General features: G+C 56.5%; 109 protein-coding genes, 3 tRNA genes and 2 pseudogenes (2 of these 114 only partly in view). 44 read left to right on the forward strand and 70 right to left on the reverse strand.

The window, feature by feature from the left end; all coding sequences use genetic code 11:
- The 5 genes and pseudogenes from NB069_RS02430 to gabT all read right to left on the reverse strand — a co-directional run.
- Positions 1 to 145 carry the 5' end (the start) of a hypothetical protein gene (locus tag NB069_RS02430; protein WP_250587449.1) on the reverse strand. 281 nt of this gene lie to the left of the window's left edge, so 145 of the gene's 426 nt are visible here — the first part of the coding sequence; its start codon is at positions 143 to 145; the stop codon falls past the left edge of the window.
- Positions 123 to 539, reverse strand: coding sequence for a polymorphic toxin type 44 domain-containing protein (locus NB069_RS02435; protein WP_350223403.1), 417 nt, complete (start codon positions 537 to 539; stop codon positions 123 to 125). Before NB069_RS02435 ends, NB069_RS02430 begins: the two co-directional genes overlap by 23 nt.
- Positions 536 to 1027, reverse strand: coding sequence for an Hcp family type VI secretion system effector (locus NB069_RS02440; RefSeq protein ID WP_250587451.1), 492 nt, complete (start codon positions 1025 to 1027; stop codon positions 536 to 538). Before NB069_RS02440 ends, NB069_RS02435 begins: the two co-directional genes overlap by 4 nt.
- Before the next feature lie 173 nt (positions 1028 to 1200).
- Positions 1201 to 1586 (reverse strand): annotated as a pseudogene (locus NB069_RS02445) (FCD domain-containing protein); the annotation flags it as partial.
- Between the two features lie 5 nt (positions 1587 to 1591).
- The gene (gene gabT / locus NB069_RS02450; protein WP_250587453.1) at positions 1592 to 2875 is read right to left on the reverse strand and encodes a 4-aminobutyrate--2-oxoglutarate transaminase; all 1284 of its coding nucleotides are present in this window, start codon (positions 2873 to 2875) and stop codon (positions 1592 to 1594) included.
- A 276-nt stretch (positions 2876 to 3151) separates the two neighbouring features.
- Here gabT and NB069_RS02455 point away from each other — a divergent pair, with 276 nt between their 5' ends.
- From NB069_RS02455 to NB069_RS02490, 8 genes are all read left to right on the forward strand, one after another.
- Positions 3152 to 3577 carry a FosA8 family fosfomycin resistance glutathione transferase gene (locus NB069_RS02455; RefSeq protein WP_250587455.1) on the forward strand — a complete coding sequence of 142 codons (426 nt, stop codon included), beginning with the start codon at positions 3152 to 3154 and terminating at the stop codon, positions 3575 to 3577.
- Between the two features lie 251 nt (positions 3578 to 3828).
- Positions 3829 to 4527 carry a hypothetical protein gene (locus NB069_RS02460; protein ID WP_250587457.1) on the forward strand — a complete coding sequence of 233 codons (699 nt, stop codon included), beginning with the start codon at positions 3829 to 3831 and terminating at the stop codon, positions 4525 to 4527.
- Positions 4524 to 4952, forward strand: a complete 429-nt coding sequence (locus tag NB069_RS02465; RefSeq protein WP_250587459.1) for a hypothetical protein — start codon at positions 4524 to 4526, stop codon at positions 4950 to 4952. Before NB069_RS02460 ends, NB069_RS02465 begins: the two co-directional genes overlap by 4 nt.
- Positions 4953 to 5288: 336 nt before the next feature.
- A complete protein-coding gene (locus NB069_RS02470) occupies positions 5289 to 6530 on the forward strand; it encodes an MFS transporter (protein WP_434543618.1) in 1242 nt (413 codons plus the stop codon).
- 16 nt (positions 6531 to 6546) lie between these two features.
- Positions 6547 to 7698, forward strand: a complete 1152-nt coding sequence (locus NB069_RS02475) for a mandelate racemase/muconate lactonizing enzyme family protein (RefSeq protein ID WP_250587461.1) — start codon at positions 6547 to 6549, stop codon at positions 7696 to 7698.
- A complete protein-coding gene (locus tag NB069_RS02480; protein ID WP_250587463.1) occupies positions 7692 to 8588 on the forward strand; it encodes a dihydrodipicolinate synthase family protein in 897 nt (298 codons plus the stop codon). Before NB069_RS02475 ends, NB069_RS02480 begins: the two co-directional genes overlap by 7 nt.
- Positions 8585 to 9478, forward strand: coding sequence for a 2-dehydro-3-deoxygalactonokinase (locus NB069_RS02485; RefSeq protein WP_250587465.1), 894 nt, complete (start codon positions 8585 to 8587; stop codon positions 9476 to 9478). The genes NB069_RS02480 and NB069_RS02485 overlap by 4 nt, the downstream gene beginning before the upstream one ends.
- Positions 9468 to 10109: a 2-dehydro-3-deoxyphosphogluconate aldolase gene (locus tag NB069_RS02490; RefSeq protein ID WP_250587467.1), complete on the forward strand. Its 642-nt coding sequence runs from the start codon at positions 9468 to 9470 to the stop codon at positions 10107 to 10109. The genes NB069_RS02485 and NB069_RS02490 overlap by 11 nt, the downstream gene beginning before the upstream one ends.
- Here NB069_RS02490 and NB069_RS02495 read toward each other — a convergent pair.
- The 5 genes from NB069_RS02495 to NB069_RS02515 form a co-directional block, all read right to left on the reverse strand.
- On the reverse strand, positions 10041 to 10736 hold the full coding sequence (locus NB069_RS02495; protein ID WP_250587469.1) for a helix-turn-helix domain-containing protein: 696 nt from the start codon (positions 10734 to 10736) through the stop codon (positions 10041 to 10043). The genes NB069_RS02490 and NB069_RS02495 overlap by 69 nt on opposite strands.
- Before the next feature lie 137 nt (positions 10737 to 10873).
- Positions 10874 to 11695, reverse strand: a complete 822-nt coding sequence (locus NB069_RS02500; RefSeq protein ID WP_250587470.1) for an alpha/beta fold hydrolase — start codon at positions 11693 to 11695, stop codon at positions 10874 to 10876.
- A gap of 30 nt (positions 11696 to 11725) precedes the next feature.
- Positions 11726 to 13336 carry an MFS transporter gene (locus NB069_RS02505; RefSeq protein WP_250587472.1) on the reverse strand — a complete coding sequence of 537 codons (1611 nt, stop codon included), beginning with the start codon at positions 13334 to 13336 and terminating at the stop codon, positions 11726 to 11728.
- Positions 13333 to 13743, reverse strand: coding sequence for a DoxX family protein (locus NB069_RS02510; RefSeq protein WP_250589440.1), 411 nt, complete (start codon positions 13741 to 13743; stop codon positions 13333 to 13335). The genes NB069_RS02505 and NB069_RS02510 overlap by 4 nt, the downstream gene beginning before the upstream one ends.
- Positions 13744 to 13748: 5 nt before the next feature.
- Positions 13749 to 15620, reverse strand: coding sequence for an amidohydrolase (locus NB069_RS02515; protein WP_250587473.1), 1872 nt, complete (start codon positions 15618 to 15620; stop codon positions 13749 to 13751).
- A gap of 237 nt (positions 15621 to 15857) precedes the next feature.
- Between NB069_RS02515 and NB069_RS02520 the strand changes: the two genes are divergently transcribed.
- From NB069_RS02520 to NB069_RS02540, 5 genes are read left to right on the forward strand one after another with little or no spacing between them, the layout of a single operon-like run.
- Positions 15858 to 16550 (forward strand): hydrolase, encoded by a 693-nt coding sequence (locus NB069_RS02520; protein WP_039030559.1) that lies wholly within the window; start codon positions 15858 to 15860, stop codon positions 16548 to 16550.
- A gap of 59 nt (positions 16551 to 16609) precedes the next feature.
- Positions 16610 to 16819: a DUF1427 family protein gene (locus NB069_RS02525; RefSeq protein ID WP_250587474.1), complete on the forward strand. Its 210-nt coding sequence runs from the start codon at positions 16610 to 16612 to the stop codon at positions 16817 to 16819.
- On the forward strand, positions 16816 to 17073 hold the full coding sequence (locus NB069_RS02530; RefSeq protein WP_103823084.1) for a DUF1427 family protein: 258 nt from the start codon (positions 16816 to 16818) through the stop codon (positions 17071 to 17073). Before NB069_RS02525 ends, NB069_RS02530 begins: the two co-directional genes overlap by 4 nt.
- A gap of 26 nt (positions 17074 to 17099) precedes the next feature.
- Positions 17100 to 17468 carry a response regulator gene (locus NB069_RS02535; protein ID WP_250587476.1) on the forward strand — a complete coding sequence of 123 codons (369 nt, stop codon included), beginning with the start codon at positions 17100 to 17102 and terminating at the stop codon, positions 17466 to 17468.
- A 58-nt stretch (positions 17469 to 17526) separates the two neighbouring features.
- Entirely contained in the window at positions 17527 to 23130 is a 5604-nt protein-coding gene (locus NB069_RS02540) for a trifunctional serine/threonine-protein kinase/ATP-binding protein/sensor histidine kinase (protein WP_250587478.1), read from the forward strand.
- On the opposite strand, the gene NB069_RS02545 is transcribed toward NB069_RS02540, so the two are convergent.
- The 3 genes from NB069_RS02545 to NB069_RS02555 all read right to left on the reverse strand — a co-directional run bounded on the left by NB069_RS02545 (position 23122) and on the right by NB069_RS02555 (position 25980).
- Positions 23122 to 23739 carry a response regulator transcription factor gene (locus tag NB069_RS02545; protein WP_250587480.1) on the reverse strand — a complete coding sequence of 206 codons (618 nt, stop codon included), beginning with the start codon at positions 23737 to 23739 and terminating at the stop codon, positions 23122 to 23124. The genes NB069_RS02540 and NB069_RS02545 overlap by 9 nt on opposite strands.
- 695 nt (positions 23740 to 24434) lie before the next feature.
- Entirely contained in the window at positions 24435 to 24821 is a 387-nt protein-coding gene (locus NB069_RS02550; RefSeq protein ID WP_250587482.1) for a VOC family protein, read from the reverse strand.
- Between the two features lies 1 nt (position 24822).
- Positions 24823 to 25980 carry an MFS transporter gene (locus tag NB069_RS02555; RefSeq protein ID WP_250587484.1) on the reverse strand — a complete coding sequence of 386 codons (1158 nt, stop codon included), beginning with the start codon at positions 25978 to 25980 and terminating at the stop codon, positions 24823 to 24825.
- Between the two features lie 251 nt (positions 25981 to 26231).
- Between NB069_RS02555 and NB069_RS02560 the strand changes: the two genes are divergently transcribed.
- Entirely contained in the window at positions 26232 to 27002 is a 771-nt protein-coding gene (locus tag NB069_RS02560) for a DeoR/GlpR family DNA-binding transcription regulator (RefSeq protein ID WP_250587486.1), read from the forward strand.
- Here the strand turns inward: NB069_RS02560 and NB069_RS02565 are convergent.
- Complete coding sequence (locus tag NB069_RS02565) at positions 26999 to 27295, reverse strand: SH3 domain-containing protein (RefSeq protein WP_250587488.1); 297 nt, start codon at positions 27293 to 27295, stop codon at positions 26999 to 27001. The two genes, NB069_RS02560 and NB069_RS02565, sit on opposite strands and share 4 nt — an antisense overlap.
- Before the next feature lie 208 nt (positions 27296 to 27503).
- Here NB069_RS02565 and NB069_RS02570 point away from each other — a divergent pair, with 208 nt between their 5' ends.
- The gene (locus NB069_RS02570; protein ID WP_250587490.1) at positions 27504 to 28625 is read left to right on the forward strand and encodes a cupin domain-containing protein; all 1122 of its coding nucleotides are present in this window, start codon (positions 27504 to 27506) and stop codon (positions 28623 to 28625) included.
- Positions 28626 to 28666: 41 nt separating this feature from the next.
- Here the strand turns inward: NB069_RS02570 and NB069_RS02575 are convergent, their stop codons facing one another.
- Complete coding sequence (locus NB069_RS02575; RefSeq protein WP_039030548.1) at positions 28667 to 28852, reverse strand: DUF2767 family protein; 186 nt, start codon at positions 28850 to 28852, stop codon at positions 28667 to 28669.
- A gap of 210 nt (positions 28853 to 29062) precedes the next feature.
- Here NB069_RS02575 and NB069_RS02580 point away from each other — a divergent pair, with 210 nt between their 5' ends.
- From NB069_RS02580 to foxA, 3 genes are all read left to right on the forward strand, one after another.
- Positions 29063 to 29296: a DUF2171 domain-containing protein gene (locus NB069_RS02580; protein WP_039030547.1), complete on the forward strand. Its 234-nt coding sequence runs from the start codon at positions 29063 to 29065 to the stop codon at positions 29294 to 29296.
- A 137-nt stretch (positions 29297 to 29433) separates the two neighbouring features.
- Entirely contained in the window at positions 29434 to 30414 is a 981-nt protein-coding gene (locus NB069_RS02585; protein ID WP_250587492.1) for an AraC family transcriptional regulator, read from the forward strand.
- Positions 30415 to 30534: 120 nt separating this feature from the next.
- A complete protein-coding gene (gene foxA, locus NB069_RS02590; protein WP_250587494.1) occupies positions 30535 to 32643 on the forward strand; it encodes a ferrioxamine B receptor FoxA in 2109 nt (702 codons plus the stop codon).
- Between the two features lie 97 nt (positions 32644 to 32740).
- Here the strand turns inward: foxA and NB069_RS02595 are convergent, their stop codons facing one another.
- Complete coding sequence (locus NB069_RS02595) at positions 32741 to 34156, reverse strand: PLP-dependent aminotransferase family protein (RefSeq protein ID WP_250587496.1); 1416 nt, start codon at positions 34154 to 34156, stop codon at positions 32741 to 32743.
- 175 nt (positions 34157 to 34331) lie between these two features.
- Between NB069_RS02595 and NB069_RS02600 the strand changes: the two genes are divergently transcribed.
- The gene (locus tag NB069_RS02600; RefSeq protein ID WP_250587497.1) at positions 34332 to 34508 is read left to right on the forward strand and encodes a DUF1127 domain-containing protein; all 177 of its coding nucleotides are present in this window, start codon (positions 34332 to 34334) and stop codon (positions 34506 to 34508) included.
- A 39-nt stretch (positions 34509 to 34547) separates the two neighbouring features.
- On the opposite strand, the gene NB069_RS02605 is transcribed toward NB069_RS02600, so the two are convergent.
- A complete protein-coding gene (locus NB069_RS02605; protein WP_250587499.1) occupies positions 34548 to 35939 on the reverse strand; it encodes a PLP-dependent aminotransferase family protein in 1392 nt (463 codons plus the stop codon).
- Positions 35940 to 36041: 102 nt separating this feature from the next.
- Here NB069_RS02605 and NB069_RS02610 point away from each other — a divergent pair, with 102 nt between their 5' ends.
- On the forward strand, positions 36042 to 36521 hold the full coding sequence (locus NB069_RS02610; protein WP_250587501.1) for a carboxymuconolactone decarboxylase family protein: 480 nt from the start codon (positions 36042 to 36044) through the stop codon (positions 36519 to 36521).
- Here NB069_RS02610 and NB069_RS02615 read toward each other — a convergent pair.
- A complete protein-coding gene (locus tag NB069_RS02615) occupies positions 36508 to 37410 on the reverse strand; it encodes a LysR family transcriptional regulator (protein WP_250587503.1) in 903 nt (300 codons plus the stop codon). The two genes, NB069_RS02610 and NB069_RS02615, sit on opposite strands and share 14 nt — an antisense overlap.
- A 100-nt stretch (positions 37411 to 37510) precedes the next feature.
- Between NB069_RS02615 and NB069_RS02620 the strand changes: the two genes are divergently transcribed.
- The 5 genes from NB069_RS02620 to NB069_RS02640 all read left to right on the forward strand — a co-directional run bounded on the left by NB069_RS02620 (position 37511) and on the right by NB069_RS02640 (position 43298).
- Entirely contained in the window at positions 37511 to 38926 is a 1416-nt protein-coding gene (locus NB069_RS02620) for an aldehyde dehydrogenase family protein (protein ID WP_250587505.1), read from the forward strand.
- A 944-nt stretch (positions 38927 to 39870) separates the two neighbouring features.
- Entirely contained in the window at positions 39871 to 40425 is a 555-nt protein-coding gene (locus NB069_RS02625) for a LuxR C-terminal-related transcriptional regulator (RefSeq protein WP_250587507.1), read from the forward strand.
- 238 nt (positions 40426 to 40663) lie between these two features.
- A complete protein-coding gene (locus tag NB069_RS02630; RefSeq protein ID WP_250587509.1) occupies positions 40664 to 41131 on the forward strand; it encodes a MarR family winged helix-turn-helix transcriptional regulator in 468 nt (155 codons plus the stop codon).
- A complete protein-coding gene (locus NB069_RS02635) occupies positions 41131 to 42198 on the forward strand; it encodes an HlyD family secretion protein (protein WP_250589441.1) in 1068 nt (355 codons plus the stop codon). Before NB069_RS02630 ends, NB069_RS02635 begins: the two co-directional genes overlap by 1 nt.
- Before the next feature lie 2 nt (positions 42199 to 42200).
- Entirely contained in the window at positions 42201 to 43298 is a 1098-nt protein-coding gene (locus NB069_RS02640) for a DUF2955 domain-containing protein (RefSeq protein WP_250587511.1), read from the forward strand.
- On the opposite strand, the gene NB069_RS02645 is transcribed toward NB069_RS02640, so the two are convergent.
- From NB069_RS02645 to NB069_RS02655, 3 genes are read right to left on the reverse strand one after another with little or no spacing between them, the layout of a single operon-like run.
- Positions 43272 to 44540 carry a DUF445 domain-containing protein gene (locus tag NB069_RS02645; protein WP_250587512.1) on the reverse strand — a complete coding sequence of 423 codons (1269 nt, stop codon included), beginning with the start codon at positions 44538 to 44540 and terminating at the stop codon, positions 43272 to 43274. The genes NB069_RS02640 and NB069_RS02645 overlap by 27 nt on opposite strands.
- 4 nt (positions 44541 to 44544) lie before the next feature.
- On the reverse strand, positions 44545 to 45207 hold the full coding sequence (locus tag NB069_RS02650; RefSeq protein ID WP_250587513.1) for a LysE family translocator: 663 nt from the start codon (positions 45205 to 45207) through the stop codon (positions 44545 to 44547).
- A 47-nt stretch (positions 45208 to 45254) separates the two neighbouring features.
- A complete protein-coding gene (locus NB069_RS02655; protein WP_250587515.1) occupies positions 45255 to 45998 on the reverse strand; it encodes a helix-turn-helix domain-containing protein in 744 nt (247 codons plus the stop codon).
- Between the two features lie 211 nt (positions 45999 to 46209).
- Between NB069_RS02655 and NB069_RS02660 the strand changes: the two are divergent.
- The 5 genes and pseudogenes from NB069_RS02660 to NB069_RS02680 form a co-directional block, all read left to right on the forward strand.
- Positions 46210 to 46332: pseudogene (locus tag NB069_RS02660) on the forward strand (BrnT family toxin); the annotation flags it as partial.
- Positions 46319 to 46621: a BrnA antitoxin family protein gene (locus NB069_RS02665; protein ID WP_250587517.1), complete on the forward strand. Its 303-nt coding sequence runs from the start codon at positions 46319 to 46321 to the stop codon at positions 46619 to 46621. The pseudogene NB069_RS02660 and the gene NB069_RS02665, both read left to right, overlap by 14 nt.
- 260 nt (positions 46622 to 46881) lie before the next feature.
- The gene (locus NB069_RS02670) at positions 46882 to 47574 is read left to right on the forward strand and encodes a hypothetical protein (RefSeq protein ID WP_250587519.1); all 693 of its coding nucleotides are present in this window, start codon (positions 46882 to 46884) and stop codon (positions 47572 to 47574) included.
- Positions 47575 to 47820: 246 nt separating this feature from the next.
- Positions 47821 to 48300, forward strand: a complete 480-nt coding sequence (locus NB069_RS02675; protein WP_250587521.1) for an Hcp family type VI secretion system effector — start codon at positions 47821 to 47823, stop codon at positions 48298 to 48300.
- Between the two features lie 123 nt (positions 48301 to 48423).
- The gene (locus NB069_RS02680) at positions 48424 to 49794 is read left to right on the forward strand and encodes an NAD-dependent succinate-semialdehyde dehydrogenase (protein ID WP_250587523.1); all 1371 of its coding nucleotides are present in this window, start codon (positions 48424 to 48426) and stop codon (positions 49792 to 49794) included.
- Positions 49795 to 49852: 58 nt separating this feature from the next.
- Here NB069_RS02680 and yjiA read toward each other — a convergent pair whose 3' ends face one another.
- From yjiA to hpaB, 24 genes are all read right to left on the reverse strand, one after another.
- A complete protein-coding gene (gene yjiA / locus NB069_RS02685) occupies positions 49853 to 50806 on the reverse strand; it encodes a GTPase (protein ID WP_250587525.1) in 954 nt (317 codons plus the stop codon).
- Between the two features lie 10 nt (positions 50807 to 50816).
- Positions 50817 to 51020, reverse strand: coding sequence for a YbdD/YjiX family protein (locus tag NB069_RS02690; protein ID WP_032616354.1), 204 nt, complete (start codon positions 51018 to 51020; stop codon positions 50817 to 50819).
- A 116-nt stretch (positions 51021 to 51136) separates the two neighbouring features.
- Entirely contained in the window at positions 51137 to 53290 is a 2154-nt protein-coding gene (locus NB069_RS02695; RefSeq protein ID WP_250587527.1) for a carbon starvation CstA family protein, read from the reverse strand.
- Between the two features lie 198 nt (positions 53291 to 53488).
- Complete coding sequence (locus tag NB069_RS02700; RefSeq protein WP_250589442.1) at positions 53489 to 54376, reverse strand: helix-turn-helix transcriptional regulator; 888 nt, start codon at positions 54374 to 54376, stop codon at positions 53489 to 53491.
- 204 nt (positions 54377 to 54580) lie between these two features.
- The gene (locus NB069_RS02705; RefSeq protein ID WP_250587529.1) at positions 54581 to 55825 is read right to left on the reverse strand and encodes a capsule biosynthesis protein; all 1245 of its coding nucleotides are present in this window, start codon (positions 55823 to 55825) and stop codon (positions 54581 to 54583) included.
- 86 nt (positions 55826 to 55911) lie between these two features.
- Positions 55912 to 57915: a capsular polysaccharide biosynthesis protein gene (locus NB069_RS02710; RefSeq protein ID WP_250587530.1), complete on the reverse strand. Its 2004-nt coding sequence runs from the start codon at positions 57913 to 57915 to the stop codon at positions 55912 to 55914.
- Between the two features lie 46 nt (positions 57916 to 57961).
- Positions 57962 to 58510: a dTDP-4-dehydrorhamnose 3,5-epimerase gene (gene rfbC / locus NB069_RS02715; protein WP_250587531.1), complete on the reverse strand. Its 549-nt coding sequence runs from the start codon at positions 58508 to 58510 to the stop codon at positions 57962 to 57964.
- A gap of 49 nt (positions 58511 to 58559) precedes the next feature.
- The gene (gene rfbA / locus NB069_RS02720) at positions 58560 to 59432 is read right to left on the reverse strand and encodes a glucose-1-phosphate thymidylyltransferase RfbA (protein WP_113382952.1); all 873 of its coding nucleotides are present in this window, start codon (positions 59430 to 59432) and stop codon (positions 58560 to 58562) included.
- A gap of 147 nt (positions 59433 to 59579) precedes the next feature.
- Positions 59580 to 60467, reverse strand: coding sequence for a dTDP-4-dehydrorhamnose reductase (gene rfbD / locus NB069_RS02725; RefSeq protein WP_250587533.1), 888 nt, complete (start codon positions 60465 to 60467; stop codon positions 59580 to 59582).
- Positions 60467 to 61552 (reverse strand): dTDP-glucose 4,6-dehydratase, encoded by a 1086-nt coding sequence (rfbB, locus tag NB069_RS02730; protein ID WP_250587535.1) that lies wholly within the window; start codon positions 61550 to 61552, stop codon positions 60467 to 60469. Before rfbB ends, rfbD begins: the two co-directional genes overlap by 1 nt.
- Positions 61553 to 61695: 143 nt before the next feature.
- A complete protein-coding gene (locus tag NB069_RS02735) occupies positions 61696 to 62721 on the reverse strand; it encodes a glycosyltransferase family 1 protein (protein ID WP_250587537.1) in 1026 nt (341 codons plus the stop codon).
- Positions 62709 to 64718, reverse strand: a complete 2010-nt coding sequence (locus NB069_RS02740; RefSeq protein WP_250587539.1) for a glycosyltransferase family 2 protein — start codon at positions 64716 to 64718, stop codon at positions 62709 to 62711. The genes NB069_RS02735 and NB069_RS02740 overlap by 13 nt, the downstream gene beginning before the upstream one ends.
- Positions 64719 to 64788: 70 nt before the next feature.
- Positions 64789 to 65697, reverse strand: coding sequence for a glycosyltransferase family 2 protein (locus tag NB069_RS02745; protein WP_250587540.1), 909 nt, complete (start codon positions 65695 to 65697; stop codon positions 64789 to 64791).
- An 88-nt stretch (positions 65698 to 65785) separates the two neighbouring features.
- Positions 65786 to 66952 carry a nucleotide sugar dehydrogenase gene (locus NB069_RS02750; protein WP_250587542.1) on the reverse strand — a complete coding sequence of 389 codons (1167 nt, stop codon included), beginning with the start codon at positions 66950 to 66952 and terminating at the stop codon, positions 65786 to 65788.
- Positions 66953 to 66978: 26 nt separating this feature from the next.
- The gene (locus NB069_RS02755) at positions 66979 to 68208 is read right to left on the reverse strand and encodes a glycosyltransferase family 61 protein (RefSeq protein ID WP_250587544.1); all 1230 of its coding nucleotides are present in this window, start codon (positions 68206 to 68208) and stop codon (positions 66979 to 66981) included.
- Positions 68201 to 70921, reverse strand: a complete 2721-nt coding sequence (locus NB069_RS02760; RefSeq protein ID WP_250587546.1) for a glycosyltransferase — start codon at positions 70919 to 70921, stop codon at positions 68201 to 68203. The genes NB069_RS02755 and NB069_RS02760 overlap by 8 nt, the downstream gene beginning before the upstream one ends.
- Positions 70921 to 72270 carry a hypothetical protein gene (locus NB069_RS02765; RefSeq protein ID WP_250587548.1) on the reverse strand — a complete coding sequence of 450 codons (1350 nt, stop codon included), beginning with the start codon at positions 72268 to 72270 and terminating at the stop codon, positions 70921 to 70923. The genes NB069_RS02760 and NB069_RS02765 overlap by 1 nt, the downstream gene beginning before the upstream one ends.
- Positions 72271 to 72588: 318 nt before the next feature.
- Positions 72589 to 73791 carry a sugar transporter gene (locus NB069_RS02770; RefSeq protein WP_250587550.1) on the reverse strand — a complete coding sequence of 401 codons (1203 nt, stop codon included), beginning with the start codon at positions 73789 to 73791 and terminating at the stop codon, positions 72589 to 72591.
- Positions 73792 to 73803: 12 nt separating this feature from the next.
- Positions 73804 to 74454, reverse strand: a complete 651-nt coding sequence (locus tag NB069_RS02775) for an ABC transporter ATP-binding protein (protein ID WP_250587552.1) — start codon at positions 74452 to 74454, stop codon at positions 73804 to 73806.
- A gap of 12 nt (positions 74455 to 74466) precedes the next feature.
- Entirely contained in the window at positions 74467 to 75267 is an 801-nt protein-coding gene (locus NB069_RS02780) for an ABC transporter permease (protein WP_250587554.1), read from the reverse strand.
- A gap of 54 nt (positions 75268 to 75321) precedes the next feature.
- Positions 75322 to 77085, reverse strand: coding sequence for a polysaccharide biosynthesis/export family protein (locus NB069_RS02785; RefSeq protein WP_250587556.1), 1764 nt, complete (start codon positions 77083 to 77085; stop codon positions 75322 to 75324).
- 17 nt (positions 77086 to 77102) lie between these two features.
- Complete coding sequence (locus NB069_RS02790) at positions 77103 to 77477, reverse strand: hypothetical protein (protein ID WP_250587558.1); 375 nt, start codon at positions 77475 to 77477, stop codon at positions 77103 to 77105.
- Between the two features lie 485 nt (positions 77478 to 77962).
- Positions 77963 to 78475 (reverse strand): 4-hydroxyphenylacetate 3-monooxygenase reductase subunit, encoded by a 513-nt coding sequence (locus NB069_RS02795; protein WP_250587560.1) that lies wholly within the window; start codon positions 78473 to 78475, stop codon positions 77963 to 77965.
- Positions 78476 to 78492: 17 nt separating this feature from the next.
- A complete protein-coding gene (gene hpaB / locus NB069_RS02800; RefSeq protein ID WP_250587562.1) occupies positions 78493 to 80055 on the reverse strand; it encodes a 4-hydroxyphenylacetate 3-monooxygenase, oxygenase component in 1563 nt (520 codons plus the stop codon).
- 669 nt (positions 80056 to 80724) lie between these two features.
- Between hpaB and NB069_RS02805 the strand changes: the two genes are divergently transcribed.
- Complete coding sequence (locus NB069_RS02805) at positions 80725 to 81012, forward strand: hypothetical protein (protein ID WP_250587564.1); 288 nt, start codon at positions 80725 to 80727, stop codon at positions 81010 to 81012.
- Between the two features lie 785 nt (positions 81013 to 81797).
- Here NB069_RS02805 and hpaA read toward each other — a convergent pair.
- The 8 genes from hpaA to hpaG form a co-directional block, all read right to left on the reverse strand.
- The gene (gene hpaA / locus NB069_RS02810; RefSeq protein ID WP_250587585.1) at positions 81798 to 82688 is read right to left on the reverse strand and encodes a 4-hydroxyphenylacetate catabolism regulatory protein HpaA; all 891 of its coding nucleotides are present in this window, start codon (positions 82686 to 82688) and stop codon (positions 81798 to 81800) included.
- A 9-nt stretch (positions 82689 to 82697) separates the two neighbouring features.
- Positions 82698 to 84044: a 4-hydroxyphenylacetate permease gene (gene hpaX, locus NB069_RS02815; RefSeq protein WP_250587587.1), complete on the reverse strand. Its 1347-nt coding sequence runs from the start codon at positions 84042 to 84044 to the stop codon at positions 82698 to 82700.
- Between the two features lie 21 nt (positions 84045 to 84065).
- Positions 84066 to 84863 (reverse strand): 4-hydroxy-2-oxoheptanedioate aldolase, encoded by a 798-nt coding sequence (gene hpaI / locus NB069_RS02820; protein ID WP_250587594.1) that lies wholly within the window; start codon positions 84861 to 84863, stop codon positions 84066 to 84068.
- 10 nt (positions 84864 to 84873) lie between these two features.
- Positions 84874 to 85677 (reverse strand): 2-oxo-hept-4-ene-1,7-dioate hydratase, encoded by an 804-nt coding sequence (gene hpaH / locus NB069_RS02825; RefSeq protein ID WP_250587596.1) that lies wholly within the window; start codon positions 85675 to 85677, stop codon positions 84874 to 84876.
- 115 nt (positions 85678 to 85792) lie between these two features.
- Positions 85793 to 86173, reverse strand: coding sequence for a 5-carboxymethyl-2-hydroxymuconate Delta-isomerase (locus NB069_RS02830; protein ID WP_250587598.1), 381 nt, complete (start codon positions 86171 to 86173; stop codon positions 85793 to 85795).
- Positions 86174 to 86182: 9 nt separating this feature from the next.
- Entirely contained in the window at positions 86183 to 87034 is an 852-nt protein-coding gene (gene hpaD / locus NB069_RS02835; RefSeq protein WP_250587599.1) for a 3,4-dihydroxyphenylacetate 2,3-dioxygenase, read from the reverse strand.
- 1 nt (position 87035) lies between these two features.
- Entirely contained in the window at positions 87036 to 88502 is a 1467-nt protein-coding gene (hpaE, locus tag NB069_RS02840) for a 5-carboxymethyl-2-hydroxymuconate semialdehyde dehydrogenase (protein WP_250587601.1), read from the reverse strand.
- Positions 88502 to 89788 carry a 4-hydroxyphenylacetate degradation bifunctional isomerase/decarboxylase gene (gene hpaG, locus NB069_RS02845; RefSeq protein ID WP_250587603.1) on the reverse strand — a complete coding sequence of 429 codons (1287 nt, stop codon included), beginning with the start codon at positions 89786 to 89788 and terminating at the stop codon, positions 88502 to 88504. Before hpaG ends, hpaE begins: the two co-directional genes overlap by 1 nt.
- Before the next feature lie 272 nt (positions 89789 to 90060).
- On the opposite strand from hpaG, the gene hpaR reads away from it, so the two are divergent.
- Complete coding sequence (hpaR, locus tag NB069_RS02850) at positions 90061 to 90501, forward strand: homoprotocatechuate degradation operon regulator HpaR (protein ID WP_250587605.1); 441 nt, start codon at positions 90061 to 90063, stop codon at positions 90499 to 90501.
- Positions 90502 to 90507: 6 nt separating this feature from the next.
- On the opposite strand, the gene NB069_RS02855 is transcribed toward hpaR, so the two are convergent.
- Together NB069_RS02855 and NB069_RS02860 are read right to left on the reverse strand one after the other, a co-directional pair.
- Entirely contained in the window at positions 90508 to 91722 is a 1215-nt protein-coding gene (locus NB069_RS02855; protein ID WP_250587607.1) for an amino acid deaminase, read from the reverse strand.
- Positions 91723 to 91795: 73 nt separating this feature from the next.
- Positions 91796 to 91945 (reverse strand): hypothetical protein, encoded by a 150-nt coding sequence (locus NB069_RS02860; protein ID WP_250587609.1) that lies wholly within the window; start codon positions 91943 to 91945, stop codon positions 91796 to 91798.
- On the opposite strand from NB069_RS02860, the gene NB069_RS02865 reads away from it, so the two are divergent.
- The 5 genes from NB069_RS02865 to NB069_RS02885 all read left to right on the forward strand — a co-directional run bounded on the left by NB069_RS02865 (position 91923) and on the right by NB069_RS02885 (position 96814).
- Positions 91923 to 93383 carry an N-acyl-D-amino-acid deacylase family protein gene (locus NB069_RS02865; protein WP_250587611.1) on the forward strand — a complete coding sequence of 487 codons (1461 nt, stop codon included), beginning with the start codon at positions 91923 to 91925 and terminating at the stop codon, positions 93381 to 93383. The two genes, NB069_RS02860 and NB069_RS02865, sit on opposite strands and share 23 nt — an antisense overlap.
- Positions 93373 to 93765 carry a RidA family protein gene (locus NB069_RS02870; RefSeq protein ID WP_250587613.1) on the forward strand — a complete coding sequence of 131 codons (393 nt, stop codon included), beginning with the start codon at positions 93373 to 93375 and terminating at the stop codon, positions 93763 to 93765. The genes NB069_RS02865 and NB069_RS02870 overlap by 11 nt, the downstream gene beginning before the upstream one ends.
- A 94-nt stretch (positions 93766 to 93859) precedes the next feature.
- Positions 93860 to 95350: a sodium:solute symporter family protein gene (locus NB069_RS02875; protein ID WP_250587615.1), complete on the forward strand. Its 1491-nt coding sequence runs from the start codon at positions 93860 to 93862 to the stop codon at positions 95348 to 95350.
- Complete coding sequence (locus tag NB069_RS02880; RefSeq protein ID WP_250587617.1) at positions 95347 to 96219, forward strand: 2-dehydro-3-deoxygalactonokinase; 873 nt, start codon at positions 95347 to 95349, stop codon at positions 96217 to 96219. The genes NB069_RS02875 and NB069_RS02880 overlap by 4 nt, the downstream gene beginning before the upstream one ends.
- Positions 96206 to 96814 (forward strand): 2-dehydro-3-deoxy-6-phosphogalactonate aldolase, encoded by a 609-nt coding sequence (locus NB069_RS02885; RefSeq protein ID WP_250587619.1) that lies wholly within the window; start codon positions 96206 to 96208, stop codon positions 96812 to 96814. The genes NB069_RS02880 and NB069_RS02885 overlap by 14 nt, the downstream gene beginning before the upstream one ends.
- Here NB069_RS02885 and NB069_RS02890 read toward each other — a convergent pair.
- The gene (locus NB069_RS02890) at positions 96803 to 97666 is read right to left on the reverse strand and encodes a MurR/RpiR family transcriptional regulator (protein WP_250587621.1); all 864 of its coding nucleotides are present in this window, start codon (positions 97664 to 97666) and stop codon (positions 96803 to 96805) included. The two genes, NB069_RS02885 and NB069_RS02890, sit on opposite strands and share 12 nt — an antisense overlap.
- 163 nt (positions 97667 to 97829) lie before the next feature.
- Here NB069_RS02890 and tsr point away from each other — a divergent pair, with 163 nt between their 5' ends.
- Entirely contained in the window at positions 97830 to 99494 is a 1665-nt protein-coding gene (gene tsr, locus NB069_RS02895) for a methyl-accepting chemotaxis protein (protein ID WP_250587623.1), read from the forward strand.
- Between the two features lie 116 nt (positions 99495 to 99610).
- Here tsr and opgB read toward each other — a convergent pair whose 3' ends face one another.
- The 8 genes from opgB to NB069_RS02935 all read right to left on the reverse strand — a co-directional run bounded on the left by opgB (position 99611) and on the right by NB069_RS02935 (position 106485).
- Positions 99611 to 101902 (reverse strand): phosphatidylglycerol--membrane-oligosaccharide glycerophosphotransferase, encoded by a 2292-nt coding sequence (gene opgB, locus NB069_RS02900; protein ID WP_250587624.1) that lies wholly within the window; start codon positions 101900 to 101902, stop codon positions 99611 to 99613.
- Between the two features lie 215 nt (positions 101903 to 102117).
- On the reverse strand, positions 102118 to 102609 hold the full coding sequence (locus NB069_RS02905; protein WP_250587626.1) for a DUF2501 domain-containing protein: 492 nt from the start codon (positions 102607 to 102609) through the stop codon (positions 102118 to 102120).
- 83 nt (positions 102610 to 102692) lie between these two features.
- Positions 102693 to 103430, reverse strand: a complete 738-nt coding sequence (dnaC, locus tag NB069_RS02910) for a DNA replication protein DnaC (protein ID WP_250587633.1) — start codon at positions 103428 to 103430, stop codon at positions 102693 to 102695.
- Positions 103427 to 103972, reverse strand: a complete 546-nt coding sequence (dnaT, locus tag NB069_RS02915) for a primosomal protein DnaT (RefSeq protein ID WP_250587635.1) — start codon at positions 103970 to 103972, stop codon at positions 103427 to 103429. The genes dnaC and dnaT overlap by 4 nt, the downstream gene beginning before the upstream one ends.
- A 105-nt stretch (positions 103973 to 104077) precedes the next feature.
- The gene (locus NB069_RS02920; RefSeq protein WP_250587637.1) at positions 104078 to 104506 is read right to left on the reverse strand and encodes an organic hydroperoxide resistance protein; all 429 of its coding nucleotides are present in this window, start codon (positions 104504 to 104506) and stop codon (positions 104078 to 104080) included.
- A 30-nt stretch (positions 104507 to 104536) separates the two neighbouring features.
- Entirely contained in the window at positions 104537 to 105178 is a 642-nt protein-coding gene (locus NB069_RS02925) for a TetR family transcriptional regulator (RefSeq protein WP_250587639.1), read from the reverse strand.
- 66 nt (positions 105179 to 105244) lie between these two features.
- A complete protein-coding gene (locus NB069_RS02930) occupies positions 105245 to 105718 on the reverse strand; it encodes a threonine/serine exporter (protein WP_250587641.1) in 474 nt (157 codons plus the stop codon).
- Positions 105709 to 106485: a threonine/serine ThrE exporter family protein gene (locus NB069_RS02935; RefSeq protein WP_250587643.1), complete on the reverse strand. Its 777-nt coding sequence runs from the start codon at positions 106483 to 106485 to the stop codon at positions 105709 to 105711. The genes NB069_RS02930 and NB069_RS02935 overlap by 10 nt, the downstream gene beginning before the upstream one ends.
- A 424-nt stretch (positions 106486 to 106909) precedes the next feature.
- On the opposite strand from NB069_RS02935, the gene NB069_RS02940 reads away from it, so the two are divergent.
- Positions 106910 to 107662 carry a helix-turn-helix domain-containing protein gene (locus NB069_RS02940; RefSeq protein ID WP_250587645.1) on the forward strand — a complete coding sequence of 251 codons (753 nt, stop codon included), beginning with the start codon at positions 106910 to 106912 and terminating at the stop codon, positions 107660 to 107662.
- Positions 107662 to 108297: a DNA-binding transcriptional activator BglJ gene (bglJ, locus tag NB069_RS02945; RefSeq protein WP_250589443.1), complete on the forward strand. Its 636-nt coding sequence runs from the start codon at positions 107662 to 107664 to the stop codon at positions 108295 to 108297. Before NB069_RS02940 ends, bglJ begins: the two co-directional genes overlap by 1 nt.
- 41 nt (positions 108298 to 108338) lie before the next feature.
- Here bglJ and NB069_RS02950 read toward each other — a convergent pair whose 3' ends face one another.
- Complete coding sequence (locus tag NB069_RS02950) at positions 108339 to 108797, reverse strand: YbaK/EbsC family protein (protein WP_250587646.1); 459 nt, start codon at positions 108795 to 108797, stop codon at positions 108339 to 108341.
- Between the two features lie 328 nt (positions 108798 to 109125).
- Here NB069_RS02950 and NB069_RS02955 point away from each other — a divergent pair, with 328 nt between their 5' ends.
- Positions 109126 to 110469 (forward strand): PTS sugar transporter subunit IIC, encoded by a 1344-nt coding sequence (locus tag NB069_RS02955; protein ID WP_250587647.1) that lies wholly within the window; start codon positions 109126 to 109128, stop codon positions 110467 to 110469.
- An 81-nt stretch (positions 110470 to 110550) separates the two neighbouring features.
- Here NB069_RS02955 and fhuF read toward each other — a convergent pair whose 3' ends face one another.
- Positions 110551 to 111339, reverse strand: a complete 789-nt coding sequence (fhuF, locus tag NB069_RS02960; RefSeq protein WP_250587648.1) for a siderophore-iron reductase FhuF — start codon at positions 111337 to 111339, stop codon at positions 110551 to 110553.
- Positions 111340 to 111495: 156 nt separating this feature from the next.
- Here fhuF and NB069_RS02965 point away from each other — a divergent pair, with 156 nt between their 5' ends.
- Complete coding sequence (locus NB069_RS02965; protein ID WP_250587650.1) at positions 111496 to 111726, forward strand: DUF1435 domain-containing protein; 231 nt, start codon at positions 111496 to 111498, stop codon at positions 111724 to 111726.
- A gap of 38 nt (positions 111727 to 111764) precedes the next feature.
- Here the strand turns inward: NB069_RS02965 and NB069_RS02970 are convergent.
- From NB069_RS02970 to rsmC, 4 genes are all read right to left on the reverse strand, one after another.
- Positions 111765 to 111850 (reverse strand) — tRNA-Leu (locus NB069_RS02970).
- A gap of 32 nt (positions 111851 to 111882) precedes the next feature.
- Positions 111883 to 111968, reverse strand: a tRNA-Leu gene (locus NB069_RS02975).
- Between the two features lie 29 nt (positions 111969 to 111997).
- Positions 111998 to 112083: transfer RNA gene (locus NB069_RS02980), tRNA-Leu, on the reverse strand.
- A gap of 138 nt (positions 112084 to 112221) precedes the next feature.
- On the reverse strand, positions 112222 to 113250 hold the full coding sequence (gene rsmC / locus NB069_RS02985; protein WP_250587652.1) for a 16S rRNA (guanine(1207)-N(2))-methyltransferase RsmC: 1029 nt from the start codon (positions 113248 to 113250) through the stop codon (positions 112222 to 112224).
- Positions 113251 to 113352: 102 nt separating this feature from the next.
- Here rsmC and NB069_RS02990 point away from each other — a divergent pair, with 102 nt between their 5' ends.
- Together NB069_RS02990 and rimI are read left to right on the forward strand one after the other, a co-directional pair.
- The gene (locus tag NB069_RS02990) at positions 113353 to 113766 is read left to right on the forward strand and encodes a DNA polymerase III subunit psi (protein ID WP_250587654.1); all 414 of its coding nucleotides are present in this window, start codon (positions 113353 to 113355) and stop codon (positions 113764 to 113766) included.
- A protein-coding gene (gene rimI, locus NB069_RS02995; RefSeq protein ID WP_139564253.1) for a ribosomal protein S18-alanine N-acetyltransferase crosses the window boundary here: on the forward strand, positions 113735 to 113811 show its 5' portion. 367 nt of this gene lie beyond the right edge of the window; 77 of the gene's 444 nt are visible here — the first part of the coding sequence; the start codon lies at positions 113735 to 113737; its stop codon lies beyond the right edge, outside the window. The genes NB069_RS02990 and rimI overlap by 32 nt, the downstream gene beginning before the upstream one ends.

The raw sequence follows: 113811 nt of genomic DNA on the forward strand, positions 1-113811 counted from the left end.
GATTAGCCAGGCTATTCACTTTCACTTTGTTGATGATCTTCTGCTCAAGCGGTGAAAAATGCAAAACCTTGTAAGCGCCAAAAACGACAATGGCCAAAAGGATTACGAGTATGTACCGCTTCTTAAAAACCCGTCCGCTTTGCATAATCGATCCCCATCTTTATCCATGCCTGATCGTCCGGATCGTCTCCGTAAGGTGCGGAGCGATACCAATTACCGAACTCGGGTTCACTTGTCCCGGCACGATTTTGGGCCCATCCAGCTGCCCTTAATAATATTTCTTCCTTAATGCCTGCAGCCTGACCAACTGCGCCATAGTGGAAGTTACCGAAATTGGCATATTGCCTGCCACAGCGATTCTTATAATCCCATGGACCACGTGCTCTAACCTGTTGGTAAAACCAGGCATAGGTTAACGCTGATGGGCCCCTGTGAAACCGCGCCAACATCATATTATTGATGATACTTATTCCCGGGGGAGCAAAAGACGATACATCAAACGGCGGCTGCGGCGATGCTGCCAATGTAGGATATCTCATGCCTGCACTCTCTCGTTCCAGCTATCGGTGAACATAATGTTTCCGTCGCAGTGCTTCCAGGTAATTTTTTCATAGCGAAGCTCTACACATTCAAGATGGTTATGTTTCTCTTTAGTCGGATCTTTGGTGTCGTGCATTACAGGGGAAACGCCAACAACTTTCACACCTTCAAGAAATATATTGAAATATTCCTCTTCTAAACCAGAGTAATTGATGTGGTACCACTTAAATTCGGCTGATTTGAGCGTCTGGCCTGTAGCGACTGCTTTGTAGAGGTAGGGAGAAGAGGAGTCAAAATCTTTTTGAATAATCACAGCAGAGTGTTTTCGGGTGCCGGTTATATTGCCTGTCATGCCATCTGTAAGAAGACTGAGATTATGTGAAAATCCATTAATCTCAATACTGCCTTCACGATCTATAACATCTACAGATCCCTTTATGTGTGCACCGCCATCGTCTTTAAGCCATAGATACGCTGGAATAGCCATTTCTTTATCCTCATGTTGTTATTAAAATCCCTGAGGAAAGTGTACTTAATCAAAACTGGCGGGTAAATGAGCTAACCCAACAATAACCACAATATAATAATGGTTAAAATTAAAGTTTAATCACGTTAACGGCGACTCATTAACTCCAGACCATCCCCCATCGCCCCCCGAATCCGCGCCAGCACTGCATTCATTAACTTCTGATGCTCCACATGCTTCTCTTCTAACATCGCAACAGACAAAACAGACTTCCTCAACCACACATACCGGTACCGCGCCGCTAAATCAAAAAGCCGCTCCCGCATCTGCATCAAATACTGCGACCCACACCCCGCCACAATGGCGGTATGAAACGCCTGATGCCGCTGGTCCCACTCGTCCAGCATGGTTTCGCTGGCGTCGCGGGATTCCAGCTTGTTCAGCAGGCTCATGCGCAGCTTCTCATCCGGCTGATAAACGCCGCGGTAATGTCGTTCTTCAGCCAGCAGCATCCGTCTATGGCCGTCGCCTGTGAAATGATGGTGCTGCTCCTTAAAACTGCCCGGCCTGCACCGGGCATTAAACCTACCCCTGCTTCGCCTCATCAAAACACGCGGCGATGATCGCCAGCCCCTGCTGAAGCTGTGCCTCTTCCACGGTCAGCGGCACCAGGATGCGCAGCACGTTGTGGTACGGGCCACACGAGAGCAGGATCAGCCCTTTATCCCGCGCCCGGACGACAATCTGCGCCGTCAGGGCGGCGTCCGGTTTATGGTGGTCGCCCTCTTCAAACAGTTCGATGGCAATCATCGCGCCCAGGCCGCGTACGTCGCCGATCTCCCGGTGTTTTTCAGCGATAGCCAGCAGCCCTTCGCGCAGGGTGTTGCCAAGCCAGTTGGCTTTGCCCAGCAGATCTTCCTGCCCGAACACCTTCATCACCGCCAGCGCAGCGGCGCAGGCGATGGGGCTCCCGGCGTAGGTGCCGCCCAGCCCGCCGGGGGCGATGGCGTCCATCACCTCGGCGCGTCCGGTGACGCCCGCCAGCGGGAAGCCACCGGCAATGGATTTGGCGAAGGTGGTGATATCCGCCGCCACGCCCATCTGCTCCATGGCGAAGAAGGTCCCGGTCCGGCCTGCGCCGCTCTGCACTTCATCGGCAATCAGCATGATGCCGTGCTCGTCGCACAGTTCGCGCAGGCGCTGCATAAAGGCCGGGGAGGTGGCATAGAACCCGCCTTCACCCTGGACGGGTTCGATCACAATGGCGGCGATATCTTCCGGCGCGGCATCGTTCTTAAAGATGCGATGGATGCTGGCGATGGCGTCGTCATCGCTGATGCCGTGCAGGGCGCAGGGATAGAGCGCGCGATAGACGTGGCCCGGCATCAGCCCCATGCCCGCTGAGTAAGGGTTCACTTTTCCGGTCAGCGAGAGGGTGTAGTGGGTGCGGCCATGATAGGCCCCGGTAAAGGCGATGGTGCCGTTGCGCTTCGTGGCCGCGCGGGCAATTTTCACCGCGTTCTCCACCGCTTCGGAGCCGGTGGTCACCAGCAGGGTTTTCTTCGGGAAATCCCCCGGCACTTTCTGGTTCAGGGTTTCACAAAGCTCCAGATAGGGCTCATAGGCCAGCACCTGGAAGCAGGTATGCGACAGCTTTTTCAGCTGCGCTTCCACGGCGCTGACCACCTCCGGGTGCAGATGCCCGGTGTTCAGCACCGCGATGCCGCCGGCGAAATCAAGATACTCACGGCCTTCAACGTCCCATACCCGGCAGTTCTCGGCGCGGGCGGCAAAAATCGGGTGGATCTGCCCCACGCCGCGGGGGATGGCATTGCTACGGCGCTGCATTAAGGCTTTATTGCTGCTCATTGAAATCTCCTGAAAGAGTAAAGGCCGATGCACATATATTTGATTTCTGAGTCGTCTTTGATGCCGGGCCCGGTGGCCGTTGGCCATCGCGAGGACGTCCGCCTCATCGTTAAAGCGGCACACTCTGGCGAAAGGGCACTCTGACATTACCGGGCACATCTACAAGAATAGTCGGCTGGAAGACGTTGCCGACCCCCGGCTGAAGTTTATTCGCTGCCTGGGTTAAAAGAAGGTAATAATGCAGCGGCGCTCATTCATAACCTGACAGGGACTACCATGCTCAACGCCCTCAACCATCTCACCCTCGCCGTCAGCAACCTGCCCGCCAGCATTGCATTCTGGCGCGATCTTCTCGGCCTGCGCCTGCACGCCGAATGGCACACCGGGGCGTATCTCACCTGCGGCGATCTCTGGCTCTGCCTCTCTTATGACGAAACGCGCACATTCATCCCGCCGCAGAACAGCGACTACACCCACTACGCCTTCTCTGTTGAACCGGAACACTTCGACGCCGTCGCGCAAAAGCTGAAAGACGCGGGCGTTACGGTCTGGAAAGAGAACAAAAGCGAAGGGGCGTCGTTCTATTTTCTCGACCCGGACGGGCACAAGCTGGAGCTGCACGTGGGGGATCTGGCCGCGCGGCTGGCGGCGTGTCGGCAGAAGCCTTACGCGGGGATGGTATTTACGTCGGATAAGGGTTAACAGGGAAAGTAGGCCGGGTAAGCGCAGCGACACCCGGCGTGAAGACTGATGAGTAGTAGAAAGATATTTCCCTTCATCCATAATCTCGAAATAATTAAGAAACTATGGCAACTGTATATTCCGCCATAAGCAGACGTTATAAACGATCAATTATTTTTATCGGGTTAAATTCCGAATGGTTAAGTCTGATATAGACAGTTCTAAAATAAAGTACGTACTATCAGATTTTTAATCTTATAAGGATGTATATTGTGAGCTCAAGACAAGATATCAGGGATGGTGCCGATTTTGACCATTCATTAAGAGGGCTTATTTATACTGATGTACTGGGTTGGATAGATATGGGCCATGCGCGTGGCTATGATGTCGAAGAACTCCGGAGACAGTTCATGCAGGGTGAAGTTAGCGGACGGGATTACTATGTTGTTATGTATCGGCAGGATATGCACGTAGCAAAATTTGGCTCTCGACTGGGTATCGGAAAATTTGCCCGATGGGAAATAAAACGTGGCCGGAATGTGCATGATATCAATCGAATGATGTTAGCGATGATGATGAGTACAGCGTTCCGATTTGAGAATCTACAGAGTCTTCGCTTTTTTTCCTGGTTTACAGATAGTGGTTTGAGTGGTGAGGATTTAGTATCTGATTTATTTGGATTTCACCGTACTATCAGACCTGGATTCTATGCCCATCAGTTGAAACCAGTGAGTTATGAGTCTGCGTTACGGCGTTGGGATTATTATGGCGCTGTCGGTTCTTTTAAAAATCCAGGTTTTAAACCCATGATTTTTCCCGATCCGGATGACCCCTGTGTTAAGCATGAACCATACATCGCTGAACTCCCTATGTTTATGAAATGGTTGTATCCCTGGGATGACTTTACTTCTGGCATCGTTAATGTTCTTACCGAAAATGGTACATCATTTGGATATACAGGGATTAGATGATGCTCTCTAAATTTATCCGCTACTTCATAGCTCTATCCCTCACAGCCTTAATTCTCAGCTTTCTGTTCATCTACCTCGTCGCATCTGACATAAATGAGATAACGGTCTACAAAGAAACCGACCGCTACCGTTATTACTCGCTCACCGACAAAGAAATTAAAAACGCACCGAGAATATCGCAAAACTATTATTTCGAATCTCAACCCGGCGATGGATATGCGCCTTCAAATGCCATTATTTTCCAGGACGCCACTGACCCGGGACTGCTTCGGGATTATCTTGCTGGTTCAGGATACGTCCGGGAGCAACGAAAGGCGCGTGAAATGGAAGTGTGGTGCCAGCCCAAAAACGCGTGCAGGGATCGCTTTTATATATACGTCGATAAACATGCTAAAGAAGTGAGGTTAACTTCTATACGGAACTGAACCTCATGCTTAACGCCTTTCTGGCGGCGTGTCGATACAAGCCTTAAGCGGGGAGGGTTTTTACGCTAGAGGATGCATAACTCACGCGCGCAAAGTGGTCACTGTTTCACTATGTGAAACATTTCCCGCAACGCTTCTTTGATACCCCTCACGCATCCCGATCCCGCGCTCGTCAGCCTCCACGAATTCCTTACACTCAGCCTCATAACAAACACGTCACATTTGTTGACGCCTTTCCTGGCCTCAGGAGGTTACATGGCTAATACCGACTCTGAATTCGCAGGTGATTACGCATCTGCCGGGCAGCACGCGCCAGCCCAAAGCAGAACCAAAATGATGCTCTCAGCGGGCATCGGCCATTTTATCGAGTGGTTTGATTTCGGCCTCTACGGCACGCTGGCGGCGATCATCGCCACTAACTTTTTCGCCAGCGGCGATCCGGTTATCGGGCTGCTGAAATCCTTCGCGGTCTTCGGCTCTGGTTTTTTGATGCGTCCGCTGGGCGGGCTCTTCTTTGGCTCGATGGGTGACCGTCTGGGGCGGCGCAAAGTGCTGGTGACCGTCATCGTCATCACCTCCTGCTCCACCTTCGTGATGGGCATTTTGCCCACCTGGCATCAGGTGGGGATCCTCGCCCCGGTGCTGTTGGTTATCACCCGCCTGGTGCAGGGCTTTGCCGCTGGCGGGGAAAGCTCAGGCGTCATTACCTATCTGGCCGAAAGCGCCAAACCCAGCCGTCGCGCCACGCTGACCTGCTGGAGCGAAAACTTCAGCTTTATGGCCTTCGTCTGTGGCTCAGGGCTGGTGCTGTTTCTCACCCATACGCTGGGCGAAAGCGCCATGAACGACTGGGGCTGGCGCATTCCGTTCCTGCTGGCGGCACCGCTGGGATTAGGCGGGCTCTATATGCGCCGCAACATGGAAGACTCCAGCGAATTTCAAAAGCTGAAACAGACCGGCAAGCTGGAGAAAGCTCCCCTGCGTAAATCGCTCTCCACCTCTTCACGCGCCCTGTTGTTCTGTACCGGCTTTGTGGTGGTAAAAGCGGTCAGCAGCTGGGTACTGCAATCTTTTATGCCGGGCTATCTCTCAACCCATTTGCACTACAGCAAAACCGACGCCTACCTCATCACCACCCTCGGATTACTGAGCGTCGCAGTCTGTATGCCCATCACCGGCTATCTCTCCGATATCTGGGGGCGTCGGCCGCTGATGCTGATGGGGTGCGGCGGGTTCATCCTGCTGACCTACCCGGCGATGCTGGTGATGAGCCAGGGCTCGGTGGGCACCTCCGTCGCGGCGATGAGCATGCTGGGCGTCTTTGTCGCCATGTTTAACGGCGGCTGCGGGGCGGCGATGGTTGAACTGTTCCCGACCGCCATTCGCTACGGCAGCATCGCCATCGCCTACAACCTCACGGTGGCGATCTTCGGCGGCGTTACGCCGCTGGCCTCGGCAAGCCTGATCTCGTTAACCGGCGACCCGCTCTCGCCTGCGTGGTACGTGATGATCACCGCGCTTATCTCATTCATTGCCGTGTGGCTGGCTAAAGAGACCGCCGGCAAAGTGCTGGATTAACCGTCCCGGAGTTATTATGAAAATTAGTCGCGTTGAATGTTTTCCGCTGAAGATCACCCCAAAGCAGGCCTATCTGGGGGGCAGCGTCGAGGGGCATGACAGTGATTACTACTACCGCCCGGAGTACCGCTGCGTCTACTCCCGCAAAATGGAAACCTGCCTGGTCAAAATCACCACCGACGACGGCTGCGTCGGCTGGGGAGAGGCGCTGGCGCCTGTGGTGCCCCAGGTCATTGCGGAGCTGATCACCCAGCTCTTTGCCCCGCTGCTGAAAGGGCAGTCGCCCCTCTCAGGCGGCGTGCTGAACACCCGCATGTACGACGCCATGCGCGATCGCGGCCATATCACTGGCTACCACATCGACGCCCTGGCGGCCGTGGATATCGCCCTGTGGGATTTAAAAGGCAAGCTGCTTGGCCAGCCGGTCTGGCAACTGCTGGGCGGCGCGTACCGTGACACCATTCCTTGCTACGTTTCAGGCCTGCCTGAGCCCGACCTGCCTGCGCGTTGCCAGCTGGCGAAACGCTGGCAGGAGAAGGGCTTTAACGCCGTCAAGCTGGCGCTGGGCTACGGCGTGCGGGAAGACATTGCCAACGTGCGGGCCATTCGCGAAACCCTGGGTGAAGAGGCGCAAATCTTCCTCGATGCCCACTGGAATTACAGCGTGGCAGACGCCGCAGCGCTGGCCACGGCGCTGGGCGAATTCGGCGTCGGTTTCCTGGAGGCGCCGCTGTTGCCGGAGGACGTAGCAGGGCACCGCGAGCTGCGCAGCAAAAGCCCGGTGGCGATTGCGCTGGGCGAAACCGAGCGCACCCGCTACCAGTTCAAACCCTTTATCGAACAGCGGGCGGCGGACATTCTGCAGCCGGACGTGGGCCGCACCGGCATCAGCGAGCTGATGCACATCGCCTCGCTGGCGGAGACCTGGAACCTGTTGGTCGCCCCGCATCTGAGCGTCGGCCTTGCGCCCTGTATCGCCGCCTCGCTGCACGTCGCGGCCGCTATCCCCAATCTCTACATGCTGGAGTATCAACCTCCGGTGTTTGAGATTGCCAACCAGCTTCTCACCACGCCGCTCGTCTGCCAGCAGGGGGCGTATCAACTGCCGCAGGGGCCGGGGCTGGGTATTGAAATCAATGAAGACGCCGTCATGGAGGCAACATGTTAAAAGGCAACGTACCGATTCTGGCCACCGCGTTTGATGCTGAAGGTGAGGTGGATTTCGCCTCGATTGAGCGGCTGGTGAAATTCCTGCTGCAACAGGGTATCGATGGCCTGGCGCTGTTCGGCAATGCCTCCGAAGGCTACGCTCTGACCCTGGGGGAAAAAGAGGCGCTGTTCAACTGCGTCAGGAAGCTGACCGGCGATCTGCCGCTGGTGGCCGCCGCCGGGGGCGCCGCCTCAGCCGTGGCGATTGAAGAGATTACCCGGATACAGCGCTGGGGCGCCCGGGTCGCGATGGTAAACCCCCCCTCGGTGGTAAAACCAGGCCCGGATGAGATCGTCAGTTTCTACCGCGACATCTGCGAGGCCTGCGATATTGAGATCATGATTCAGGATGCGCCGCTGATGACCGGGGTCAACATCCCGGTGGCCACGCTGGTGACGCTCTGCCAGTCGTTTCCGGCCATTAAATACATCAAAGTGGAGCAGCCGCCGACCACGTTGAAAATCACCGCCCTGAAGCAGGCCCTGGGCGACAGCGTGGGCTTGTTCGGCGGCCTGAACGCGGGTTTTCTCTACGAAGAGCTGCGTCGCGGCGTGATCGGCACCATGCCCGCCTGCGAATTCCCGGATGTGATCAATATGATTTTGCAGGCCTGGCAGCATAACCCGCGGGAAGCACAGTCTCTTTTCTACCGCTATCTGCCGTTCCTGCGCTACGGCGTCCAGCCGGGGATCGGCGTGGCGATCCACAAAACCGTTCTGCACCGGGCGGGGATCTTCACCACAGACGTGGTGCGTGCCCCGGCAAAAGGGCTGGACGCGGTCACCCGCGACGAGTTGCAGGATCTCACTGACGCACTGCCGCTGGCGGTGTTCGGAGCGCGGGTATGAACTACATTGCCGTGGACTGGGGGACCAGCAATTTTCGGGCGATCAGCGTGCGTGACGGCCAGGTGATCCGCACCGTGCAGGACACCTGCGGCGTGGCAACCTGCGAGCGCGGCGAATTACCGGCAATTTTACGCCAGCAGCTGTTGCGGCTGGAAGAGGCCTGGGACCCGCATCTGCCCGTGCTGCTGTGCGGCATGATAGGCAGCAACATCGGTATTGCCGATGCGGGCTACATGCAGCTACCGCTCAGCTTTCGCGAGCTGCTGGGCAAAGGCCGCGAACTGCCCGGCATCCTCAGCAATCCGCTGACCCTGCGGCCAGGTATTTGCGATCCGCAGGCCAACGAGATCTGCCGGGGCGAAGAGATGCAGCTGGCTGGCGCCATCGCCCTGACGGATGCCAGCACTTTCGCCGCCGTGGGCACCCACAGCAAATGGATGACCGTCGATCGCCCGCAGCAGCGCGTGACGGGCCTGCGTACCCTGATGACCGGCGAGCTCTATCATCTGGTGTTAAACCACTCGGTGGTGGGCAAAGGGCTTCCCCCTCAGGTCACCTCCGCCAGCGCCTTCAGCGAGGGGGTTGCCGTGGCGCAGGCGACAGAGGCCGGGCAGGGGGATCTGGTGAGCGAGCTGTTTCGCTGTCGGGGACGGTACATTCTGGGGCATCTCGACCCGGCTTTCGCCGCGAGCTGGCTCTCCGGCCTGCTGATAGGTCACGAGGTGCTGCGCGGCCATCCGCTGAACGAGAACGTCTGTTTTATCGGCAGCCGTGCCCTGCTGCCTCTCTACCAGCAAGCCTGCGAGCAAATCGGGCTGCCCTGTTCCGCGCTGGAGGCGGAAACCGCGCTGATTGCCGGGCTGAACGAGGTATTCCGCCATGATTGCTAACGCCGACATTATTGCGATTTTACGTGGCATCACCCCTGCCGGTTGCGTGGAGCAGGTGGCCTGCCTGCGGGACCACGGCATCACCACCGTTGAGATCACCACCAACTCGCCGGAGTGGATCGCCAGCCTGTGCAGGCTGCGTGCCGCCTTTGGTGATGCGGTGACGGTAGGGGCCGGAACGGTCTTAACCCCGGAACATGTTGCCAGCGCCGCCGCTGCCGGAGCGCGATTTATTCTCACCCCCAATCTTGATCCGGAGGTGATCCACGCGGCAAAACGTCACGATCTTGGGGTGTGTGCAGGGGTGATGACCCCCAGCGAGATTTTCAGCGCCTGCGAGGCGGGGGCCGACGTGCTGAAGATTTTCCCGGCCGGTGCGTTGCCGCAAAACTATCCGCAACTGATTCGCGGTCCGCTCTGTGCGCCGGTCCGCTTTTCGGCTGTGGGCGGCGTGGACGTCAATAACGCCGCCGACTATCTGCGCTACTACGACAGCGTCGGGATCGGCAGCGCGCTCTACAGGCCCGGGCAGTCAGTCGCGATCACCGCAGCGCGTTGCGCGCTACTGCTGGAGCGCCGGGAGCGCGGACCCGCTGATTTTACGCGCGGCAGAGATCAGGAAATGGCGTAGCTTGTCGATGTCCAGCTTATCGCCCTGAATGTTCGACAGGGCGATGGCGGCCTGCATACCCGGAATAATGCAGGCCATGCGGTAATCTGTTTCGTCAAAGGTTTTGCCGAACACCTGGTGACGCCGGGCCTCTTCGATATCGCGCCTGAGCAGCTGATAATCATGTACCCCCAGGCGAGCCACGATCTCTTCGTCGCTCATCGCCGACAGCAATTTGATGCCAATCACCGAGTCATGCACCGGAAAAGACGCGTAGTTTCCGATGGCTCTGGCGATGCTTTTGCCGCCGCGCGTATGAATGAGATAGACCACGTTTTTGCCGCTTAGCACCCCCACGACAATCGACACCGAGTGGCTGCCGGTCTCCTCCAGCATCTCCAGCACGGCGGTGTAAAACGCGGAATTATGGATCGCATTCGCCGAGAGGCGGTGGATACCCATTCCCAGGCTGTACTTGCGTCTGGCGTCCTGCTGCACCATCTCCAGCGCCAGCAGGGTTTGCATCAGGCGGGAGACTTTAGCCGGATCCAGCCCCATCTCCCGGCCAATCTCGCGAATACCGAAAGCACGATTACCTGTCGCCAGCAGATTAAGGCAACGAAATGCGTCAAAGACAGTGCTGTTCATCTCACCTTCCGGGGAATGGATTCCGTCCCTTAAGTGTAAGAGGGGAAGGAGAGGAAAAATATTGTTGGTCACGACGAGTGTGAACAAGGCAGGAAAAAAAAGGGCATCGGGGAGCCATTGCCCCCCGATCCACAGCGTTACAGCGACTTCACAAACGTCAGCAGGTCTTCGTTCAGCTGGTCCTGATGCGTCAGCGCAAAGCCGTGCGGGGCGTTGTCATACACCTTCAGTTCCGCGTTGCTAATCAGCTCTGCTGCCACTTTACCGGTGGACTCGAACGGCACGATCTGGTCATTGCTGCCGTGGATCACCAGCGTCGGGACGTCGACTTTCGCCATATCGGCGCGGAAGTCGGTTTCGGCGAAGGCGGTCACGCAGTCCAGGGTGCCTTTCAGGGAGGCCAGCAGGGCGATGTTCAGGGTCTGGGTCAGGGCGCCCTCAGAGACAGTCTGCCCGGCGTTGGTGCCGTAGAACGGCGTGGCGAAATCGCTGATGAACTGGGCGCGATCTTTCAGCAGCCCGTCGCGAATGCCGGCGAAGACCGACTGATCCACACCCTGCGGGTAAGAGTCAGACTTACCGAAGATCGGCGTTACCGCACCCAGCAGCGCCAGCCCGGCCACGCGGTCGGTGCCGTAGGTGCCGATGTAGCGGCTCACGTCGCCACCGCCCATGGAGAAGCCCACCAGGGTCACGTCGCGCAGATCCAGGGCGGTGATCAGGTCGTTGATGTCAGAGGCAAAGGTGTCGTAGTCATAGCCGTTCCACGGCTGATCCGAACGGCCAAAGCCGCGACGGTCGAAGGCGATGGCGCGGAACCCACGCTCGGCCAGGTAGTTCAGCTGGCTGTCCCACATGTCGGCATCCAGCGGCCAGCCGTGGCTGAACAGCACCGGCTTACCTGCGCCCCAGTCTTTGTAGTAAATCTGCGTGCCGTCTTTCGCTTTGATCGTAGCCATAGTCTCTTCCTCAAAATGTTGTTTTAGGTTTTAAACCGGCGCCACCAGATAGCGGGTCGCCGGGGGTGCATCGCCCTGATGAAAAGCCAGCACGCGGCTTTGCAGCAGGTGGTCATTCATGGTGTGTCGCTCCTGCAGACGCAGGTGTTCAACCCAGGATCCCAGCAGGAAGGTCTCGATATAGAGGCCCGGCCGGTCGATATCTTCATACACCGCCCAGCTCATGGCCCCCGCCCGGCGGCGGACCCGGCGCAGCTCGTGTACCGCCTGCAGAAAGTCATTAACCGCTTCGGGATCAACCTGATACTCGCAGGAGACCAGCACCGGGCCGCGCTCGTTAGGGATGTTCTCACGGGCGTCGTCGGCAATCAGCCCGCTGGTGTCGAGGTTCAGGTTGGGATCCTTCTCCAGCTTCCAGCGCAGCACCGTGGCGCTCGCCAGCAGCATCCCCACCGTCGCCACGCAGAGTGAGGTGGCGGTGTTAACGTGCGAGGCAATCTGTCCCCACAGGGCGCTGCCCGCGGTCATCGAGCCGAAAAAGACTGTCAGATAGACCGCCAGCGCCCGGGCCTTCACCCAGCGTGCGGCGCTGCGTTGCGCCCCCAGGTTGAGGGTGGACAGCACCGCAATCCACGCAAAGCCGGTGAAAAACTCAAACAGGTTCAGCAGCCAGAAGTGGCGCACGAAGGCCAGGGCCAGCATGGTGATGGCGAAGACCAGGCTTGCCGCCACCATCAGCCGGTCGGCGTTCAGGTGCTGGCGCAGACGCGGCAGCAGCACCGCCCCGGCTATCGCCCCCAGCCCGATGCAGGCCAGCATAATGCCGTACCCGGCCGGGCCAAGGCCCAGCTCCCGGCGCGCCACCAGGGGCAGCAGCGCCCAGCCCGCGCTGGCGAACACGAAGAACGCCACGGTGCGGATCAACACGTTACGCAGCACCGGGGCGGCGTGGACGTAGCGCACCCCGGCACGCACCGCCGCGAAGAAGTGCTCCGGCGGCAGGCGCTGCACGGAAGCGGCAGGCTTCCAGCGCCACAGCACCCAGGCCACCCCCAGCACCGACAGGGCATTGAGCAGGAACACCATCCACGGCCCCGCCAGCGAGAGCAAAAAGCCGCCCAGCGCCGGGCCGATGGCGCGGCTGATGTTCACCCCCAGCGAGTTGAGGGCGATTGCCGGGCCGAGTTCCGCCTTGCTCACCAGATCCGGCACCACCGCCTGGAACGGCGGCGAGCTCATGGCGCTGCCCACGCTCAGCAGAAACGCTGCCACCAGCAGCACCGTCGGCGTCACCTGGCCGGTAAACGACAGCACCGTCAGCCCGGCGGCGGCGATAAACACCCACAGCTGCGAAAACAGCAGGTACTTGCGCCGGTCGACGATGTCCGCCATCACCCCAGAGGGCAGGGCGAAGAGGAACATCGGCAGGCTGCTCGCCGCCTGGACCATCGCGATATCCAGCGGATCGGCGCTGAGGGTCAGCATGCTCCAGTTCACCCCGACGTCGCTCATCCAGGAGCCGACGTTCGACACCACCGTGGCAATCCACAGCATGCGGAACACCCGCTGGTGCAGCGGCTGCCACGTCGACATCGCCGGGGCAGGCGGGTGCTCAATGTGCGCGTCGGTCACCTGGGTCATGCGAATCTCTCCATGGCGCGGGTGCGTACCCGCCACGCGCCGGGGCCGGTGATGGCAAGGGTGGTGAAGACGATCAGCAGCAGCCAGCCAAACTGACCTTCGGCAATCGACCAGTCAGGATGCACCGCCAGCATCGCCACCAGCAGCACGGCGATAATCGGCACGCAGGCCAGCCGGGTCGCCACGCCGAACAGGATCAGGATCGGGCAGATCACCTCCGCGACGATCGCCGGGATCAGGCTGAAGTACGGCCCGAAACCAAAGGGATCTTCGATCCGCGTCAGTTCTTCGCTGAAATGAAACACCTTCGGCAGGCCGTGTACGTAGAGCAACAGCAGGCTGCCGGTGATGCGCAGGAAGAACAGCCCCAGGTCGATCCGGGGCAGGGTCTGTTGGGTTGAGTTCATCATGATCAGAACGCGAAGCAGCTGCAGCCCAGCGCTCCCCAGAAGGCGTTGTCGTCGGCCACCGGCATCTCTGCGCTGCGGGCAAAGTCGTGAGCGTGGTTATGCACCCCGCACGGCCCGCTGCAGTGGTGCACGGCGCTCATCCCCACGCGGGCGGCCTGCGGTGGCGCGCTGCGATAGTGGCCCGGCACCTTGACCACCGGCGACCACTCCGGCACAACCGGGATGGCAGGCGGTGCCAGCGGGCCGAAGGCGCCAGCGGCATAGACGATATCGCCGTCCACCACCGTCAGCACCGACTCGATGCCCTTGATCTCCTCTTCCGGCACGCGGAAGAAGTCCTTGCTCAGCACCGCGAGATCCGCGAGCTGGCCCTTTTTGATCTGGCCCTTCTGGTTCTGCTCGCTAGAGAACCACGCGCTGCCCTGGGTCCAGAGCATCAGGGCGGTATCGCGATCCAGACGGGCGCTGTGATCGTACATCTGCATGCCGCCCACGGTGCGGCCAGAGACCAGCCAGTAGAGGGCGGTCCAGGGGTTATAGCTCGCCACGCGGGTGGCGTCGGTGCCCAGGCCCACCGGCACGCCGGTCTCCAGCATGCGGGTCACCGGCGGGGTATGGCGAACCGCGTCCATCCCGTAGCGCTCGGCGAAGTACTCACCCTGGAAGGCCATGCGGTGCTGCACGGCGATGCCGCCGCCCAGAGCCTTGATGCGGTCGATGTTGCGCTGGGTGACCGTCTCGGCGTGGTCGAAGAACCAGTGCAGGCCGTCAAACGGGATCTCGCGGTTGACCTTCTCGAAGACGTCCAGCATCCGGCTGATGGACTCGTCATAGGTGGCGTGCAGGCGGAACGGCCAGCGGTGCTCCACCAGATGGCGCACCACGCGCTCCAGCTCGTCTTCCATGCCGGGTGCGAGGTCCGGGCGTGGCTCAAGGAAATCCTCAAAGTCGGCGGCGGAGAACACCAGCATCTCCCCCGCGCCGTTATGGCGGAAGAAGTCGGTGCCCTGGCCCGGCTTGAGCATGTCGGTCCACTTCTCAAAGTCCTCCAGCTCGTGGCCGGGACGCTGGGTGAAGAGGTTGTAGGCGATGCGGATGGTCATCTGCTTTTTCTCGTGCAGCTCGGCGATCACCTCGTAGTCTTCGGGGTAGTTCTGGAAACCGCCCCCCGCGTCGATGGCGCTGGTCAGCCCCAGACGGTTCAGCTCGCGCATAAACTGGCGGGTGGAGTTCACCTGCTGCTCCAGGGGCAGTTTTGGCCCTTTGGCGAGGGTGGCGTAGAGGATCATGGCGTTCGGACGGGCGATCAGCATCCCGGTCGGATTGCCGTTGGCGTCGCGCTGGATCTCGCCGCCCGGCGGGTTCGGCGTCTCTTTGGTGTAACCCACCACCTTCAGCGCCGCGCGGTTGAGCAGGGCGCGATCGTACAGATGCAGGATAAATACCGGGGTGTCCGGCGCGGCCTCGTTGATCTCATCCAGGGTCGGCATGCGGCGCTCGGCAAACTGGAACTCGCTCCAGCCGCCCACCACGCGCACCCACTGTGGGGATGGCGTGCGCAGGGCCTGCTCTTTCAGCATCCGCAGGGCGTCGGCGAGGGAGGGCACCCCCTCCCAGCGCAGCTCGAGGTTGTAGTTCAGCCCGCCGCGGATCAGGTGCAGGTGCGAGTCGTTAAGACCGGGGATGGCAGTGTGGCCCTTGAGATCCACCACTTTGGTGGCGTCGTCGTGGTACTGCATCACTTCGGCAACGGTGCCGACGGCAAGGAATTTGCCGTCACGTACGGCCACCGCTTCGGCGAGAGGATTTTCACGATCGACGGTATGAAACTGGCCATTCACCAGAATCAGATCTGCTTTAGCAGAGGTAGTCATAACTGCTCCTGACTGAGAGGGGGAATGGTCAGGATTATTGGAACCGGTTACTGAAAAAAACCAGTTATACAAAGGGATAGGTATACCAAAGTATAACTATACCGACGTATAGCTATACGAAAGGTTAATTATACAAAGAGATAATTACCTCCGGTGCGAGAGAGACATAGGATGCAGTCAACGCATCGTCAAAGGTGGTGCGGCGGATTTCACCTGTTAACCTCACTGGATACCATTATGTCTAACTCAAAGCTCGAAGTGTTAACCCCGGATAACTGTCAGATCATCTTCATCGACCAGCAGCCGCAGATGGCGTTTGGCGTACAGTCTATCGACCGCCAGGTACTGAAAAACAACGTGGTGGCGCTGGCGAAATCGGCCAAAGTGTTCAACATCCCGACCACCATCACCACCGTTGAAACCGAAAGCTTCTCCGGCAACACCTTCCCGGAACTGCTGGACGTCTTCCCGGGGAAAGACATTCTTGAGCGCTCCTCCATGAACTCCTGGGATGACCAGAAAGTGCGTGACGCCCTGAAAGCCAACGGCAAGAAGAAAGTGGTGGTCTCCGGCCTGTGGACCGAAGTGTGCAACAACACCTTCGCCCTGTGCGCAATGCTGGAAGGCGACTACGAGATCTACATGGTGGCAGACGCCTCCGGCGGCACCTCAAAAGAGGCCCACGACTTCGCGATGCAGCGCATGATCCAGGCCGGCGTGATCCCGGTAACCTGGCAGCAGGTGATGCTGGAGTGGCAGCGTGACTGGGCGCGTAAAGAGACCTACAACGCGGTAATGGATATCGTGCGTGAGCACTCCGGTGCCTACGGCATGGGCGTGGATTACGCCTACACCATGGTGCACAAAGCACCGTCTCGCCAGAAGAGCGAGCACGAAACCCTGGCCCCGGTTCCTGCCCCGGTCCGCTAAGTTCGACGCGGCAGGCTGGGCCCTCATCCGGCCTGCCGCTGACCTCCCTGGAGTTCACCATGAGTACTGGGTTAATTTCCCTCGCGGCAGGCGTGCTGGTAGGCCTGCTCTACGCGCTGCTGAAAGTCCGTTCCCCCGCGCCGCCCGCGCTGGCGCTGATTGGCCTGCTGGGAATGCTGGCCGGCGAACAGGCCACCCGCCATTTTATGCACGCTGACGACACCGCGCAAAAAGCGCCCGTCACCCTCTCCACAGGAGCCTCGTCATGAAAGCCTGGGTCGTTTCACTGAGCTGTGGAATTCTGGCAGGGGTTATTTATGCCGCAATTGATGTACACTCGCCCGCGCCGCCCGTTGTTGCGCTGATGGGGCTGTTTGGCATGCTGGTGGGGGAGCAGCTGATCCCGATTGGCCGCCGTCTTTTCAGCCGTCAGCTGACGATGACCTGGTTTCGTCACGAATGCGTTCCCAAAATCAGCGGCACTCCGCCTCCACCCCGTCCTGGCGACGGTAGTGAGGGTTAATCACGATTCATTTGAGGAACACGAGCATGCCGCAGCGCATAGCCATCATTGATGATGAACGGTCTGTTCGCAGCGGGTTAAGCAACCTGCTGCAGTCGGAGGGGTACGCCACAGAAGCCTTCGACTCGGCGGAGGGGTTTCTCAGCCACCCTACCGCGCTGACCGACGCGGCGCTGGTGATTGCCGACATCCGACTGCGGGGGATGAACGGTCTGGAGATGCTCGACAGACTGCGCCTTATCGCCCCCGCGCCACCGCCGCTCATTTTTATCTCTGGTCATGCGGATGACAACATAGAGCGCTACGCTGTTGAGAATGGCGCCGTTGTTTTTCTGCGTAAACCCATTAATGTCGATGTGCTGCTGGCGCATATTCAGCGCGCGCTCGCCACCTGACAACACCTGTACCTGTATCCCACGAGAACCATTAATGAAGAAAAATAAGGAAACGTGGATGACCAGCCCATCGCTGCCTGAGATCTGGCCCGCCCCCGGAAATTTATCCGAAGGTCGGGCTTTTGTGCTTAAAGAAGACGTCATTTTTACTCCGCTGGGGCAGGAGGGGAGCCTCTGCTGGCTCAATGCCCGGCTGCCCCGTTCCGGCGGAGCCTTTATCATCGCCACCGCCGTGAGCGATGAAGAAGAGGCCAGCGCAACGCGCCTGCTGCGCAACGAATTTGCCCTGCGGGAGTACCTGAGCGACGACTGGGCCGTCCGCCCGGTCGCCAGCACGCAGTACCACGGGCGCTTTGCACTGGTTTATGCCCCTTTTTCTTTTGTGCTGCTGACGCGCATCGTCGGCGCGCCGATGGCCTGTATCCAGAGCTTTCTGGAGCTGGCGATCCGCATCAGCCTGCCCCTGCGCCTGATGCATCTGCGCAACCTGGTGCACGGGGATATCAAGCCCGGCAATATCTTTATTCACGAGGACAACACCTGTCGGCTGGGAGGCTTTGGCCTCTCGTCCGGCACCTCGGAGGAGCTGCAGCAGTCCCGGCTGGCGGTGGTGGGCGGTACCCCCGCCTACATGTCGCCGGAACACACCACCCGTACCCATCGCACGGTGGACAGCCGCAGCGATCTCTACAGCCTCGGGGTGGTGCTCTACGAGCTGCTTACCGGCAGCCTGCCGTTTGAGCTGGGCGGCCAGGATCAGGGCAAGTGGGCGCACTATCACATCGCCTCGGAGCCGCGATCGCCAGGGGAGGTCAGCCCCGGCGTGCCCGCCATGCTGTCGGCCATCGTCCTGAAAATGCTGGCGAAAAAACCGGAGAACCGTTACCAGACCATCGATGGCCTGATTGCCGACCTGCGCCGCTGCCAGGCCACCCTCAGCGATGAGGGGGATATCGCCGCCTTCACGCCTGGCTTGCAGGATCGCTCTCCGGCGTTTCATCTCACTGACACCCTCTACACCGCCCATCCCCAGGCGGCGGATCTGATCCACGCCTTTGATCGGGTAAGCCGGGATGCGATTGCCGGGTTTGTGGCCATCAGCGGCCCGTCGGGGATCGGCAAATCATCGCTGATCGCCTCGGCGCTGAAGGCCTTACAGCACCGCAGCGCGCTGCTGGCGGTGGGCAAGGTGGATCAGTTTTCCCCCACGCTGCCCTATGCGGCCCTGACCTCGGCGTTTCGCACCCTGGTGCTGCACCTGCTGGGGCTCCCGGCGGTGGAGGTGGCGCAGTGGAAGATCCGCCTGTCGCGGGAGCTGGAGGGCTATGAAGAGCTGGCCGTCAGCCTGGTGCCGGAGCTGCGGCTGCTGCTGGACAACAAGCCGCGCTTCACCAGCGACACGTTCTCCATCGACGCCCGGGCGCGCTTCAGCCACATGGTGCTGGCGCTGGTGAAAACCTTCGCCAGCGCGGGCGCTCCGCTGGTGCTGCTGCTGGACGATATCCACTGGATCGACGCCGCCAGCCTGCAAATTCTGGAATACCTGCTGACCCATGCCAGTAACGTGCCGCTGCTGATGGTGGTGGCGCACCGGGATGCCTGCCCGGTGCCGGATGGCTCCCTGTATCAGCAGCTGGCGAATCTGCACCGGGCGTCGCGCAACACCACCGAGCTGCGCCCGGAGCCGCTGTCGGTGAAGGCGGTGTCCCGCTGGCTGGCGAACATCTTCCATACCCGCTCCGCCAGCACCGCCGATCTGGCCGGGCTGATCCATGAGAAAACCGGCGGCAACCCGCTATTTGTGCATGAGTTCTTCCGCCGCATCGTGGATGACGGGCTGGTGACGCACAATAAATATCAGGACAAGTGGCACTACGATCTGCATGCCATCCGCACCCGGCACTACACCGAAAATGTCGTGACCCTGGTGCTGCAGCAGCTGGAGGAGATGCCCGAGGAGACCCGCCGCCTGCTGGGGAGCATCGCCTGTCTGGGCGGCAGCGGCGAGCTGGAGATGGTCTGCCGGGTGGTGTCGATGTCGGTGGCGGAGATCCGCTATGCCCTGCACCCGGCGGTGACGGCCCAGCTGATCACCCTCAGCGCTGACGGCTATGCCTTTACCCACGACCGGGTTCAGGAGGCGGCTTTCGCCCTGCTGGATAACGCCGAGCGCAGCCGCCTGCACCTTACCACCGCCAGCCTGCTGGCGGAGTCGGCCCGTCAGGCGGCGGGCAACGAAATTCTGTTCCGCGCCGTCCACCACGTCACGGCGGCGCTGGACTGCATCCAGCCTGCGCCCCAGCGCCAGATGTTCCGCGAGCTGAGCCTGCTGGCCGCCCGACGCGCCCGGCGTTCAGGGGATTATCTCTCGGCCCTGAGCTACATCCAGACCGCCCGGGCGCTGGGAAATGCCGGTTCCGCGCCCGAAAGCGCCAGCGACTTTATTCTCGACAGCGAAGAGGCCGGGTGCGAGTTCGCGCTGGGTAATCTCGATTCCACCCGCAGGCTGTGCGACCGCATTCTCGGCTCCCCCGGCGGGCTGGCGGAGAAAGCGCTGGCGGCCAACCTGCTGGCCGAAGTCTATATGCGCCAGTCCGACAACCGGCTGGCGCTGGAGGCGGCTCTGTGCTGGCTGGCGGTGTTTGGCATTCACGTCAGCCGCTTCCCGGAGACCGCCGAATGCGACGAGGCCTGGCAAAGCCTGTGCAACCGCGTCGGCGATAATCCGCAGAGCCATTTTAACCGGCTGCCGCTGATGAAAGATGGCGATACCGAAGCGGTGATGAACCTGCTCAACAGCGCCAGCCTGTTCGCCAGCTTTACCAGCTCGCGCCTGCATTTTGTGCTGCTGTGCCGGATGATGCACCTGACCCTCGATCACGGCATTACCGGCGCCTCCACCACCGCGATGGCATGGTTTGGGGTGCTGATTGGCCATCGCTACGCCGAATACCGGCTTGGCTTCCAGTACGGCACCCTGGCCCGGGAGCTGGTGAACCGCCACGGCTACGACGCCTTTGAAGCCAAAACCCTGCTGCCGCTGGATCAGCTCAGCGTCTGGACCCAGCCGCTGGGCTACACCATCGAGTGCGCCAAGGCCTGCTTTACCTCCGCCGTAACCCACGGGGACATGACGGTGGCCTGCTTTGCCGCCTGTCATCAGGTGATCAACTTCCTGACCCGGGGGGATCACCTCGACGCGGTGCTGATGAGCATCGAGCGCGGGCTGTCCTTCGTGCGCAAAACCCATTTCCAGGACATAGAGGCGATCCTGCTGATGCAGCGCCACTACGTGGAGCACCTGCGCACCCCGGTGAGCGGCCCCTGGAGCGCCAGCGAGGTGCTGCCGCAATCCCTGCTGCCCGGCGCTACAGGGCAGGCCACGGAGCAGACCTCCACCATGCTGTTCTGGTTCTGGCTCTATCGCGGCATGGCCCACTTCGCCTGCGGTGAATTCCCGCAGGCGGCCGAAAACCTTGCTCAGGCCGGACGCTTTGCCTGGTCCGCGCCGGGGCATATTCATCTGCTGGACTACCATCTCTACAGCGCGCTCACCCTCTCGCAGCAGCTGACCCCGGAGACCTTTACCGCCGACCTGCGCCGCCAGATCCACCTCCATTACGACAAAATCGCCCTCTGGGCGCGGATCAACCCCGGCACCTTCGCCGATAAAGAGGCGCTGATCTACGCCGAGATCGTGCGCCTCGACGGCATGAACAGCATCGCCCTCGAACAGTACGAGAAGGCGGTGCGCCTGTCGCGCGAGGGAGGCTTCAACCCGTTCAACGCCCTGGCCCACGAGCTGGCGGGCCGCTTCGCCCACGCCTGCGGTTACACCACCGCAGCCGATGCCCACTTCCGCGGGGCGATGACCGCCTGGGTGCGGGCGGGAGCGCAGTCTAAGGTGCGCCAGCTGGAGCGGGATTTTCCTTATCTGCTGGCGCCCGGCCAGGCCAACGCCTGGGACACCGTGGCCTTCGCCCGCAACGAGGAGATCCGCGATCTGCAGAGCGTGATCAAGGCGTCGCGCGCCCTGTCGGAAGAGATCAACCTCGAACGGCTGATCGAAACCCTGATGACTATCCTGCTGGAGCGGGCCGGGGCCCAGCGTGGCTTCTTGATCCGCGTAAATGACAACAACATCCCGGAGATCGAGGCCAGCGCCAGCACCACCACCGACGGGGTGCGGGTGCAGATCCGCAAAGACGTGCCGATGGCGACCGAGATGCCGCTGACGGTGCTGGCGGCGGTGATCCGCACCGGGCAGGAGATCCACACCGGTAAACCCGAGGAGTTCCACCCCTTCAGCCAGGATCCCTATCTGGTGACCTCCGGCGCGGCGGTGATGTGCGTCCCGATGTTCAAGCAGGCGCGGCTGGTGGGGGTGCTGTATCTGGAGAACCGCCTGATGCCGGAGGTCTTTACCGTCGAGCACTCCCGGGTGGTGAGCCTGCTGGGGGCCCATGCCGCCATCTCGCTGGAGACCGCCCGGCTCTATGCCGAGCTGCTGGAGGAGAACCAGCAGCGCCGCCGGGTGGAGAAAGAGCTGCGGGCCAGCCAGACCTCGCTGATGCTGGGGGAGCAGATCAGCCACACCGGCAGCTGGCGCTGGGAGCTACAGCAGGATCTGATGTTTATGTCGGAGGAGTACGCCCGCATTCTGGGCCTGCCGGAGAAGCAAAAGATGATCTCGATGGCGGAGTTCCTGACCTTTGTGCATCAGGATGACTACCCGCGCATCAGCACCCTGGTGACCGAGAGCGTGCGCGACGGCCTGACCATGCGCGCCGAGTTCCGCATTATCCGCGCCGACGGCGCCGTGCGTACCATTCTGGGGATTGGCGATCCGGTGGGGGTGGGCAGCGAGGTGAACGAGTACTACGGCATCATCACCGACATCACCACCCAGCGCACGGCGGAAGACGCCATGCGGGTGGCCCAGGCGGAGCTGGCCCGCGTCTCGCGCGCCACCACCGTCGGGCAGTTAACCTCGTCCATCGCCCACGAGATCAACCAGCCGCTGATGTCGATTGTGGCCAACGCCGGGGCCAGCCTGCGCTGGCTGAACCGCGACCCGGCCCGGCTGGATAAGGCGAGGATCGGGCTGGAAGAGATTGTCTCCGAGGGGGAGCGGGCAGGGGAGATCATCCGCAGCCTGCAATCTCTCACCCGCAAGCAGGATCCGGCCTTCACCCGTATCGATCTGCACCATCTTGTGCGGCATATCATCACCCTGTCGCGCAGCGAGCTGGATCGCAGGAGCATCAGCGTCAGCTTTGCCCTGGCGGCAGGGAACAGTTTTATCGTGGCGGACAGCGTGCAGATCCAGCAGGTGCTGCTCAACCTGGTGATGAACGCGGTGGAGGCGATGGCGGAGATTAAAGATCGTCCCGGCACGCTGCTGCTGTCGACGACGAATCCGGAAGACGGGGGGATTAAATTTGAGATTGCCGACAGCGGCACCGGCATCGCGCCGGGGCAGACCGAGCGCATTTTTGACTCATTTTATTCCACCAAGGCCCAGGGGATGGGGGTGGGGCTGACCATCAGCTACAGCATTATCGAGCGCCATCGCGGCAAGCTGACGGCCCGCAATCGCACGCCGCACGGCTGCGTCTTTGCCTTTACCCTGCCGCTGGCGGAGGGCGAGACGTCACTCTGAGGGCTGGCTTCTGGTCAGGCGCTCTGCGGCCCTGACCAGATCCGCCAGCGAGCGGGCCTGCATCTTCTCCATCACCCGTCGGCGGTGCACTTTGACGGTAATTTCACTCACCCCCAGCTCGGCGGCGATCTGCTTGTTCAGCATCCCGCTGATCGCCAGCTGCAGCACCTCCTGCTCGCGCGGCGTCAGCGAGAGATGGCGCTGCTTCAGGGAGTACTGCTCCCGCAGCTGCAGGGCATTCTCTTCCGCCATCTTCAGCGCGTCGCCAATGGAGTTGAGCAGATCGTTCGATGCCACCGGCTTGGTGAGAAATTCGTACGCGCCGCCCTTCATCGCCTTCACCGTCATGGGGATAGTGCCGTGGCCGGTGAGATAGATAATCGGGATCTCGCGCCCGCTGGCCTTCAGGGAGTCCGCCACCTCAAACCCACTGATGGTGGGCATCTGCATATCGAGGATCACGCAGGAGGGCACGTCTTCAAACCGGTGTTGTAAAAACGACTCTGCCGAAGAAAAGTCGAGGGCGTTCAGCCCGGCAGATTCCAGCAGCCCGACCACAGACCGCCTGACAGCGTGATCATCATCAACGACGTAAACAATGTGTTCCATTAATAGCCCCAATGATTCAGCCTGACAGAGATGAGAGGATTTCCTCAACGTGAAAACCACCTCCGTACTGTTCAAGCGGTTATGGCGGCAGCTTTCGAACGCAATTACTCTAACACATTAATTATCATTATCATTTAACAATATGATAACTGTATGAAAGTGATGGGTGAGTATTTAAAACCGCTTTTCATATTGGGTAAGCGTAGGCTAAAAATGGTTGATTTGTAGTCAATGAAGGGGGGTTATATTAGTAGTCAGTATTTTGCACTGAGGATCCCCAAATAACTTTTTCTTTCTCAAAGCATTATCGTAATCTCTTGATAATAAAAAATTTACAGCGGCTCCCTGGTCCGGCTGAAAATCGCCGAAGCGTTGACCGCAGGCCGGGGCGAGGCGCATGGATGCGCCGAGAGGGCGTGACCTACAGGGATGTAGGATCACGCCCGACCCGATAGCCGGAGGGAATAAGCTGAGGGCACCGCGAAGCGGCGATTTTCTTTGCCGGGAGCCGGGGTAGCCAGGGGGGAGGCGGCGAGCCCCCCTGGCACGTTCACGTGTGACGCGGCTAACAGAGGAACACTGAAAATAGAGTGAACGGAACCACTACTCGAGTCGCATGTTTCCCCTCACCCCAGCCCTCTCCCCAAAGAGGAGAGGGAGCCGACCGTGCCAATATTTGTGTCGGAGCTGGCAGATTACTCCCCCACCAGCTCAATACGGTTCCCGTCCGGATCCGCGATCACCGCTTCATAGTAGCCATCACCCGTCATCCGTGGGGCGCTCAGGAGCCTGTTACTCAAGCGCGCCTGCTCCGCCATGCGATCCACATCCGCCTTGCTGCCGACGTTCAGGGCGATGTGCGCCCAGCCGACAAACTCCGGGTGCGACGGGCTGTCGGGCAGGTCCGGGACCGTCATCAGCTCGATGGTCGGCCCGTCGGAAAGGGTTATAAAGTGCGATTCAAAGCCTGGACGGTTTTTGCTGAGGTAGCGTTCGTTACGCTGGCCGCCAAAAACGGTCTGCCAGAAACTGACCTGAGCGTCCAGGTTACGGGTCCAGAGTGCGACGTGTGCAATATTCATCTTATCCCTCGCTGCGGGCGGGTTGAGAGGCGGTGACGGTCACGGACAGTGCTGCAACGACCAGCATCAGCACCATAATGACCCTAAACGCCTGGGTTAAAGAGGTGGCGTGCGCCACGTAACCGATAATCGCTGGCCCGGCGAGCACGCCGAGATAGCCGAGCGTAGTGATGGCCGGGACGGCAACCGCCTGCGGCATGCGGGTCTGGCGGCCAACGGCGGAGAACATCACCGGCACGATGTTGGCGCAACCGGCACCCACCAGCACATAGCCCAGCAGGGACAGCTCCCACTGCGGGACAAAGGTCACCAGCGCAAAACCTGCGGCGGCGACGATCGCGCCGCCCACCACGGCGCGCAGGGGGCCGGTGCGGGCGATCAGTTTGTCGCCGGTTAAGCGGAACAGGGTCATCGCTATTGAGAAGCAGGTGAAGCCGAGGCCACCCAGGGATTCAGGCACGCCGCGCACTTCGGTGAGAAACACTGCGCTCCAGTCCAGCACCGTGCCCTCGGCGAGAAACACCGCAAAGCAGATGAGGCCAATCAGCAGCACCACGCCGCGCGGCACCGCGAAGGCCGGGCCGGAGGCGGGATGAGCCCAGGGCAGCAGCCCTTTCAGGCTGGCGGCCAGCATCAGGATGACGCTCAGGATGATCATCAGGCAGGCGACCAGGGCGCTGGCCCCAAGGGTCAGCAGCAGGGTCATCGCCCCGGCCCCGGCAATCCCGCCGACGCTGTACATGCCGTGAAAACCGGACATCACAGGCGCAGGGGCGTCGCGCTCCACGATGATCGCCTGAATGTTCATGGCGCAGTCCGTCACCCCGACCCCCACCCCAAACAGCAGCAGGGCGGCAGCGAGCAGGCGCGGATCGGGAATCATCGCCAGCAGCGGGGTGGTGAGCACGACGATCGCCAGCGCGGTAACAATCACCCGGCGGCAGCCATAGCGGCTGGTGAGCACCCCGGTGAGCGGCATCGCAATCAGCGCCCCCATTCCCAGGCAGAGCAGCAGCGAGCCGAGCGTGGCCTCGTTAACGCCGGTGTTCGCTTTGGCGTAGGGCACCAGCACCGCCCAGGTGGCGGTAACGTAACCGGCAATAAAAAAGACGATCCGGGTGGCAAGCCGATGGACGGCTCCGGTGGTCTGAGAGGTCATCTAACATCCTTACAGGGTTTCAGTTGCGGGGAGGCCGCGTTTTTTTGCGGCACCTTTTCCCCGGCGCGAGCGTGAGTGTTCACAGGTTCAAACAGGAAGCCGTCATGCGGTTTCGTTGCGGGCACCTGCTGGTGGTAATCATCATAGCGCTTCATCATGACGCTCCCGGGTGGTGACAGGAATTGACAGAGCAGGTTCTGATGCAACATTATGCACGTTGTTGCTCGATTCAAATCCAGAGAAGATAATTTATGCTCGATTATGCAGCTTTCCCGGAACAACGACAAGATCTGATCCGCCAGATCCTGCAGGAAAATGGCCGGGTGGTATGCGCCGAACTGGCGACCCGGATGCAGGTCTCGGAGCACACCATTCGCCGGGATTTACATGAACTTAGTAAAGAAGGGATCTGTAAGAAGGTCTATGGTGGGGCGGTGCTGCAGCTGGCGGATGCCGGAAATTTCATCAGCCGCGAGCAGAAAAATCACGCAAAAAAAATCACAATCGCGCAGAAAGCGGCAACCCTTATTAAAGCGGGGAGCTGTATTTTTATCGATACCGGCACCACCAACCTCGCGCTGGCGAAGGCGCTGCCGTCAGATCTGGCCGTCACCGTGGTGACCAACTCTCCCGCTATCGCCGCCGAGCTGCTGCGCCATCCCCTGTGCGAGGTGATCATCACCGGCGGGCAGATCCAGCGCACCTCTGGCGGTACGGTAGGGGCCACGGCGGCCAGCCAGATCCAGGGAATTATCTTCGATCAGGCGTTTATCGGCGGCTGCGCGATGGATCCCGGCATGGGACTGACCGGGTTCGACTTTGCCGACTGCGAATTCAAAAAAGCGGTAATTAGCCAGAGCAGCCAGACCATCGTGGCGCTCACCACCGATAAAATCCCCGGCGTGGCGCGCTTTGTGGTGGCGAAAAGCCGCAATATCGACGTGCTGGTGGTGGAAGCCGATATGGATAGCGAGGTAACAGAGGCGTTCGCGGCGCAGGATGTGCGGGTGGTGAGGGCCTAACGCACCTCAAACACCACCGCCTTCCAGCTGACGCGGGTTACCGGCGGAAACGCGGGGTAGGGCTCGACGCGGGTGCAGGCTCCCGCCCAGATAAAGGTATCCTCATCAATCCGGTACCAGTGCGGATTGCCCTGCACCGCATCGCCCACCACCGCCGCCTGAATGCGCACAACGCTTCCTTCAGCAAGTTCACCGGCCACCGGCGAGTAAACGGACGGGCTCCCCTTACGGGTATAGACCCCCATCAGGGTCTTTACGCTTGTGGAAACCGGAACTTCAGTGAACGGGTTCATGGCAGGCCTCATGGCAATACGCTCTTAGTGATTAACGATATAAGTCGCTCTGTAACGCGCGCTCACGATAAAGCGTGAAACTGACAGGCTGTGTCATACGAAGGACTGAATGCGGCAGGTTTTCATCCCCGCTTGACCCACGACAAGGCAGCGCGCTCCCGCCTCTTCCTATAATCACACCCGTTTGTCTTTTTAACTGGTGCTAACCATGGCGTATCAACTCAACCTGAACTGGCCGGAATTTTTAGAAAAATACTGGCAAAAGAAACCCGTCGTCTTAAAGAACGCACTGCCGAATTTTGTCGATCCTATCAGCCCGGATGAGCTGGCAGGGCTGGCGATGGAGCCGGAAGTGGACAGTCGCCTGGTCAGCCATAAAGAGGGCAAATGGCACGCCAGCAACGGTCCGTTCGAGCACTTCGACGGGCTTGGCGAAACCGGCTGGTCGCTGCTGGCGCAGGCGGTCAACCACTGGCATGCGCCTGCCGCTGAGCTGGTGCGTCCGTTCCGCGTATTGCCGGACTGGCGTCTGGACGACCTGATGATCTCCTTCTCGGTGCCGGGCGGCGGCGTGGGCCCGCATATCGATCAGTACGACGTGTTTATCATCCAGGGGATGGGCAGCCGTCGCTGGCGCGTGGGCGACAAGCTGCCGATGCGTCAGTTCTGCCCGCATCCGGCGCTGCTGCATGTCGATCCGTTTGAGCCGATCATTGATGAAGATCTGGCCCCGGGGGACATCCTCTACATTCCGCCTGGCTTCCCGCACGACGGCTTCACCCATGAGACGGCGCTCAACTACTCCGTCGGCTTCCGCGGGCCAAATGGCCGGGATCTGATCAGCAGCTTTGCCGATTACGCGCTGGAAAACGATCTGGGCGGCGAGCACTACAGCGATCCGGATCTCACCTGCCGCGAGCATCCGGGCCGGGTGGAAGCCTACGAGCTGGAGCGCCTGCGCAAGATGATGATCGATATGATCAGCAAGCCGGACGATTTTAAGAAGTGGTTTGGCAGCTTTATCTCCACGCCGCGCCACGAGCTGGATATCGCCCCGGCGGAACCGGAATATACGCCGGAAGAGGTGCTCGACGCGCTGATGGGCGGCGAGACCCTGACCCGTCTGAGCGGACTGCGGGTGCTGAATATCGGCGACAGCTTCTTTATTAACAGCGAACAGCTGCAGACGGTGGATGCGACGGCGGCGGATGCGCTATGCCGCTACACCGAGCTCGGCCAGGCGGAGCTGGGCGCTGCCCTGCAAAATCCGGCGTTTGTGGAAGAGCTGACCGGGCTGATTAACCAGGGATACTGGTTCTTCGACGAGTAATCACAAAGGCGGCGCGGGGCACAAACCCCGCGCCGCCTGACCTACGCGGCGAGGATGTGACAGGCTTTCCAGTAATCAAGAAGACGCTCGTCATCTTTCTCTCGCTCCGCTTTCGTTTTCATGGCCCGTGCCAGATTCTCTCTCGACACCTCCTGGCCTTTTTGTACGACATCTAAAACCGCTTCACCAAGAGCCAGGGATATTTCGGTGCGATTCGCTTCTACCATATATGCCTCCGTGTTGTGTGCGTGATTTAAATTATGAGGCATAATCGCAGTATTATAATTTTCTCAGCTTTTTCTTATGTATTTCACTCAGAACTTCAACGGGCCGGGAAATAATGTTTCGAAATGCTAATGAGGCGGTAGAAACGTTATTTATGGACTACAGTTAGTTTCGTGTGACAACCCGTGGAAACCTAATGAGGAGAATTAATTATGGTAAACAAGAGTGAAATCAAGGACCATGCTCAGGTAATGGCAAGCTGCGGTACCCACGTCGGTACGGTTGACCATCTTGACGGCGAACGCATTAAGCTGGCGAAAAATGATTCTGAGTCCGGCGGCAAACACCATTATATTCCGCTGGAGTGGGTCGACAAAATTGACGGAAATAATGTGGTTCTGACTAAAAACCACAAAGAAGTTTTTGCCGGCTGGCAAGAAGCCTGATAATTGACGTCATGAAGTGAATATATTTTAGCTCCGGCGACAGGCCGGAGCTAAATATTTATTAAATTCGCCTGCATTGCCGCCGCGTTAAAGGAGTGATACTGTTTTATTTTTAATATGCTTTTCCAGGCGCAGGTATGTCCAACACAACGCTCCCTCAACTGACCCCCACAACGAAAAAAACCTTTTCCGTTGCTGACTTTAAGGTCTTCGGCGAGCGCTACGGTATCGACTACCGTTTTCCGCTGCTGACAGATACCTGTGCCAGCACCAGCCCGGTTCTCCATGGCGATGTCGAAGAGATGACTCTGCCGTCCGGCATCTCCTTGACCCACTCCGACGTGCGCGTTCTGCAACCCTATGAAACCACCTCCCGCCACAGCAGCCCGCTGTATGTGCTGGTGGTGCTGGAAGGTTGCGTGACCCTGACCCTCAGCGACCAGGTTTATTCTGTCCGCCCCGGTATGGCCTTCAGCGCCAGGCTTAGCGAGCAGCAGGCCATGTCTGCCCGCCATGATGCGAATATCGCCCTGCGAACCCTCTCTTTTGGCGTCTACCCTGACGATGCCCGCCGGGAAACGCTCCTTGCCTCACTGCTGGCGCAGTGGGAGAGGCTGAACGCGCCTGCCTTTGTCTGGCAGGTACCGGACTTTGTGCTGGCCGGGATCCAGCACGCCCGCCAGCGCGAGCGCAGCAGCCTGTCGCGCCAGCTCTTGCTGGAAGGGGTAATGTACCAGCTGCTGGGCCACGGCCTGCACCTGCGGGAGCAGGAGGGGGCGGCGCGGGTAAGCGCTTCCGGCGGGGAACATGCCCGGCTGGAGCAGATCCGCCACCTGCTTGAGCATGCCCCGGAGCAGGACTACACCCTCGCGCAGCTGGCGGCCCGGGCGGCCATGAGCCCCAGCAGCCTGCGCAGCAAATTCCGCCAGGCCTACGGCTGTACGGTGTTCGTCTACCTGCGCGACTGCCGCCTCGGGCTGGCGCGCCGCTATCTGCTGGAAGGCCACAGCGTTCAGCAGGCGGCGTGGATGTCGGGCTATCAGCACGCCACCAACTTTGCCACCGCGTTTCGCCGCCGCTACGGCATCTGCCCCGGCGCGGTCCGCAACGGCTGCTAATCCGCTTTTCTCACATCGCCAACGCCATTCGTGCGGTTTGGCATTGCGAATACGTTCTCTGGCAGCGCGCATAGCTATCTTCCAAATGAAAAAGGTAATAATTCTCATTAATAATTAGAAATGCCTTTGGAGATTTTCATGTTCGCTAAATCGCGGCTGGCGCTGCTGGTGGGATGGGTAACCGGGAGCGTCGCGCTTCCCCTGATGGCGCAGGATACGCCGAAAACGGAAACCGTTGTGGTGACCTCGCAGATGCAGAGCGGCGCCACCAAGCTGGAGACGCCGGATATCGAGACGCCTCAGTCGGTGTCGATTGTGACCCGCGAGCAGTTCGAAGAGCAGGGCGCCACCAGCGTGCGCCAGGCGGTAAGCTACACCCCGGGCGTCTACAGCAACCAGATTGGTGCCTCGAACCGCTTTGACTACATCGTGCTGCGCGGCTTCTCCGACGGCAGCCTGGATAACGTCTATCTCGACGGTCTGAAGATGATGGGCGACACCAACTCCCACAGCTCGCTGGTGGTTGATCCCTGGTTCCTGGAAAATATCGAAGTGGTACGCGGCCCGGCCTCGGTGCTGTATGGCCGCTCGTCGCCGGGCGGGATCGTGGCGCTCACCTCGCGTAAGCCCTCGTTCGATCCGGGCGGCGAGATCAAGCTGTTCGCCGGGAATAACGATCAGCGCGGCGCAATGTTTGACGTCACCGGCGCGCTGGACGACAACGACCGCGTGGCGGCCCGTCTGAGCGGCATGACCCGCTACGCCGACTCCCAGTTCGATCCTTTGAAAGAAGAGCGTTACGCCCTGATGCCGAGCCTGACCTGGCGCATCACCGATAACACCCGCCTGGATCTGATGGCCTATCTGCACCGCGATCCCGAGGGCGGCAGCCACTCCGGCCTGCCGTATGACGGCACCGTAGTCCCGCATAACGGGAAGATGATCTCCAATACCTTCTTCGAAGGCGAAGATGATTACGACAAGTACGATCGTCGCGAAGACATGGTCGGCTACAACATTGAACACCTGTTCGACAGCGGCTGGTCGGTACGCCAGAAGCTGCGCTATCTGCACACCAAAGTGGAGCTGAACCAGGTTTATGCCGCAGGCTGGCTGAACGATACCGAGCTTAACCGCGGTTACTCCGGCTCTGACGAGAAGATGGATGCCATCACCCTCGACAACCAGATCGACGGCAGCTTCGATACCTGGGCGGTAAACCACCGGGTGCTGATTGGCCTCGATTATCAGGATCGCAGCAACGATACCACCGGCTACTACGGCGGTTTCCCGCCGATCGACGCCTTCCACCCGGTATACGGCGCGAAGCCGGATTACATCACCATGTACAGCCAGGAGAAGCACAAGCTGCGTCAGACCGGCTACTACCTGCAGGATCAGCTCTCGCTGGATAACTGGCGTCTGACCCTGGGCGGGCGCTACGACCAGGTGAGCGTGTCGAATATCGACAAGCTAAACGATACCCGCAGCGATCTGGACAAGAACAACTTCAGCAGCCGCGCCGCGCTGTTGTATCTGTTTGATAACGGTATCGCGCCGTACATCAGCTACTCCACCGCCTTCACGCCGACCAGCTTTGCCGATGAGAACGGCGATCTGCTGGATCCGATGAAAGGCAAGCAGTGGGAAGCGGGGGTGAAGTTTGAGCCGGAGGGGATGAACAGCCAGTTCAGCGCCTCGGTGTTCCGCATCAACCAGAAAAACATCGCCACCAAAGAGGAGCCGACCGATCCGTACCGCTCTATCGGTGAGATCGAATCTGAAGGGGTGGAGCTGGAAGCGGTAGGGCAGCTGACCGACAGCCTGCGCCTGCAGGCGGCCTACACCTATACCGACATCCGCTATAAGAAGAGCAGCCCGGAGGAAGAGGGCAAGCGTGCGGTCTATGCCCCGCGCAACATGGCCAGCGGCTGGCTGAGCTATGACGTGAAAACCGGGCCGCTCGATGGGCTGACGGTGGGCTCCGGCGTGCGTTACGTTAATGGCGTGACCAGCGATCGCCTGAACACCCATACGCTGCCGTCCTACACGCTGGTGGATCTGGCGGTGGGTTATGACCTGTCGAAGGTAGGGCTGACGGGCGTGAGCGCCCAGCTGAACGTCAACAACCTGACGGACGAAGACTACGTGGCGGCCTGTAACTCGCTCTCCTACTGCTACTTTGGTGCCGAGCGCAGCATTGTCGGCAGCGTGTCCTGGAAGTTCTGATGTGAAAATGCCCGGTGGCGCTGCGCTTACCGGGCCTACAAAAGACCCGAAACGTAGGCCGGGTCAGGCGTAGCCGCCACCCGGCAAACAGGCCGCACTACTCCGCCATCGCGATATTCACCGCCTCCCCCATCTGCTCTACCGCCGCGCGGTGCTTCTCGTCTGGCGGCAGGGCGCAGTTAATCCGCAAACAGTTCCGGTACTTCCCGGAAGCCGAAAAGAGCGATCCGGCGGCGATCTGGATGTTAAACCGGGTTAACTCCCGGGATACGCAGACCATATCCACATGTTCAGGCAGCTCCACCCACAGCATGTAACCCCCCATCGGGCGGGTCACGCAGATGCCACAGGGGAAGAACTGCCGCACCCAACAGGTGTAGGTGTCGATATTCTGCTGGTAGATCTGGCGCATCCGCCGCACGTGGCGATGGTAATAGCCTTCCCGGATAAAGGCGGCCAGCGCCAGCTGGCTGACGGGCACGTTGGTGCCGCTGGCGGCATACTTCATATGCATGATCCGGTCGTGATAGCGCCCCGGGGCGATCCACCCCACCCGCAGCCCGGGGGCGACGGTTTTGGTAAAGGAGTTGCACAGCAGCACCCGGCCGTCGATGTCCAGGGAGTGGATGCTGGAAGGGCGGGGATACTCAAACGCCAGCTCGCCGTAAATATCGTCCTCAAAAATCACGATATCGTGCCGCTGAGCCAGCGCCAGCAGCTGCCGCTTGCGGGCTTCGGGCATGATAAACCCGAGCGGGTTGTTGCAGTTGGGCACCACAATCACCCCTTTGATCGGCCACTGCTCCAGGGCCAGCTCCAGCGCTTCCACGCTGATCCCCGTCACCGGATCTGTGGGGATCTCGATCGCCTTGATCCCCAGCCCCCGCAGCATCTGCATGGTGCCGTAAAACGAAGGGGACTCCAGCGCCACAATATCGCCGGGCTTACAGATGGTCAGCAGCGCCAGGGAGAGGGCGCTGTGGCAACCGCTGGTGACGATCAGATCGTCGGCACTGACTACCGATCCGGCGTCCAGCATCAGGCGGGCGATCTGCTCGCGCAGCTCACGCCGTCCGGCGAGTTCGTCATAGCTGAGCACATCTTTGACGCTGTGCTGCGCCACCCGGCTCAGCTCTTTCCACAGAGGCTTCAGGCTCGGCTGGCTCAGGTCTGGCTGGCCGCCGCCAAAGGCCGTAATACCGGTTTTGGTGCGCCCTTCCATCAGGGTCAGCACCTCATCCCACTGGGTCACCTCTACCGGACGCTGCACCGGGCGCGACATCGCCGGCACCGGCGGCTGCGCCTTACGGGGCGCGACAAAATAGCCCGAGCGCGGCTGGGGGGTAATCAGCTGTAAGTTTTCGAGGATCTGATAGGCCTGCTGTATGGTGCTGATGCTGACGCCGTGCTCCTGGCTTAGCGCACGCACCGAGGGTAACCGCTCCCCGCTGCGATACAGCCCTTGTTCAATGCGTTCTGCCAGAAGATTGGCCAGATGTTGATAGCGCGTCATGCTGTATCCCTTATTGTCACCATACAGAGAAGAAAACCAGTACAGATGGCGGTAAAAATTGCCATGCAATTCTGGTTTTACGCGATCTGTATGTTAAAAAAAAGTAATTTTTGAATCTGTATTGCAAGGTGCGCGATCCGGGATGATAGCTCTCAGGCAACCTGAGGAGAACACCATGGAATTCTACGAAAATCGCGCCAGACGTCCCTTTGCGATCTTTATCTGGACGGGAAAAATTTTTGCCCGCTGGTATCGCATCAAGCGCACGCGCAAGATTTTGAGCCAGTTAAGCGATGAGCATTTAAAGGACATCGGGTTGTCGCGGTATGACGTGGCGCGTTATGACCGATAGTTCCAGGCCGGGTAAGGCGCAGCCTCTACCCGGCGCGTTTCAGCGCAGCAGCGCGAGCGTCTGCTGTTTCGGGCGTTCCAGCAGGGCGAGCGCTTCCTGATACGAGCGCACGTTATTATACCCCATCACCAGCCCGTAGCGTTTCCCCGAGCCGCTGTACCACGCCGACAGGGCATTCACCTGCAGCTGCTGCTGTTGCCAGCAGCGGGCGATCTCCAGATCGCAACTGCCTTTGGTTAAGAACGCCACGATGTGCATCCCGCCGTCGTTCTGCTCGGTGAAGAAGCGATCCCCGTAGACCGCGTGCAGGGCGGCGATCATCCAGTCGCGCCGCTGCTGGTAGAGGGCGCGCATCTTTTTCAGATGACGGAAAAAGTGGCCCTCGTTAATAAAAGCGGTGAGGATCTTCTGCGTCAGCACCGGCTGGCCGCTGGCGAGCAGATCGGCGCAGTCGTTAAAGGCCGCCACCGTGCTGGCGGGCATCACCACATAGCCAAGGCGCAGGGAAGGCATGACGGTTTTGCTGAAGGTGCCCATGTAGATCACCCGATCCTGGCGATCGAGGCTTTTCAGCGACGGCAGCACCTTACGGGTGTAGTGAAACTCTCCGTCATAGTCATCTTCAACTATCCACGCCTGGTTGCGGGTGGCCCAGTCGAGCAGTTGCTGTCTGCGCGGCAAGGAGAGGGTGACCGCCAGTGGGCTCTGGTGCGAGGGGGTGACGATGGCAAACCGGGCGTCGGCGTGGTGGCGCAGCAGGTAGTCCGTGTCCATCCCGGCGCGATCCACCGGCACCGCATGCAGACGCGGCACGATGCGCCGGAGCAGCTGCTGGCCCATAAAATAGCCCGGATCTTCAAATACCACCTTGTCGTTGCGGCTGGCGAGAGTGTCGAGGATCAGGCGCAGGCTGCCGCTGTAGCCGCTGGTGATCAGCACCTGGTCCGGCGTGCAGGAGAGCCCCCGGGAGATGTTCAGGTAGCTGGCGATGGCCTGGCGCAGGGGCGCCCAGCCCATCACCGGCGGGTTGAGCATCTCTTCCTGGCGCATGGCCCGCACCGCCTGACCCGCCAGCAGCAGCCATTTCTTGTACGGAAAGCTGTCCAGCGCCGGGATGCCGGGGCGTAAAAAGCCCGCGCGTTCCCGCTGGCTGGCCAACGATTCAGGCAGCGCCCCGGTGACGGGATCGTCGGACACGGGCGCCGCGACCGGGAGGTTTAAGTCCGGGTTCACCCGCGTGCCGCGCGCCCCCTGGCTTACCAGGTAGCCTTCGCCGATCAGAATGGCATAGGCGGTTTCAACCGTTTTGCGCGCCACTTTCAGCTCTTCCGCCAGCACGCGAATGGCAGGCACCCTGTCGCCGGGCTTCAGTATGCCGCGGGTAATGTTTTCCCGGTAGCGGGTGTAGATCTGATGATAGCCCGGCTTCATGTCCTACCTTATTTTGCGATTTTTGTATCTTTTTACTATGTCATGAACGGCGTAGATTTGCCCCATCGCATGACCCATGCCGCACAAAAAAGAGGAAAGAGAATGAGCACCCGCGTTAACCATCATAAAGCCACACCTGCCCTCGCTAAAGCGCTGTCCGACCTGAGCATGGCGGTGAGCCAGACCTCCATCGACCCGGCGCTGAAGCACCTGATCGATATCCGTGTCTCCCAGCTCAACGGCTGCACCTTCTGTCTGGATATGCACGCAAAAGAGGCCAAAATTGCCGGCGAGCGCGAGCTGCGTCTCTACCACCTGGCAGCCTGGCGCGAGTCGCCGCTGTTCAGCGCCCGTGAAAAAGCGGCCCTGGCCTTCACCGAAGCGCTGACGCAGATCGGCCCGCACGGGATCAGCGACGTGCTCTACCGCAGCCTGGCGGAACATTATTCAGACGTGGAGATTTCAGAGCTGAACTTTGCCATCGTGGCAATCAACGCCTGGAACCGCTTAGGCATCACCTCCCGCATGGAACCGGGCTCGCTGGATGCCGCCTACGGCCTGAACAAGGCTAATCTCGAGTAAGGCCGCGCTCGCGGATCATCGCCACCAGCGCCTGCAATCCCGGCGGGACGTGGCGATGGCCGGGGTAATAGAGCCGCAGTCCGGCGAAGGGCTGCGACCACTCCTCCAGCACGCTCACCAGCTCTCCGCTTTTCAGCTCCTGCTGAATATAGAGTTCCGGTAAAAATCCTACCCCCAGACCGGCTTTTACCGCCCGGATCGAGGCAAACAGATCCGAAGTGGCAAAACGCGGCGGCACCGCCAGGGCAATCTGCTCTCCGCGGCGCTCCAGCTCCCAGCGATAGATCCCGCCGTGCGCCATCCGCATGCCGATCCCCTGATGTTGCAGCAGGTCGTCCGGTGAGTGTGGCGTGCCATGACGGGCAAAATAGTCCGGGGTGGCGGTGATGAGCTGACGGATGTCGGGGGTGAGCCTGATGGCGATCATGTCCTGGGGGACCGACTCCGCCAGACGCACCCCGGCGTCGTAGCCTTCCGCCACGATATCGATCATCCGCGCTTCGCTCACCGCCTCGACGCGCATTTTCGGGTAGCGGATCATATAGTCGATCAGCAGCTCGTCCAGGAACAGGGTTCCCACGTTATTCGGCACATTCAGACGCAGGGTGCCTGCGGGTTCGTCGGCATCGCTGTGGATCTCAATGCTGGCCTGGCGGATCTCCTGCAGCGCCGGGCCGACGCGCGCCACAAAGCGCTGTCCCGCCTCGGTGAGCGCCACGCTGCGGGTGGTGCGGTGAAACAGGCGCGTCTGCAGGCGGCTTTCCAGCCCGGCCACGGCGTTACTTGCGGCGGTGGCCGACATTCCCAGCTCCTGGGCGGCGGCGCGAAAACTGCCCCGACGCACAACGGCCATCACCACTTCCAGCTCTGTCAGTCCTGAACGGTGCATAGATTATCCTGAAAATCGAAATAACCTTTGCAGCATAGCGTGGATTATCGTGATGGAGAAGGCGTGCCAGACTGTCTGCATCCAGTCTGAGGAGGTCGTTATGCATCACATCGAACAGATTTATATCAACGGTGAATTTGTCACCCCACATGGCAGCGAGCGCTTCGATCTGTATAACCCGGCGACGGCGCGCGTCATCGGCCAGGTACGTCTGGCCGACGCGGTGGATGCCGAACGCGCTATCGCCGCAGCCAGAGCCGCGTTTCCGGCGTGGGCTAAAACCACAAAGCAGGTGCGTATTGCCGCCCTGCAACGGATGCACGATGCGGTAGCCGCCCGCCACGACGACCTGCTCGAGGCGGTGATTGAGGAGTATGGCGCCCCCGCGTCGCGCTCGGCGTGGATGGCGAGCTATCCGGCGCAGGTGATCGCCCAGGCCATTGACGCGCTGGAGGCGTTTGAATTTACGACCGTCGCGGGTGCGGCCAAAGTCGAGATGATCCCGCTGGGCGTTGCCGGGCTCATCACCCCGTGGAACAGCGATGCGGGCTTTATCTGCGGTAAACTGGCGGCGGCGCTGGCCGCAGGCTGCACTGCGGTGATCAAGCCCAGCGAGATGAGCGCCCTCCAGACGCAGATAGTGACCGAGGCGCTGCACGCGGCGGAACTGCCGCCGGGGGTGTTTAACATCGTGACCGGGCGCGGCGACACGGTAGGGGAGACGATAAGCCGCCATCCCCATGTGGCAAAAATCTCCTTCACCGGTTCGACCCGGACCGGCAAAGCGATCCTGCGCAACGCGGCGGAGAACTTTACCCGCGTCACGCTGGAGTTAGGCGGTAAATCACCGACGGTCGTGCTGGATGATGCCGATTTGTCGCAGGCTGTTCCGCTGGCGGTGCAGGCCGGGCTGATGAACAGCGGCCAGGCGTGCGTGGCCGGAACGCGCATTCTGGTGCCGCAGTCGCGTAAGGCTGAAATCGAGCAGGCGCTGGCCCGGGCCATCGCGGCGGTGCAGTCGGGAGACCCGCGCGATCCGGCCACCGAGGTCGGGCCGATGGTAAGTGAGAAACAGTGGCAGCGGGTGCAGGGGTACATACAGAAAGGGCTGGCGGAAGGGGCGAGCTTGCTGGCGGGCGGGGAAGGGCGGCCCGAGGGCACCCGGGATGGCTGGTTTGTCCGTCCGACGCTGTTTAGCGATGTGCATAACCAGATGGCCATCGCCCGGGAAGAGATTTTTGGCCCGGTGCTGTGCGTGATCCCTTATCGCGATGAAGCAGAGGCCATCGCCATTGCCAACGATACCGAATACGGTTTGAGCGCGATGGTGTTGGGTGGGGATGCGGATCGCGCCCGTCGGGTGGCGGCGCAGATCCACGCAGGGCGCGTGCTGGTGAACACCCTTGCCCACGAGCCAAAAGCGCCGTTTGGTGGATTTAAGCATTCCGGCGTGGGGCGCGAGATGGGCGCGTGGGGCATCAGCGCGTTTGTGGAGCCGAAGTCGCTCCTCGGTTAAAAACGCCGCCGGGTATGCCCAGCGCTACCCGGCAGTTCGCCTTATCGTTAGGCGCAAACACACATGTCGCGTTTTAATTCATGTTAATTATATTTAATTTATGATTGATTTGCCGCTGGAATATTTTGACTAAAGAATGTCTTAAGTGAAAATTTAGTATTATTATTCCCATGTTAATTAACCTGGCTGAAAAGATTAACTTCACTAACCTGTTTAGTCTTTCGGGAATTACAGCATATGATTTATTTTTATGGGGGGGCTGGCTTGGCGTTAAAATAAAATAATTATACCGAAACTGGTCTGTTTCTGGATATATTTTTCTTATCGAACTCAATCTCTTCTTCAGATATTGTTGACCTTGTGTCTGAAAGATATTTCACAATCCGGCAATAACCTATTCCACTTATACTGCGTAAATCGCGTTACGAGAATACAGCTCCCTTGACGATGTGCTTTGCAAAAATTAGTTTAATAACAATGCATTATGGCTGAATGATAAGCGTGGGGCGCGGCTTGTCAGCCCAGATTTCGCAGCGTTATACCGATCTGGTAGCCTGCAGCGCCGTCGGATTCTATATTCCTTTGCCACCCTTTTTTTATTTTATGAAAAAAAATATGGAATGCGTCCCTATTCTCATGATGTGAGAAACAGATCTCTTTTTGATTAAAAAAAAGAGCGGCGCAACCTGTGCGAATGGCGCAGCTTTATACGCCGGGGATCTTCCTTTAATTACCTTATATACCCCCCCTGAAATACTTTTTTAATCAGGTAAGGAACAAAGAAATGGGGGGTGAGTTAGGACTATTCCTATGGTTGTCGGGAAAAGTGTTAATTGAAAATTATTACATTCTCGATGATGATGGCTGAATCCTCAGCGATGATAGGGATATAGACAATGATCATAGTATTAACATCCTGTCGATATTTTCAGGAGGGGTTTTCAATGCTGGCCGCTCAGCTCATGAGCGATTCACCTTCATTTCAGCGCGTGCTTTATCTGGATGATATTACCGACGCAACAAAAGAGGAACTGGTAAACACCAAAGCTATTGTGGTGGATTATGGTCAGTCTGATATCAAAGTACTGAATGCCCTGCTGGAGGTGAAAAATCGTTACGAGCAGAGCTATTTTATTTTTATTACCCGCGATGTCTGCTACGCCAGCACGATTGAAAATATTCTCATTAACACTATCGCAGATTACACCATTGACTGTAAAAACGCCGTGCGCACATTACGCGCGTGTCTTGCCCACTTTGCGCAGGAAGAGCAGCCGGTGACTATTTTTAAAAATGCGCGCTGGCATCAAATCGAGAAAGAACAATATTTAACCAAAATGGAGAGCATGCTACTGCCCTACATTGTGTCGGGAAAAAAGAATAAAGAGATCACGCGCTATCTGAATGTAACCGGCAAAACCGTGAGTCATCATCGACGTAATATTTATCGTAAGTTTGACGTGACCAGTCTCACAGGGTTGTATAAAAAATTTGATTAATGCATTTAATACTGAAAGAAAACGGTATTTAAAGAATGATTAGGGCATAAAAAGTCTGGAAATAGCGCTATTGAACCTGAGCGAGATTGCCGATAGCGAAGAGAAAATGGCTCTCTGCAAGAAGCACTTCTCTGCAAAATACGTCCGCACTTTCGCAATTCCTGCTCTTAAGATCCTCGTTTCTTGATACTTACCCTGATAACTATTATCTTCTCAGCGTGTGAAGCGAGGATCCCCCATGCGTGAAGAAGATCTGTTCTGCCGCCGCCCGATGGGCATGCGGATGGCAATGATTGTGCGCCAGTGGCGCGCGGTGATTGACGATGCCATTCTCGATACCGGGTTAACCCAGTCGAGCTGGACGGTGATGATGCAGCTAAAGCAACTGGGGGATAACGTCTCGGTGAGCGAACTGGCGGAGGTGCAGGGCATTGAACTGCCGCCGCTGATGCGCACCCTTTCACAGCTGGAAAAGCAGGGCTACCTGCTGCGCACCACATCGCCTTATGACAAGCGTATCCGGCTGCTGACCCTCACACCCGAGGGTAATGCGGTGCTGAAAACCCTGACGCAGGTTATCGAGACATTCCAGGAGCGGGTATCGCAGAATATCGCCCCGGCGCATCTCGAGATTTTCAGCGCCACACTCAATCAAATCGCCTGCAATCTGCGGACAATCCGCGAAGAAGATAACAAGACCGAATAATCATGACCCCTGAACAAAAGTTTGCCCGCTGGGTAAGGGTAAGTATTGCCTCTTTCCTGCTGATGTTTGTCTATTTCATTATCGCCGATATCTGGATCCCGCTGACGCCGGACTCCACTGTGATGCGCGTGGTCACGCCGGTTTCCGCCCGCGTCTCCGGCTATGTGGCGGCGGTACACGTGCACAACAACAGCCAGGTGAAGAAGGGCGATCTGCTGTTTGAACTCGATCCGACCCCGTTCCGCAATAAGGTGGACGCGGCGCAGATCGCGCTGGAGCAGGCCCGCCTCGCCAACCAGCAGCTCGACGCGCAAATTGTCGCGGCTCAGGCGAACCTGAAAACCGCCCAGCTCACCGCCCGTAACGACAAAGTCACCTTCGATCGTTATCAGAAACTCAGCACCCTGCAGAACGTCTCCCGGGCGGATCTGGATAAAGTCCGCACCACCTGGCAGAGCAGCGAGCAGGCCGTCGCCAATCTGGAAGCTAATATCCACCAGCTGCGCATTGAGCGCGGCGAGCGCGATGAAAAGCGTAACGTGACGCTGCAAAAATACCGTAACGCGCTGGAAGAGGCCGAGCTGAATCTGGGCTGGACGAAGATCTACGCCGAAGCGGACGGCACGGTCAGCAACGTGCAACTGAGCCCCGGCTTTTATGCCTCCTCCGGTACGGCGGCGCTGGCGCTGGTGAACAACCAGAGCGATATCGTCGCCGATTTCCGCGAAAAGAGCCTGCGCCATACCCGCCAGGGCACCGACGCCGCGGTGGTGTTTGACGCCTTCCCGGGCCACGTTTTCCGCGCCCATGTCACCAGCAGCGACGCCGGTATTCTGGCCGGGCAGGAAGCGGTGAACGGCCAACTGTCGGAGCCGGAGAGTTCGAACCGCTGGGTGCGTGACGCCCAGCGCATGCGCATTCACGTGGCGCTGGATGAGCCGCTGCCGAAGCACCTGCCCACCGGGGCGCGCGCGACCGTGCAGCTTTATAACAGTGAAGGTCCGTTTGCCCGCTTCTTCTCCGGCATGCAGATCCACCTCGTCAGCCTGCTGCACTATGTGTATTGATTATGTCTATTAACACTCTGGCGCGGGTCTTTACCCCGCACGGCAACATCGTCTACAGCGCCAACGACTTTCGCCAGACGCTGCGCATCGTCTTTGCCGGGATGATTGCCCTCAGCGTGTCGAGTTTCTACAACACCAGCTACGGCGTCTTTTTCGTGATCTACCCGATCATGCTCCTGTCGCTGGTGCCGGTGTTTAACCGCCACGTGGCAAAACAGTTTGTGTTTAGCTCGGCGCTGAACTGTATCGAAATGGTGTTCATCATCGGCTATCTGGCACAGTGGCCGGTGATAATGACCCTGGTGGTGTTCGGTCTCTACGTGATGCGTTTTCGCTTTATGAGCCAGGGGCCGCTGTTCCTGTTTGGCTCGATGGGGGTAGTGTGTCAGAGCACCATGCTCAACTTTATGAGCTATCCCACCACCAACTGGCACACGCTGCTGTTCTCCAACCTCGAAGCCAGCGTGATGGCGGTATGCTTAAGCGCGCTGATGCACTACCTGCTGCCGGACGTTGAGCCACGCACGCCGCCGCCACGGCTGGAGAAGGACGCCGCCCGGGTGCGCCATGAATCGCTGCTCTCCGGCAGCGTGGCGACGCTGATTTTTGTGGTGTTCCAGATAAGCGATCTCAGCGATTCGCTGTCGGCGCTGATGGCGGGGATCCTGATCCTCTTCCCGATGCACTATCGCGGCGCGGTGATGAGCTCCCTGTGGCGCGTGGTCGGGGTGGTGCTCGGCTGTCTCTATATTCTGCTGGTGCAGTTGGTGCTCTACGATCACAGCAGCCACATGCTGCTGATGATGCCGCTGATTGGTCTCGGGCTGGCGTTTGGCGCCCGCCTGCACGTCATGGAGAAGGTGGGCGCCGGGGTCGGTTTTGCCAGTATTACCACCATCGGCATTATGTTTGGCCAGAACATGCACCCGGACGGCGACCTGGTGTTCAGCGATCTCTACCGCATCGTTTCGGTGACGGTGGCGCTGGTGGCGACCCTGACGATGGTGTTCCTGATGCACCTGTTTCTCAACTGTTTTGGCCCTACCCGCTACGTGATTAACCCGCCTCAGGGCTCAGTGGAGAAACGCCGGGATAGTTGACAGCAGGAACAAAATCAGCCCGATAGTGCCGCCCACCAGGGTGCCGTTGACGCGGATAAACTGCAGGTCCTTGCCGATGTTCAGCTCAATCTGGCGGGACATATCCTTCGCATCCCAGCCTTTGACCGTGTCGCTGATGTGGCGGGTGAGGAAGCGGGCAAAATCGGGCGCCACGCGGTGCGCCGCCTGCTCGAGATGTTCGTTCAGCGAGGCGCGCAGGTTGCTGTCCGCCACCAGAGTTTCACCGAACCACAGCCCGGCGTTGGCGAGGCGCTGCTTCACGCGGGAGTCGTCGCGCTGCATATCGGCCTTCAGCCACTGGCGCAGGTCGGCCCACATCTCGCCCAGATAGCGGTTAAAGGCCTCGTCGTTCTTCAGATAGGTTTTGATGTTCTCGGCTTTGGCCGCGGTTTCCGGATCGTTTTTCAGGTTATCCACCAGTTTCAGCACCGCCCTGTCAAAGGCCTGGCGGATCTGATGGGTGCGGTCGTGGCTGACGTCATCCAGAATGGCGTTCACCGCATTGGACACCAGCTCGGCGCTCTGATCCCCCAGCCACTCGGTGGGCAAAATCATCGCCTTACGCGGGTGCTCGGTCTTCAGCCAGTGGACGATCTGCGCGGCGATAAAATCGCGGGTGCTGTCACGCTGCAGGAGGGTGATCATGCGGTTAATCACCGCATCCAGCAGCACCTGGTGACGGTTGTTCTTGGTCATGCTCTCCAGCATCGCGGCGCTGGTTTCGCTGAAATCGACCTTATCCAGCGCCTTGTGCACCGCCCGTTTCAGCATGCGCTGAATGCGCCCGTCGTCGGTCAGCTCCAGGAACCCGCTCATCACCTGCATGATATGCTGCCCCACGCGCTGGGCATTCTCCGGCTTGCTGAACCAGTTGCCGATGAGCAGCGCCGGTTCGTGCTTGCGGATAAGCGCGACCAGGGACTGAGTATCGAGAAATTTCTCCTGCACGAACTGGCCGAGATTGTCGCCAATACGGTCCTTATTGCGCGGGATAATTGCGGTATGTTTCGAAATAAACGGGATCGGCACCCGGCGAAAGAGGGCCACCACGGCAAACCAGTCCGCCAGGGCGCCCACCATCGCCGCTTCGGCAATGGCCTTTACCCCGCGTACCCAGAAGGTCTGGGGCAGGAACAGGGTGGCGATAAAGGTCGCGGCGGCAATCAGCAGCAGTGACAGCGCCAGCAGCTTGGCGCGTTTGAGTTCAGCGAGTTTTTCCATAGGGTTAAGGATAGAGGGAAGCGGCAAGAAGGTAAAAAAATTGCCACAGGATCCAGCCGCCAAACGCGATCAGCACTGCCCCCGCCGCGCGCTCTATCTTCCAGATGTGGTTGCTCAGCCGCCGCTGAACGGCAGGCAACGCGATGACCGACACCACCGCCAGATCCCACGCCAGCACTACCGTCACCATCCAGATGCCGCTGACCGACTGCTGGAGCAGGGTGACATCTGGCCCGAGCAGGGCGGTCATCAGCGCCAGATAAAAGAGCGCATTTTTCGGATTTAATACCGCCGATCCCAGGCCAAGCAGGAGCTGCCTGCGTAGGCCGGGACGCTCCGTCTGCGCATTATCCAGCGTCAGGGGGCGGGCGCGGCTGTGGATCAGATGCCAGCCGATCCACAGCAGATACAGGGCACCCAGTAGCTCAATGACGTTAAAAAGCAGGGTGAACTGGCGCAGCGCGCGCCAGCCGAGGATCACCAGCAGGATGTAGAGCCCGTTGCCCAGGGCGATGCCCACGCACAGCCCGGCGCTGCCGCGCAGGCGATGCCGGGCGGCAAACCCCATCAGCAAAAAGAAGTCCGGGCCGGGGCTGAGCAGGGCGACAAAATGCGCCAGCGCGAGGGCGAGAAACGCGGGCGGAAAGAGCGTGGTAATAAGTTCCATAGTGACCTCATCAGTAAATCTGAGGTCAGGCTACAAAAGTGCGGGCGCTACTTATTGTCAGATATTGATCGCCCCGTGGCGTACTGGCGCGGCGTGGCGGCAGCGTAGCTGACAAAGGTTTTATGGAAGTGGCTCTGATCGGCAAAGCCGCTCTGGTAGCTGACGTCCGCGATATCATCCCCGGCACGCAGACGGGCTTTGGCAAACTCGACCCGGGAGATGGCCAGGAAAGTGCCGGGCGTCAGGCCGGTATCCTGCTTAAAGGTTCTGATAAGCGTCTCTTTACGCAGTGAAAAGCGCCGGGCCAACGTATCCAGCGAGGGCGGTGCCTGCAGGCTGTGGCGTAACGTCTGCAACAGGGCAAGGCTGGAGGGACGAAGCGCCTCAGGCGGGGCGCTGTTTTCTGCCAGCCCGGAGAGCAGGGCGTTAATAGCCCCGGGCGACAGGGTGTCAACCACAGCAAGATACTGGCGGAAAAGCGCCTCATTGCGGATCACCTGCATGGCGGGCTCAATATCTGTATCGAGATAAAGCATGTGATAGCTGCGGGGTTGCCCCTCAACGGGGTTACAGCTGTGAGCCATGTGGGCCGGAATAACAATCACATCGCCGGGATAGAGGGTGAACGGCTCGCCGTTGCAGGTGCAGCAGGTTTGTCCCTCAAGAATAGCGCCAATGGAAAGCTGGGCATGGCTGTGACGCTTATAGGCCTGCGTGCTCTGCCAGGTACTGCGCAGCTCCACGCCGGGCTGGCGGATAAAGGTCTGATTGACGTGGCGGGTCTGGGTCATGGCGGCTACCGGTGTGAGGGGTATGGGGGTTATAGCATGATAGGGAATGCGAGTCGCCTCATAGTATCAGGTAGCTGCTGGCATGCATTTCACTTTTTCTTCGAGCATGCTCCCTGGTTTGCTGACTGGTTGAAGAATGTATGAGTAATCGTCATTCAATTTGTATATGCTTTTTTGTATATACAAAACTGAAGGGATAGACTATGCCAACAATGGTGTTGTGGTGATTGTTGCCGTGCATACCGTTCGTTTTGAAAGTGGGGCGGAAATTATTCGCGTTATTAGCGCCCGTAAGGCAAGTCTGAAAGAGAGGAATCTTTATGAGCATCATTAAACATAAGCGCGGTGAAGTCGCCCAGCCAGATTCAGAACGAGAAGCTGAACTCAATGCACTGGCTCAAAAGGCAGATGACGAAATCGACTACAGTGACATTTCTGAAACATCCGATGAACAGTGGGCTGAGGCAGTACGCGGCAAATTTTATCGCCCTCTGAAAATGCAGGCTTCAGTGCGTATTGATGCTGATGTTATGGAGTGGCTTAAACGTCCGGGGAAAGGTTATCAGACCCGCCTGAATGCCATCCTGCGGGAAGCGATGCTTCGCGATCAAAACAAGATTTAACCTCGGTAGTATTCCCCCGGTGGCGCTGGGCTTACCGGGGCTATAAAGTGTGTGCAGGTTTGCTTTTTCTATTTCTTGATAGCCCCGTTTGATATCCAACTATTTTAACTACCCAAAATAGTAAAACACATATGGCTAATTTTGGTGATATAATTTATTTATAGATAATGTGAATGTTATTTTTAGCTCGAAAATAATTATTTGTTTAAGGCGAATGAAGTGATATAAATCCTAAGGGTAATTAAAAGGAGATAGATATCATGGTGGATACGGCTATCTTTACTGGAGATTTAGCTACGGATGATGTGAAAAAGGTCGCTAACCGAATAGTTGATATAATTATATCACCGGGTGTTATTCCTGGCTTGATTAATGGCGCGCTTACAGTCCCTCTTGACCTTGGATATCTTGCCATAGGTTATTTTGATACAGATTCTCGTTCTAAACACCAGGCAGAACGAATCCGTATGGCGGAGGCTATTCATAACGATATATTGAATTATGATCACATTACAAACGCAGTTGAGTTAATCTTTGAAAGATTTAATCAATATCTCACTATAAGCCAGCAAAACAGTGTTTATCGCGGTGTTGTTTCATCCGTCGCTGGTCGCTTGGTCACTGCGAAAATTATCACGTCTATAGGAGCCGCAGTTCTGACTCGTATTTCATTTATTGGCGCTGCGTCAGCGAAAGGCTGGATCGGTAAGGTCACCCTGCTTTTACTTGTCGGAGGGATGTCTGAGCGTTCTATAAGTGTGTCAGAAGAGTTGGCTATCGAAGCGCCTGAAATTTATCAATTACTTCGTCCACATGATTACGATCTTTCCTATTTCCTTTTTGAGCCTGTTGTAAAACCCTTTGTCGAAGCAATTCATATAGCTAATCAACTGGGGCAGCCCTACTTCAATAAAATAATAGAGATCGTTGAGAGTAAATTAAATGTCAATTAAAGAATGTTTCTCTTCGTTCTTCAAGGGGTTTTTACGCAAGCTTTCATCAGGTGTTATTTTTATCTGGAGTTTCATTGAGTCATTATTATTTATAGGTGGCCTGGTAATGTGCATCATGCTGCCTGTCGCGTGGCCTATGAAATTTGTTTGTGCTGCTATATGGTTGGTCTTATTCTACATATGCTCGAAAGTCGTCGATATGTTAGAAAATTATCGTAACAGGAAAGATTGAATACAGGGAAAAATATGTCCAATCCAGCTTATTTATGGTTAACAGATGAAAATGGGTCTCCTGTCGTCGGCGGATGCTGCGTCCTGGGGCGAGTAGGATCTATCGAGATAAAGTCATTATCACATCACATGACTATTCCAACAGATTCAAATACGGGGAAGTTAACCGGTACACGTATCCATACGCCAATATTGTTCCAAAAAGAGTTTGACCGGGTAACTCCTGTTTTATATCGCGCTATCAGTCGCGGCTATACCTTCAAATCAGCAGAAATAAAAATGTATCAAATAGTAGATGCAGGTAAAGAGGCCGAATATTTTAATATCTTTATGGAGAACGTAAAAATCACGGGTATCACTCCCAGCCTCCATCCGGGCTCTGGTACTGGAACACATTTAGAAAACATTGAGCTTCGCTACGAGTCTATACAATGGAAGTATGTTGACGGAAACATCGTCTTTAAAGATAGCTGGAACGAATACTGTGTAGCATGAGTGCCTTGTACTCGACAAAAACGTGCCCCCTCCGGGGGGCCCCCCTTTTATACCCAACTTTACCTTCATACCCAGCTATTTTGACTACCCTTAATACCCCAAGCGGTAAAAAAGGAGGCAACAATGGCCTATCAGACAGTGAATCCTGCCAACAACAAACTCATCAAAGAATATCCTTCTCATACTGATGCTGACGTCGAAGCGGCGCTGAAAACGGCCGATGCGCTCTACCATTCCGACTGGTCAAAAGGCAGCATCGACAAGCGCCTGGCGGTGCTGCACAAGCTGGCGGATCTCATTGATTCCCGTTCCGAAGAGCTGGCAAAAATCGCCAGCGTGGAGATGGGGAAACTTATAGCCCAGAGCCGCGGCGAGGTGAAACTCTGCGCGCAGATCGCCCGCTACTATGCGGATAACGCGAAGCAGCACCTCGCCCCGGTGAAATACCCGTCCGAACTTGGTGAAGCGTGGGTAGAGCATCACCCCATTGGCGTAGTGATGGCCGTGGAGCCGTGGAACTTCCCCTATTACCAGCTGATGCGCGTGCTGGCCCCGAACCTGGCGGCGGGTAACCCGGTGATCGCCAAGCATGCCAGCATCGTGCCGCACTGCGCTGAAACCTTCGCCCATCTGGTGCGCGAAGCCGGTGCCCCGGACGGGGCCTGGACCAACCTGTTTATCTCTTCCGATCAGGTAGCGAATATCATTGCTGACGATCGCGTGCAGGGCGCGGCGCTCACCGGGTCTGAAAAGGCCGGTAGCGTGGTGGCGGCCCAGGCAGCGAAGCACATCAAAAAGTCGACTCTCGAACTGGGCGGTAACGACGTCTTCGTGGTACTGGACGATGCCGACCTGGAGAAGGCGGTGAAAACTGGCGTCAACGCGCGCCTTGCCAACGCCGGGCAGGTCTGTACCGCGGCCAAGCGCTTTATTCTCCACGAGAAAATCGCGGACCAGTTCCTGGAAAAATACACTGAAGCCTTTAAGCAGGTGAAGATCGGCGATCCGCTGGATGAGAGCACCAGACTGGGGCCGCTCTCCTCAAAAGAGGCGCTGGAAACCCTGACCAGACAGGTTGAAGAGGCGGTGAAAAACGGCGCGACGCTGCACTACGGCGGTAAACCGGTGCAGCGTGAGGGCAGCTTCTTTGAGCCGACCATCCTGACCAATATCACCCGCGATAACCCGGCATACTTCGAAGAGTTCTTCGGCCCGGTGGCGCAGATCTACGTGGTGAAAAACGATGAGGAGGCGGTAAAACTCGCCAACGACTCACACTACGGTCTGGGCGGCGCGATCTTCAGTAAAGACACCGATCGCGCCAGGAAGATGGCCTCGAGCATCGAGACCGGGATGGTGTGGATCAACTGGCTTACCGATACCGCCGCAGAGCTGCCCTTTGGCGGCGTGAAGCGTTCCGGCTACGGGCGTGAGCTGTCGGATCTGGGGATTAAAGAGTTTGTGAACCAGAAGCTGGTGGTGATCCGCCGATAGGCGTTTTCCCCCTCACCCTGACCCTCTCCCCACAGGGGAGAGGGGACAGTCTGTGCGGCTATTTACACAACCCCGCGAACCCGGCGCGGATCTCCTCTTCCGGCAGCTCGATGCCGATAAACACCATTACGCTGTGCGGCTGTTCGTCGCCCCAGGGGCGATCCCAGTCGGCGCTGTACAGGCGCTGCACGCCCTGGAACAGCAGGCGGTTTGGCTCGCCGTCGATCCACAGCATCCCTTTGTAGCGCAGCAGTTTGTCGGCAAACGACAGCAGCAGGTTCTCCATCACCCGGGAAACTTCGCTGATATCCACCGGGTAGTCCAGCTCGACGACAATCGAGGAGACGTCGTTTTGTTTGTCGGCCATAAAGTGGAAACGTGGTTTAGTGGTGACGTTCTCTTCCAGCATAAAGCCGTTGGTGTTGAACAGCTGAGACAGGTCGATATCGCCAAAGGTGACGGTATAGATCGGCGCGCGGGAGTTGATGCGCGTCAGGCGCTCGCGCAGTTTAGCGCTCTCGCCCGCCACGTCGGTTTTGGTCAGCAGAATGCGGTCGGCGTAGCCTACCTGGGACTGGGCGATGGTGAACTGGTTCATCTGGTCGTCGGCGTGCACCGCGTCGACCAGGGCGATCACGCCGTCCAGCAGGTAGCGCTGGCAGAGGATCTCGTGGGAGAAAAAGGTCTGAATAATCGGGCCGGGGTCGGCCATGCCGGTGCACTCAATCACCAGGCGGTCAAAGTCGATCTCACCCCGATCGCGGCTGTCGAGCAGGTCGAGCAGGGCGTCTTCCAGCTCGTTAGAACGGGTGCAGCAGATGCAGCCGTTGGTCAGGGTTTTGATCTGGGTGGCGCGATCGCCGATCAGCTGGTCGTCCACCGAGACTTCACCAAACTCGTTTTCGATAACCGCGATTTTGAAGCCGTGCTGTTCGTTGAGGATGTGGCGCAGCAGGGTGGTTTTGCCCGCGCCGAGAAAGCCGGTGAGTAGGGTAACTGCGATCGGTGTCATGGTTTCTCCTTTAGCAGCAGCGTACGCCGCCTTCGCCACCTCCGCCGTAGCGCGCTTCCTGACGCTCGCGGAAGAATTCGTTATAGGTCATGTAGGGTTTATCCGGATGGTTGGTCTTCATATGCTCAACGTAGTTGTCATAGTCCGGAATGCCAATCAGCATTTTCGCCGCCTGACCGAGGTATTTTTTTGCTTCGCCTAAGTTACCAAACATTGTGGGTTCCAGACAGAAAAGCACCCCTCACCCCGGCCCTCTCCCCAGAGGGGAGAGGGTGGAATCGTCCCCTCTCCCCTTTGGGGAGAGGGTTAGGGTGAGGGGATGTTTGCGGATTAATGGTGTGAAGAGGTCTTCACGCCGCCTTCCGGGACCGGTACGTACGGGGTCTCTTTGTCCGTACGAGCGTCGGCGTTACGCACTTTCATCCAGGTTTTGATGCCGTAGAAGATGATGCTGTAGACCACCACCAGGAACAGAATGCTCAGACCCGCGTTGGTGTAGTTGTTCACCACGATATGGTTCATGTTGGCAATCTGCTGGGCAGTCAGCTCACCGCCGCCGGCGGCAATCTTCTCTTTGTACTGGTTCGCCATGAAGAAGAAGCCTTCCAGCTGCGGGTTGGTGCTGAACAGTTTCAGGCCCAGCGCCCAGGTGGTGCAGAGCAGCAGCCACAGGGCTGGCACCACGGTCACCCAGATGTATCTGGTGCGCTTCATCTTCACCAGCACCACGGTGCCGAGCACCAGGGCTACCGCCGCCAGCATCTGGTTAGAGATACCGAACAGCGGCCACAGGCTCTTCACGCCGCCCAGCGGGTCGACAACGCCCTGATACAGCAGATAACCCCACAGGCCAACGCAGCCCGCCGTGCCCAGGATGCCCGCTACCAGCGAGTCGGTTTTCTTCAGGAACGGCACGAAGTTACCCAGCAGATCCTGCAGCATAAAGCGGCCAGCACGGGTACCGGCGTCCAGCGCGGTGAGGATAAACAGCGCCTCGAACAGAATACCGAAGTGGTACCAGAAGCCCATGTCCGCCCATGGCAGTACTTTGTGGAACACGTGGGCGATACCGACCGCCAGGGTTGGTGCGCCACCGGCACGGTTCAGAACCGAAGGTTCGCCGATGTCTTTCGCGGTCTGCATGATCTGCTCAGGAGAGATCACAAAGCCCCAGGAGCTGACGGTTGCCGCCGCGTGGGCGCTCACGTCTTTCAGCTGCGCCATAATCAGCGCCGCATTGTCCCCGCCCATCTCATGCAGGTTTGGCATGGTGATGCCCAGGCCAGCTGGCGGGGTGTTCATTGCGAAGTAGAGACCCGGCTCGATGATGGACGCCGCCACCAGCGCCATGATGGCCACGAAAGACTCCATCAGCATTGCGCCGTAGCCGATAAACCGCGCGTCGGTTTCGTTCGCCAGCAGTTTAGGCGTGGTGCCGGAAGCAATCAGGGCGTGGAAGCCAGAGACCGCGCCGCAGGCGATGGTGATAAACAGGAACGGGAACAGCGCGCCTTTCCATAGTGGACCGGTACCGTCAACGTACTGGGTCACCGCAGGCATTTTCAGCTCAGGGTTGATGATCACGATACCGATCGCCAGACCGACGATCACCCCGATTTTCAGGAAGGTCGCCAGGTAGTCGCGCGGGGCCAGGATCAGCCATACCGGCAACAGGGCAGAGACAAAGGCGTAGCCAACCAGCACGAAGGTGATGGTGGTGTCTTTAAAGGTCAGCGCCGGGCCCCAGTACGGGTCGTGGGCGATCACGCCGCCGAAGTAAATGGACGCCACCAGCAGCACGATACCGATCACCGACACTTCACCCACGCGGCCAGGACGCAGGAATCGCATGTAGATCCCCATGAACAGCGCAATCGGCACGGTTGAGCAGACGGTGAACACGCCCCACGGGCTTTCCGCCAGCGCTTTCACCACGATCAGCGCCAGCACCGCCAGGATGATGATCATGATCAGGAAACAGCCGAACAGGGCAATGGTGCCCGGCACGCGGCCCATCTCTTCTTTGATCATCTCACCGAGAGACGCGCCGTTACGGCGAGAAGAGATAAACAGCACCATAAAGTCCTGCACGGCACCCGCCAGCACCACGCCCGCGAGCAGCCACAGGGTACCCGGCAGGTAGCCCATCTGCGCCGCCAGAACCGGGCCGACCAGCGGACCCGCGCCAGCAATGGCCGCAAAGTGGTGACCAAACAGCACGTAGCGGTTGGTTGGCACATAGTTCAGGCCGTCATTGTTAATGACCGCCGGGGTCGCGCGGGTCGGGTCGAGTTTCATGACCTTCTGCGCGATGTAGAGACTGTAGTAGCGGTACGCCACCAGATAGACCGACACGGAGGCCACGACGATCCACAGGGCGCTGATGTGCTCACCGCGGCGCAGGGCGACGACGGCCAGACAACAGGCACCGAGGATCCCGAGCAGCAGCCAGGGAACGTGCTTAAGTAGTTTTTTGATATCCATAATAAGACCTGGTTTTTAGATGAAAAAGCGTCAGGGTTCGCTGTGAGAGATGTTGGTTAATGCTGCGGCGATCTTGCCAGAGCCTTGCGCGTGTAAAGGAAGGTAAATCGGTGAGTGGTTATATGGCGGGATGAACGGTCAACAGCGAGGGCGAGTGGTTCAGGCTCGCCGTCGGTGGGGGGAATTGTGTGAAGCGGATCACGCCACTTCAGTCAGATAGGTTTCCAGGGTGGCAACGAACTTCTGCTTTAGCCAGGCGGGTTCCAGCACCTGAATGTTAGGCAGCCAGTAGAAGAGCAGGGGCAGGATCTGGTTTTCATGGGCCGCATGGCAGCGCAGGGTGATCCCGTTTTTGTCTTCCGCCAGAAGTTCCTGGCCGGGCAGCAGATCGCGCCGTTTAAAATAGTGCGCAATGGCGGCGGGAATAAGGACATCCACTTCGAATGTCTCTTCGCTGACCCACGGGTCGGGATTTTTTTCCAGTAATTCGAGAGTGTCGTTATCCGGCGTGAAGGTGTCGCTAAAAATATCCAGCCACTGGATCAGGCTTAAAGAAAACGATTTCAATCTGCCGTCTTCGGTGGCTTGTAAATACCATATGTTCTTTTTGTTAATTACTTTATAAGGATTAACCTGTCGCGTCTTGCCTTTATAGAGGATCTGGCAAACCTGCTGGCTCTTAATCGCCTTTTCAAAGGCTGCGAGCTGGGCGTGGATATCCCATTTTTCTTTTCGCTCGGCATCATTACCGAGGATCATAATATGGTTTTCCTCCGCTCTCGTCCCCAGTTTCTCCCAGAAATCTCGCCCTTTTTCAGGGAAATAATCATCCACATTCAGGAAGTTAGCAATGACATGGTGCAGCCCCTGACCGGCGTGACCCTGCGGGGCATGAATAAGCCGGTACTGCCCGTCTCCGGTGTGCTCCACAATGGGCGAAAGTGCATTCAGATCGCGATAGACGGTGCGCTCTGTAATATTAAATTTATGCATCAATGCCTGGCGGTTAACCGCGCCGTGTAAATGAAGCTCCAGCAGAATATCAACCAACCTTTCAGCCGAGCGACTCCTGGTCGGAATTGTCATATAAGCTTTCCCGTGAACTAAAACATTGCTGTGAATTATGCCGGTGCAGGCTGACAAAATATGTCAGTGCAGGATTCAGCATATAAATTTGTCTTAGGTTATAACGGCCAGGTTTGGGATAAACATTAGGGATTTTTGCAACGAGGGGATAAAAGCGAGGGGCAGATCGGATCCGCCGGGGCAATTTCCCCGGCGCTTAGCGAATTAATGTTCGGGTTCGGAATCGGTGAGGGTTTCCGGTAAGGGGAGTGCTGTGGGGACGTTGAGCCAGTCGGACTTTCCGTAAAACACGGCGTTGATCTGCGTGTGATAGAGCAGATGGGTACGAAAACGCTGGAACAGCTTTTTGTCAGGGGCGAAGTTCGATTGCCAGAACTGGTTCAACGGCCCCTGCCAGGTTAAGCCTTCGATGTCGTACAGCGCTTTGCCCATCACCTTCAGCGGCTTGTTGTGGATCAGCGCCGACAGCCCCGCAGTGCTGTTGACGGTGATCACGCCCCGGGTATGGGTCAGCAGCGCAGGCAGGGAGAGATCGTGGATATAGATCACCCGGCCGGTAATGCCGTACTTTTCGCACAGGGTGTTAATCAGCACGCCATAAAAACGGTGACCACGATCCATCGGGTGGTGTTTGAACACCAGATGGCGCTCCTTCGGCGCGTGGCGGGCAAAAGAGCGGATCACGGTTTCGATATAGTCACGCACGTCTTTAAAGGGGCTGTGGTGAATGATCTGGCTGTCGTTGTAAACCTGCAAAATCGCCAGGTAGTACTCGTTATCCAGCGTCTGGGTGATGTGGCTCAGCATATGGCGCTGCTTCCAGCGATACCACAGCTTGCGGCGACCGGCACGGACCCAGCAGCGCATTTCATACCACGGAGAAAACGACTTGTGGTGGCGGTAGCCGCGATAGCGGTGGCGGCCAAACCAGCCTGCTGCATAGTAGAGCATGGCGTGGGCGGCGCGGTTAAAGGCGCTGGGCTTCCACGGCGTCGGGGCGGGCAGTTCCGGCAGGGGCTGTTCGCGGTAGTATTTCGCGTCGATGGGCATCGAGGAGAACGCGTTCACGCCGCCTTTTTCCAGGGTGATGTAGAACGGACGAAAATAGCCTTCCTCAAAGGCGAGGAAGTCGATGGATTTACTGCGCGCCCACTTTTTCGCTTCGATATGCATCGGACGACAATCGCCGAAGCAGACGATGGTATCGAAGGCGTACTCTTTGTGCAGATCGCGCAGCCAGAAGGCAAAGTTTTTCACCGGGCCGGTGTAGTGCAGCGAGGTCTCTTTCGCGGCATACCAGGCGTCTCCGGCATTAAAACAGACCTGCTTTACTTCGCGATGGCTGTGCTGCAGCCAGGTCGCCAGTCGCGCAAAGCAGGGGCCCATCGGTCCTTGTAACAAAAGATATCGGCGGCCATTTAATAAATGGCGGATAGCTTGCTCTTCCATTTTGTTTCCCAGATCCGTTTGATGAGACAGGTGAGTTAACGGCTTGATGACCGCTTTTCTTAAATTTTTTAAGGATAAAGAGTTTGCTAACGAAGCGTCTGTGCCAGATAGCTCAGTTTGAGCTGCCAGCGTTGCCAGCGGCTGGCTTTTTGCGATGAGGAGTTACCCTGTACGGCCAGCTGGCGAATTAACTGTTCCGGGCTCATCCACAGCCCGCTCTGCCAGTCGATATAGCGCGGATAGGCGACCAGCGTCAGCCAGACCAGCGCCGCCAGGGGCAAGGTGCGCTGGCGGCGCGGGGCAGGGTGCCTGTCTTCAGTCAGCCCCCAGCCGCTGTAGAACGGCTGGCCCCAGGTGGTGACCTTCACCCCCTGCACCAGCGCTTCAAAGCCGCTCAGCGACGTCATGGTGTGCAGCTCGTCCACATGGGGATAAAGGCTGGTGAGGCCCAGATCCAGCACCTGGCTGTCGACGCAGCTGGCCAGGCACGCCTGTGAGATTGCCCCGGCCCGGTTGCCCGCCACCACGTCCGGATGCGGTTTAAACAGGATATGCGCATCCGGCCTTGCAGCGCGTACCGCCCACAGCAGCGCTTCATTGCTGCGAATGACCGGGCTGCCGGTGAGGATCGAGGCATCGCCATCCACCTGGCCCACCACCAGCACAAGCGTTCGGCCGTCGCCGGGCGGGGTAAACGGCTGTACGGTGCCGACGTTGTATTTGCTCACCCCGTGCTGGCGAAGCAGATCCACCAGCGCGCTCCCCCGGGCCAGCTCCTGGTCGGTGAGCTGATGCTGATTAAGCAGTTGCTCCAGCCCGCTGGGACGGCGGCTGTCGAAGTAGATCCCCACCGGGTCGATGGAGAGTGACGACGGGCGACACAGGTTCGAGCCCAGCCCCCGGGAGCGGATAAAGCCATCTTCCACCCGAATAGCGCGCTTAAGTTCAGGATGGCGGCTGCCCCACACCAGCACCTGCTCGTCGGCGGCCAGCTGTTGGGGTAACCTGCGCACAAAGCGCAGTTCTTCAGCCAGCGGCTGGCAGAAGGCGCGCATAAAGGCGCGCTTCCACAGGGAGAAGCCCACCATATAGAGGCGGCGATACTGTGGCGCGGGGTTCTGCTGACCGGCAACGATCTCCAGCACCTGCTCCACTTCGCAGCGCAGGCCCAGGATCGGATCCAGATAGCGCGGGTAAAGGATCAGCGCCGCCGCCGCCAGCTGGGGCAGACTCACCTGCGCCTGACGACGCTCGCAGGTTTTGCTGTCGTGAGTCAGCCCCCAGCCTGCATAAAACGGCATGCCGAAGCAGTACACCGCTTTGCCCAGCAGCAGTGCTTCAAAGCCCATCTGGGAGGAGACGGTGTAGACCGCCTCCACTTCATTCAGCAGGGCGTGGGGATGGCAGTGTTCGGCCACCACGTCCACGTCATCCAGTTCCAGACGCGCCAGCACGCCGCGCTTTTTGCCGAGCCGGGTATCCGGGTGGGTACGCAGCAGCAGGCGGCTGCCGGGATGGTTACGCCGCGCCGCTGCCACCATCTCAACAAAATCTGCTTCGCTCGCCAGCGCGCCGGGGATGGAGAGATCTCCCGCCACCTGGTCAATGAGCAAGACTTTCGGACGCGGGTCGCCGCGCAGACGTGCCGCCAGGGCATCGGGTAAACCGCTGCCCGCCGCATAGCAGTTGTATTTGGTGATGCCGAGGCGCAGCAGTTCAGACATCAGCGCCTCAGCGCGGGCCAGCATCTTGTCGTCGCACGGCGTGGCGATCAGCTGCTCAAGGCGGCTCGGCTGGCGGGCATCGTAGTAAATTCCTACAGGATCGGCGATCAGGGAGACGGCTTTGCCCCCTCTGGCAGGATGGCCAATATACCCGATAAAGCCATCTTCCAGCTGCCAGTACGGCAACCCGAGTTCATGTGCTTTTTGTTTGATCTGGCGGGTATTGGCTTTCTGGCCCCAGCCGACCAGAACATCGTCTTGCGCCAGCTGCATGCTGGCTTTGAAGGCGTGTAACGGGCGGCCCAGCATCGGCTCGAGCTGCGCTTTTCGGGCCAGGATCCCGGCTGAACCTGTATAGAATTTCATTTGCGCTCTGTCAGAAAACGCCCCGCGTCACGGCGGGGCGTGGGACTCAGAAGTACTCTGCGTCAGGGAAGGATTTGGCAACGCTGTCTTTGGCGGAGGTGAGGATCTCGCTGTCGATTGCAGGCCAGGTAATACCAATGGTCTCATCGTTCCAGCGGATGCCGCGGTCGCTCTGTGGCGCATAATAGTTGGTGGTTTTGTACAGGAACTCGGCGGTGTCGCTCAGGGTCATGAAGCCGTGGGCGAAGCCTTCCGGGATCCACAGCTGGCGCTTGTTCTCGCCAGACAGGTGCACACCCACCCACTGACCAAAGGTCGGGGAGCTTTTACGGATATCCACCGCCACGTCGAACACTTCACCGGCCACGCAACGTACCAGTTTGCCCTGCGCATGCGGCGCCAGCTGGTAGTGCAGACCACGCAGAACCCCTTTTGAAGACTTGGAGTGGTTGTCCTGCACGAAGTTTACGCTGCGGCCAATGGCGGCTTCGAACTGCTGGTGGTTAAAGCTTTCGAAGAAGAAGCCACGGTCATCGCCAAACACTTTTGGCTCAAAGATGAAGACGTCGGGAATTGCGGTCTGAATTACGTTCATGATTACGGCCTGATTCTTAAATGGGGCATGACGCCCCAGGGGTTAATAACTATTTGAGCATTTTCAGCAGATATTGCCCGTACGCATTCTTGGCCAGCGGCGCGGCTAATTTGCGCACCTGATCGGCATCGATAAACTTCAGACGGTAGGCAATCTCTTCAGGACAGGCCACTTTCAGCCCCTGGCGGGTTTCGATGGTCTGGATGAAGTTGCTGGCCTCAATCAGGCTCTCATGCGTGCCGGTATCAAGCCAGGCATAACCACGGCCCATCATGGCGACCGACAAATTACCCTGCTCCAGGTAGATGCGGTTCACGTCGGTGATTTCCAGCTCGCCGCGCGGGGACGGTTTCAGGCTTTTGGCAATCTCAACCACGCGGTTGTCGTAGAAGTAGAGCCCGGTTACAGCATAGTTGCTCTTCGGCTCCAGCGGTTTCTCTTCCAGAGAGATCGCCGTACCTTCGCTGTCGAACTCCACCACGCCGTAACGCTCAGGGTCGTGTACGTGATAGGCAAAGACAGTGGCGCCAGCCGGTTTCGCCGCAGCGGCTTCCAGCTGTTTTTGCAGGTCGTGGCCGTAGAAGATGTTATCGCCCAGCACCAGCGCACAGTCGTCGCCGCCGATGAACTCTTCGCCGAGGATAAAGGCCTGAGCCAGACCATCCGGGCTTGGCTGCACTTTGTACTGCAGGTTCAGGCCCCACTGGCTGCCGTCGCCGAGCAGTTGCTCAAAGCGCGGCGTGTCCTGCGGGGTGCTGATGATCAGAATGTCGCGGATACCGGCCAGCATCAGGGTGCTGAGCGGGTAGTAGATCATTGGTTTGTCATAGATTGGCAGCAGCTGCTTGCTGACGGCCATCGTGACCGGATAAAGACGAGTCCCTGACCCACCGGCCAGAATAATACCTTTACGCTTGCTCATAATCCCTTCAATTTCTTCTGTTTGCACTGGAGAGGCGAAACGCCACCCCCGGCATGTGTTTAATTGCTGCAGAGGGAGCTAAAACGCCGCTCCCCGACAAATGTCCATGTCGATAAAACAAGGCATGCATAGCATACCCTGATGCATTTACTTGCCAAGGATTTCAGCAAGCATGCGATCGACGCCGATAGTCCAGTCCGGCAGCGTCAGCCCGAAGGTGCGCTGGAATTTGCTGGTATCGAGACGGGAGTTATGCGGACGTTTAGCCGGCGTCGGGAACGCGCTGGTCGGTACCGCGTTCACCTGAGTCACCGCCAGCTCAACGCCTGCCGCGCGAGCGGTAGCGAACACCCGCTGGGCATAGTCGAACCAGGTGGTGGTGCCGGAGGCGATCAGGTGATAAAGACCGGCAACGTCTGGTTTATCCTGGGCGATACGGATCGCATGCGCCGTGCAGTCGGCCAGCAGCTCTGCCCCGGTCGGCGCACCAAACTGATCGTTAATTACCGACATCTCGCTACGCTCTTTACCAAAGCGCAGCATGGTTTTGGCGAAGTTAGCGCCACGGGCAGCATAGACCCAGCTGGTGCGGAACACCAGGTGACGGGAACAGAGGGCCGCAGCCTGCTCACCCGCCAGCTTGGTTTCGCCGTAGACGTTCAGCGGTGCGGTCTGGTCCGTTTCTACCCACGGCTTTTCACCGCTGCCGTTGAAGACGTAGTCGGTGGAGTAGTGCACCAGCCAGGCGCCCAGCGCTTCGGCTTCTTTAGCGATGGCGGCAACGCTAGTGGCGTTGAGCAGCTCGGCAAAGTCGCGCTCGCTCTCGGCTTTATCCACCGCGGTGTGGGCGGCGGCATTGACGATGACGTCTGGCTTCAGCTGACGTACGGTCTCGGCCACGCCTTCCGGGTTGCTGAAGTCGCCGCAGTAATCGGTGGAGTCAAAATCCACCGCAGTGATACGACCCAGCGGTAACAGGGCACGCTGGAGCTCCCAGCCTACCTGGCCATTTTTGCCGAACAGCAGAATATGCATCAGTTACGCTCCTGGTAGTTCTTCGCGATCCAGTCCTGATAACTGCCGCTTTTCACGTTGTTGACCCACTCTTGGTTATCCAGATACCACTGCACGGTTTTGCGGATGCCGGACTCGAAGGTCTCCTGCGGCTGCCAGTTCAGCTCATGGCTCATTTTGCTGGCATCGATGGCGTAACGGCGGTCGTGGCCCGGACGGTCAGTCACGTAGGCGATCTGGTCGCGGTAGGAACCGGTCTTCGGCACCATCTCGTCGAGCAGGTCGCAGATGGTGTGGACCACGTCCAGGTTCTGCTTCTCGTTATGGCCGCCGATGTTGTAGGTCTCGCCCACCACGCCGGTCGTTACCACGGTGTACAGGGCACGGGCATGGTCTTCAACGTACAGCCAGTCGCGGATCTGATCGCCTTTGCCGTAGACAGGCAGCGCTTTGCCGTCCAGCGCGTTGAGGATCACCAGCGGGATCAGCTTCTCAGGGAAGTGATACGGGCCATAGTTGTTGGAGCAGTTGGTGACGATGGTCGGCAGACCATAGGTACGACGCCACGCGCGCACCAGGTGATCGCTGGAGGCTTTTGACGCAGAGTACGGGCTGCTTGGCGCGTATGGCGTGGTTTCGGTAAAGAGCGGCAGCTCGGTACCGGCGCTCACTTCATCCGGGTGCGGCAGATCGCCATACACTTCGTCGGTAGAGATGTGGTGGAAACGGAACGCCTGCTTGCGGGCTTCATCCAGCTCGCTCCAGTAAGCGCGGGCTGCTTCCAGCAGCGTGTAGGTGCCGACGATGTTGGTTTCGATAAAATCGGCCGGGCCGGTGATGGAGCGATCCACGTGGCTTTCGGCAGCCAGATGCATGACGGCATCCGGTTGATGGGTAGCAAAGACCCGATCCAGCTCTGCACGGTTGCAGATATCCACCTGTTCAAAGGCATAACGGTCGCTTGCTGCGACCCCGGCCAGCGATTCCAGGTTGCCCGCGTAGGTAAGCTTATCAAGGTTGATCACCGCATCCTGAGTATCACGGATGATATGGCGAACAACAGCAGAACCGATAAAACCGGCTCCACCGGTTACAAGGATTTTCATAAGCGATTTTTACTTTTCTGTTGGATGAAATGGTCACCAGAACACAATCAATGCTATCCGTTCAGACCGTGTTTTAGCGTCAGGCAGTTTGAAATACAACGCCTGATGAGCCTGGAAATGATTATTTCCCTTTCCGTCCCGTTTTAATTAATTAACGAGTAGGAATATTCTTTCGCATTTTTCGCCAGCGTCTGACGTTTCTGCCCGGCGTTTACCAGCAGCGCCAGGGTATCGATCCACTTCTGCGGATCGTTATTCAGCAGCACGCCATTGATATTTTGTTCGATAAAGTCACTGTACGGCGCGCAGTTGCTATATACACCCACCGCGCCCATGCGGACGAAATCATAAAATTTTACTGGCCCGCGCGCCATATTAAATTCTGATTCGAGTAACGGTGCCAGACCGATGTCGATCTGGTGGTGCTGGGTGTAATCCAGATAGTTCTGCCAGCTCATGGGATGCAAAACCGTCACGCGCGGCAGGTCGCGGTAGAGCTTATAGATTTCGTGCTCGCCAAAGATCTCGAAACTGGCCTGGGGACACTGGGCCAGCACGCCTGCCATTACCTCACGCAGCCAGTACTTTTCGGCCTGGTGTGAGCTTGAGCCGTGGTAGGCAATTCTCACCGGCTTTTTAACGGCCAGCAACCGCGGCGTGGGTTGCGCGGGCACCACATCGGGGTTGAGATGGGCATATTTGCTGGCCAGATAGGGCGTCGACACCCAGATGGTGTCGCAGTGCGAGGTGATCCAGCGATGCTGGGCCGCAGAGCGTCGGATGATTTTCGTCCGGTAGGCTTTCGGCAGCGCCCCTAGCGCGGACGGGTCGAACAGATCGTCATCCATGAAATAGACAACCTGCGACAGATCGTCGATGTTGCGCGCAATTTCGCGCTGCCACTCGGCGGAGATAAAACGGATGACCACAATGGCCGCCCCTTTATCCACCTCGATAGCGGGCGTGGTTAAGGTATCCACCAGCTGACAGACCGCGCCAGGGAAGCGGCTTCGGATGGCCGCTTCGAAATAGGCCAGCGTCGGGGAATTCCCTTCATGCAAAATCAACAGCGAGCGGCACTCTGTCCAGATGTCCGGTTGCGCCTCGCTGCTTTGCTTATTCAACTTCAGATAGGGTTTGAAGAGTGCCTTTCTGATCAGTTCGTCCATGGCAGCACCACATTAGGAGTATGACTTAACGAGAAATCGGGCCGGTCATAGCTCAGGTTGGGATTGTATGCAGGATCGTGGGTAAGCCGCTGTGCCCAGCGCTTTTTCATGTAACGCAGTTCACCCTGGGAGCGTGCCAGCTGTTCTGGCGTGACGTCTTTGCCGCGGGAGACCGACTCGTGGTGGTACAGCTCGGCAAACGGCGTCCAGACGATCCGCCAGCCTGCCTCGCCAACCCGCAGACAGTAATCCACGTCGTTAAAGGCCACCGGCAGGTTCACTTCATCTAAGCCGTTAAGGGACAAAAAGAGCTGGCGATGGGTAAGCAGGCAGGCCGCCGTCACGGCGGACAGCTCCTGGGCACTCACCGCCCTGCGCTGGTAGCCGGGTTCATCGGCAGCCAGGCCACAGTGAAAATGATCGGCGCAGCCGCCGGGCCCGACGGCATCGCCCGCATGCTGAACGCGGCCATCACCGTAGAAGAGCCTCGCCCCAACAATCCCCACGCCCGGACGCAGCAGGTGAGAGACCATCTCATCCAGCCACAGGGGGCTTATCACTTCGGTGTCGTTGTTGAGCAGGCAGATAAGCTCGCCCGTGGCCTCACGCACCCCGGCGTTGTTGATCGCCGAGTAGTTAAACGGGTGATCCCAGGCAATAACCCGCACCCCGTACTCCCGGGTAATGTGCGCAAAATAGGCCAGCGTATCGGGGTCGTCGCTCTGGTTATCCATCACCATGATTTCAATGTTCGGGTAACGGGTGTGCTGCACCAGGCTTTCAATGCATGGGCGAAGGTGCGCCAGACCATTGCGGGTGGGAATAATCACCGAAACCCGCGGGAGCTGTTCCGGCAGTGGCCAGCGCCAGCGGCAGATGCCATGCGGAGCAGACTCCAGCGTCACCCCAACGGGCAGGTTTTGCAGCTGGCTTGCCAGCGTTTCGTAGCCATCCTGCTGAGGAAGCGCATCCGGGACGTGCATCAGCAGAGCAGGGATGTGCGCAATCTCGTTGGGCGCAAGCTGGTGGGCCAGCTGTAGCCACCCGCGATAGTTTTCGGCTCCGTCCTGCGGGATGGCAGCCGTGCCCTGTTCCCGCCAGAGGCCACTCCAGCCGATATAGTTCTGGCTGTGCAGCAGGGTTTCGTTCCAGTCTGGCTTGAAGTCCGGCGAGTGGCGCTTACCTTTTTCATCCAGCAGATCGTGATCGCCGTAGATCCATTTTGCCTCAGGCGTCTGGCGCAGCTGGTGCGCCAGCCATACCAGAGCGGCAGGCGCGAGTTCCGCCCCAATCGGAATGGCCCACTGCCACTCATCCGCGGGCCTGCCTTCAGTAGAGGGCTGTACCAGCACGGTGATATGCGTAGCCGGATAACAGAGCCCCGCAATGCTGGCGAGCGTGCGCTGGCGCGCTGCCTCATCGCCGCCGTTCACCAGATGCAGGCAGACGCGGGGCAGGTTGCCCCAGCGGGCCAGCAGACGGTCGATCAGGCGGCGTTCACCGGGCTGTACGATATCGAAATTTGCCAGCCAGTGTTCATAGGCGTGCAGCGGCCTGTCGTCGCGGATCTTGCCTACCAGGTCGTAAGCCTGCTGTAAATCGGTAAACCACAGGTGCCAGGAGAGCCCCAGACGCCTGCGCTTTTGCGCATTCAGACGCTGATAAAAAGGCCACACCCGGCGCAGACGGCGCCAGACGCTGTTGGCCGCTGACACCTTTGCAAAACGGGTAATGTTAAGCTGGCATTCTGCTCCTTCGCTGCTGGCGAGCAGCCCCACCTGGCAGGCTCCCACCGGCAGCCAGACCAGCTCCTGCAGGGTGCCACGGCGGGTGATGGGCAGGATCTGCTCATGCCAGACGCCCTGACACTGCCAGCGCAGGCGAGTTTCACCTCGCGGCTGACGGGCACGCAGGGTGCCCTGGATCAGAAACCAGCCCGCGCGCAGTAAAGAAGAGTCTGGCAGCGCCAGAGGGTGCCAGTGGTAATCGCTTTGCATTAGTGGATTCATTACCCGGAAGCGGGGGAGACCCGCTTCTGACTCCTGTCGAAATATGAAAAAACGTAGATTAGCCGATGAGCTTTTTGACGCGCGATGCCAGCCAGGAGTTGCTTTTCTGAGGGCTCTCTTCTGCTGGCAAGGCATCCAGCTGGGCCTGTATCGCGGCCATTTCTGCTTTGACTTTAGGGGCCATGGCCGCCGCCAGCAGGCAGGTCTCGTCGTTGCGATCGTGGGCTTTGAAATAGGCTTTGTGTTTTACGCGCTTGGCCGTAGCGGCGCTGCCGCGCAGGTGCTTGCCGAGCAGGAACTCTTCCAGGGATTTGACCACATAGTGGTTAACCCGTACTCCGTTCCAGATCACTTCTTCGCTGACGCCGTTGCCATGCTTTGGGTGTGAAACCAGATCGTTGCCCAGCGCATCGATATAGCGGCCATAGCGCAGTTCGGCATGATGGGGGTTGTTAAAGAAACTTGCGTTGTTGGGCCTGACGATGCTCTTAAAATTTTTATTGGCATTGAATTGCTGAGGCGCACGCTGGGTAAAGCGCTCGGTCACTAAGCCCTCTTCGGCAAACAGTTCTCCGTTTGAACCAAAGTTAGCCCAGTTAAGGGCGACCGCGCTGACGGAGGGGTCGCTAAACCATTCATCAAGACTCCTGGAGAGGCTTTTCTCAGGATCGAGTGGCACCAGGAACTCGTCGGCATCAATAAAGGCCAGTAAATCAATATCTGTGCTGCAACTGCGTAAAATACGTTCATAAGCGGGAAGCTGCGGCTTTTGTTCCCCGATGGTAGGAAAGTCCAGCACAGTCACTATGCCCAGTCTTTCCAGCCCATCAAGAAAAGCTCGCGAACCATCATTACTGCCATTATCCGCAATAATAAACCCGCTTACCCCTACGACCCTGTGGTATGCAATCCACTCAAGCAGGGCTTCCATTTCGTTTTTTATAATTGCGGCGACAAATAATTTCAAAATGCATTCTCAATTAAAAAATGTGTGACAGTATTAACTGTACGCATTGCTAATGAAGAGGGGAATAACCCCTCTTTTTCAGGGCATTTCAATCTGAGCCAAATAGATCGCGGGTATAAACCTTATCTGCGACGTCAGCTAAGTCGCGAGCCATCCGGTTACAGAGAATCACATCGCTGATTTCCTTGAATTCTTCGAGGTCGCGAATGACCCGGGAATTATAGAAGGTTTCTTCATTGATGGTTGGTTCAAAGACGACGACCTCAATTCCTTTCGCTTTTATCCGCTTCATGATCCCCTGAATCGCGGAGGAGCGGAAGTTATCAGAACCGGCTTTCATGACCAGGCGATGGATACCCACTACCCTAGGCTGACGGGCGATTACGCTGTCGGCAATAAAATCCTTACGAGTCGTATTCGCATCGACAATGGCGCGGATCAGGTTGTTAGGCACTTCCTGATAGTTTGCTAACAGCTGCTTGGTATCTTTCGGCAGACAGTAGCCGCCATAGCCAAACGAAGGGTTGTTATAATGCGTGCCAATACGCGGATCCAGACCAATGCCTTCAATAATCTGACGACTATCTAACCCATGCGACTGAGCGTAGGTATCCAGCTCGTTAAAATAGGCAACTCGCATGGCGAGGTAGGTATTTGCAAACAGCTTAATAGCTTCGGCTTCGGTACTACCGGTTAACAGTACCTGTACATCCTGCTTAATGGCACCTTCTTTGAGCAAGTCGGCAAAACGCTGCGCACGCTCGCTGCATTCACCTACCACAATACGTGATGGATACAGGTTGTCATAAAGCGCGCGTCCTTCGCGCAAGAACTCTGGGGAGAAAATCAGATTCTCGGTGCCAAACTCCTGGCGCATGCGTTCGGTAAAGCCCACCGGGATAGTGGACTTGATGACCATAACCGCGTGCGGGTTAATGCTCATGACATCGCGAATAACGGCTTCAACGGTGCTTGTGTTGAAGTAGTTGGTCTTAGGATCGTAATCGGTCGGCGTGGCGATAATGACAAACTCAGCATCCTGATAGGCTTCGACTTTGTCCAGCGTAGCCCGGAGATTAAGAGGCTTATTAGCTAAGTAGTCTTCAAGCTCTTTATCAGCGATGGGGGACTGGCGTTGGTTGATTTTTTCGACTTTTTCGGGCACTACATCAAGTGCAATGACTTGATGATGCTGAGATAATAGTACGGCGTTTGACAGGCCGACATAACCAGTTCCGACAATAGTAATTTTCATTAGATCACTTATTTTGTTATGATTAATTATTGTTCTAATTTAATTAAAGAATGGATAAATTCTAAAAATTCCTCAGTATTAATCTCCCAAGCTCTATGCCTTTTGGGTTTATCAAAGTCTATAGATGTTCCAAAGAAGACGTTTAAATTCAATTTTTTCATAGATGAGATTAATAAATCATCCGGGAGATAAAAGTTAGGAGGGGCACAAATAACAACATTTGTAGATTGAGCTGAGAAAGCTGAAAGATACATTTGACTACCAACAGGGCCAACGATAATCTTTGCGCTTTTCATAATAGACAATTGTTGTTCAATACCTATCTTTTCTGGTGAAATGATATCAAACCCTATACCTTTCAATTTATGTTCAAGTTCATGTTCATTGGTTAAAGGTCTGTCAGGGACATTAGCTCGGCTTAGATAAACGTAATTTTTATTATCTTTACAATTTTCGGCCAAATCCATTAAAGTATCATAAACTTCGGCTTGATATTCTGATCCCCAATGATGGGTTTTGTAAGAAATATCGGGGACAAAAATCCTCTGTAGAATAGCATGTTTTGGAGAAAACACTATATTACTAAGATTAATACCGAATTTTTCTAACAAGCTCAAAGCATATGGTTTGATCGAATCTTCATATATAATATATTTTAGTTTTGTCTTTATATGATCAGGGATATATTTTAAAGCCCATAATCTGGAAAGACCTTCAACAAGAAAATGACCAAAATGATGATGAATACTGCCTATGAAGTAATAATCACCATATAATATAGTTGGGGATTCCAATGCTTCGCTAGATAAAAAATATTCACCGTTTTCATTGTTAATTAAATTTCGAGGGAGCGTGTTTGAGCCATCCAAAACACCAAGCGAAGCATTTAATATTGAGTAGTTCCCTGTCAGTAATAACTGTCCAGAATCATGATAAACAGAGTCTCTGTTTTCAATTCGACCACCAAATATATGTGCGTTATGTAAATTATTTAAAACTATTGGTTGAAATCGGTTTGTATGTATTTTGTTCCAAATACTGCCTTTAGTCCAAACATCTGGAACCATTATTGCTAAAGCTTTTCTCTTATACTCATCAGGTACATGCGGCACCGTATTTACGAAATTACAATTATCAATAGATGTAGATAAGGGTAATCCAAAGACGAATGACACATCTTGTTTGCTAGAAAAAAACTCTGATAAATCTGTTACAGTTGGCAAATTATCGATTTTATTGCAAACAATTTTATTCATATGACACCACAGACATGAACTTACTTCCATATTGGCAATGCAAAAATTGTTTATACAAGGAAGTGTATTGCTCGCTCATCCAATTAGTTGTATTGGTTGCGCCAGTGCTTTCTTGCCAAAGATTTAATTTCTCAACTTTGTCATTATAATCTTGATGATTCTTAAGTACGTTTATTATGAAAGATTTACACTCTTGAGCACTGATATCGCTTTTGACTAGCCAACCTGCACCAGAATTTTTGATTCGGTTACCGACAGCTCCTAATTCAATGCCTAATACTGGAGTACCCGCAGCCCACATTTCTGTAAGAGTATGACAGAAGGTTTCAGGCCATAAAGAAAGCACCACACCTAAATGGGGTTTTATTTCTTTTATCTTTTCAACAATATCATCACGTGTATATGTTCCATGATGTATGCCGACGCCATTGAGTTCTGATGCAACCTTACCTAAAAAATGGAACTCAAGTTTGTTTTGCTTATCCTGTGAAATTATTTGCTTAATAAGTAAAGCACCTTTTGCAACAGAAATATTGCCAGGAACTATCACTCTTATTTTTTCTGGGCTGGAATCAAGCATTTCCGCACGATACATCTGGATGAAATCTCTACCATGAGGAATAACATGAAATTTCTCCTCAATGTGCGGAAATATCTTACATATTTGTTCTTTTGCCGAATCATCAGTGGTAATTACAGCATCACAATACGACAAGAAGTTTTTAAACTGCTCACGCCATCTATAAATATAATTATTTTTTAAGTTTGTTATTTCACCATCTTCCCATAATGCAATTTTACAATCTTTTCCTTTGTTGTTGCATGTGCCTGCGCAATATTCACCAGATTCATTACTAAGCGTGACCGTCGGGCAAATGGAGTAAAAATCATGCATTGAATAAATTACAGGGATGTTCATTGATTTGGCAATATAAGGAAGGTTCAAACTATGCCAGGCAATATGTCTAATATGTAGCAGCTCTATTTTATGTTTGAATAATATATCAGCAACAATGATATCATATTCTTCAGACCGGTGTTCTAAGGCATTAATTGAAACGCCTAATTGGACTTCTTCGATACTGTGTAATTCTCCATCAACTAATTTTGAAAGATAAATCACTGACTTGTCGCATCTCAATAAATAGCAACTATATTTATGCGATATGGCACGCATTAAATCTAAATTTGTTTGAGGTGTGCCACCTGTAGTTGTTGAAATTACAAATAAAGCTCTTGGTAATACTATGCTATCTTTTTGTAATACCGACCTGATATTTGAGCGCAAAAGATGGAATTCAACATCATGGAATCGTGTCGTTAACTTTTTATATTCTGGATAATCTGAGCGCAGTTGTCTGGCTCCGTCTTCCATAAGTTTAATTTTGTCATCTTTAAAACTTTGGCTTCTTTTATGATAAACAAAAGCTTTATCACAGATTAAATTATTCCAACCGGCGCGAAATGCTCTCATACATAAATCATTTTCTTCCCCATAGCCGATTGGATATTTAACCTCATCGAAGACTCCAAATTTATTAAGGAAGTCCCTTCTGATATAGAAGCAAAATCCATTTCCAGTTGGAACTGAAATATTATTTCCTGATGTGTTTTGTGTAATTAAACGTGCATGTTCTTCATATGTTAATCCAGATTTGATTTCATTATATTGCCCTATATCAGGAACAGAAAATGCACCTGAGTTATCTGAAAGAGCAGTAACAGTTGCTACCTGATTTCTTGAATAGGCAACATATTTTAAAGAATCTAACCAGCGATGAGTAGTTACAGTATCGCTATTCAATAAAACAATATCATTTTCATTGCTCAATGAAATTGCTTTGTTTACTGTTTTAGTATAACCAAGGTTTACTTTGTTAGTTACATGCATGAAACCGTATTTTTTATTGAATTCTTGAAGGAGGCCAGAAATTCTTTCATCTGGGCTGCAATCATCAATCATCAATACTTGCACATCATTATTCAATGTTTTAACTAAGGAATTCAAACAATCTTCTACGGCTTCGTATGCATTATATATAGGTATTACTACAGTTATTTTCCTAATTTTCTGAGAGTTAAGTGCATCTATATAACGAGAGCTAAAGACGTTTTTTTGATATTCACTTTTATAGGTTCTATTGCTTTTATTAAGCGATACGGAAGTACCGGAGAATTTTAAATCAATAATAGAACCATTTTTGATAATACCATCTTGGAATGTGAGTGTGAATCCAGCACATTCACCAGGAAGACCTTTCCTTATAAGATCACCTCGCTTCTTATCAGTCTTGATCTTCATTAAGAAAATATCATTAATATACACATCTATCTGAACAGGTTTTCCTGGCTGCATCTCATCTATAGCCCAGCCACGTAGTTCAGTTGTTGAAAGCGCATCAAAATAACCGCGACAACTTGTAGTGCTTTTTAGCTGTTTAGTCTCGTTGCTTTTAGTTGAAATGCTTTTATTATTATTGCTATCAATTAACTTACATAGATCAACTAAATTTGAGATGACATTATAGTTTTCGATCTGAAAAGTATTTGATGGTTTTCTTTTAAGATAAAAACCATACTTAATATAGTGTTCAATTGGCTCAATACCTGTTTTAACTACATCTGGATATTCTTTAGAATACCAAGTTGGATCAACTAAACCAATTGAGGATACTTTATTTAATAAATTTGAATAACTCATTGTCTCGTCCATTAATAACTGATCCTTCGGTTCTCTTTAACACCAAAAGTAATATAATGCTCCAAAGGGTTAATACCCTTTTCCTTCACATCAGGATGAAGTTTTAGATATAATTCGTTTGAGAACTTTATGGATGGATCTCTATTTTCAAACCCGCCAAATAATAAATAATGTCTGGCGGGATCAATACCTGATTTTTTAACATCTGGATTTTTAGATAAATACCATTCTGCGTCGAAATATTTTGATTCTCTAATTAGTTTAATAGTTTCATTAAGCTTTTTATTGCTTTTTTCTTTTTTTGTTTTAACCGGATGGCTTAATGCACGTATAGGTGCTGTTGCTTTCCAGGAGAAACTATTTTTTATTTTCTCATGTTTCTCATTTGCAATAATAAGTTTTGCTTGTAGATTTGAAATTTCTGTATTTGCCTTCTCCAGCATATCAGTGATGACAGCTAGTTCATTAAATCGGCAATTTAATGATTTTTTACTTTTGCTAAGCTGCATGCTTAATTCTTTGATTCGATTCTCAGAATTAGTTATGACAGAATTCTTCAAATTGATCTCAGCTTCGAGATTATCTAAAATGTTACGACCATCAGATATTTCTTTTTTCAACTCTTGATTGTGTTCAATGACTTTTATTGTGTCTCTTTTTAGTTCGACTTCATGCAGTTCGACAATTTTACTAAGTTGAGAATTTTTTAAGCTTTCACTTTGCTGTAAATTTTGGCTGTCTTTTAACATTAATGTAAGAGTTGCAATCTCATTGAATCTTAGATTAATATTTTCTTTTAAAGAGGTAACTTTATTTTCGTTGCTTTCCAGGTTTGACAATACGCTTATTGCCGATAATAGTATTTCATTTGATGCTAAAGCAAATGTGCTCTTTTTTATCGGTTTTAAACCCATTGGTCGTAAAGAAATACCATCCAAAAATTCTAAGGTGCGCCAATATTTTTTACCCCATAAAAATAAAATCCCCAAGTAGATGTTGAGATTATTTTTGCAATTGGCATTAGAGTTGTTTTTTATATTTTCCGTTGGGTTTGTAACATGTTTCAAAACTGATTCTAAGGTTATAACACTTTTATTAAAAAGTATAATGTGTCTTTTTGTTTTCTTTATAATAGATAAAATGTTCTGTTGTTCTTTATTCCAATTATCGAATATGCTTGTGTCATTATTTTTTGTGTTTTGTAAGTTGCTCCATGGATAATCATATTGCCATATAAACGTGTCATTTTCAGTGGACACTTTAATCTGAGATATTAATTCTTCAGGAGATACAAAATGTATATTATGATTGCTGTGCTGATCTAACTTCATCTCTGAAGAGCCATATATATATATGTTCACCAGATTTCCTCATTTTTAATTAACTCTATTCAAAATTAAATGCATCTATAATATTAGCTTTAGCAGAATAGAATTTTATATAGGTTATCTATTTTCACTTCTTTATTTGGTTCAAAAAAATGTTTGTAAGATTAGCTATCGTTTTTTTGCATGAATGTAAAGTCCTTATGAGTTAAATATCCATGAGTAATATTGACATGCTATTGGATTATTGTCTTTTTGTTGCTTATAAAGCCTATAAAAAGTGAACTTAATAAATTAACATCCACTTTTATTTATATCCTGGATTTATATTAAAAGAATTTATCATAAGTGTAATTAATCCTGATGCTCACGCAGGGTAGCTATACCCATCACAATCAGGCCATACAGGAGGCACAACAGAACCCCTGTGGTCAGTAGGTTATAAAGACGACGTGGATACTCGGCGTCTTCAGCCAGCGTTGGTTGGCTGATGACCAGTAGGTGCTTAAGCTTGCGATACGCTTCTACGCGAGCCTGCTCCAGACTAATAAGTCCGGATTTATACAGATCAGCAGCCAGGGTCGCCTGGGTTTGCACATCCATATAACGAGCCGTCACTTCGTTCATCGCATCTTTGTCGGCACCCGTAAGACGGGATTGCTCCTGAGCCAGTTGCTGCGTTAAGGCATCAACTCTTGCCTGTACAGAAACAACCGCAGGAGCGGTTTCTTTCATATAGCTTTGCAGCTGTTTTAACTGGGCCTGTTGCTGTGCCAGTTGAGCTTCAATCTGACTTACCACACCGAGGCGGGCACTGCTTGTCGATTCCGGGCTGATCAAATGATGGTTATTTTGAAAGTCCAGTACTTTGGCTTTTTCCGTCTGTACACGCTGATATGCGCGATCGACTTCTTTTTCGACGAAGGCCAGCTGTTCCAGTGCTACCTGATGACCTAATTTATTGATAAAGCGGTCTGATTCCTGAAGCATCAATGCAACGACCCGCTGACCATAGGCAGGATCAAAGGCCTGTAGCTCGATTGTCAGCACGCCGGATAGCTCGTCCAGATGTAATGACAGGTGTTGACGATAATATTTGATAAACTCTTCCCGGGTCACATTATCCGGCAGACGAGAGAAGTAATCGATGTCGTGGCTCTGATAATGAGCTTTCAGGCCCAGCTCCTTATCGAGCTTGTTGAGCAGGTCGGGGGATTTAAGATAATCCTGGATGATCAGTATATCTTCATGGTTACTGCCTCCAATTCCCAGCATTGAAAGGGCATCAGGCAGCATCTTTATTTGATCCGCCTGCTTAACTACCAGCTCGGCCCGGCTAACATAGCGGTCGGACACAATGACGCAAAAATAAAGCGCTGCAATAGCAAAACAAACTACTACCCATAAAAAACTGCCGAGCTTAAGGCTCTTTTTCCATGAACGGTGGGCAAGCTTAAAACCGCTGGAGTCGACAATGAAATGTTTCGGTTTAGTTTTTAATTTGTTTAGCTTACGCATCAAACCGGAGGATTTGTTAGAGCGGGTTGGTTGAATCATGATTTTGACTTGTTATAGTTTCTGGTAAATACGGATGGCATCTTCGATATCGTCGAACAACTCAAGGGTGCTGTCACGCAGCAAAATACCCATATCGCATTGTTGACGTAGGTTTTTCATGTCGTGCGACACCATGATTAAGCTGGCTGTCTCGCGTTTCTGATTAAAAACATCAATACATTTTTGTTTAAAGCGGGCGTCACCGACGGACATAATTTCGTCGGTCAAATAGATATCAAAATCAAAAGCCATACTCACAGCAAAGGAGAATTTTGATCTCATCCCGCTGGAATAACCTTTAATCGGTAACTCAAAATGTTGACCAATTTCCGAGAATTCCTTTACCCACTCCTCAATAGCCTGGGTATCGCGTACGCCATGAATTCGGCAGACAAAACGTGTGTTTTCGCGTCCTGTCATACTGCCCTGGAAGCCGCCGTTAAGTGCCAAAGGCCATGAGACTCGACAGTGACGTGTCAGTTTTCCTTTGCTAGGCATATCCATTCCACCCAACAAGCGCAGCAAAGTTGATTTACCTGCTCCGTTGACCCCTAAAATACCGATATTGCGGTCACGGGGTAATGTGATGCTCACGTCGCGTAAAACGTAGTTTCGACCAAATTTGGTGGGGTAATACTTCGAGACGTTATCCAGAATGATCATGCTTATTCTACTTTAGCTGGCAATCAGGCGACGATGACTCAGGCGATAACAGCTCATCGCGAACGTCAGTAGTACTAACGTCACAGCCGAAAAATACATCCCGCTGACATTTGGGCTTGCATAGCCGGAGATCCAGCTGCTTCGTATTAGCTCAACGGCATGAACTAACGGGTTCCACAAAAACCAGTGTTGATAATTTGACGGTATGGTCGCGAGAGGGTACATCACGCAGGAGATAAACATCAGTGGCATCATGAGTAAGCTAAGGAATTTATCAGCTTCTTTGAATAAATTACCCAATACGCAAAAAACAATGCCCAGCGAGAACGAAAAAATCATTAACAGGAAATAGATAAGAACAACCTCTAAAGGATCGCTGGGGATTGCATCAAAACCAAACCACAGTAGCCCTAACACCAGTACGCATCCCACAACCATGCCAATTACCGTTTCGAGAATGAAACGGGAAACAAATGTCGCGAAGGGGGTGACTTGCCTGTAGCAAAACAATCCCTTGTTTGCATTAACAGCCGATTGCAGTTTGCTTACCACATTTCTGAAAAAGAGAAAGGGCAGGTAGCTTGCCGTAATAAATAGAGGTGCCGGCGCTCCACCGAAACCACTATGACCGCGCATACCAAAAATCAAACTAAACGCGCCAATCATCAACAACGGATCCAACAGCGCCCAGGCATATCCCAGCCGATAACTGCCAAATCTCGTTTTCAGTTCACGAATAAGCAGGCCAAACGTCACATCGCGCAGCACCTGGAACGAGCTGCGGGGCGTTTGATTGAGAACAGGTTTAAGCATAAGAAGGCCGATGTAACAGAACGGGCCCGCGATGGGGCGAGCCCGCTTTGAGGGTTAATTCAGGACCACGTTGGCTGCCACGGCAACCTGATAGATGACCTGAGTAATGTCCTTGATGGACTGCATCATTTTGCTGTCCACTTTCGGCATGACCAGAATCTGATCGCCTGGCATCACGTCACCGCCGTCTTTAAACTCCATCAGCCCGTTGGCATGCACCACGGCAATGCGACTGTCGTTCGCACGGTCGGTAAAGCCGCCTGCCCAGGCCACGTAGTCTTCCAGGCTGGCGTTTTTGTTGTAGACCACCGCCTGCGGCATCATCACTTCGCCACCCACCTGAATCAGGTCAGTTTTGTTCGGGATCACAATCTGGTCGCCCTGTTCCAGCAGGATGTTGGCGATCACGCCCTTATCGGAAACCACCACTTTACCCAGCGGCTGGATCTTGCGGGCTTTTTCTACAAAGCGCATCACCAGCTCGGCTTCTTTGGTTCGGATGGAGGCTTCACCGTCGGAGCTGGCCGGTGCGGTAAACACGCTGCGCTCCAGGCGGTTGAGGGAGTCTTCCAGCATCTCTTTCTGCCGCGCGGCCACGCTCTTACGCATGATGTAGATCGAGCCGTAATCCGCCATGTTCGGGTCAATCGGGATGTGGTTCAGCAGATCGTGCAGACGGGTCTCTTTACGCACGGTGAAGTAAGACGGCCCACGGTAGCTGCCCATCACCTGCACGTCGTACACCTGCGCATGCATATCGTCGTTGAACAGCACTTTGTCGCCGTCGCTCAGCTGAACGCGGTCGAAATCTTTATACGGCATATAGACCGAGAACGGGCCGTTAGAACGATCGCCAATCACACCCACGTGGCTCACCTTGGCGAGCGGCAGGGCGTAGTCGATCAGTTCAGAGCCCAGCGCGGTGCTGTTCTTCAGCTCGAAGCGGAACGGGTTACGCACTTTACCCGCCACGTTGATCATCGGCCCCTGGGGTTCAACCAGGATCACGTCCTGATCTTTCAGGGACAGCTTCGGCATTCTGCCCTGCTGCATAAACTCGTACAGGTCGATCTGCTGGATCACGCGGTTCTGGCGCAACACCTTAATGTGACGATAGCTTCCGCGGTCGGAGTCGATACCCCCGGCGCGTTTCAGAAAATATAAAACGCTGTCGGATGACTGTCCGGCATATTGCCCCGGGCGGATCACCGGCCCGGTAACATATACGCTGACCGGCGTCGCGGTAAGGAGATTAACGTAAACATTAACGTTATTTGTGAAGACTTCGCTGATATGGCTGGTGACTAAGTTATTAACCTTACTCGCCGCAACGTTTTTCACATTAATCGGCCCGACATCAGGAATGAAAATATTGCCCTGATTATCCACGGTCACGACGTTGGAAAAATTCACGGCGCCCCAGATCCAGATATTCAGCTTATCGCCGGGGGCGATCAGGTAATTATCGTTTAAGCCGTCGCTGCGCTCGGTTTCATAACCACCGGCAAACAGGTTGGCACCGTAAGGAGGGGGCAGTCCGGATTCGGACTGCGGGAGTAATTTACGCACGTCGGATTCGCCCGGCAATAACATGCCCTGGCGATTTTGCTGCGCGAATGTTCCGGTGGTGGAGGAGGTATTTGCCTGGCCGCTCATCGCTTGCTCGCCGCCAAGCTGCAGTCGGCCATCGCCGTTATCTGCCGAGGTGTTCATCCCAAAAGCCTGGGCTTCTTGCTGGGTGGGGGCGGCTAAAGATGCGCAGGAGACGCAGGCCAGCAACAGGACGGCACTCAATTGCCGTAAATTCGTTATCTTCACAACATTTCTCTTCAAAATTATTGCACGGCAAGCAGGTTACTGGCGGAAGCCTGTTCCAGCTGCGGTACCAGATACCAGGTATCACCGCTCTTGCAGGTCACCCCGCGCTGGGACTGGTTGTAGTTGCGGTTTCGCAGCAGTTCAATGCATTCAAGCCCAAGGGCAGAGACATAGCGCTGGCCTAATGTATACGTATTGCCATTGGCGCTGAGTGAAGCGCCCTGCGGCAGCGTGTTCAGAGGTTGTTGCAGGTTGGCTGCCATAGCCTGAAGGTCGGTAGAAGCAGTCTGATTCACAAGCGGTCGGGATGCTTCAACCTGCTTCGGTGAATATGCGCAGCCACTCAGCATGAGGGCGAGCGAAATCACCAGAAGGCGAGTTGCGTTCTTCATAAGATCGATATTTTCCAACAATTCTAAAACTGGAATGTGAAATAAAACTTTGATGATATTCCGCTGATTTTAATAGCAAACCAGCTGAGAAATCTTGCAGATGCAGGAGAAGCAAAAACGCAGGCGTAAGTAAGAAAATCCAAAAAAAGGGTAGGCTACCGCACGGAAAAGTACCATTCCGGCTAAAAAGTGAGCAGCTTTAATTGTAATGACGCAGAGGTACTATTAAGCAAACAACTAATTTGAACATTATTATTCTCGAAAATGTTTGCGTGACGGAGATTACATAATTAGGACGATTCTGTCATTTGAAATTCATTCAGAATGCGTACTAATCACGGAAAAATAGCAAAAGCCTATTAACTCTGGTGGGGGCGAGAAAATTCTTATTGGTCTATAGGAATTAATGTCAGTGACTATTTCTAAGGTAAACTAAATGGCTTAAGAAGCAGCCAGTCGTGTATGCGACCGGCTGGGGAAAGGGGTCAAGCGGTTACTTCTTGTTCAATCAGCACCGGATGAAATCTGCGTTTAAAGTAAATCAGCCCGTGTCCGTCCTCACTTAAGTGGATATTTTTGATTGCCACCAGGTAGACCAGGTGGGTGCCGATGGTCTGCACCTGGCTAATCTCACCTTCCAGGCTCGCCAGCGCGCCATTTAACACCGGCTGGGCCAGCACGCCTTTTTGCCAGCAGGAGAGGTTGAACCGCTCCTCCATCGCCATGCCGGTCATTCCGGCAAAATGACGCGCCATCAGCTCCTGTTCGTGGTTGAGCACGTTAATGCACAGCTTGCCGTTCCCCTGGAAAACCGGGTTCATGGCGCTGTTGGCATTCAGGCACACCATCACCGACGGTGGCGTATCCGTGACCGAGCAGACCGCCGTGGCGGTAATGCCGCAGCGCCCGGCTTCGCCGTCGGTGGTGATCACATTGACCGCCGCAGAGAGGCTGGCCATCGCGTCGCGAAAACGCAGGCGTTGTTCATCATGTTGCATAAAGACCTCCCGCTGCCTTATTTCAGCAGCTTGTCCAGCAGGTTGATATCGGTGTTGTTGTGCAGGTGCGGAACCGTCCAGCCGTTCTGGTCATACTCAGACAGGCAGCGGTCGACCATCGCCATCATCTTGTCCATGTTGCCGGAGGTCTGCGCCTGGCGCAGACACTGCAGGCGGATTTCATCCTGACTACCGGAGTAGTTGATCTCATACAGCTCGTGGCGTCCGCCGAACTCGCTGCCGATGGCATCCCACATCAGTTTTAAGATCTTGATGCGCTCCACGTGGTCCATGCCGTTGGAGCCGCGCACGTACTTCGCCAGGTATTTGTCGATCTGCGGATTGTTCAGATCCCGGGCGCTGGACGGCAGGTAGATCAGGCCGCTGGTGACGTTGCGCTCGATAATGTTTTTGATCTTCGCGTAGGCCATCGGAGCCATTACACGGTAGGTTTGCAGTGCAGCGTGGTCCGGCAGGTAAGCCCCGTTTACCCACGGGGTGGCTTCCGAGCACATGGAGTCGCTCAGGGCCCAGAACATGTTGCGCCAGGCCACCACCTCACCCAGGTCGGCCTGCACGCCGCGGAACTCGGCGGTGCCGGTACACTCCAGCGACTTTTTCAGCAGCCCGGTGATGAAGTCGAGCTTCACCGCCAGCCGCACGCACGCCTGCAGCGGATACATGCGGGCGAATCCGCCTTCCATGGTCCAGCGACGGCAGCGGTCGAAATCGCGGTAAATCAGCACGTTCTCCCACGGGATGAGCACGTTATCCATCACCAGGATGGCATCGTTCTCGTCAAAGCGGCTGGTGAGCGGGTAGTCGTAAGGGGAGCCGGTCGCGCCAGCCACCAGCTCGTAGGAGGCGCGGGAAATCAGCTTCACCCCTTCGGCATCCATCGGGGCAACAAACATCAGGGCGAAGTCCGGGTTCTCGCCCATCACCTGCGCCGAACCAAAGCCGATCATGTTGTAGTGGGTCAGCGCCGAGTTGGTGGCGACCACTTTAGCGCCGCTGACGACGATCCCGGCGTCGGTCTCTTTTTCCAGCTTGATGTAGACGTCTTTCACTTCATCGGCCGGTTTATGGCGGTCGATCGGCGGGTTGACGATGGCGTGGTTAAAGTACAGGCCGGTTTCCTGAATGCGGGTGTACCAGTTGCGGGCGTTCTGCTCGAACTGGCCATAAAATGCCGGGTTAGCGCCCAGCGCGCAGCCGAAGGCGGCTTTGTAGTCCGGCGTGCGTCCCATCCAGCCGTAGCTCAGGCGGGACCACTCAGCAATGGCGTCGCGCTGCTGGCGCAGGTCGCTGGCACTTTTCGCCACCCGGAAGAACTTATGGGTGTAACCGCCGCTGCCGGTATCGGTGTTCCAGCACAGGGTGTCCTGCATGTCAGGTTTGTGCAGCGCATCGTACAGCTGCGCGACCGAGGCCGCCGCATTGCGAAACGCCGGATGAGTGGTCACATCTTTCACGCGCTCGCCGTAGATGTAGATCTCACGGCCATCCTGCAGGCTCTTCAGATACTCTTCGCCGGTTAATGGGCGGGTAGTGCTCGCGCGGAAATCTTCAGGTTTCATAGGGACCTCGTATCGGAATAGGGTTGTTAAATTTATGTGTTGTTTTTGTTGTTTAATTGAAGCGCGAGAGAGGCGGGCCGTGAAGGGACGAATGGGTCAACGGCGGGTACTTTTCAGGCGGGTGTGAGATTTGTGATCGGGGTGGGGTTTGAGGGGTGGAATGGTGCGGTCTGCCTGCCGGTTTGTTCACTCTCCCTTTGGGAGAGGGTTAGGGTTAGGGGAAACATGTGGCTCAGGTAGTGGTTCCGTTCACTCTAATTTCTGTGCTTCTCTGTTAGCCGCACCACACGTGAACGTGCCAGGGCGGCTCAATCGCCACCGCCCTGGCGACCCGGGCTACAGGAAACGACTCAGCGATTTTCAGCCGGACCAGGGTGCGGCTTCAGGTTTGTTGCTTTCAGTTGCTCTGAAATCGCTGAATGAACATATTCCAGAAAGCGTGGACGGGGCTGGAGAAGGGGAGCAGGCGATGACTAACATAGGATGTTAAGAATCTCAGGGGTATCGCGATTCAGAACTGCTTAAAATGACGTTAATATAGCCACTTAATTTTCATGGATTATGGTGAGTACGGACGATGGAAAGTGTAATGAGAATATTGCCAGATGTATTAGCGCTGATTGAATGATGAATCTCAATAAAAGATTGGCAATACTCGTCAGGTTTGTAATGTTAAGGCCCCTTAAATGGTTGCTTCGCGTTACCCTATTTCTGGCGATTACGTTTCTGTTTCTGATAAGCGGCATTTTTGATCCACTGGCTGAAAGCCTGAGAGTACCCATCGCCAGGTTCATGACCCGGTTTGTTCATGATGATTTAACTCTGTATGCGGATTACTACTCTGACAACCGGGAAAATGCCTGGCTGTATATTTATGTGTTCCTGAATGTCATCGTCGGCATAGTTTCTGTCGCAGCATTCGAGTTTCTGGCTAAATTAGCCAAAAAGAGTAATTAACTTCCTGATGATGGTCCGTCTGATGCGGGCTTTTTATTCGGCCTTACCTGGCGTCCAGCATAGCGCGGTTTAACTGCCGGGTGGCGCTGCGCTTACCCGGCCTACGTGAGTGTGCCGGTTTGTTCCCTCTCCCTTTGGGAGAGGGTTAGGGTTAGGGGAAACATGTGGCTCAGGTAGTGGTTCCGTTCACTCTAATTTCTGTGCTTCTCTGTTAGCCGCACCACACGTGAACGTGCCAGGGCGGCTCAATCGCCACCGCCCTGGCGACCCGGGCTCCCGGCAAGAAAATCGCCGCTTCGCGGTGCCTTCGTCTTATTCCTTCCGGCTTTCGGGTCGGGCACCAGCCTGCATCCATGCAGGCTATGCCCTCTCGGCGCGTCCCTGCGCCTCGCCCCGGCCTACAGGAAACGACTCAGCGATTTTCAGCCGGACCAGGGAGCGGCTTCAGGTTTGTTGCTTTCAGTTGCTCTGAAATCGCTGAATGAACAGCTCTCAAACTTCTGATTGTCTTGCTTCTGGAAGCATGCTCGCAAAGTTCAAAGTAACCCGATGAAACGCGCAATGCACTTTGCGGACGTCTTCTGCAGGCGTTAAACCAGCTTCGTTGTCTGTGTGATGAGGACTTACCGCCGCATCTCGTCGAGCAGCCGATCGCAGGTGAAAGCGCATGCCTCATTGCTGGCAGGAGACTGTCACGCCGGTGGAGTACGCCCGGGCGCTTACCCGGCCTGTGACTTGTAGCCCCGGTAAGCGCAGCGCCACCGGGGAAGAAGACCGCAAAGGATTCAGGACACCGGCACCTTCTGCGCCCGATAACTGCTCGGCGAGCACCCCACTAACCGGTTAAAAAACCGCGCGAAGTAGGCCGGGTCTTTAAACCCCAGTTGCCAGGCGATCTCGTTCACCGCGCTGTCGGAAAAGACCAGCAGCCGTTTGGCTTCACGCAGCTGGCGGTCGAAGATGAGTCGTTTTGGTGGACGGTTGGCGAAGCGGCGACAGATGTCGGTCAGGCGCGATTCGGTGAGGTGCAGTTCCCGGGCGTAATCGGGCACCGTCCAGTGCTGGTGGAAGTGCCCGTCGACCATCTGATTGAAGCGCTGGAACAGCTTCAGCTCGCCGCGCATGCCGTTCGCGGCGTGGTCGTCGAGCTTCGCATTGCGCAGCAGCAGGGTAAACACCGCCTGCGCCAGCAGCACCAGCGTATGTTCCCGTCCGGGCAGCTCCCCGGTGGACTCCCGTTCAATCAGCCGCCAGTAGTGGCTGAGTGCCGCCAGCTCGTCCGGTTTATCGGCTAATGAAAGGCACATACCCGGCAGCCCGAAGGTCTCCCGGGTGCCGGGATAGAGCACTTCCAGCAGCGGCCAGATCAGGTCTTCGTGCACCGTCAGCACGTGCCCGTCGCTGTCCGATTCGGTGAAAAACGCGTGCGGCACCGAAGGTGGGGTAAGGACAAACAGCGGCGCCTGCACCGAGTAGCGGTGCTCGTCCAGCTGGAGCGCGATCTGCCCGGTATCAAGAAAGTGCATCTGAAAATAGTGGTCATGGCGATGGGCCTGCATATCGCGGCCAAAAAAGGCCGCCATGCGGGCAAACGACTGATAATGCACATCGTCAGTACCCAGACTCTCGTCGTACTCTTTGCTGATATCGATATTGGCAATCGGGCTCTGGCACATAACCGCTCCTCAGTGGATCTTCTGCGTCGCCATGTCCGGCACGCTCTCACGGCTCTCCTGCCGGGTCATCGGAATACGCGTCAGCACCAGCGCACCCACCACCAGCAGCCCGGCCACAAACCACAGCCCGGAGCTGAAGCTGCCGGTGGCGTCGCGCAGGATGCCGATCAGCAGCGGGCTGACGGCGGAGCCGACGTTGCCGATGGCGTTGATCACCGCCAGCGCCACCGCCCGGGACTGCAGGCTAATAACCTGATCCGGGGTGGTCCAGAATATCGCCATGGCGGTAAAGGATCCGGTTGAGGCCATAATGATGCCAAGCAGCTGGATCAGGCTGTGATCGGTCGCCGACGCCAGCAGCCATCCTGCCGCCGCAAACAGATACGGCAGGATAGTGTGCTTTTTTCGCTCTTTTAACCTGTCGGAGCGACGGCTCCACCAGATCATCCCGAGGATGGTGCAAAACTGCGGGATCGCCGCCAGCAGGCCAATCACGATATTGCTGCTGCCGGTGTTAAAGCTCTGCAGGATCTGCGGCGTCCAGATATTGATGGCGCTCAGGGTGTTGGTCAGGCAGAAGTAGGCCAGGGTGTAGAGCAGCACCGCCGGGGTCAATATTTCACGCAGCGTCGAGCGCGGGGTGGCGGCGTGGGCGATGGCGCTCTCCTGCTCCCGGTCGATCATCCTCTTCAGGGTCTGCTTCTCTTCGTCGTCAAGCCAGGTCGCCTGATCCGGCGTGTCGTTGAGGAAGAACCAGGTCACCACGCCGAGCACCACCGACGGCAGCCCCTCCAGCAGGAACAGCCACTGCCAGCCCTTCAGGTTCCACAGGCCGTCCATCGCCAGAATGTAGCCCGACAGGATCGAGCCCAGCATCATGGTCACCGGCATGGCGATCATAAACAGCGCGTTGGCGCGGGCACGGTGATAGGCGGGGAACCACCAGGTGAGATAAACCAGGATCCCCGGCAGGAACCCGGCTTCGGCAATGCCCACCAGCATACGCAGCACGTAAAGCGTTTCCGGGCTGGTGGCGAACATGGTGCAGGTGGAGGCGATGCCCCACACCACCATGATCCCGGCGATCCAGCGGCGCGCGCCGATCTTCGCCAGCATGATGTTGCTGGGGATGCCGCACAGCACGTAGGTCACATAAAACAAGGTTGCGGCCAGGCCAAACATGGTGGAGGTGAGGCCCAGATCTTTGCCCATCGTCAGCCCGGCGAAGCCGATGTTGATGCGGTCGAGAAACGAAAAGACAAACAGAATAAAGAGAAACACGATCAGGCGGCGAAACAGCTTATTGATAACGCGATGTTCAACGGCTTTATTATCTTGCAGGGTAGAGGTCGTCATGGTGCACTCCAGATCTTACATTCAGTAGACGGATTTATTGTTATTAACTGACGTAACCGGTTTATCGATAAAGCGTGCTGCCAGCGCTTCGGCACCGCGGGCGAGCAGGGTGGTATCCACGCCGACGGCGACAAACAGCGCCCCGAGTTCAAGGTAGCGACGGGCCAGCTGCTCGTTTGCCATCAGGATGCCGGGAGCTTTGCCGGCAGCCCGGATCTGCGCGATCGCCTGTTCAATGGCGGCCTGCACCTCCGGGTGCTGGGGGTTACCGGCAAAGCCCATGTCGGCGCTGAGATCCGCCGGGCCGATAAACACTCCGTCCACCCCTTCCACATCCAGGATCTGCGGCAGGTTTTTCAGCGCCTCGCGGGTTTCAATTTGCACCAGCACGCACATGGCGTCGTTGGCCTGCTGCAGGTAATCCGGGATGCGGTTCCAGCGCGAGGCGCGGGCCAGGGCACTTCCCACGCCGCGAATACCCGCGGGGGGATAGCGGGTGGCGCGCACCGCCAGCCGCGCTTCGTCGGCGTTTTGCACCATCGGCAACAGCAGGGTTTGCGCCCCGACGTCCAGCAGCTGTTTGATCTGCACCGGATCGTTCCACGGGGGGCGCACCACCGGCTGGCTGGGGTAGGGGGCGATGGCCTGCAGCTGGGTCAGGACGGTCTGCACACTGTTGGGGGCGTGCTCGCCGTCGATCAGCAGCCAGTCGAAACCGGCCCCGGCCAGCAGCTCGGCGCTGTAGCTGCTGGTGAGCCCCAGCCATAAGCCGATCTGCGGTTTGCCCGCTTTCAGCGCGTTTTTGAAGGCGTTTTCCATGGTCGTCTCCTTATACAAAGCGGCAGCTGATGGAGCCCATGTTGCCGTAGTCGACGTGGAAGGTGTCGCCCTTGCTCGCCGCCACCGGGCGGGTAAAGGAGCCGCCGAGGATGATCTGGCCCGGTTCCAGCTGCACGTCGTAGGGTGCCAGCTTGTTCGCCAGCCACGCCACGCCGTTCGCCGGGTGGTTGAGCACCCCTGCGGCGACGCCGGTCTCCTCGATCACGCCGTTGCGGTAGAGCAGGGCGGAGATCCAGCGCAGATCCAGCTCGTCAGGACGGATCGGGCGGCCACCGAGGATCACCCCGGCGTTGGCGGCGTTATCGGAGATGGTGTCGAACACCTTGCGCGGGCGCTGTGTTTCCGGGTCGATGTTGTGGCAGCGGGCGTCGATCAGCTCCAGCGCCGGGATGACGTAATCCGTGGCGTTGTAGACGTCGAACATCGTGCAGTTTGGGCCGCGCAGGGGTTTGGCCAGCACGAAGGCCAGCTCCACTTCAATGCGCGGGACGATAAAGCGGTCGGTGGGGATATCGCTGCCGTCGTGGAAGAACATGTCGTCGAGCAGGGCCCCGTAGTCCGGCTCGCTGATCTGCGAGCTGGCCTGCATCGCTTTTGAGGTCAGGCCGATTTTGTGGCCCTTGAGCACGCGCCCTTCGGCGATCTTCAGGTTCACCCACTCGCGCTGGACGGCGTAGGCGTCCTCGATGGTGATGGCCGGGTAATCCAGCGAGATCGCACGGATCTGCTCCCGGGTCTGTTCCGCCTGATGCAGGCGATGAGCAATCAGGGTATGGGTGTGTTTATCGAGCATGGCGGTATCCTGTGGCATTGCATTGCCGGGTGGCGCTGCGCTTACCCGGCCTACGGTTCGGGTTTGTTTTCTCCCTCTCCCTGTGGGAGAGGGCCGGGGTGAGGGCATCAGGCGGCTACGTAAACAACCCGTGTACGTTGTTTTGTTTGTAATTGAGCGTCGGGTGCAGTTCGTCGAGCTCAAACGACAGCGCCAGATAGCGGGCGGCCATGAGGTCGGCAAAATGCGCTTTGATCAGCGCGAACAGCATTTCACCCACCTCTTCCCGGCTCTCCAGGCTGCGCCCGGCGCCGATTTTCAGCGTCATATGCACAAAGGCGTAATCCTGCTTGCCGTCCGCCATCTGCCAGGTATCCACCCAGTGCGCGCGGCTGCGGATGCCGCCGAGCGGGAAGATGCCGGTGGCGGCCAGCGCCTCGTTGACGCAGGCAAAGAGGCCCGGCAGATCCGCCTGGTCGCGGATGTTCTCGGTACATTCGACAATAAAGTGCGGCATGGGGCGTCCTTATGCGGGTAGAGGGAAAACGGCGTTAACCTGGCCAGTGCCGGAGCTCGGAAACAGCTCGGTGAGAAACTCCACCTTGCCGTCGTAGTTGTCCCAGCCGAGCATGCCCAGCAGCATCACCGTGTCGTGCATGTTCCCCTCGCCGTAGCAGTAGTCGGCGTACTCCGGCAGCATGCTGCAAAATTCTTTGAACTGGCCCTCGCGCCACAGCTTCACCACGCGCTCGTCCATCTGGCGGTCGAACTCGCGGGTGTAGCTGTTCATCCCCTCTTCGGCGCGCTGGTCGTCAATGAAGCGGTGCGACAGCGAACCGCTGGCGAGCACCGCCACGGTGCCGTCATATTTTTCGATGGCGCTGAGGATGGCCTCGCCCAGCCTGCGGCTGTCGGCAAAGTCATGCACGGTGCAGAAGGCGGAAATGGACACCACTTTGAAATGTTTATCTGCGTTCATGTAGCGCATCGGCACCAGGGTGCCGTACTCCAGCTTCAGGCTCGGGATGTTGTGCGCTTTGGCGCGCACGCCCTTTGCCACCGCCTCGTCGGCGATAAGCTGACCCAGCGCCGGGTTACCGTCGTAGTCGTAGGTCATGTCGCGGATAAAGTGCGGCAGCTCGTTGCTGGTGTAGACGCCTTTAAAATGGTCCGCACAGTTGATGTGATAGGCGCTGTTCACCAGCCAGTGGGTGTCGAAGACGATGATGGTATCGACGCCCATCTCGCGGCAGCGCCTGCCGATCTCTTTATGGCCGTCGATGGCCCCCTGGCGGCAGCCAAAGTTTTTACCCGGTATCTCAGAGAGATACATCGACGGAACGTGCGTGATTTTTGCTGCTAACGCTAACTTGCCCATTTCATACCCCCCATTTTGGGATCGGATGGTCGCCCATCGAGATACAGACGTTTTTCATCTCGGCGAACACCTCAAAGCTGTACTCACCGCCTTCGCGGCCGGTGCCGGAGGCCTTCACACCGCCAAACGGCTGGCGCAGATCGCGCACGTTCTGGGTGTTTACAAACACCATGCCCGCTTCGATGTTGCGCGCCAGACGCAGCACTTTGCTCACGTCCTGGGTCCAGATATAGGACGCCAGACCGTACTCAACATCGTTGGCCAGGCGCAGCCCTTCCGCTTCGTCCTTAAACGGCAGCAGACAGGCGACCGGCCCGAAGATCTCCTCCTGGGCCACGCGCATCCGGTTGTCGACATCCGCCAGCACCGTCGGGCGCAGGAAGTGGCCGCCCTTCAGGTGTGCAGGCAGATCCGCCGGTTTATCCGGGCCGCCCGCCAGCAGAGTGGCGCCCTCTTCAATGCCAAGGCGGATATAGCCCGAGACTTTCTCCCAGTGCTGCTGGCTGATAAGGGCCCCGATCTGGGTGTTCGGATCGGTGGGATCGCCCACGCGCAGGCGGTTGGCGCGCTCGGCAAAGCGCTTCACGAACTCCGGGTAGATGCTCTGCTGAATAAAGATGCGTGAGCCCGCGGTGCAGCGTTCGCCGTTGATGGAGAAGATGGTGAACAGGGCGGCATCCAGGGCACGTTCGATATCGGCATCTTCAAACACCAGCACCGGGGATTTCCCCCCCAGCTCCATGGAGTATTTTTTCAGGCCCGCGCTCTGCATGATGCGTCGTCCGGTGGCGGTGCCGCCGGTGAACGACACCGCGCGCACGTCGTGATGGCGCACCAGCGCGTCGCCCGCCGTCGCGCCATAGCCCTGCACCACGTTCAGCACCCCCGCCGGAATGCCCGCCTCCAGCGCCAGCTCCCCCAGACGGTCGGCGGTCAGCGGGGAGAGTTCAGACATCTTCAGCACCGCGGTGTTGCCTAAGGCCAGACAGGGAGCCACCTTCCAGGTGGCGGTCATAAAGGGCACGTTCCACGGCGACACCAGGGCGCAAACCCCCACGGGCTGTACCAGGGTGTAGTTCAGCATCTTGTCGTCGACCGGGTAGGTCTTGCCGTTCATCTGCTGGCACACTTCGGCAAAGAATTCGAAGTTATGTGAAGCGCGCGGGATCAGCACGTTTTTGGTCTGGTGGATTGGCAGGCCGGTGTCCGCGGTTTCCATGGCGGCGATCTCCGGCACGTTCTGGTCGATCAGATCTCCCAGACGGCGCATCAGGCGCGCGCGCTCTTTCATCGGCAGGTTGGCCCATTTCGGGAAGGCCGCTTTCGCCGCCTCTACCGCCTGATTGATCTCGGCTTCGCCGCCGGAGGCCACTTCCGCCAGCACCTCCCCGGTGGCCGGGTTGGTGGTGTGGAAAGTGTCGTTACCCGCTACGTTTTTACCGTTGATCCAGTGGTTAATCTTTTTCATTACCTTGTCTCCTCGCTGACAATCCGGTTGACCAGACGGCCAACGCCTTCCACTTCCACCACCACGTCGTCCCCCGGGCGCACGTCGGCCAGCCCTTTCGGCGTGCCGGTGGCGATCATGTCCCCCGGTTGCAGGGTCATAAATTCGCTCAAGTACGCGATCAGGAACGGGATGCTGAAGATCAGATCCCGGGTGCTGCCCTGCTGGCGCAGCTCGCCGTTCACCCAGGTGCGCAGGGTGAGGTTGTGCGGGTCGGCAATCGCCGATTTATCCACGATATCCGGGCCGATGGGCGTCAGGCCGTCGCGGCTTTTTACCCGCAGGTTAGGGCGGTAGTAGTTCTCCAGATAGTCGCGGATCGCGTAGTCGTTGCAGACCGTGTAGCCCGCCACATAGTCCATGGCGTCGGCTTCGGTAACATTGCGGGCGGTTTTGCCAATCACCACCACCAGCTCGGCTTCGTAGTGCATGTACTCCACGTTGTCCGGGCGCACGGAGGTCTGGTTGTGTTCGTTAAAGGTGTTCGGCGCCTTGATAAACACCAGCGGCTCGGTAGGCGGCTTGAAGTCCAGCTCGCTGGCGTGATCGGCGTAGTTCAGCCCCAGCGCAAACAGAGTGCCGCTGGTGGAGAGCGGCCAGGCAAAGGTGCGGTTTTTCGGCAGCTCGCGGGCGTGAATTACGCTGTTTTCCAGCGTCGGCAGGCCGGCGGCCAGCACGCGTACGCTATCGCCGGGGTTCAGGGCCACACGAGACTGCGGGGTGCCCAGCAGAATGGCGTCGCCGGGATTCAGGGTGGCGAAGGCGCTCAGCTCGCTCAGCAGGGTGGCGGCGTTACGCTGCAGATCGGCGGTGTTCCAGCGATCCACCTCCCGGCCGTTGATCTCGGTGGTGATGGTCAGGTTATCGACGCTGTTTATCGCCGCCATCTCGCCCAGCGGGCAAAACCCGTCCCGACATTTGGCTTTAATCGCCGGGCGGTAGAAGCTCTCTTCCGGCAGGCTCACCTCGTTCGCGAGAGCATACCCGGCGATGTATTCCGCCGCCTCTTCCGGGCTTATTTTGCTCGCGGTTTTGCCCACAATCAGTGCCACGGTCGCGCCGCTCAGCACCTGTTCCCCTTCCGGATGCGGGATGGCATCGCCGGAGCGGATCAGGGTATTGCGGGGTTTGATAAACCAGACGGCGGTTTTCGGCGGCGTGTTGTAAGGGGGCTGGTTAAATGCGTCGCGCCAGGCGTCGAGCTGGCTGCGGTGATTGAGTGCCACCGCGAAAACAGTACCTTTCATTCCTTTCTCCTCTGGCCCGCGTACCGGGTTTTGAGTTCATTAATATATTAATGATTAGGTTTTAGCTCCTCGCTGTGCGTTTGGCAAACAGAAGTAAATAATTTGTGATAGTGATAACAATAAATTTACACTGACTTATAATTAATGATATAAATCAGCTGGTTAATATTTTAATGTGATATCTGTTAAACTTTTCAGTCGCGCCGATGGCGTGCAGATGCAGCGTTATGCGTTGATTATTTCGTTATTAATGATGTTGAGGTGGGAGCGCCATGCACGATTCGTTAACTATCGCACTACTCCAGGCGCGGGAAACCGCGATGACCTTTTTTCGCCCGATTATCAAGCAGCAGAATCTGACGGAGCAGCAGTGGCGGATCGTGCGCGTGCTGGCGGAAAACCCGTCGATGGACTTTCACGATCTGGCGTTTCGCACCTGCATTCTGCGCCCGAGCCTGACCGGCATTCTCACGCGGATGGAGCGTGACGGGCTGGTGCTGCGCTTAAAGCCGCTTAACGACCAGCGCAAGCTGTACGTGTCGCTCACTAAAGAGGGGAACGCGCTGTATGAACGCGCCCAGGCGCAGGTGGAGGAGGCCTATCAGCGGATTGAAGCGCAATACACGCCGGAGAAAATGCAGCAGCTGACGGCGCTGCTGCAGGAATTTATTGCGCTGGGGGAGGGGGCGGTTACGCCAGAAGAAGAGGAGTAACGCCTGTCAGAACAGGGTTTCCAGCTCTGCCAGCACGTTGTACTCGTCATCCACCAGCAGCAGCGTTTTCCACTTATCAAAGGTCAGACACGGATGAGACGTGCCGAACACCAGAATATCGCCAACCTGTACGTCACTGCCCGGGCTAAGGTGCAGCATGCAGTGCTGATCCATGATCCCTGTGCTTGCGATCCCCTCCGCCGACAGCTGCGCGCCGTGACGATAACGGGCGATGGGCTGCGGCAGACCGGCATCAAAGGCGCAGTCGCGTTTGCCGAAATTGACCACCGCGCGGTCCGCTTCCGGTACCGACTGGACCATCGCGACCAGCTCCAGCGCCGAGGTTAAATCACCGCCCAGATCGCAGGCGATCGGATCCCGGGCGATCAGCGCCTGCTGGGCGTCGTCGTAGATCCCCCGGTCGTGAGTGATATAGCAGCCAGGGCGGATAACGATCCGGCACTGGGCAGGTTTTTCCGCCGCCAGCCAGATGTTACACACCACGTCATACCACACCGTCCCCGCCCCGGTGAGGATAAACTCGCCTTTTACCAGCGGCGCCATCCGGCAGGCGAGTTCAGCGGCCTTGCGCAGCAGGGCTTCCACCTGCGGCTGCGGATCGTCGCCGTGTAACACCCCTTCGTACAGCTCGAGTCCGCGCAGCTTCAGGCCTGGCAGGTCAGCAACCGCCTGGGCCAGAGCCAGAGCGTCGTCGGTGCTGCGACAGCCGCAGCGCCCGCCGGCAACACCCAGTTCAATCAGTACGTCCAGCGTTTGCTGGCGTTCGGCGAAAAATGCCGACAGGACGCGGGCATTAGCGAGGCTATCCACGCAGCAGATGAAATCCGCCGCCCGGTAATGGGCTTTGAGCTGCGATACCACCTGCATATTGGCCTTACCGACCAGTTGATTGACCATCAGCACCCGGCTTACGCCGCTGGCCATGGCTGCGCTGGCCTGCCAGGCGCTGCCTACGCCGATCCCCCACGCCCCGGCCCGCTGCTGCGCCTGAAAAATCCACGGCGTCATTGTCGTTTTGCCATGGGGTGCCAGCGAAACACCGCGTGCGTCAGCGTAGCGCTGCATCCAGGCGATATTATTTTCCAGCGCCGTTTTTTTCAGCAGGGCGGCGGGAAGGCAAACGTCCTCTGCCAGCAGGTTGGCGGGGGAGGACATCAGCGCGGCTTTGTGTGGAATAAGCGTTTCTGAATGGTATTTCATAACATTATCCTTGCAGGGTTTATGTGCGGATTAAGGCTGAGTATCATTTTTAATATGTTGATATATAAGGTTTTTATAAAATTATGTTATCCAGTGTGAATAAAAGTATCACAAAACGATCTGGTTTTTGCGTAGTTTTCCACTGTTTTTCCGCCTTGTAAATGGTTAACTTGTCGTCAGAGTTGAAAGGGAGTATTGCGATGAAAGTTGACTGGCTTTTCAAAAACGTCACGGTAATCGACGGCAGCGGCGGACCACAGTTTCGCGGCGACGTTGCGGTACAGGGTGACCGTATTGTGGCTATCGCCCCCGGGCTGGATCTGGCCGCGGAGCAGGTGATTGAGGGGCAGGGCCGCGTGCTGGCGCCGGGCTTTATTGATGTGCACACCCATGACGATATTAACGTCATCCGTATGCCGGAATATTTGCCCAAGCTGAGCCAGGGGATCACCACGGTGATTGTCGGCAACTGCGGGATCAGCGCCGCCACGGCGACCCTGCGCGATGGCGTACCGGACCCGATGAATCTGCTGGGGGAGCAGGATCAGTTTATCTATCCCACGGTAGAGGCGTACGCCCACGCGGTGGAGGCGGCAAAACCGGCGCTGAACGTCGGAACCCTGATTGGCCACACCGCGCTGCGTAATAACCACATGAACGATCTGTTTCGCCCGGCAACCGAGGCCGAAATTGCCGGCATGCGCGGGCAACTGCGCGAGGCGCTGCGCCAGGGCGCGCTGGGGCTGAGCACCGGTCTGGCCTATGCCAGCGCGTTTCAGTCCACTACCGAAGAGGTGATGGCTCTGGCGGAAGAGCTGGCGGCAGAGAAGGGGATCTACACCACCCACCTGCGCTCGGAGTTTGAACCGATCCTGGAGGCCCTCGACGAGGCGTTTCGCATCGGTCGCCACGGCAAGGTGCCTGTCGTGGTGTCGCACCATAAATGCGCCGGGGCGAAAAACTGGGGTCGCACGAAGGAAACCCTGGCCTTCTTCGATGAGATGCGCCAGCGTCAGGAGATCGCCTGCGACTGTTACCCCTATTCCGCCAGCTCCTCGACGCTGGATCTGAAACAGGTCACTGACGAGTTCGATATCGTCATCACCTGGTCTGAATCCCGGCCGGACCAGGCCGGGAAAACGCTGCAGCAAATCGCCGACGGCTGGCAGGTAAGCCTGCATGAGGCGGCGACGCGGCTGATGCCCGCGGGGGCGATCTACTACAACATGGACGAGCAGGACGTGCGGCGGGTGTTGCGTTATCCGGTGACGATGATCGGCTCCGATGGCCTGCCGAACGATCCGATGCCGCATCCTCGCCTGTGGGGCGCTTTCCCGCGGGTATTGGGCCACTACAGCCGGGATGAACAGCTGTTTTCGCTGACCACCGCCATTCACAAAATGACCGGGCTGTCGGCGGCGCGTTTCCAGCTGGCAGATCGTGGCCTGGTGAAGGTGGGCTACTTCGCCGATCTGGTGTTGTTTGACCCGCAGACGGTGCGCGATGTCGCCACCTTCTCCGATCCGAAACAACCGGCGGAGGGCATTGAGGCGGTGATGGTGAACGGCGTAATGAGCTACGGCAGCGACAAAAAAATTACCGGGCGCGCAGGGCGTTTCCTGCGCCGCCAGATGAACGAAGGAGTGAAGAATGAGCATTAAACGATATGGTGTGGAAGGCGGAACCGGCACCGGTGGACAGCATTTGCCCTTTGCCCGCGCGGTAGAAGCCGGGGGCTGGCTGTACGTCTCCGGCCAGACGCCAATGAAAAATGGCGAAGTGGTGGAGGGGGGCATTGTCGACCAGTCGCGTCTGGCGATCCAGAACTGCGTCGATATCATGACCGAAGCGGGTTATACCCTGGCGGATGTGGTTCACGTCAAAGTTATCCTGACCGATTCGCGCTATTTCCAGTCGTTCAACAAAGTGTTCCGCGAATTCTTTGGCGAGCATCCGCCTGCGCGTATTTGCTGTGTGGCCGATCTGGTGGTGGATTGCAAAGTGGAAGTGGATGTCACCTGTTATAACGCCAGTCGCGTGTAAATAATTAAATATAAATATGATTTTTGAGCGCTGAAATAATTCAGCGCTCCGTAACTGCTTACCTTTTATTCCCTCAACTGGCAGGATGTGAAATATGAACAGTCATGTCTTTTTAGTCGGCTTTATTCTCTATGCGTTGGCGATGATCTGGTTAGGTTGGTACGTTTCACGTCATCAAAAAAGCGGTGAAGATTTTTTACTGGGCGGCCGCTCTCTGCCGCTGTTTTTAACCCTGGGCTCAACGGTTGCGACCATGGTCGGCACCGGTTCAAGCATGGGCGCCGTGGGCTTTGGCTACAGCAACGGCTGGGCCGGAATGCTGTATGGCGTTGGCGGGGCGATCGGTATATTACTGGTCGCCTGGCTTTTTGCTCCGGTCCGAAAGTTACGTTTTATGACCATGAGCGAAGAACTTTCTTATTATACCGGGGGCAGCCATTTAATTAAAAATATCGTTGGCATAATGATATTTGTTGCCTCCATTGGCTGGCTCGGAGCGCATATTCTTGGCGGGAGTATGTATCTCTCCTGGGCAACGGGAATTAATCTGACGCTGGCGAAGATTATTATTTCTTTGGCCTTCGCGATCTATGTGATTATCGGGGGTTACTCTGCAGTGGTCTGGACCGATACTATCCAGGCGTTAATCCTGTTCTTCGGTTTTATTCTGATGGCGATCCTGGCCGTGGTGCACGTGGGCGGCTGGGATGCCATTGTCCAGGCCATGGACCCGAAAGCGATGAGCCTGTTTGCGATTGATAAACTCGGGGCGATCCCGGCCCTGTCGCTGGCGATGGTGATTTGCGTTGGCGTGCTGGCGACCCCCTCTTACCGTCAACGCATCTACTCCGGGAAAGACGTCTCGTCGGTGCGCCGTTCGTTTATTTACACCGGCGTGCTGTATCTGTTCTTCTCCGTGTTACCGGCGATTATCGGCATGGCGGCGTGGACCATGAATCCGAACCTTGCCAACAGTAACTACGCCTTCCTGTTCGCGACCAGCTTCTTACCGGCCATTCTCGGGCTGGTGGTGCTGATTGCCGGGCTTTCCGCCACCATGTCCTCGGCCAGCTCCGATGCGATAGCCGCGGTTGCCATCATGATGCGCGACGTTTATACCCTGGTCACCGGGAAAATGCCGCCAGAGCACAAAGCCATTACCCTGTCCCGCTGGATGCTGGCGTTCGTGATCGGGCTGGCCCTGATCTGCGCCCTGACCTCGAACGATATCATCAGCTATATCACCAAAATGATCTCGATGCTGATGTCCGGCCTGTTCGTCTGCTCCATTCTGGGCCGCTTCTGGCTGCGGTTTAACTGGCAGGGGGCGCTCACGGCACTGCTGAGCGGCATGCTGGTGTCAATTGTGATTCTGGTCAAGGGCGACTGGCTGGCGTACTGGGGTAATCCCTGCATCCCGTCGGTGCTGGGGAGCCTTGTCTCCTCGGTGTTTGTCACCCTGATGACCCCGGCGAGCAAAATCAGCCGCCAGCAGGCGCTGGAGATGATCACCCGGGAGCGTGAAGGCCAGGCGGTCCCGGCTAAAACGATATCAACGGCGCAGGTTTCAGGGGAGGCCCGGTGAAGGACTATATTGCCGTCGACTGGGGCTCCACCCAGCTACGTGGCTGGTTGATCCGCCGCGGGGAGTGCGTCGACACAAAACAGCTGCCGCTGGGTATCACCCGCCTTAACGGCCAGTCGCCCGCCGACGTTTTTCATCAGCATCTGGCTGCCTGGCGCGGCGAAGAGCGCCTCCCGGTGCTGATGGCCGGGATGATTGGCAGCGATGCGGGCTGGCAGGCGGTGCCGTATCTCGCCTGTCCGGCGGCGATTGATGCGCCGGGAGAGCAGCTGTTTGCCGTCGCTGACGAGGTGTGGATCATTCCCGGTCTTAAGATTGAGCAGGCGGGGGAGTACAACGTGATGCGCGGGGAAGAGACCCAGCTGCTGGGGGCCTGGCACTTAGCCCCGGCGGAGTGCTACGTGATGCCGGGCACCCACTGCAAATGGGTGCAGGTGGAGCAGGGTGTGGTGCGTCATTTCGCCACCGCGATGACCGGCGAACTGCATCATCTGTTGCTCAGCCAGTCCCTGCTCGGCAAGCAGCTTCCGGCCCAGCAGCCGGATGAGGCGGCATTCGAACAAGGGCTGGAGAAAGGCCTGGCGCAGCCGTCTTTGATCGGCGAGCTGTTTGTCGCCAGGGCGGCGCGGGTGCTGGGTGCCCTGGGGGCAACCTCAGTGAGCGACTATCTCTCCGGGCTGCTTATTGGCGCTGAAGTTGCGGCTATGGGACAGCGTTACCGGACCTCAAACGTCACCCTGATTGGGGACCCGGCGCTGAACAGCCGCTATTACCGGGCGATGACGGCCTGCGGGATGACGGTTAACCGCTGTAATGGCGATGAGGCACTGCTTAACGGGATGGCGAGGATCATGAATGGACAGCATTAAACTGGTGGCAATTTTGCGCGGCATACGCCCCGCAGAGGCGGCGGAGCACGTTGATACCCTGATTAGCACGGGGTTCCGCTATATCGAAATCCCGCTTAATTCGCCCGACTGGCAGCAGAGCATTCCGCAGATGGTGGCGCGATTTGGCGGCCAGGCGACGATCGGCGCAGGCACGGTGCTGAAGGTGGAGCAGGTCGATTTTCTGGCTGCTGCCGGGGCGAAACTTATCGTCACGCCCAATACCCAGCCCGCGGTGATCCGCCGGGCGGTGGCGCAGGGGATGCTGGTCTGCGCCGGGTGTGCAACGGCAACGGAGGCGTTTACTGCTCTGGATGCCGGGGCGCAGTGGCTGAAGATATTTCCCTCCTCCGCTTTTGGTCCGGCGTACATTCAGGCGCTGAAGGCCGTTTTGCCCCCGGCGGTGCCGGTGCTGGCGGTAGGGGGAGTGACGCCAGAGAATCTCACCACCTGGATTGAGGCCGGTTGCGCCGGAGCAGGGCTGGGGAGCGATCTCTATCGGGCCGGACAAACCGCGGAGCGCACCCGCCAGCAGGCAGAGCGCTTTATGGCTGCCAGCGGGGCGCTAGTCCCCTAACGGCTGGCGATCGACGCCGCCGCGGTGGCTGTCGAGAGCCAGCTTAATGCGCCGCAGCCGGCTTTTTGCCTGAGTTTTGTTGGCCATCGCCAGTTCGGTGGCCAGCACATCCACCATCGCCAGCATCGCATAGCGCGAAGTGCTGGGCTTGAAGATATAGTCATTTTCCCGTACCAGCAGGGGCAGCACCAGATCGGCCTGTTCCGCCAGCGGTGTCCCGGCGGGGGTAATGGCAATCACCTTCGCGCCGTACTGCCTGGCGATGGCCGCGCTTTCGATGATCTCCCGGGTATAGCCTCCCAGTGACAGGACGATAACCACATCATCCGGCGTCACCGCAGAACTCATCATCCGCACCAGCAGCCCGTCGCTCTGGCTTACCACTGGCAGGCCGAGGCGAAACAGGCGATACTGGATCTCCTGGGCGCAAATCGTCGAGCCGCCGCCCATCCCGAGGGCGAGGATCTGCCGCGCATCGCTCAGCCAGCTAACGGCCCGCTTCAGCGCATCCAGATCCAGCGCCCGGCGGTTGGTCTCCAGCACGCTGATAATCGACTCGTAGATCCCCTGCACGCCGTCCAGATCCGGGACATCGAGGATAAAGCGCTGCCCGACCGCCAGGGACTGCGCCAGCTTTATCTTCAGCTCGCGAACATCCTTACAGCCCAACGCCCGGGCAAAACGGGTCACCGAGGCCTGGCTGGTATGGGTCAGGCGTGCCAGCTCTGCAATAGGCAGTTCCGCCGCGGTAGCGACATCATCCAGAATAAACTGCGCGATGCGCTTTTCAGTCGCCGTCAGCTCAACAAAACGATCGGTAATGCAGGAAATGATATCGATTGACCAGGTCATAGGGGTATCAACGGATTAATGAGGAATGGTACTTTGTACCATATTTAATCGATGAAAGCAGTGCGTCTGTCGCGCTACTCACTTCAGTCATCGACACAATTTCCGTAAAGTTTTTGCTTTCCAGGCCGAAAAATCTGTACCAGTCCGGTGGGAAAGAGAAAACATGTTAAAACGTATCAAGATTGTTACCAGCTTATTGCTGGTCTTAGTTATTTTTGGCCTTTTACAGCTCACATCCGGTGGTCTTTTCTTTAATGCCCTGAAGCATGACAAAGAAAACTTCACCGTCCTGCAAACCATTCGTCAGCAACAGTCCACGCTTAACGGCAGCTGGGTAGCGTTGCTGCAAACCCGTAACACCCTGAACCGCGCGGGCATCCGCTACATGATGGATCAGAACAACATCGGTAGCGGTGCGACCGTAAACGATCTGATGCAGATTGCTTCTGCTTCCCTGAAGCAGGCGGAAAAAAACTGGGCGGATTACGAAGCTCTGCCGCGCGACCCGCGCCAGAGTGAAGGCGCCGCGCTGGAAATCAAACGCAACTACGATATCTATCACGGTGCGCTGGCCGAACTGATCCAGCTCCTGGGGGCAGGCAAGATCAACGAGTTCTTCGATCAGCCGACCCAGAGCTACCAGGACGGCTTTGAGAAGCAGTACGTGAACTACCTGCAGCAGAACGACAGTCTGTATCAGACCGCCGTGGATGACAGCAACAGCTCCTACAGCCAGGCGATCTGGATCCTGCTTAGCGTGCTGATCCTGGTGCTGGTGGTGATTGTCGGCGTCTGGCTGGGTATCCGCCACTCCCTGATCTCCCCGCTGAACCGCCTGACTGACAGCATTCGCCATATCGCCAGCGGCGACCTGGTGAAGCGCATCGAAGTCGACGGCTCTAACGAGATGGGCCAGCTGGCCGATACGCTGCGTCATATGCAGGCTGAACTGATGCGTACCGTGGGCGACGTGCGTAATGGCGCGAACGCCATCTACAGCGGCGCAAGCGAAATCTCCATGGGTAACAACGATCTCTCCTCCCGTACCGAGCAGCAGGCGGCCTCGCTGGAAGAGACCGCTGCGAGTATGGAAGAGCTGACCGCCACCGTGAAGCAGAACGCCGAAAACGCCCGTCAGGCGAGCCATCTGGCGCTGAGCGCGTCCGAGACCGCGCAGAAGGGCGGCAAAGTGGTGGATAACGTGGTGCAAACCATGCGCGACATCGCCGGCAGTTCGCAGAAGATTGCCGACATCATCAGCGTGATCGACGGTATTGCCTTCCAGACCAACATCCTGGCGCTGAACGCGGCGGTAGAAGCGGCCCGTGCCGGTGAGCAGGGACGTGGTTTTGCGGTGGTCGCCGGTGAAGTACGTAACCTGGCCCAGCGCAGCGCCCAGGCGGCACGCGAAATTAAGAGCCTGATTGAAGACTCTGTCGGTCGCGTTGAGCTGGGTTCCACGCTGGTAGAGAGCGCCGGTGAAACCATGGGTGAAATCGTCAGCGCGGTGACCCGCGTGACCGACATCATGGGCGAAATCGCCTCTGCCTCTGATGAGCAGAGCCGCGGTATCGACCAGGTGGGTCTGGCGGTCGCCGAGATGGATCGCGTCACGCAGCAGAACGCCTCGCTGGTGCAGGAATCTGCAGCGGCGGCGGCGGCACTGGAAGAGCAGGCGAGCCGCCTGACTCAGGCGGTGGCGGTGTTCCGTATTCAGCAGGAGCAGCAGACAGCCCGGGCGAACGCAGCGGTGAAAACCCTGGTGTCGCCGGTGACGACCCGTAAAGCGGCCGTTACCGACAGCGGTGATAACTGGGAAACCTTCTGATGTAAAAAGCGCCCTGTTCAGGCAGGGCGCTGTTTTTGTGCCCGGCGGCGCTGCGCTTGCGCGGGCCTGTGGTTTTGTAGGCCGGGTAAGGCGAAGCCGCCACCCGGCAATTCCCGTTACCCTTCGGCGTTAACCACTTTGATCTCCACCATGCCGATCCCCAACTGGCGCGGGGAGTGGCCAAGTATATTCCCTTCGTTAGTGGACTCCGGTGCTGGCGGCACAATCACCAGGGTGCTGCTGCGCGACGGGTTATCGAAATGCAGCGTCGTGGTGGTGACCTCTTTGCCCAGCGTCAGGGTTTGCTCTTTATCGCCAACGCGCACCGGAATGGGTTTATCGGCATTCGGCCCCCAGGCTTTGGCGGTGATCACCAGATCGAATTTCGCCGGAAGCGGCTGGTTGTATTCGATCTTCACCTCATTACCCAGCTGAGCGTTGGACCAGCGGCCCCAGGTTTCCGGACGTGAAATTCCGCTGAACTGCTTCACCTCTTCTGGCGCACCGGCCACGTTAAAGACAAAGCTGTCGGCCTTGTAGCGGATGTCGTTGTCGGACACTTTCAGCATATCGATGTTGCGCTGATAGCGTTCGGTGCTGATCACCGTATCCTTAAACGCCGTCTTGCCTTTCCACTGCGCTTTATCGACGTGCTGCACGCTCTGCTCGCCGCCAAGCTGGCCCTGAGAAACACACCAGTCGGTGGAGAGCGCCAGCGGCTGCGACCACATCTGGCCCATCTTGTAGCAGCGATCGACCCAGACGAAGTTATCCCGCGGGGCAAAGTCTGCCAGCTGGTAGCGCAGCGGCGCGGAGTATTCGCTTTCCGGCAGCGGTTCGACCCGCTTATCGGACACGCGCAGCAGCAGCGGCAGACGGAAATGGCTGCCGGAGAAGGCCATCATGTTCTTCTGGCTGTCGATGGTGAAATCCTTCAGCTCTTTCGGGAAGTTCCACAGACGGATAACGTCCGGTTTCCACGCCAGCACTTTTTCCTTCATGTTGAGGAACACCTCAGAGAGCGACTGCCCGGAAAGGCTGCTGCGGCCGAGGCCGATAAAGTTATCCCCGCCGAGGATATCCAGCACCGTGGCGCCGTTATCCATGGTGTTACGCTTCACCGCCATCACCTCCTGCTGGGGCTTATCGCCACGCAGAATAAAGAACAGGTTGCTGCGATCGAGCTTGTTCAGCGCATCCCAGGCGGTGTTTTTCATCGCCAGATGGTCGGACGAGACCACAATCACCGTGTTTTTAAAGTACGGGGAGGCTTTGATTTTTTCGATCAGCGCCGCGATGTGCTCCTGGCTGCAGCCCACCGCGCTGAACGACTGATTGGGTTTGCCGTCAATGTCATAGCGCTTGCGCTGACAGGTGCGGGAGATAAAACCGTCCGGGTGGTGGGTATCCACCGTCAGGGCAAACAGTGAGAAGCGTTTACCGGACTTTGACAGCTCCTCGTATTTTTTCCAGGTTTCATCCAGCACCGTATCGTCATAGAAGCCCCAGTCGTTGCGGTACGTCGGGTCTGCCACGGTGGTTTTTAACTCTTCTGCGCCATACAGATGGTCAAAACCGTGGGACTGCAGGAACACGTCTTTCCCGGCGAAACGCAGGTTGGCGCCCTGCATGAAATAGTTCTGGTAACCGGAGTTTTTCAGGATATCGCCAAGGCAGATATTCTGCGGGAAGAAGCTGGACACCGAGGCGGAGGCGTTGCCTTCAAACGGGGCGAACAGCGGTATACCGCACTGGGAGGCGACCATTCCGGCGATAGTGTAGTCGGTGCCGGGCAGCTGCGCGGTGTGGCTGAAATCGATCCCCTCATTTTTGATGGCGCCCAGTTCCGGGGCGAGATCCGGGAAGGCGTCATTATCAAAATAGGTGCGCTCCAGGCTTTCACCGTAGATATAGACCAGATTGAGCTGCGGATTCGGAATGGTTTTACCCGGCTCTTTGTAATACGCGGCAAAGTCGGGGTCGCCATCGCGGGACTGCGATTTCACCAGCTCGGTGATCTGGTGAAACGCCGGGCTGGCGTCCACCGAGGCGAGGGCCAGCACCAGCGCCAGCAGGCTGTAGCCGAGATGGTGCGGATGATGGCGGCGTCGGCGCAGGATCCAGCCCAGCAGGCCGAACACCGTTACCAGCGCAACCACGATACCAATACCAGGAAGTATGTACTTACTAACCCCTGCGCCGGTCAGGCTATTGGTCAGGGTGTAGAGGACGGCATCGTTAATGCCATCACCGGTGAAGTAATCACTGGCATAGAGGGTAATGTTCAAAACAACAAAAAGCCCCAGCACCATAAGGGTGACAGCAAACCACCAGGTGTTACGACCCGCTTTGCGGGAATAGATAACGACCGAGGCGATAAAGAGGGCAACAGAAATAAACTCTGACAACAGCTTATCCTCGACAAAGGCATCCGCAGATTAGCGGATTAACTGTTTAATTTTTGGGTGATCCAATGTAATGGCGATGCCATCAAGCTGCAATTGTAGTGTCACGTAATTGTGCTGTTGTTAGGATTTGGTTTAGAAAATTGAATGTTTGACCGGCGTCGCTTTCTGCGGGGGAAGGGGCAAACGCCGCGGCAAGGGGCGCGGCGTTTTGGGGATCAGGAGATAAAGCTCATCCCCTGTTTCAGGACAAAATCACAGGCCTGGGCTTTGACCTTTTTCGCCAGCGGCGAATTACCGATGGTTTCCAGATTCAGTTGCTCACCGTTATTAGCGTTCAGCAGACCCTGGATGCCCTCCAGATAGTTGGTGTCCTGCTGCTGCTCTTCCTGGGTGTCGATACCCAGTTTTCCCAGCACCTGGTTTTTAATATTGGTGGCATCGGTCATCGAGGCCAGCTTCTCTTTGGCGCAGTACTCGAGGATCCCGGCTGCGTTATTCATGTTGCTGGCGGAGAGCGACTGGGTGCCGCTGCTCAGCAGCCCGGTCAGCGCGGAGGCGGTGAGGCCGCCGCTCTGGTAAGAGGTGCTGCCCGCGCTAAGCTGGCTGGCGGCGCTGTTTAGCGTATCCTGCCAGGAGGAGGCGGCCTGTGCTGCACCCGTCATCAAAAGGGCGCTGACTGCGGCGCTGAGAAGAAAATGTGTTTTCATAAAGCCTGCTCTGTCGATTGCCCGTCGGGGCGGAATGGCAGCCAGTATAAACCTCACGCCCGCGCGCTTCGCGGTAAACAATCCTAATACTCTTTCCCGGTAACGCGGCTGCGATAGCTTTCCCAGTCGAAAATCACATACAGGCTGTTCCCGAGCTTCATGCGATCCATCACCCGCTCGCCCAGCAGACGCGTCATCTCTTCAACGTTATGGTTGGTGAGCATGCCGGTGGGGCGTTTCGAGGAGGAGCGGCGATCGACGATCTGGTTGATGATCACTTTTTCATAGCGCGATTCGGTCTGCACGCCGATCTCGTCAATCACCAGCAGGTCGACGTTGCTGAGATCGTTGAGCAGCTGCTCTTCGCTGGTCTCCCGGTTGCTGAAGGTATCCTTCATGGCGGACATAATGTCGGCCACGGTGATGATCAGCACCGATTTACCGCGCAGCAGCAGTTCGTTGCAGATAGCCGCCGCAAGATGATTTTTGCCGGTGCCCGGCTTGCCGCTGAAGATAAAGCTGGCGATGTTGCCGTCGAACTCCTCGACGTACTGGCGCGCCTGCTGCAGGGCTTTAAGCTGTCCCTGGCTCTCGACTTTGTAGTTATCGAAGGAGCAGTTCTGATGCAGGGGGCGAATGCCGGAGCGGTTAAAGGTGCGCTGCATTTTCATGGCGCGGTTCTCCCGGGCCAGCGCCGCCGCGCGGATCTCGCCCTGCTCTTTTTGCCACGCCAGCAGCTCTTCGCCGGTGGTAAAGGCCGGCTTGACGTTGGCAGGCATCATCTTTTGCAGACGCTTCATCAGCTCACCGAGCTCTTTCATTTGGCACCTCGGAATCCGTGGGGGATCTGTTTATCCGGTTCTGAAAAGGTATTCACATCGCGTTTGGCTTGTCCGCCGTTGCTGGCCCGGTTGATCTGCACGCTGCGCGCCAGCTTTTGCTGCCACTGGATATGATGAAACACTTTCCCTTCCGCCTGCCAGTAAGCGGTGAAGGCGGCCAGCTCTTCCGGGGTCACGGGCTGGGTGAGGGCAATACCCCACAGTGCCGCCTGACGCTGGAAATCGGGGTCGGGCTGCCAGCCGTCATACATGGCGAATTTCCCCATCGGCACCGCAACCGGCGCGCTGGTGGGTTCGTCGAAGAATTGCGTATCCAGAGTGACATCGCTGGTCGGGCGCGACAGGCGCGCTTCCGTTTCCAGCAGCTCGGCCAGACGCTGCGGCGTGATCGCATAAAAAGCCGGTGCGTTATCGGCAAAAACGGCGACGGTTCCGCCTTGCGCATTCGCCAGCACGCCGCGCGGGTCGTGCATAAAGGCATCAATGCCAGTGACGCTGGTGGTCAGGATTCTGGAGGACATAACACTTCTCTTACTGAATTACTGCGGACGAGATATGGGCTTATGGTAGCACAGAGAGGAGGGGGCAGGCAGGGGTCTGACACCCACTGCCTGCTCCCCTGAAAATCAGGAGATAATGTTCAGCGTGACATCAATATTGTTGCGGGTGGCGTTAGAGTACGGGCAGACAATGTGCGCCGCATCGACCAGCTTTTTCGCCTCGGCGGCGTCCATCCCCGGCAGGTGAATATTCAGTTTCGCTTCGATGCCAAACCCGGTGGGCAGCGGCCCAATTCCCACTTCCCCCTCGATAAAGGCCTCTTTCGGCATGGTGATTTTGTCGCGCCCGGCGACGAACTTCATCGCGCCAAGGAAACAGGCCGAATAGCCCGCGGCAAACAGCTGTTCCGGGTTGGTGACGTCGCCGCCCGCGCCGCCCATCTCTTTGGGGACGCCCAGCTTCACATCCAGAACGCCATCGGACGAGGTGGCGCGACCATCACGGCCGCCGGTGGCTTTGGCTTTGGCGGTATAGACAACTTTATCTAAAGACATAGTTGGTTCCTTATCTCAGGGTTGTGTGAGCTAAGGACAGGTATAACGCAAGGCAACCTGAACCGCCATTTTTCGGTAGTGTTGCCGCTGGGCCTGTTCATCGGCTCCCTTCTCAAACAGCAGGGTGAAGGTGTAGCTGTTGGCGACATAGTGAAAGCTGAAGCTGCTGATCAGGCGGTGCAGATCCCGGGCATTCACCGTCTCATTAAACAGCTGCTTCTCTTTACCGCGGTTAAGGATGGTTTCCAGCAGATCCAGCGCGCTGCGGTTTACCTGGCGCAATAAGGCTGACTGCTGCATAAACCGGCCGCGCTGCATGTTCTCCATGCAGATGATACGAATGTAGTCGGGATGATCGGCGTGATAGTCAAAGGTGGTCTCCACCAGCTGCACCAGCGCTTCTACCGGCGGCATCGCATCCAGGCTGAGCTGCTTTTCACTGGCGCGGATCTGCGTGTAGACGTACTCCAGCACCAGCAGGTAAAGGTTCTCTTTTGTCCTGAAGTGGTACACCACCATCCGTTTGGTGGTGCCCGCTTTCTCGGCAATCTGCTCCATGCGCGCGCCGTTGAGCCCGTACTCGGCAAACAGCGAGAGGGCGCTGAGGAAGATTTTATCTTTCAGGCGGGATCCGTCGCTGTGTTCTGCGTTTTCGCTGCCAGGGTTAGACACATCCTCTCCTTACTTAGCCACGTGAGAACAGAGGATTATCGCCACGGCAGCGGGAGAACACAACTCTCAGACCCGGGGGCGTTTGCGGTAGAGCCAGAGTCCGGGTATCGACAGCCCGACAGAGAGCGCCCCAACAATTGACGAAGCCTTCAGGAAATTGGTCAGCAACAGGATCATCTGCGCTTCGCTGTAGCCAAAATGGCTGATCTTCACGGCTGAAATCATCGCGGTATAGGCTGAGATGCCCGGAAACATCGGGATCACCGCCGCGACGGTAAAGACTTTCGGATGGGCCAGATACCAGCGCGACCACTGGATACCGATGCTGCCGACCAGCATTGAGGCCATAAAGGTCGACCATTCAATATTCAGCCCGGCGGTCATCATCGTCATGCGGGAACCGTGGCCGATAGCCCCCAGCAGCGCGCACCACGGCAGGGCGCGATGGGGAACGTTAAACACCATGGCAAACCCGACCGCCGGAATGGCCGCCAGCAGCATGTCCTGGACCAGCGCCCAAAGAAAATCGATTATGCCCATCCGCGAAGCCCCCATAACGTCATGGCCATCACCACCCCGATACAGGTGGCCAGGGTCAGTAAACTGGCAATCGCCCAGCGCGCCAGGCCGGTATTGATGTGCCCTTTAAACATGTCCGCCACGGCATTGATCAGCGGAAAGCCGGGCACCAGCAGCAGCACGCTGGCGGCCATGGCGATGGTAGGGGTGGTGGCGAACCCTGGCAGTCGCAGCAGTAGCCCGGAGACCGTGGTAGCGACGAACGCGGTGATGCAGAAGTTAATCTGCGGGTGCAGATGCCGGCCTGTCAGCACCTGGCGCACGTACATGGCGAGGGTGCTGGCAATAAAGGTGATCAGCGCACCGTCCCAGCCGCCGTTATTGAGTTTGCAGAAGCAGGCGCAGGAGAGGCCCACTATCAGCACCACCAGCCAGCGCGGATAGCGCAATGGCTTGATCTGGCTGAAACGCCTTTCGACGCCCTGCGCGTCCAGCAGTTTATGTTCTGCCATAATCACGATGTGTTGTACTTCGGTCACAACGTGCATGTTGATCCCGCGATCCTGATTTTTACGGGTGGAGGTCAGACACTGGCCTGCTTTGATGGTGGTCAGCACAATGGCATTTGAGGAGATTGAGCTCTCCACGCTGTCCATGCCCAGCGCCAGCCCCAGCCGGGTGGAGAGCTCCTCGACCAGGGCGCTTTCGGCACCGTGTTGCAATAAAAAAAGGCCGCACTGAATACACAGTCGTGTAACGGCGCGTTGTGAGGTCTGATCTGCCTGCATGTGTTGCCCTGAGGGAGAGTTGCTGTTGAATGGCCGGAATGTCTACTTTTAGCACACAACCCGGTGGCGCTTGCTCTGGGTCAGATCAAGGTTTAAGCAGATTTACGAGCGACTGTAGTCGATAAACAGGGATTAAATAATTATCGATGTCTATGAGTTGAATATTTTTATATTTATTTATTTTATATTTAGAATATCTAACTTCCTATTTTTGAAAAGATCAGGATAAAAAGATTAACTTTTGCCGTTGATTTTGCGATATTAATGCTGGTTTTGGCGGTGTACAAAATTGTGATATTTGCGGTGCGGTTAGTTACTGCATTTCAATTTGCTCAAATTATGGAAAAGGACAACATTACATTTTTACGTCGCCATGTTAAATAATCAGGTATTTTCAACTGGATGAAAAGCACGGAATGGCCGTATGAATGGATTCGGAGCGCAAAAGCCGTCACTGAGCTGTAAGAGCCTAATAATAATTAGTAAATCGCCCATAATGCAAACCGGTCTCGGTTGTGTTGTGTCACGTAATTTTCCTGACTACGATTGTTCATACTGTCGGACCCATGAAGAGCTGACGCTTCTTCAGCTGCGCCGCGCCGTAGTTGTCATCGTTGATATCTCAGGTGACCAGAACAATCCGCGTAATATCTGCAATCAATATTACGCGTTACAAAATCAATATCGTGAGATTCACTGGATATTTCTGGTTTCTCGCACATTTTATCCTCTCGCTGTCGAACTGCTGATGCGCCCAGAAAGTTCATTGCTTTCCGATATGGAACCCGTCGAAGGCGTGGTTAAGGCGATCCGGGCTGGTAGTGAACATGCAGATCGTATTAGTCAGACGCTATTAAGACCTGAGCCGGAAGAGCTTTATGACAATCAGGATGATGTCATGTTGACGTTTTCAGAGCGAAAGGTATTGCGCCTGCTTGGGAAAGGATGGGGAATTAATCAAATTGCGGCGTTACTGAAGAAGAGTAATAAAACAGTGAGCGCGCAAAAAAATAGTGCAATGAGAAGACTCGCCTTAACAAGTAATGCCGAAATGTATGCGTGGATTAACAGCACCAAGGGAATGAAAGAGCTGAGTTTATTCTCTGCCTATGGAGAGCAAGACGAATGGAAAAGAGCGCGACAAAAAGACATATCGCTATCATCGAAAAGTGCATGATGAGCGCTACGGGGCTGAAGCATCTTTTTGCCAGCCCTTCACTCAGGGATTATGATGTTCATGTATTTAATAACATCGCCAGTTTTCAATCCTCACTTAATTTTATTCCGTATGCCTCGTTGATTTATTCACTCTCTGACGAGCGAGAAGAGCGACGCAACTGCCTTATCTGTATCAAAGAAATAGCAACTAACCACGGCATGATTCAGCGCATTGTTCTGGCGTCAGATGAGGCAGAAGCGAGCCTGATCAATCAGCTTTCGCCTTCACGTTTGCACGGGGTTATTCTCAAATCCGATTCGCTGGCCAGCCTGCAGGAGCAGCTGGGCAAATTACTCAGCGAAAACCGCCGGGTCAATGACAGCCAGAATAACCACTGGAATTTGCATCGTGGACGACTGCTTAGCCCGACCGAGCGCGCCATTTTGCAGTATATGTCGTGTGGCTTTTCCATCCCGGAAATTGCCACCCGACTCGATCGCAACATCAAAACCATTCGGGCGCATAAGTTTAATGCCATGCTTAAGCTCGGGGTGCGTTCCGACGTGGGGTTACTGCACGCTGCCGATATCCTGACGCATTTCCCGGTACCGGATCACCGCACGCCACGCTTTATTACTACGCACTTTTCGTAATCCGCGTTAATGTCTGCGCCAGAGCGTTTCTGGCGCAGGACTTACAGACAAACGTCCACCCATGTCGCCTGAGTGAGTTCGGCCATTCTTTCCGGAGAAATGCGCACTGCGCTATGGATTGCGCCGGCAGCGGGCAGAACTTCCGCATACTCCCTGAGTGAAATATCGCAGTAGACCGCCAGCGGCGTTTCCAGTCCGAACGGGCAGACGCCGCCGACGGGATGCCCCGTAATGATCACCACCTCATCGCTGCTCAACATGCGGGCTTTTGCGCCAAACGTCTGCTTCAGCTTTTTGTTATCCAGGCGCGCATCGCCTTTGGCGACCACGAGTATCACCTCATCTTTCACTTTCAGCGACAGCGTTTTCGCTATCTGGCCTGGCGCAACATTGTGCGCTTCGGCCGCCAGCGCAACGGTGGCGGTGCTCTGCCCGAGTTCGATGACTTCGATATCCGGGGCGTGGTCAGCAAAAAATTGGCGCACAGACTGCAAACTCATTGTTTCCTCCAGAAAAATACTCTGTCTAATCTGTCATAAGAAATTATGCGCTGTAAATATTTCCTAAGTCACAAACATCTAACATCAGCGATTTCTGGATCCTCTTCACAATCACGGAAACCGGTTACAGTAACCGGTTGCAGACCATGATGGGGAGATTAATACTGATCACGTCATTTCCCCTGTATCCAATAATAAGAGTCGATTATGAAACCTATCCGTTTGAGCAGTACCGCTGGTATACGAACCAGCAAGGTGGTGAAAGTGGTATATGGAACACCGTGCGGCGTAACTGCGCCCGAAACGATCGTCTGACAGGAGAGCCGTTATGTCTGCCAACCATGCTGCGTTTAACCTGATATTCCGCTTTGTCGAAAACTATGTCAGCCCCATTGCCGGGCGCATCTCGTCCCAGCGTCACGTGATGGCGATCCGCGACGGTTTTATCTCCGCCATGCCGTTTATGATTGTCGGCTCTTTCTTATTAGTGTTTGCGTATCCGCCGTTTTCACCTGACACCACATGGGGCTTCGCCCGCGCCTGGCTGGATATGGCGAAACAGTTCGAAGGCCAGATCCTGACTCCCTTCGATATGACCATGGGGGTGATGTCCCTCTATATTTGTGCCGCCATCGCCTATAACCTGGGCAAGCACTACGTTAAGTCATATCAGCTCGATCCCTTCATGTGCGCCATGCTGTCGCTGATGGCCTTCCTGCTGATTGCCGCACCAAAAACCAAAGGCGCGCTGCCGGTAGACAGCCTCGGCGGTACGGGGATCTTCACCGCCATTCTGGTGGCGATCTACTGTGTAGAACTGATGCGTTTTCTGAAGGCGCACAACATCGGTATTCGCCTGCCTGACCAGGTGCCGCCGATGATTAAAAACTCCTTCGATCTGCTGATCCCGGTGCTGGTGGTGGTGTTAACTCTCTATCCGCTGAGCCTGCTCATTCAGTCGCAGTTTGGCATGCTGATCCCGCAGGCAATTATGGCCATCTTTAAGCCGCTGGTGGCGGCGGCGGACTCGCTGCCTGCGATCCTGCTGGCGGTACTGATTGGTCATCTGCTGTGGTTTGCGGGCATTCATGGAGCGGCAATTGTCTCTGGTATGCTGCAGATGTTCTGGCTCACCAACCTTGGGATGAACCAGACGGCGCTGGCACAAAGCGCGCCGCTGCCGCACATCTTTATGGAAGCGTTCTGGACTTTCTTTATCGTGATTGGTGGTTCCGGGGCAACGATGGGCCTGGTGTTCTGCTACCTGCGTAGCCGCTCTGCGCATCTGCGGTCTATTGGACGTCTGAGCGTGGTGCCGAGCATTTTCAACATCAACGAACCGGTGATCTTCGGTACGCCAATCGTCATGAACCCGGTGTTCTTTATTCCGTTCCTGCTGGCGCCCATGGTGAACGCGGTGCTGGCGTGGGCGGCGATGAAGCTGGATCTGATTGGTCGCGTGATTTCAGTTGTTCCCTGGACCGCACCTGCGCCTGTAGGGGCTGCATGGGCGCTGGGCTGGGACTTCCGCGCGGCGATCCTCGTGCTGCTGCTCGCGGGGGTTTCTGCCATCATCTACTACCCGTTCTTTAAGGTGTACGAGAAACAGCTGCTGGCGCAGGAGGCCGAAGAGGCCCAGCGCACAGAAGAGGAAAGCCAGCAGGTGGCATAGGTAAAAGCAAAACGGCAACCCGAGGGTTGCCGTTTTTAATGTTTGCTCCCTCTCCCCGTGGGAGAGGGCATCCGCACAACGCTATTTAAGGGTACAGTCGCCGCACTGCTGAACATCCGGCAGGCGATTGCGCTGGCAACAGGTACGACGTACCAGCAGCCCATCACGGGGTATGACCGTGCGGTAAAGCGGGTTATCACGTCCATCGGACAACTGTCGGGCAAAGAAAATCGCCTGACGCAGCGCGTCCACTTTCTCATCCCCCAGCAGGGTTTTCATTTCGGTCAGATACCAGTGGATTAAGTAGCCGGTATTGCTCCAGATAAGTTTGCCGTTGATCTCACCCGTCGCTTCCAGCGCATCAACCACCGGGATCAGCGCGCGGGCAATCAGCACTTCCATCCGCTGCTGGGGCGAAAGCGATGTCGTCTGGCTGTCTTCCTGGACGTCGATCCAGAAGCAGGCTGCGCGCCCGGTCTCATGGAACTCCACGTGGAAGTGCTCAGGGGAGAGATCCAGCGCCACGTCCTGGGTAAGCAGGGCCAGCATCATTGGCGGCACCAGCAGTCCGATATACCACTGCGCCCACAGCGACAGCAGCGGCTTGTTCTCGCGCGCCAGGGTGGGCTGGTTACGGTAAATATGATCGGAGTAGGTCGCCAGCAATGACTGAAGCTCGGCAGGGCGTTGCCACTGGGCCAGCGTCAGGGCATGGTGGGGATGGGGTTCGTCCAGCTTGATCACGTCCAGCAGGTAGGCTCGCGTCCCGGCAATGGTCTCACGCACCGCGTCCGCAAGCCCTGAAGGCCCGGTCGGGAGGGGAGTTTGCCAGATGATATTCTCAACGGCTTGTGCAGAACGTATGGCCATAAGTTAGCTGGATAAAAATCTAAATGATAATGATTGCCAATCCTAACTATTGATAAAACCTTGCGCAAGGGTTTTTACACATTCTGGCTTAACGCTGACAAATGATAAAATCTATCATATGATATTGGTTATCATTATCGATTTGAGAGACAGATCATGTTGAGCAGAGCGTTAGGAAGTGGATGGGGAGTAATACTGCCGGGGATGATGATTGCCGGACTGGCGTGTATCGATCTGTCGTTAGCGGTCTGGAAAGGGATTATCGCGTCAGGATTGCTGATTTCATCCGCCATGATCTGGCATAAACAACTGCGGCATTTCGTGCTGCTGCCATCGTGTGTCGCGCTGATTGCGGGAATATGGGTTATGGCAATGAATCTGAACTAAGGAAGTAAGAGAGAACATCTAAGGAGAGATAAGATAATTGGTGCGAGGGGGGGGACTCGAACCCCCACATCCTAAGGACACTAACACCTGAAGCTAGCGCGTCTACCAATTCCGCCACCTTCGCACAGTCATCTTATTTTGTTGATATCGCCTCGTTGGTGCGAGGGGGGGGACTCGAACCCCCACATCCTAAGGACACTAACACCTGAAGCTAGCGCGTCTACCAATTCCGCCACCTTCGCCCAGTGCGAGCAATATCAATCATGGTTATTGGTGCGAGGGGGGGGACTCGAACCCCCACATCCTAAGGACACTAACACCTGAAGCTAGCGCGTCTACCAATTCCGCCACCTTCGCATACCATCGATACAAAAAAAGTATCGTAACCACGGAGGCGCATTCTAGATGTTTTCAGCTGTTCGTCAACAGATAATTGTGCTGGATGTTTTATTTGTTGCAAAAATGGCCTGATCGGGTGGATCAGGCCTGAGGGGGTTACTTCTTCGCCTGGCGGGTCATGATCGCGCGGTAGATCTTAAAGCGGCCGGTTTGTGCCAGCACTTCGTGGAAACCGAAGACTTCGTCCAGCACTTTCGGGTACGGCAGGAAGGCGTTTGCCACGATCCGCAGCTCGCCGCCGCTGTTCAGATGGCGCACCGCGGTGCGAATCAGGGTCTGTGCCGCTTCGAGAGTGGTCTCTACTCCGTCATGGAATGGCGGGTTGGAGATGATCATATCGAAGCGACCGGTCACGTCGGATAAGACGTTGGAGGCAAACACTTCACCTTCGATGCCGTTGGCCGCAAGGGTGGCGCGGCTGGCTTCGATGGCTGATGCGCCGACATCCGTCAGGGTTAAACGCACCTTTGGTGAATGGCTGGCCAGCACTGCGGAGAGCACGCCTGCGCCACAGCCGACGTCCAGCACCTTGCCTTTAGTGTGCGGTGTGAAGGTGGAGAGCAGCAGCTGGCTGCCCACGTCCAGGCCGTCACGGCTAAAGACGCCCGGCAGCGTTTTGATGGTCAGGCCATCGATCTGGTACTCGCCCCAGTATTTTTCCGCATCAAAGGTCGGTTTTTTGTCCAGACGGCCATGATAGAAACCACAGCGACGCGCGCTGTCCACTTTGTTCAGGGTGACGTACTCCGCAAGCATCTGCTCGGCGCTGCGCACGCCGCTGCGGTTTTCACCGACAACGAAGATATCGCAACCCACCGGCAGCAGAGAGAGCAGGTTCATCAGCTGGAACTGGGCTTCGGGTTTGTTCTTCGGCCAGTAGTAGATCAGCGTGTCGCAGTCAGCCACGTCGGCCTGTTCAGCCACCAGGCTGAAACGGGCGCGCTCGCCCATCTGACGGCTCAGTACCTGCCAGTGGTGATACTGCTGGGTGTGCGCACGGCTGTCGGCACACTCGAAACGGGCAGGCAGGTCATCCTGCATATCTCCGGCAAACAGAATACGGCTTTGTTCGAAATCATCACTGTGGCGCAGCAAGACTTCACTTGCCGGGGTAAATGCAGACATGAATTGTTCCTCAATAAACTCAGGCGGGGATTATAGTAGGTAGATGGCGCAGATTCGACACATTTGGTATATTTGCGCGCCTGACAAACAGGAGTTTTTGCAATGGCAACCCGACGAGACAGGCAATTACAGCAACTGGGCATCACCCAGTGGGCGCTGCGCCGCCCGGCGGCATTGCAGGGTGAAATCGCCATCTCGATTCCGGCGCATATTCGTCTGGTGATGGTGGCGAAGAGCCTGCCCGCGTTGAGCGAGCCGGTGGTTGCTGACGTGCTGCGCGCGCTGAAGCTGGGTGCCGACCAGGTGCTGCAGCTGACGCCCGATCGCGTCGCCATGCTGCCCGAGGGCAGCCGCTGCAACAGCTGGCAACTTGGCGTAAGAGAAGAGATTGCTCTGGAGGGCGCGAGTATGGCGACGCCAGCCCTGGACGAACTTAACGTAAACCCGGCGGCACGTCGCGCGCTGTGGCAACAAATCTGCGAACATGAACACAATTTCTTCCCTCACGACGACTGATTTAGCGCAGGCTTTTGACATCGAAAAACGCGCCCACGCTTTTCC

Origin of the sequence: Leclercia adecarboxylata, assembly GCF_023639785.1 — a bacterium.
Taxonomy (GTDB): Bacteria; Pseudomonadota; Gammaproteobacteria; order Enterobacterales; family Enterobacteriaceae; genus Enterobacter; species Enterobacter adecarboxylatus_D.

Excerpts from the sequence above, each read along its gene's own strand:
- NB069_RS02545 (WP_250587480.1), bottom strand. The coding sequence starts at position 23,739 with ATGGAACACATTGTTTACGTCGTTGATGATGATCACGCTGTCAGGCGG.
- NB069_RS02865 (WP_250587611.1), top strand. The coding sequence starts at position 91,923 with ATGAAAGTTGACTGGCTTTTCAAAAACGTCACGGTAATCGACGGCAGC.
- NB069_RS02890 (WP_250587621.1), bottom strand. The coding sequence starts at position 97,666 with ATGACCTGGTCAATCGATATCATTTCCTGCATTACCGATCGTTTTGTT.
- NB069_RS02750 (WP_250587542.1), bottom strand. The coding sequence starts at position 66,952 with ATGAAAATTACTATTGTCGGAACTGGTTATGTCGGCCTGTCAAACGCC.
- NB069_RS02625 (WP_250587507.1), top strand. The coding sequence starts at position 39,871 with ATGCTGGCCGCTCAGCTCATGAGCGATTCACCTTCATTTCAGCGCGTG.
- NB069_RS02475 (WP_250587461.1), top strand. The coding sequence starts at position 6,547 with ATGAAAATTAGTCGCGTTGAATGTTTTCCGCTGAAGATCACCCCAAAG.
- NB069_RS02770 (WP_250587550.1), bottom strand. The coding sequence starts at position 73,791 with ATGATTCAACCAACCCGCTCTAACAAATCCTCCGGTTTGATGCGTAAG.
- NB069_RS02760 (WP_250587546.1), bottom strand. The coding sequence starts at position 70,921 with ATGGACGAGACAATGAGTTATTCAAATTTATTAAATAAAGTATCCTCA.
- NB069_RS02775 (WP_250587552.1), bottom strand. The coding sequence starts at position 74,454 with ATGATCATTCTGGATAACGTCTCGAAGTATTACCCCACCAAATTTGGT.
- NB069_RS02485 (WP_250587465.1), top strand. The coding sequence starts at position 8,585 with ATGAACTACATTGCCGTGGACTGGGGGACCAGCAATTTTCGGGCGATC.
- NB069_RS02920 (WP_250587637.1), bottom strand. The coding sequence starts at position 104,506 with ATGTCTTTAGATAAAGTTGTCTATACCGCCAAAGCCAAAGCCACCGGC.
- NB069_RS02950 (WP_250587646.1), bottom strand. The coding sequence starts at position 108,797 with ATGAGTTTGCAGTCTGTGCGCCAATTTTTTGCTGACCACGCCCCGGAT.
- NB069_RS02935 (WP_250587643.1), bottom strand. The coding sequence starts at position 106,485 with ATGCAGGCAGATCAGACCTCACAACGCGCCGTTACACGACTGTGTATT.
- NB069_RS02650 (WP_250587513.1), bottom strand. The coding sequence starts at position 45,207 with ATGGAACTTATTACCACGCTCTTTCCGCCCGCGTTTCTCGCCCTCGCG.
- dnaT (WP_250587635.1), bottom strand. The coding sequence starts at position 103,972 with ATGTCCTCCAGAATCCTGACCACCAGCGTCACTGGCATTGATGCCTTT.
- hpaI (WP_250587594.1), bottom strand. The coding sequence starts at position 84,863 with ATGGAAAACGCCTTCAAAAACGCGCTGAAAGCGGGCAAACCGCAGATC.
- yjiA (WP_250587525.1), bottom strand. The coding sequence starts at position 50,806 with ATGACACCGATCGCAGTTACCCTACTCACCGGCTTTCTCGGCGCGGGC.
- hpaG (WP_250587603.1), bottom strand. The coding sequence starts at position 89,788 with ATGAAAGGTACTGTTTTCGCGGTGGCACTCAATCACCGCAGCCAGCTC.
- NB069_RS02875 (WP_250587615.1), top strand. The coding sequence starts at position 93,860 with ATGAACAGTCATGTCTTTTTAGTCGGCTTTATTCTCTATGCGTTGGCG.
- NB069_RS02530 (WP_103823084.1), top strand. The coding sequence starts at position 16,816 with ATGAAAGCCTGGGTCGTTTCACTGAGCTGTGGAATTCTGGCAGGGGTT.
- hpaB (WP_250587562.1), bottom strand. The coding sequence starts at position 80,055 with ATGAAACCTGAAGATTTCCGCGCGAGCACTACCCGCCCATTAACCGGC.
- hpaX (WP_250587587.1), bottom strand. The coding sequence starts at position 84,044 with ATGACGACCTCTACCCTGCAAGATAATAAAGCCGTTGAACATCGCGTT.
- NB069_RS02690 (WP_032616354.1), bottom strand. The coding sequence starts at position 51,020 with ATGTTTGGTAACTTAGGCGAAGCAAAAAAATACCTCGGTCAGGCGGCG.
- hpaD (WP_250587599.1), bottom strand. The coding sequence starts at position 87,034 with ATGGGCAAGTTAGCGTTAGCAGCAAAAATCACGCACGTTCCGTCGATG.
- rfbA (WP_113382952.1), bottom strand. The coding sequence starts at position 59,432 with ATGAGCAAGCGTAAAGGTATTATTCTGGCCGGTGGGTCAGGGACTCGT.
- NB069_RS02710 (WP_250587530.1), bottom strand. The coding sequence starts at position 57,915 with ATGAAATTCTATACAGGTTCAGCCGGGATCCTGGCCCGAAAAGCGCAG.
- NB069_RS02790 (WP_250587558.1), bottom strand. The coding sequence starts at position 77,477 with ATGAAGAACGCAACTCGCCTTCTGGTGATTTCGCTCGCCCTCATGCTG.
- NB069_RS02515 (WP_250587473.1), bottom strand. The coding sequence starts at position 15,620 with ATGACTACCTCTGCTAAAGCAGATCTGATTCTGGTGAATGGCCAGTTT.
- NB069_RS02665 (WP_250587517.1), top strand. The coding sequence starts at position 46,319 with ATGAGCATCATTAAACATAAGCGCGGTGAAGTCGCCCAGCCAGATTCA.
- NB069_RS02780 (WP_250587554.1), bottom strand. The coding sequence starts at position 75,267 with ATGCTTAAACCTGTTCTCAATCAAACGCCCCGCAGCTCGTTCCAGGTG.
- NB069_RS02495 (WP_250587469.1), bottom strand. The coding sequence starts at position 10,736 with ATGAACAGCACTGTCTTTGACGCATTTCGTTGCCTTAATCTGCTGGCG.
- NB069_RS02595 (WP_250587496.1), bottom strand. The coding sequence starts at position 34,156 with ATGACGCGCTATCAACATCTGGCCAATCTTCTGGCAGAACGCATTGAA.
- NB069_RS02560 (WP_250587486.1), top strand. The coding sequence starts at position 26,232 with ATGCTCGATTATGCAGCTTTCCCGGAACAACGACAAGATCTGATCCGC.
- NB069_RS02540 (WP_250587478.1), top strand. The coding sequence starts at position 17,527 with ATGACCAGCCCATCGCTGCCTGAGATCTGGCCCGCCCCCGGAAATTTA.
- bglJ (WP_250589443.1), top strand. The coding sequence starts at position 107,662 with ATGAGCGCTACGGGGCTGAAGCATCTTTTTGCCAGCCCTTCACTCAGG.
- NB069_RS02700 (WP_250589442.1), bottom strand. The coding sequence starts at position 54,376 with ATGACAATTCCGACCAGGAGTCGCTCGGCTGAAAGGTTGGTTGATATT.
- NB069_RS02930 (WP_250587641.1), bottom strand. The coding sequence starts at position 105,718 with ATGGGCATAATCGATTTTCTTTGGGCGCTGGTCCAGGACATGCTGCTG.
- NB069_RS02580 (WP_039030547.1), top strand. The coding sequence starts at position 29,063 with ATGGTAAACAAGAGTGAAATCAAGGACCATGCTCAGGTAATGGCAAGC.
- foxA (WP_250587494.1), top strand. The coding sequence starts at position 30,535 with ATGCCTTTGGAGATTTTCATGTTCGCTAAATCGCGGCTGGCGCTGCTG.
- dnaC (WP_250587633.1), bottom strand. The coding sequence starts at position 103,430 with ATGAAAGAGCTCGGTGAGCTGATGAAGCGTCTGCAAAAGATGATGCCT.
- hpaA (WP_250587585.1), bottom strand. The coding sequence starts at position 82,688 with ATGTGCCAGAGCCCGATTGCCAATATCGATATCAGCAAAGAGTACGAC.
- NB069_RS02645 (WP_250587512.1), bottom strand. The coding sequence starts at position 44,540 with ATGGAAAAACTCGCTGAACTCAAACGCGCCAAGCTGCTGGCGCTGTCA.
- NB069_RS02500 (WP_250587470.1), bottom strand. The coding sequence starts at position 11,695 with ATGGCTACGATCAAAGCGAAAGACGGCACGCAGATTTACTACAAAGAC.
- NB069_RS02805 (WP_250587564.1), top strand. The coding sequence starts at position 80,725 with ATGTTAAGGCCCCTTAAATGGTTGCTTCGCGTTACCCTATTTCTGGCG.
- tsr (WP_250587623.1), top strand. The coding sequence starts at position 97,830 with ATGTTAAAACGTATCAAGATTGTTACCAGCTTATTGCTGGTCTTAGTT.
- NB069_RS02535 (WP_250587476.1), top strand. The coding sequence starts at position 17,100 with ATGCCGCAGCGCATAGCCATCATTGATGATGAACGGTCTGTTCGCAGC.
- fhuF (WP_250587648.1), bottom strand. The coding sequence starts at position 111,339 with ATGGCCATACGTTCTGCACAAGCCGTTGAGAATATCATCTGGCAAACT.
- NB069_RS02695 (WP_250587527.1), bottom strand. The coding sequence starts at position 53,290 with ATGGATATCAAAAAACTACTTAAGCACGTTCCCTGGCTGCTGCTCGGG.
- hpaR (WP_250587605.1), top strand. The coding sequence starts at position 90,061 with ATGCACGATTCGTTAACTATCGCACTACTCCAGGCGCGGGAAACCGCG.
- NB069_RS02575 (WP_039030548.1), bottom strand. The coding sequence starts at position 28,852 with ATGGTAGAAGCGAATCGCACCGAAATATCCCTGGCTCTTGGTGAAGCG.
- NB069_RS02630 (WP_250587509.1), top strand. The coding sequence starts at position 40,664 with ATGCGTGAAGAAGATCTGTTCTGCCGCCGCCCGATGGGCATGCGGATG.
- NB069_RS02490 (WP_250587467.1), top strand. The coding sequence starts at position 9,468 with ATGATTGCTAACGCCGACATTATTGCGATTTTACGTGGCATCACCCCT.
- NB069_RS02735 (WP_250587537.1), bottom strand. The coding sequence starts at position 62,721 with ATGGACGAACTGATCAGAAAGGCACTCTTCAAACCCTATCTGAAGTTG.
- NB069_RS02480 (WP_250587463.1), top strand. The coding sequence starts at position 7,692 with ATGTTAAAAGGCAACGTACCGATTCTGGCCACCGCGTTTGATGCTGAA.
- NB069_RS02570 (WP_250587490.1), top strand. The coding sequence starts at position 27,504 with ATGGCGTATCAACTCAACCTGAACTGGCCGGAATTTTTAGAAAAATAC.
- NB069_RS02795 (WP_250587560.1), bottom strand. The coding sequence starts at position 78,475 with ATGCAACATGATGAACAACGCCTGCGTTTTCGCGACGCGATGGCCAGC.
- NB069_RS02605 (WP_250587499.1), bottom strand. The coding sequence starts at position 35,939 with ATGAAGCCGGGCTATCATCAGATCTACACCCGCTACCGGGAAAACATT.
- NB069_RS02565 (WP_250587488.1), bottom strand. The coding sequence starts at position 27,295 with ATGAACCCGTTCACTGAAGTTCCGGTTTCCACAAGCGTAAAGACCCTG.
- NB069_RS02830 (WP_250587598.1), bottom strand. The coding sequence starts at position 86,173 with ATGCCGCACTTTATTGTCGAATGTACCGAGAACATCCGCGACCAGGCG.
- NB069_RS02885 (WP_250587619.1), top strand. The coding sequence starts at position 96,206 with ATGGACAGCATTAAACTGGTGGCAATTTTGCGCGGCATACGCCCCGCA.
- NB069_RS02640 (WP_250587511.1), top strand. The coding sequence starts at position 42,201 with ATGTCTATTAACACTCTGGCGCGGGTCTTTACCCCGCACGGCAACATC.
- gabT (WP_250587453.1), bottom strand. The coding sequence starts at position 2,875 with ATGAGCAGCAATAAAGCCTTAATGCAGCGCCGTAGCAATGCCATCCCC.
- NB069_RS02585 (WP_250587492.1), top strand. The coding sequence starts at position 29,434 with ATGTCCAACACAACGCTCCCTCAACTGACCCCCACAACGAAAAAAACC.
- NB069_RS02435 (WP_350223403.1), bottom strand. The coding sequence starts at position 539 with ATGAGATATCCTACATTGGCAGCATCGCCGCAGCCGCCGTTTGATGTA.
- NB069_RS02955 (WP_250587647.1), top strand. The coding sequence starts at position 109,126 with ATGTCTGCCAACCATGCTGCGTTTAACCTGATATTCCGCTTTGTCGAA.
- NB069_RS02670 (WP_250587519.1), top strand. The coding sequence starts at position 46,882 with ATGGTGGATACGGCTATCTTTACTGGAGATTTAGCTACGGATGATGTG.
- rfbB (WP_250587535.1), bottom strand. The coding sequence starts at position 61,552 with ATGAAAATCCTTGTAACCGGTGGAGCCGGTTTTATCGGTTCTGCTGTT.
- NB069_RS02755 (WP_250587544.1), bottom strand. The coding sequence starts at position 68,208 with ATGAATAAAATTGTTTGCAATAAAATCGATAATTTGCCAACTGTAACA.
- NB069_RS02870 (WP_250587613.1), top strand. The coding sequence starts at position 93,373 with ATGAGCATTAAACGATATGGTGTGGAAGGCGGAACCGGCACCGGTGGA.
- hpaE (WP_250587601.1), bottom strand. The coding sequence starts at position 88,502 with ATGAAAAAGATTAACCACTGGATCAACGGTAAAAACGTAGCGGGTAAC.
- rfbC (WP_250587531.1), bottom strand. The coding sequence starts at position 58,510 with ATGAACGTAATTCAGACCGCAATTCCCGACGTCTTCATCTTTGAGCCA.
- NB069_RS02620 (WP_250587505.1), top strand. The coding sequence starts at position 37,511 with ATGCATCACATCGAACAGATTTATATCAACGGTGAATTTGTCACCCCA.
- NB069_RS02555 (WP_250587484.1), bottom strand. The coding sequence starts at position 25,980 with ATGACCTCTCAGACCACCGGAGCCGTCCATCGGCTTGCCACCCGGATC.
- NB069_RS02465 (WP_250587459.1), top strand. The coding sequence starts at position 4,524 with ATGATGCTCTCTAAATTTATCCGCTACTTCATAGCTCTATCCCTCACA.
- NB069_RS02675 (WP_250587521.1), top strand. The coding sequence starts at position 47,821 with ATGTCCAATCCAGCTTATTTATGGTTAACAGATGAAAATGGGTCTCCT.
- NB069_RS02615 (WP_250587503.1), bottom strand. The coding sequence starts at position 37,410 with ATGCACCGTTCAGGACTGACAGAGCTGGAAGTGGTGATGGCCGTTGTG.
- NB069_RS02510 (WP_250589440.1), bottom strand. The coding sequence starts at position 13,743 with ATGAACTCAACCCAACAGACCCTGCCCCGGATCGACCTGGGGCTGTTC.
- NB069_RS02740 (WP_250587539.1), bottom strand. The coding sequence starts at position 64,718 with ATGCAAAGCGATTACCACTGGCACCCTCTGGCGCTGCCAGACTCTTCT.
- NB069_RS02855 (WP_250587607.1), bottom strand. The coding sequence starts at position 91,722 with ATGAAATACCATTCAGAAACGCTTATTCCACACAAAGCCGCGCTGATG.
- NB069_RS02680 (WP_250587523.1), top strand. The coding sequence starts at position 48,424 with ATGGCCTATCAGACAGTGAATCCTGCCAACAACAAACTCATCAAAGAA.
- NB069_RS02550 (WP_250587482.1), bottom strand. The coding sequence starts at position 24,821 with ATGAATATTGCACACGTCGCACTCTGGACCCGTAACCTGGACGCTCAG.
- NB069_RS02990 (WP_250587654.1), top strand. The coding sequence starts at position 113,353 with ATGGCAACCCGACGAGACAGGCAATTACAGCAACTGGGCATCACCCAG.
- NB069_RS02940 (WP_250587645.1), top strand. The coding sequence starts at position 106,910 with ATGAATGGATTCGGAGCGCAAAAGCCGTCACTGAGCTGTAAGAGCCTA.
- NB069_RS02705 (WP_250587529.1), bottom strand. The coding sequence starts at position 55,825 with ATGGAAGAGCAAGCTATCCGCCATTTATTAAATGGCCGCCGATATCTT.
- NB069_RS02965 (WP_250587650.1), top strand. The coding sequence starts at position 111,496 with ATGTTGAGCAGAGCGTTAGGAAGTGGATGGGGAGTAATACTGCCGGGG.
- NB069_RS02440 (WP_250587451.1), bottom strand. The coding sequence starts at position 1,027 with ATGGCTATTCCAGCGTATCTATGGCTTAAAGACGATGGCGGTGCACAC.
- rsmC (WP_250587652.1), bottom strand. The coding sequence starts at position 113,250 with ATGTCTGCATTTACCCCGGCAAGTGAAGTCTTGCTGCGCCACAGTGAT.
- NB069_RS02525 (WP_250587474.1), top strand. The coding sequence starts at position 16,610 with ATGAGTACTGGGTTAATTTCCCTCGCGGCAGGCGTGCTGGTAGGCCTG.
- NB069_RS02505 (WP_250587472.1), bottom strand. The coding sequence starts at position 13,336 with ATGACCCAGGTGACCGACGCGCACATTGAGCACCCGCCTGCCCCGGCG.
- NB069_RS02455 (WP_250587455.1), top strand. The coding sequence starts at position 3,152 with ATGCTCAACGCCCTCAACCATCTCACCCTCGCCGTCAGCAACCTGCCC.
- NB069_RS02470 (WP_434543618.1), top strand. The coding sequence starts at position 5,289 with ATGCTCTCAGCGGGCATCGGCCATTTTATCGAGTGGTTTGATTTCGGC.
- NB069_RS02600 (WP_250587497.1), top strand. The coding sequence starts at position 34,332 with ATGGAATTCTACGAAAATCGCGCCAGACGTCCCTTTGCGATCTTTATC.
- NB069_RS02520 (WP_039030559.1), top strand. The coding sequence starts at position 15,858 with ATGTCTAACTCAAAGCTCGAAGTGTTAACCCCGGATAACTGTCAGATC.
- rfbD (WP_250587533.1), bottom strand. The coding sequence starts at position 60,467 with ATGCATATTCTGCTGTTCGGCAAAAATGGCCAGGTAGGCTGGGAGCTC.
- NB069_RS02610 (WP_250587501.1), top strand. The coding sequence starts at position 36,042 with ATGAGCACCCGCGTTAACCATCATAAAGCCACACCTGCCCTCGCTAAA.
- NB069_RS02905 (WP_250587626.1), bottom strand. The coding sequence starts at position 102,609 with ATGAAAACACATTTTCTTCTCAGCGCCGCAGTCAGCGCCCTTTTGATG.
- NB069_RS02655 (WP_250587515.1), bottom strand. The coding sequence starts at position 45,998 with ATGACCCAGACCCGCCACGTCAATCAGACCTTTATCCGCCAGCCCGGC.
- hpaH (WP_250587596.1), bottom strand. The coding sequence starts at position 85,677 with ATGCTCGATAAACACACCCATACCCTGATTGCTCATCGCCTGCATCAG.